Source organism: Ruegeria sp. AH12 (assembly GCF_056541465.1).
Map to the genome: position 1 here is coordinate 167,590 of NZ_JBQFYL010000002.1, position 111,449 is coordinate 279,038.

The following is a 111,449-nucleotide window of genomic DNA, read 5'->3' on the forward strand; positions in this document are numbered from 1 at the left end:
AGCCAGCGAAACGATCTGAGACGCGTCCGAAACCGGGTTTTCGTCTTCCCAGAATACAACCGGCGCGCTATCAGATCGGGCCCAACCCATCTGCGCGCGGTCCTGTTGATCCAGATAAACGGGCATCCAAGGTATGTTCTTGACGTGGAGTAATCCTTTGGCCGCCTCGCTCCAGGGGCTGGGCACGCCGCCGACCACGATCATACGCAGCCCTGACGCTGCTTTTGCCTGCTCGGTCGTCGCGTATTTCAGTACCATTCGGAGTCCTCCAGCAAAGACATGTGTGCCCTTTTACCAAGTGCTGCAACCGCTGCCCGCGACAATTAATCTTGATCCATATCAAACTCGACCATTGAAGGTGCCCTCTTCGCATTCTAAAACCAGCAGGAATCCCGCGCGTTGGAGAGGTCCGACTGCGCGGTGCAGTTGCAACAGGAGGCACCTATAATGGCAGACGCAGCCATTCATGGTCACGATCATGAAGACCAGCGCAGTTTCTTTGTGCGTTGGTTCATGTCGACCAACCACAAAGACATCGGGATTCTGTACCTGATCTTCTCGGCTCTGGCCGGTCTGATCTCGGTGGCGATGACCGTTTACATGCGGCTTGAACTGATGCACCCCGGTGTGCAGTACATGTGCCTCGAAGGGTTCATGGCCGATCCGTGTACCCCCAACGGGCACCTGTGGAACGTCATGATCACCTATCACGGTGTTCTGATGATGTTCTTCGTTGTCATCCCGGCCCTCTTTGGTGGATTTGGCAACTATTTCATGCCCTTGCAGATCGGCGCGCCGGATATGGCGTTCCCGCGGATGAACAACCTGTCCTTCTGGCTGTACGTCGCTGGTACCTCGCTGGGTATCGCTTCGCTGCTGAGCCCGGGCGGGAATGACCAGCTTGGCTCGGGCGTGGGTTGGGTTCTGTATCCGCCGCTGTCGACGACCGAAGGCGGCATGTCCATGGACCTTGCGATTTTCGCCGTGCACGTATCGGGCGCCTCCTCGATCCTCGGCGCGATCAACATGATCACCACCTTCCTGAACATGCGTGCCCCTGGCATGACCCTGTTCAAGGTGCCGCTGTTCAGCTGGTCGATCTTCATCACCTCGTGGCTGATTCTTCTGTCGCTGCCGGTTCTGGCGGGCGCGATCACCATGCTGCTGATGGACCGCAACTTCGGCTTTACCTTCTTTGATCCTGCCGGTGGCGGTGACCCAATCCTGTATCAGCACATCCTGTGGTTCTTCGGCCACCCGGAAGTGTATATCGTGATCCTGCCCGGTTTTGGCATCATCAGCCACGTGATCGCCACCTTCTCGCGCAAGCCAATCTTCGGTTACCTGCCGATGGTCTGGGCGATCATTGCGATCGGTGTTCTGGGCTTCGTCGTTTGGGCGCACCATATGTACACCGTTGGCATGTCGCTGCGTCAGCAGGCTTACTTCATGCTGGCCACGATGGTCATCGCGGTTCCGACCGGTGTTAAGGTCTTCTCGTGGATTGCAACGATGTGGGGCGGTTCGATCGAGTTCAAGACGCCGATGCTGTTTGCCTTCGGCTTCCTGTTCCTGTTCACCGTTGGCGGTGTGACCGGTGTGGTTCTGTCGCAGGCCGGTATCGACCGTGCCTATCACGACACCTACTACGTTGTGGCGCACTTCCACTATGTGATGAGTTTGGGTGCCGTCTTCGCGATCTTCGCGGGCGTGTACTTCTACTTCTCGAAGATGACGGGTCGTCAGTACTCGGAGTTTTGGGGCAAGGTTCATTTCTGGCTGTTCTTCATCGGCGCCAACCTGACCTTCTTCCCGCAGCACTTCCTGGGCCGTCAGGGGATGCCGCGCCGCTATATCGACTATCCCGAAGCGTTCGCGCAGTGGAACTATGTCTCGTCGATTGGCGCGTTCATCTCGTTTGCCTCGTTCATCCTGTTCTTCGGCATCGTGTTCTACGCCCTGTTCCGTGGCGCGAAAGAGACACGTCCGAACCCATGGAACGAATACGCAGACACGCTGGAATGGACCCTGCCCACCCCGCCGCCTGAACATACGTTCGAGCAGCTGCCGAAGCAGGAAGACTGGGATAAGGGCCACGCGCACTGATCCGGTCAGAGACCACAGAAAACCCCGCCCGAACCGGCGGGGTTTTTTATTTGTGCAGCAAGCGCCTAAATGCGGTAGTTGCCTGAGAAATCATATCCGCTGAGACAGCGCATATGGGGTCAGATGTTCATTCCTCTGAGGATGTCGCGATAGACGCCATCTGCTGGGTCCGCATTCAGCGCCCCTGCGACCCAAGACCTGTCCAGCTTTAGTGTTCCAACCGGTACGATTTGCTTGGCGATTTCGGCGGGTGTCGTTTCGTCGATCCGACCAGTGGCCCAATCGTGATATGCGGTCGAGTATCGTACAGCAGCCCTACTCGCGGGCAGATCGATCAAACCTCCTTCTGCAAAGAACGTGAGCCCATCGCCCATTTCCTCACCTATGATTTGGCATCTGGCTCCTAAACGGAATTTGGTGATCGCCACAAACACGATCGCTGCAGAAAACGTAAACTTATCGACGAGCAATCCGACGTTTCGATCTGTTGCACCCTCCGATATCGCATCGATAAGAGGCATCGTTTTAAGAAAATCGCCGCCGGTATTTCCCCTGACATCAATAAGAAGAGGTGTGCGCGCACATGACCTTACTCGTTCGGCGGCCGAACATATCGCATCTGGCAGCTTCTTTTCACTCAGGTCAAAGAAACTTGGAAACGCAAGCACGAGCCCGTCTTCGAGAAAATCTCGAACTTTCAGAAACTCCTTTGGGCCCCATGCCGCATCGGATTTTCCGTGTTCGTTTCTTGGGTACCAGATTGATCCAGAAACCGTGTCTTCGGCGTGCATTCTCAGATAGGTTGTTTGTCCCGTATCCGTGCTGAGTTTGTATTCGACCAAACCGACCTCTTTACAAACACCCAAGCGTTTCAAGGCGTGTGGCCATGCGAATAATATCGGCCCAACTACACGTTTACGCTGACCTGTTCCCGCCAAATAGCCGGCAGCGCGCGCCTCAATGTCTTTCACGCAGACACCGTTCACAGCGATCAATCGCGCACCCGGTACAGCACCTAGGCCTGGCGCACTGCCAACTAGGTTCACGTGGCTACCGATGGCAACGAACCGCAAGGGCAGCACTGAAATAGAATTGTTCGGAATCAGCCGGGTATGCCCATTCCCCGGAAGGGCGAGCAAGCGCATCAAGGACATCAAAAAGTCGTCCTTTGCATCGGCAAGCGCGACCTGTCGAGCGTCAGCAATGTGCTGATCCAAAACCTCGCGTGTGACCTTGTTGAAACTGGGATCGGTCGACAAAACTGTTGTTACTACTTGATCTAAATCGCTCAACAAAGACATGCGCAGAGACTATAGGGACACACCGGGATGTCCACTTCTCATACGACAAAGCACGGCGCTAGGTCGCTTTGAGACAAAAAGCTCGCCCGCTCCGAACCGCTTGCCAAAAACCCCGCAGCCCGTTCAATTCGCCAAATACTCGAAAATAAGCTATTCTCGTCCGGGCAACTGTTCCGGCAACCCGGAGGGTTCATATGCCTGAAATCGACTTTTGGTATTCGATCGGCAGCACCTACAGCTTTCTGACCGTCATGAGGTTGGATGACTGGTGCGCCGAAACCGATGCAACCGTGCATTGGCGCCCCTTTAATGTGCGTACGGTCATGATGGCGCAGCAGAACACGCCGTTTGCAGGTAAACCCGAAAAGACCGCCTATATGTGGCGGGATATTGAGCGCCGGGCTGCCAAGTATCACATCCACGCAAAACTGCCCGCACCCTACCCCATCTCGGACCTTGGACTTGCCAATCAGGTGGCGTTTCTGGGGATGCAGGACGGTTGGGGGCAGGATTTCACTCAGAACCTCTATCGGATCTGGTTTGAAGAGGGCGTTGAAGCTGGTAGCGAATCCGCCTTATCCGAAGCCTTGTTGCGCTGTCAGCAGGACCCACGCCTGACACTTGCACGTGCCCGCAACGCAGATTGTATTGCCGGGCTTGAGGCCGAAACCGAGCGCGCGACCAAACTCGGCGTTTTCGGTGCACCCAGCTTTGTTGTGCGCGATGAAGTGTTCTGGGGCGATGATAGGTTGGACGACGCTTTGTCCTGGGCGCGCGTTGGACATGTCGTCTAAACTTTGCCATCGACACAGCAGGCTCATACGCTAGGTTTCAGCCATGCCCTACCAATGGACCCAAACCTCGGACACGGAACAAGAGCTACGCCTGTGGCCACACAATTCGTTGCCACCACGTGGGGCAATGATTGTCATATTTTCAGTGTTTCTGTTTGGGCTGATTCCGATCCTGGCGATGCTGGGATCGGTCGTACTTTGGGGTCTGTTGCCCTTCTTGTTGCTGACAGTTCTGGGCCTGTGGCTGGCAATCCAAACGAACTATAGGGCGCGCAGCGTGTTTGAGGTACTTACACTAAATGGGACCCGCGCACAGCTGATCCATCGCACACCGGGTAGGCAACAGCAGGAATGGTCCTGCAACCGCTATTGGGCGCGTCCAGAGATGCACAGGAAAGGCGGACCGGTTCCCTACTACGTCACCCTTGTCGGTGACGGGCGCGAGGTAGAGATTGGCGCGTTCCTGTCTGAAGAGGAACGTATCAGCCTCTATGATGAGCTGATGGAACGACTGCGTGGTCCTGCCACGCAGTAGCTAAGTTCACTTCTGGTTGGATGCTCAGCAGCCGTCGCTTGATGCGGCACAGAGGTGGTCTTTGACCATGGGGCCGACCCTGCCAAAATCCATCTGGCCGGTATAACGCGTCTTCAGCTCACCCATCACCTTGCCCATATCCCGGATCGAACCGGCACCCGTGGAAGTGATCGCCGATTGGATCGCCTGTGTGACCTCATCATCATCCAGTTGCTTGGGCAGGAATTCCTCGATGATCGCAACCTCGCGCATTTCACGCTCGGCCAGGTCCAGGCGTCCGCCCTCTTCGTAAGCGCGTGCGCTTTCCTTGCGCTGCTTGGTCATTTTACCAAGAATTTCAAGAACCTCGGCATCGCCGCACCCTTTCGCCTCTTCATTGTCAGAAGCGCGTGAGGCGATATCCCGATCCTTGATTGCGGCGTTGATCAGACGCAGCGTCGACAGACGTTCGACCGCTTTGTCTTTCATTGCTTGCTTCAGGGCGGTGTTCACCCTTGATCGCATGTCCATTTGGTTTGTCCATCCCCATGACAAAGGAACCCCGAACATATCCAAACAAAAAGCATGATACAACAGGGTGCGAAACCACTTAACCTATTGATAAATAACGATAGCCAAAAATTTGAACACACTTGACCCGAAGGCATAACACCCTTAGTTATGCGCCGATTTACCCTTTAGGAGAGTTGCGCCATGGTCCAGAATGCCCCGTCCAAGCCCACCGCATGTCTGGCTCTGGCCGACGGAACCCTGTTTTATGGCGTAGGCTTCGGCGCAACAGGCCAAACTGTGGCCGAACTGTGCTTTAACACCGCGATGACAGGGTATCAGGAAATCATGACTGATCCCTCCTACGCTGGGCAGATCGTCACCTTCACCTTCCCGCATATCGGCAACGTCGGTGTGAACCCCGAAGATGACGAAACCATCGATCCGGTGGCCGCGGGTATGGTGGTCAAGTGGGATCCGACTGAACCCTCGAACTGGCGTTCCGCCGAAGAGTTGAAGGATTGGCTGGCTCGCCGTGGCCGGATCGCCATTGGTGGCGTTGATACCCGCCGCCTGACTCGCGCGATCCGTCAGCAAGGCGCGCCGCATGTGGCACTAGCCCATGACCCCGAGGGTAACTTCGATATCGAAGCGCTGATCGCGGCGGCCCGTGGGTTTGCCGGTCTGGAAGGCATGGACCTGGCCAAAGAAGTTACCTGCGCCCAAAGCTATCGCTGGGATGAAATGCGGTGGGCCTGGCCCGAGGGCTATGCCCGTCAGGAAGCGCCTGTTCATAAGGTCGTTGCAATCGACTATGGCGCCAAGCGCAACATTTTGCGCTGCCTTGCCTCGGCGGGCTGCGATGTGACCGTGCTGCCTGCAACCGCCACTGCCGCCGAGGTTCTGGCTCACAATCCCGACGGAGTGTTCCTGTCAAACGGTCCGGGCGATCCCGCCGCGACAGGTGAGTACGCCGTGCCGATGATCAAAGAAATTCTTGAAACAACAGAACTGCCGGTTTTCGGCATCTGCCTGGGTCACCAGATGTTGGCTCTGGCACTTGGCGGGCAGACCATCAAGATGAACCACGGCCACCACGGTGCGAACCACCCGGTCAAGGACCTGGAGACGGGCAAGGTCGAGATCACCTCGATGAACCATGGCTTTGCGGTAGACGCCGAGACCCTACCCGAGGGCATTGTGGAAACCCATCGATCCTTGTTTGACGGATCGAACTGCGGCATCCGCATGACAGATCGCCCGGTCTATTCGGTTCAATACCACCCAGAAGCCTCGCCGGGACCGCAGGATAGTTTCTACCTGTTTGAACGTTTCGCAGACGCCATGGCAGGCCGTAAAGCGCAGGTATAATCGCCTACTGCCCAAGGTTAACCCGCTATTAACCTAAATGGATCAACCCTGACGACAGGTCGCTGCGTCAGGGTTTTTTTAATGGTTGAATTGAATCTTCAGAATTTCACCTCTGCAGCGCCGATCCCGCCGCAAGGTTTGCGCAAACCCCTTGGGGCCTGTTTGATTGAACAAGGCGCAATCACGGCGGATCAATTGAGGCAGGCGCTGGACCTGCAAACGCGACAGAAAGCCTCTTTGGGCGAAATTCTGGTTGGCGAGGGCTGGGTCAGTCGCGCTGAAGTTCTGACCGCTCTGTCCACACAAAGCGGCTGGCAAATTGTCGATCTTGAGGAAATCCCACCCGCCCCGGGCCTGTCTGAGTTCAAGCCGGTGGAATTCTGGCTGGCGCATAATGTCATCCCATGGATGCGCATCGGTCCTCTTCTTCTGGTCGCGACTGCCCGGCCCGACCGGTTTCCAACTGTCACCGCTGAAATGCAGGACTGCCCCTACGCCATCATCCCGGTTCTGGCCGCGCCAGACCAGATTGACGGGGTGATATCGCAGCAGTTTGCGATGCCTTTGGCCCAAGCCGCCGAAACACGCGTGGATGAGGCGCAAAGCTGCCGCACATGGACACCGGTCTCGCGCGCTGTTCCGGTTCTGGGCGCAATTGGGCTGATCACACCCTTCGCGCTGATGCCGAAGTTCGGGCTTACCGTTTTTCTGATAGCGGCTGTTACCACGTTGATCCTGTTCATGATCTTGCGAGTGGCAGGCGCGTTGGCCTTTCTGGTATCGCGGATCAGACCACGCGAGGCTGATCCCAAATCCGCCCCGATTTCCCTGCGACAACCCTGTGTCTCTATCATGGTCCCGCTGTACAAAGAACGCGAGATTGCAGGCGCTTTGATCCAGCGCTTGCAACGGTTGACCTACCCCAAGGCGCTGCTGGATGTGATCCTGGTGCTGGAAGAAAGTGACGATGTCACGCGCGAGACTGTTGCCAAGGTCGACCTGCCCAGTTGGATCAGAACCGTCGAAGTTCCCGAGTTGAACGGCCTGACCACCAAACCACGCGCGATGAACTATGCGCTGGATTTCTGCCGGGGCGACATTCTGGGCGTCTGGGATGCCGAAGATGCGCCTCAACCGGATCAGATCGAACGTGTTGTCGAACACTTCACCCAAGCCGCACCGGATGTGGTCTGCCTGCAAGGGGTACTGGATTATTACAACCCTCGCACCAATTGGCGCTCGCGCTGTTTTGCAATTGAATATAATAGCTGGTTTCGTGTTATTTTACAAGGGATTGCTCGGTTGGGCCTTGTGGTGCCATTGGGTGGAACAACGTTTTTCTTTCGTCGCGACAAGCTGGTCGAACTGGGTGGTTGGGATGCCCATAATGTGACCGAAGATGCAGACTTAGGCGTGCGCCTCAGCCGCGCCGGATACAGGACCGAGATGGTTGATACCACAACCTATGAAGAGGCCAACTTCCGCGCCTGGCCCTGGGTCAAACAGCGTTCGCGCTGGCTCAAGGGATTTATGGTCACCTATCTGGTGCATATGCGCAGCCCCCTGAAACTGTATCGCGATCTTGGACCGATGAAGTTTGTCGCGGTTCAGGCTTTCTTTCTGGGTACGCTAGGCCAGTTTCTGCTTGCCCCGGTTCTATGGGTTTTCTGGCTGTCGACACTAGGTGTGTCGAACCCGATGCAAACCATCTTGCCACCTTCTCTCATCGCGCCTTTGCTGGTGTTGTTCATTGTAACCGAAGCGATCAACATTGCGGTTGGGATGCTGGCCGTCGCCGCACGCGAGCGGCGGTTCCTTCTGCCCTGGGTACCAACCATGGGGCTGTATTTTCCCTTGGGCGTCGTTGCCGCCTACAAGGCGTTGTGGGAGTTGGTGTTCAACCCGTTCTTCTGGGACAAAACACAACATGGGCAAGCCGCCGAAGACCAGCAGTAGGCCTGAGGCTTAGTTTTCACGCCGCACAGCATCCTGTTTAAGGCGTGTCATAAACGCGACCGAGATATGCTCTTTCAGGGCGCGGCCTGCGGCTTCTTCATCCCGTGCGGCAATGGCATCGACAATGGCTTTGTGTTCGCTCTGCGCAATCTCACCCCGCCCCTGGACCGCCAATGATGTCGTGGCCATCAGGGCCATCGTGCGATGCACCAGATCCAGTTGTTGCACTAAATACCGGTTGTGCGAGGCCAAATGTATCTGCTCATGAAACCGACGGTTTGCCCGCGCCAAGGCGGTTGGGTCATCGACCAAAGCATCATCCTCTGCCACCATTTCCTGCAGCACTCTGATCTCTTCTTCGGTCGCATGCTTGGCGGCCAGACGGGCGGCCAGACCTTCTAACTCACGCCGTACCACATACAACTCGGCCATCTGGTTGTGATCCAAAGACGCCACGATCAGCGACCGTCCGTCCCGTTCCAACAAAGACTGCGTCTCAAGCCGCTGCAGCGCCTCGCGGATCGGAGTACGCGAGACACCAAACCGCTCGGCCAACTCACTTTCAACCAGACGATTGCCGGGCTTGTAGACACCCACATCAATCGCTTCGAGAATAAGGCTGTAGGCGTCCTTGTTGGATTGTCGCGATTGGGGCATGTGTCTTACGTCTCCTCGTTCGGACATGTCTATCCGTGTCCGGGCCGTGCAATCAAGCCCGGCATTGAAAAGCACCACATTGCAGCCTAAACCCGCATCATGGTCAAACCTGCTTTTAGCCACGTCACCCAATGGGTGTTCGATCTGGACAACACTCTTTATCCGCCGCACATGCGCCTGTTCGACCAGATCGAGGTGTTGATGACGGATTACGTCGTGCAGGCCATAGGTGTGAACCGGGCTGAGGCTGACCGGCTGCGCAGCCATTACTGGCGCGAATATGGCACCACACTGGCAGGGTTGATGGCTGAACATGATCTGGACCCTGATCCCTATCTGCATGCGGTCCATCAGGTCGATATGAGCCATATGGACACCGATGCCGAACTGGCTGCCCATATCCGTGCCCTGCCCGGCCGTCGCATCGTTTATACCAATGGCAGTGCGCCCTATGCCGAACGCGTGCTTGAGGCGCGTGGACTGACAGGACTGTTTGATGCGATCTACGGCGTCGAACATGCAGGCTATCGCCCGAAACCGGAGAAGGCGGCTTTCGAGACGATCTTTGCGCAGGATGGCATTCAGGCCGATAAGGCTGCTATGTTCGAGGATGACCCCCGCAATCTGGCCGCCCCGCACGAGATGGGAATGCGCACCGTTCACGTCGCGCCGGACCCGCACGAGGCCGACCATATCCACCATCACACGGATGATCTGACCGCCTTTCTGGCACGCCTGCGATAGGCTGTCACACTGCGACGATCTGCACATTCTGCACCTGCAGCATCAATCCTATATCCCGTTTTGCGACGAACAGAACGGAGACCCCGATGACCGCGATCGAGATGCCTCGGCGCCTGCCGATTTGGCAGCGCTTGTTTTATAGAATTCCCCTGCTTGGCTGGCTGGCACGAGACGCCGCAGAGGGCGAACCTGAGGACCTTGTGTACACCGCGGCGGCAATCTTCAGCATGTGGGGGTGCTCGGCTTTGCTATTCGGTCTGCCGGGTCTCTACATCCCAGCGGTACTGATGGTCCCAATCATGTTCCTGATCCTCATCCTGATTTCACGCGGATAGGGCACGAGACAGGATGTCACTTGGCGCAGGCGGTGGAACCGAACTAGGGTCTGCCGAGAGCGGAGTGAGTGCCATGACCAACAGCTGTGACATCCTGATTTCCGGCGGCGGCATCGCCGGCCTAACCGCAGCGGCGGCCTTTGGCGCAGCTGGTTTCAGTGTAGTCTGCGTTGATCCAACGCCACCGATCACTGAACGCGATGTTGATGGGTCAGACCTGCGGACCACGGCCTTTCTTCAACCCGCGCAGGCACTACTGGAAAGCTGCGGATTGTGGGATCGGCTGAAGGCGCAGGCAGCTCCCTTGCAGATCATGCGTATCGTTGATGCCGGCGGTGACAACCCTGAACCGCGCGTAGTGCGGGATTTCAACGCCTCGGACATCTCGGATCTGCCCTTTGGCTGGAATCTACCCAACTGGCTGCTGCGGCGCGAGATGGTGGCACGGCTGGCCGAATTGCCCAATGTCGATTTCCGCCCCGGAACAGGTACCGCCAGCCTGTTCACCCGCACCGCCGAGGCACGCATTGGCCTGAGTGATGGCAGCCGTATCCGGTGCAAGCTGGTCATCGCTGCAGACGGTCGGAACTCTCCCATGCGCGAAGCCGCAGGGATTCCGGTTCACACCACGCGCTATGGTCAGAAAGCGCTTGCCTTCGCCGTCACACATCCGATCGCGCATGAAAACGTCTCGACCGAGATTCACCGGTCCGGTGGCCCCTTCACACTGGTGCCTTTGCCCGATTGGCAGGGTCAACCTTCTTCCGCCATCGTCTGGATGGAACGCGGGCCACGTGCGGTTGAGTTGCTGAACCTCGATACCGATGCATTCGAAACCGCGATGACCGAGCGGTCCTGCGGTTTGTTCGGGCCGTTGAAACTAGCCTCGCGCCGGACGATCTGGCCCATCATCAGCCAATCTGCTGCGCGCCTGTCGTGCGAGCGCATCGCGCTGATGGCCGAGGCTGCCCATGTGGTGCCCCCTATCGGTGCGCAAGGCCTGAACATGTCGCTGGGTGATCTGCGGTCGCTGCTGGATCTGGCGCAAGCCCGACCCGATGGTTTGGGCGACGCGCAAATGCTGGACGCCTATCACAAGGCGCGACACGCCGAGATTGACTTGCGGGTTAAGGGCATTGACCTGCTGAACCGCGCCTCGATGATCGAGGCGCGCCCGCTGCGCGATGCCCGCGCCTTGGGACTGAACGCCTTGTATTCGATGGCACCGGTACGCAAGACCCTGATGCAAATGGGCCTAGGCGTTCGCTAAGGCCCAACAGGTTTATAGAACCTGATCCAGAACGCGTTTCAAACGGGCGATGGTGCCATCGACATCATAAAGCTTGTCAAGGCCGAACAGACCAAGCCGAAAGGTACTGAACCCAGCCGGTTCATCACATTGCAGCGGCACACCAGCCGCGATCTGCATGCCCAAGGCAGCGAATTTCTTGCCATTCTGAACATCCGGGTCAGCTGTATAGCTTACAACAACGCCTGGCGCGCCAAAGCCATCCGCGGCCACCGAAACAGCACCTTTTTCCTTCAACAGCGCCCGCACGCCATTGCCCAATGCCCATTGCGCTTTCCGCAGCTTCTCGAACCCGTAATCTTGCGTCTCAAGCATCGTATTGCTAAAGGCAGTCAACGCATCAGTGGGCATGGTGGCGTGATAGGCATGTCCCCCATTTTCATAGGCCTGCATGATCTGACGCCACTTTTTCAGATCCACTGCAAAACTGTCGGACTCGGTCTCTTGCAACCGCGCTTCGGCCCGTTCGGACAGCATGACAAGACCAGCACAGGGCGATGCGCTCCAACCCTTCTGCGGGGCAGAGATCAGAACATCCACTCCGGTTGCTTTCATATCGATCCAGGCACAACCGGAGGCGATACAATCCAGAACCATCAAAGCCCCGACCTCATGCGCCGCCGAGGCCATGGCGGTTACATAGTCATCTGGCAGGATCACCCCGGCTGAGGTTTCCACATGCGGCGCGAAGACCACATCCGGGCGGGTCTTGCGAATGGTGGCGACCACATCCTCTACAGGTGCAGGTGCAAAAGGCGATGGGCTGGAATTCCCCGTTTCCCGGGCTTTCAGGACAGTCACTGCTTTGGTCAAAGCACCGCTTTCGATGATCTGGCTCCACCGGTAAGAGAACCAGCCATTTCGCACGACCAGAACGTCCGCGTCACGGGCGAATTGACGGGCAACAGCCTCCATCCCATAGGTGCCACCACCGGGAATGAGGGCAACGCCATCGGCGTTGTAAGCCTCGCTCAGCATGACAGAGATATCTCGCATGACCTGCTGAAACTTTAATGACATGTGGTTCAATGATCGATCGGTAAAGACAACCGAGAACTCTTCAAGACCGTCTGGATCCACGGTTTCCAGCAATGCAGGCATTTCGAATCCTTCCCTTCAGCATTTGGTTGAAAGACTGGCGGGATTACATGGGCGGGTAAAGTCAAAACGGCACGACAAAACTGACCCAAGGTCAAGTGAAACAATCCCTGAGATTCCGCACTAAAGGCTTCAATTACAGCAAAAATGACGCCAATTAGTGTCAGATCCCCTTTACACTTTTACTTGCTTCTGACCAGATACATACACTTTTTGCTTGAAGGGATAGTTTCACAGGTGAATGTTCAAAAGCGGATCAGCTTCCAGGTCGTTCGTGACGAAGTCAAACGCCGTATCGAAAGCCGCATCTGGCCTCAGGGCTCGCTTTTACCGACAGAAACGCAACTGGCTGAAGAGTTCAACTGCGCCCGTGCAACTGTAAATCGGGCGCTGCGCGAACTCGCCGATCAGGGCTTTGTCGAACGCAAGCGCAAAAGCGGGACGCGGGTTAAAAAGGAACCAACCCGTAATGCAAAGCTAGAGCTTTTGCTGGCCCGGCAGATGGTGCAAAATCAAAACGCTGACTATCGGTATGCGCTGGTCGAGCGGAATGTAGAATTCAGCCCGAGATGGCTGGCTTCACAGCTCGGCGTTGCGTGCGACGCACGTGTTCTGAACCTGACCTGCATGCACTATGCCGACAACCGCCCCTTTCAGTTGGAAGAGCGCTGGATCAATATCGAAGCTGTTCCCGAGATCGAAGACGCCAATTTGTCCGATAGTGGTCCGCATGAATGGCTTTTGAACGCCGCGCCGTTTAACGAAGCTGAAGTTTCGTTCAGCGCAGTCTCTGCCGACAGTCGCCTTACAGAGTTCATGGGTACGACAGCCGGGACCTCGATGATCCAGATGGAAAAGACGACGTGGAAAGATGACACCCCGTTGAGTTTTGCGCGGATCACGCATCACCCGAGCTACCGCATCCGGACAAAGTATTAGACGCCGTCACCCAATCGGCCCGGGCAGCCGTTCCTCGCTGAGTAGGACATTCGCCTCAACATCTCCTGCACCCGGCAAAGTCATGATTCGGCGGCGCAGCACCCGCTCGAAATCGGACAAGTCCCGCGCCACAACGCGCAACCGGTAGTCATACAGCCCCAACACATGTTCGACAGTTTGCACTTCGGGGATAGCGCTGACGGCGCGTTCGAAATCTTCCAGACTGACCTGACCTTTGCGGGCCAGCTTCACACCCAGGAAAACCGTAACGCCGAACCCTAAAGCCTCGGCATTCAGGCGCAACCGGCGGCCCTTGATGACGCCGGCCTCTTCGAGCCTGCGAATACGCCGCCACGTGGCGGGCTGCGACAATCCCAGTTTGCGACCCAACGCACCCGCGCTTTGCGTTGCGTCCTGACATAAGGCGCGCAGGATCTGTCGATCAGTTTCGTCAAGTTCGATCATACCGGCAGCACCTCGTCCCGCTTGACCCGCGCGATATGCATCAAAGCTTCGATATCAGCGATATGCGGCAGGGTCAGGATGCGATCCCGATACAGCCGCTGATAGTGCGCCATATCCTTTGCCAAAATGGACAGGCGCATATCCACCCTACCCAGAAAGGTCTGTATCTCGATCACCTCTGGCACCTGTCGGGCTGCAGCGGTGAACTCATCAAATGCGCGCGGCTGTGTTTTGTCCAGTGTCACACGCAATGACACCTCGACCGCGTAACCCAAAGCGGTCCAGTCAATCACTGCCTCTTGGCCCTCGACAATTCCTGCGGCCTGCATCTTTTCGATACGTCGCCAACAAACACCTTGCGTGATCCGACACCGTTCGGCCAATTCAGCGGTCGAAAGGCTGGGCTCGGCCTGAAAATGGCGCAAGATACGTCGATCAATCTCATCAAGCATGAATTTTCCAGAATCTTTCGCCAACACGAATACTTCTTCTTGTTTTCCGTGAATATCTGATGCCGGCGCGCTCGCCAATCGAAAAAGCTCCGGGTAAAAGCACATCAATTGAAACAGAAAGGACCAGCGAAATGCGCGTCTATTACGATCGCGATTGCGACATCAACCTGATCAAAGACAAGAAAGTGGCTATCCTGGGCTATGGCAGCCAAGGCCACGCTCACGCGCTGAACCTGCGTGACTCGGGCGCCAAGAACCTGGTCATCGCTTTGCGCGAAGGCTCACCCTCGGCCAAGAAAGCCGAAGGTGAAGGCCTACAGGTGATGGGCATTGCAGAGGCAGCCGCATGGTGTGACGTCATCATGTTCACCATGCCCGACGAATTGCAGGCCGAGACCTACAAGAAATACGTCCACGACAACATCAAGCCGGGTGCGGCCATCGCGTTTGCCCACGGCCTGAACGTGCATTTCGGCCTGATCGAGCCGAAAGAAGGCGTCGACGTCATCATGATGGCCCCCAAAGGCCCCGGCCACACTGTGCGCGGCGAATACACCAAAGGCGGCGGCGTGCCCTGCCTTGTTGCTGTAGACAACGACGCAACCGGAAAAGCGCTGGAAATCGGCCTGTCCTACTGCTCGGCCATCGGTGGCGGCCGCTCGGGCATCATCGAAACCAACTTCCGCGAAGAATGTGAAACCGACCTGTTCGGCGAACAAGCCGTTCTGTGCGGTGGCCTGGTTGAGCTGATCCGCTGCGGCTTTGAAACTCTGGTCGAAGCGGGCTACGCGCCCGAAATGGCCTATTTCGAGTGTCTGCACGAAGTGAAACTGATCGTTGACCTGATCTATGAAGGCGGTATCGCCAACATGGACTACTCGATCTCGAACACGGCTGAGTATGGCCAGTACGTCACCGGCCCGCGCATCCTGAAATACGACGAGACCAAAGCACGCATGAAAGCGGTTCTGGACGACATCCAGCAGGGTAAATTCGTTCGCGACTTCATGCTGGAAAACGCCGTTGGTCAGCCGACCATCAAAGCGTCGCGCCGTGCCAATGACGAGCACATGATCGAGGAAACAGGTGCAAAACTGCGTGCCATGATGCCCTGGATCTCGGCCGGTAAGATGGTCGACAAAGAAAAGAACTAAGCCTGACAGATGTCAGAGTTAGGGCGACCCAAGTGGTCGCCCTTTTTTATTTCGTGAATGCGTTGGCGTAACACTCGCCTAGAACAAAATCCCAGCCAGTATTATATCCGCCCCGTTTCTCCGGCGCCTCTGCAGCCCAGACTTCCCACCCCGAATGGGTCAGTGTTACAAGGGTTTTGCCCGGATCGCTCTCTTCAAAAAGCACTTCAACCTGCGTGGGAAAGTCTTTGTTCGTACCAGGATGCCAAGTGAAGGCCACGCGCCGCCCGTCTTCATAGATCAGCACCTCGCCCCAGTCAGCCCTTTCGCCATCGCACATGGTTTCATACACCGCACCACCAACCCAAGGCTCGATCATGACCGCTAGCGCTGGTTTTCCCTTGGAGGCCGACACTGCATGGCCATCCAGCGGCCACCAGTTTGCAACGCGATGAACGAATACATCGAATGCCCTATTCGGCGCTGCGTTCACAGTAATAGATTTGACAATTGGATTGGTCATACATCGTGCCTTTCCCGATTGATTTCTTCTGCAAAACTGCCCAGCACGTCTGACCAGTATCGTTCCAACCATGCCCGAATGCTGTCCAACCCGTCTGGACGTGCAAAGTAAATACGACGCGTCCCTTCTGACCGGCATTCGACCAATCCGGCGTCAGACAAAACCTTCAGATGCTGCGATACCGCTGGGCGGCTGACGGGTAGCGTCTCCGCCAAGGCCCCGACCGCAGAAGGCCGGGCTGCTACCGCTTCGAAAACCTTAAGGCGCGTTGGATCACCTAGGGCTGAAAACGCATCATGGTAAGTCATAACTTACCGTAAGTTATTACTTACGTATTGTCAAATTCAGGCACGTGACATCTATAAAATCAAAGGATAAGGGGGGAGTTATGGTTCAAGACCCCAACTACCGCGATTGGAGTGGTGTGATTTCACTCGGCCTCATCTGGGGCGGTACGTTCATGGTGGTCGCCATGGCGCTAGAGGGATATGGACCCGTGACCGTCGCAACGGCACGGACGACGCTGGGTGCGATCACCTTGCTGTGTTTGATGGCTGTCACTGGTCGTCGGATGCCCGGACCGGATCGCCGCCTTTGGGGAGCGATTGTTATCATCGGGCTGCTGTCGACCGCGCTGCCCTTCATGCTGCTCAGCTGGGGTCAACAATATGTTCCATCGGCTTTCGCAGGCCTTTCCATGGCAGCGATCCCGCTGATGGTTCTGCCATTGGCCCATTTCTTTTCCGACGAACCGCTGAATGCGCGCAGAATGCTGGGTGTCTCTCTGGGGTTTGCCGGCGCTTTGGTACTCATAGGTCCGGGGCTTGCCCAGATCGGACAAGGTGCCGAGCCTTTGGCCCAGCTTGCCTGCATCACAGCTGCGCTGTGCTATTCTGTGGCCTCGATCTTCACCCGGCGCTGCCCGCCCATCGACCCGGTGACTCTGGCCGCGCTAACGCTTGTGGTCGGCGCAGTTTGCTTGTTGCCGCTTATGCTGGTCATAGAAGGGCTACCGGAATGGGAAGGCGCGCGCTCGGGTCTTGCCATCATCATCCTGGGGCTGGTTCCGACCGCCTTTGCAACGCTTCTGCGGGTCTCGATCATTCGCAGTGCGGGGTCAGTCTTTCTGACTCTGGTGAACTATCAGGTTCCGATCTGGTCGATTGTGTTCGGGGCATGGGTTCTGTCCGAGGCGCTGCCACTGCGATTCTTCGTCGCTCTGGCGATGATCCTGACCGGGCTGGCGATCAGCCAGTGGTTCAGCCTGCGCAAATTGCTAATCGGCCGCTAGCCGGCCGCCGCTTCGACCTCGGCCACGATGCCATCGACCACCTGAGACAGAAGCGCATCATCCTCGCATTCTGCCATCACGCGGATCAATGGTTCGGTGCCTGATTTGCGGATCAACAGACGCCCCTGCCCGTTCAGGCGGGCCTCGGCGTCGGCAATAGCCGCCTTGACGTTTTGCGCGTCAAGCGGGGCCTGATCGGCAGCATAGCGGACATTCTTAAGTAGCTGCGGCACAGTCTCGAATTGCTGTGCCAGATCCGAGGCCGTACGGCCCGACAGAACCATTTCGGCCAGAAAATGCAGACCTGCCATAAGCCCGTCACCGGTGGTGGCATAGTCGCTCATCACGATATGGCCGGATTGTTCTCCGCCCAGATTGAAGCCGCCCTCGCGCATGCGTTCGACGACGTAGCGGTCTCCGACCGCTGTGCGTTCCAATTTCAAACCCTGTGATTGCAGGTGCCGTTCGAGCCCGAGGTTCGACATGACGGTGGCAACCAGAGCTCCGCCTTTCAACTGACCAGACTTGGCCCAGGCCGAAGCCAGCAAGGCCATCAGCTGATCGCCGTCTGCAACCTGCCCCGTCTCATCAATAACGACGACACGATCCGCATCGCCATCCAGGCAAATCCCCACATGCGCGCCATGTGCCACCACCGTCTCTGCGGCCAATTGCGGCTGTGTCGATCCGCAGTTGAGGTTGATGTTCTTGCCGTTCGGCGCAACGCCAACCGGGATCACCTCGGCTCCCAACTCCCATAGCACCTCAGGTGCGGTTCGGTGCGCGGCCCCGTTGGCGCAGTCGATCACTACCTTCAGGCCATCCAGCCGCACGTCACGCGGCAGCGAGGATTTGATCCGCTCACCATAGCGAAAACGCGCATCGTCGACGCGGCGGGCGCGGCCGATATTCTGTGCTTGGGCCGGGCTGACGCCCTCTTCAATCAGGCGCTCAATCTCGATCTCGGCCTGGTCAGACAGTTTGAATCCATCAGGCCCAAAAAACTTGATCCCATTGTCGATGGCCGGGTTGTGGCTGGCCGAAATCATGACCCCCAGATCGGCCCGCATGGACCGGGTCATCAGACCCACTGCGGGTGTCGGCACAGGGCCCAGCAGCAGCACGTTCATCCCAGTTGAGGTCAAACCTGCTGTCAGCGCGTTTTCCAGCATATAGCCGGACAGACGCGTATCTTTACCGATAACCACACGGTGTACGCCTGAGGCGTCACGGCGGAAATACCGTCCAACCGCGGCCCCGATACGCAAGGCCATTTCGGCTGTCATCGGATGGGTATTGGCCGTGCCCCGCACACCATCTGTTCCGAACAACTTGCGCATCAATGACCCCTCACTAAAATCGTTGAGACCGGATTACCGGACCGCAGCCCATAGACGCAAGGCCTGAGCGGTTTCAGCCACGTCATGCACCCGAATGATCTGCACGCCTTGGGACAATCCGTCCAGAGCAAGGGCAATTGATCCCGGCGCGCGGGCGGTTTTTTGCGGCTCTTTCCCGATTGATCCGATAAAGCCCTTGCGCGACACGCCCAACAGAATCGGACAACCCAACCCGTGAAACACGCTGAGATTGCGCAGAAGCTCCAGATTGTGCTGTTCGGTTTTGCCAAAACCGATGCCGGGATCAACGATGATCAGGTCGCGGCTCAGGCCCAAAGCCTCAAGACGAGCGATCTGGCTTTCCAGAAAATCATAAACATCCAGCACGACGTCATCGTATTGCGGATCGTCCTGCATCGTGGCCGGATCGCCCTGCATATGCATCACGCAAACCGGCGCGCCGAGTCCGGCGCAGAACGGAGCAAGCTTTGGGTCGAAGGTAAAGCCCGAAACATCGTTGACCAAACCCGCCCCGGCGGCGCAGGCTGCTTTGGCCACCGCCGCCTTGCGAGTGTCGATTGAAATCAGAGCATCTGTTTCGGCCCGGATCGCTTCAATCAGCGGGCGCGTGCGAGCTATTTCTTTGTCTTCAGGGACAAAATCTGCGCCGGGTCGCGTAGATTCGCCGCCGATGTCCAGAACGGTTGCGCCATGAGCGAACATTTCAGCCGCGCCTGCCCGCGCCGCGTCGACGGTGCTATGTACACCCCCATCCGAGAAACTGTCTGGCGTGGCGTTCAGAATGCCCATGATCTGAGGTTGTGCCATGTCGAGGCCCGCAATAGCTGCGCGCGGACGGCTGAGGCGGTCCAACTGATCAGCCGGGAGCTCCGCCGCCACGACGACACTTGGCTCGCGACCCCGCGACAGAACCTCGACATGGGTAAACCAGAGCGCCTGACCCGCCAACGGCACAGCGTCCTCGGGCCGGGCCGCGCCATGTTGAACGAGCGGGCGGTAGTAATCCCTCACAATTGTGCCTGATCGACGGCAACCGAGCGCAGCGGCGTCTTGGGTTCTTTCGGCAGCTCTCCTCCGATGACCATCATCTCGCTGGCCTCGAATGTCGCGGCAAACCACGCGGCTAGGGCAACCGCGTCCGAAGGCGCAGCTGATGGACCGTCAACCGCATCCAAAACGATCTTGGACGGGGCCCAAACGCAGATTTGACCGTTTTTCATGGCCCAATCCAACTCGGTTCGAGTTGAAACAACGACACAGCGGTGATCCCGTGCAGCCAAAACCCATGCGTTTTGTTCGATGGACAGCAGGTCGATCCGGCGCTGAGTCATGGCGTGGCCGGTCTGCGGCACCACCAGATCAGAGGCGCCAACACACAGGATCAGCGGGCGCTGGCGGTTCTCCAATTGGTCGATCCAGCCTTTCAGGTTGCCAGATGCAATGGCGTCATTAGAGAGGAAAACAAGACGCGGATGCGGGCGTTCTTCTTCGACCACATCGTGGTGAACCGCATCCTTGCCGCGCACGATCTCGACCCCCAGCGCTCCGGGTCCGCGATCCAGTTTCTCGATCCGAACAAACACGCGCACCGCCTGCGGCTCCAGCAGGATACGTTCCGCCACACGTTCGGCCAGCGTTTCTAAAAGGTTCAGACGCTCCGCCGCCAGCTCATAGGCAATCGCTTCGGTCACGCGGTCATACGACAGGATACGATCCACATCATCGTCAAGATCCGCCGTCAACGGGCGGACTTCGACAACGATGTTAAAGCAGATGCGCTGGGTCGTGCCGCGCTCGGCCTGAAAAGCTCCGATCTCAACTTCGACGGTGTGATCGCGAAGCGAAATGCGATCCAGCGGCCCTCGGGGCGAGGTCGCCTCGGACCGTTCAGACGGGTGCGCAAAGGCAAGGCGGATTTCAGAACTCATGGATCAGGCCTTTTCCGGCTCGTAAGACAGTTCGCCCATACTAGACGCTGAGAGGGCCTATAGCATTCATACAAGCGCCATTCCAACTGCTGATTGCGGCGTCAGGTGACGCGGAACCAGCTCATCATTCCGGCTGCGGCATGCCCCAGCATGTGACAATGCAACAACCAATCCCCGGGGTTGTCCGCGACCAAGACCACCTGGCGAGTCTGCCCACGTTCAATCAAAACCGTATCACGCAAGGGACCCAGCGACCCATCCTCCAATACCAGACGGAAATGATGTCCATGCAGATGCATGGCATGTGGGAAAGCGGTTTCGTTTACGAATGCAATCCGGTGAATGCTGCCCCGCGCAGCATCCAGAAACGGATCAGATGGGCGCTCGGCGATACCGTTCAACGCCCAGAACCGCCCAAGCTGCGCCAGTTCACGCCCTGACAAGTCCGCACCGCCAAGTTGCGCGCTTTGTAACCAACGCATCGCCCCGCCCTGCAAAACCATCTGGTGCAACGGGGCGGTGCTGATCTGCGTCACCTCGGACACGGGATTGGGTGGAAGGGAAGCTATGCCATCGCGCGGGACACGGGCCGCACTTTCATTCACATCGAACCGCACCAGACCAAAGGTGCCGTCTCGCTCGACGCTGACCAGACTTGCCGTGGTCTCGGCAAGAACATCGACAATCAAATCAACTCTTTGCGCGGGGGCCAACGGGAAGGTATCGGTGACCCTCAGCGGGGTTTCCAGAGGCATCCCATCCAGCGCCACAATCCATCCGGCCAGGCCGTCGAGGTCTAGATCGTATATCCGGGCGTTTGATGCATTGATCAAGCGGAGCCTGAGGCGCTGGTTTCGGCCTACCGAGAAGGCCGGATCAAATACGCCATTGACGGTGACGATATTCCCAAGTCGGCCCGCATGGCTCAGATCATGGCCATTATTGAAATCGTCGGTAATCTGCGCTGTTTCCGGGTCCAGACGCCAGTCATCCAGCATCAAGGTCAAGTCCTGATCTACGTCGGGGGCGGCGGCTTCCTCAACGATCAGAGGCCCATAGAGTCCGCGCGCAACCTGTTCGGCCGAGCGATTATGCGCATGATACCAATAGGTGCCCGCGTCAGGGACGACAAAGTCATAGTCAAAGGTTCCATCGGGCGCGACAGCCTCTTGCGTCAAGCCAGGAACCCCGTCCATCGCATTGTTTATACGAATACCATGCCAATGGATCGACGTCGGTTGAGGAAGTTTGTTTACAAAGCGGCGTTGAACTTGATCCCCTTGCTGGAACCTCAGCGTTTGGCCCGGAACCGTACCCTCAAAGCCCCAGATTTCCGTTTCAGGAAACCCTTCTGGCGCAATGCGCTGGCGGGCAACCCGCGCCTCAAGCCGCGGGAACTCGGCCCTCGCCGCACCCGGCAGCAGAGACGCTGCTGCGGCGGTTTGCAGGAATTGTCTTCGATTGAATGGCATTGCGGGCCTCCTGACCCGCAATATAGACCGCAACACGCCCCGCGCCATCAAGCTTCCAGCGCGGGTGCGTCAATCAGTTGCTCGCCGTCCGGTAGTTGTGGCGATAGAAGATATGCACACCAATCTTAGCGGTCTGCTTGTAGACCCGCGCCCAGGACGGACGCACAGCGGTTGTGTGATAATGGGTCGCCCCTTCGGTTAATTCCTTAGAAGTGCCGTCAATCGCCGCGCGCGCCACTTTTGATACGCGTTCGAACGCTTTCTGTTCGTGGATCACCTCTTTGCGGCCATCGCAGGTATAGGTGAACTGACACTGGTATTTTTTGCCCGTGCCCTGACGGATTACTCCGCACAGGCTGTCAGGAAAACGGCTGCTTTCGACCCGGTTCAGGATCACTTCGGCCACGGCAAATTGGCCCTTGACACTTTCACCGCGGGCTTCGAAATACAGCGCCTCAGCAAGGCATTTCCAGTTTTCGTCTCCGATCGCTTTCGGCTGTTGGTCCAGCCAGTCTTTGGAGTAGGAGACTTGAATAGGTTCGGCCGACTTGCGCGGCTTGAACAATTTGAAATAGTCACGGAAACTTTGCGCCGGCAATTCATTGCGGGCGACAAGTTCTTGCTTAGCAGAATCGGTTGCTTCCCTCTCGGCGAAGGAAGCACTTGGCAGCATGGTTGCTGCCAATGTGGCAACAGCCATTATGTAACGTAGCATCAGATAACCTCGCACAGGCACTTAACGCGCCAAACCCTCCCCCGGCGGGCGCGACGAGGCATTTAGCGCAGTCTGGCGCAAACGTCCAGATCAGAAGAAAAAGCAAGTGGAAAATCGCTCGTGGAGAAGAAAAAATTCTCCACAAGAGTGCCTGTAACCCACCATTTCTTGGGTTTCAGCCCGCTGTCAACCCCCAAGTCTGGACGAAATCGCCAGTTGAGCGGCAGCCAGCCGAGCGACGGGCACCCGGAACGGAGAGCACGAGACATAGTCAAACCCTAGATCACGGCAAATGGCGATTGATTCGGGGTTACCCCCATGTTCACCGCAGACCGATAGGGTGACATCAGGCTTGGCCAGACGCCCGCGTTCAGCTCCAAGTTTCAGCAACTCTCCCACCCCATCCGGGTCCAGTACGTGGAACGGATCTTCGGTGAACACCCCCTGCCGGACATAGGCCGACATGAACCGGCCCGCATCATCGCGCGATAGGCCATAGGTCATCTGGGTCAGGTCATTGGTTCCGAAGCTCAGGAAAGACGTATGTGGTGCAATCTCCTCCGCCCGCAGACAGGCGCGCGGCGTTTCGACCATTACCCCTAGGCGATATTCAAATTCCTGCCCCTTTTCGGAGGCGACAGCCGCAGCCACTGAGTCGATGCGGGATTTGACCAGCTCAACCTCTCGCTTGGCCGATACTAGCGGGATCATCACCTCGGGCACGACCGGCGCGCCGTTTTTGCTGGCCTCCAACGTGGCTTCAAAGATCGCGCGGGCCTGCATGTCGTATATCTCGGGCACGGTGACCCCAAGCCGCACGCCACGCATACCCAGCATCGGGTTGTATTCCGACATCGCCTCGACCCGGCGCTCGACGTCGGATACCGGCAAATCCAGCGCTTCGGCCAGTTCGCGTTGGCCGCTGCGTGTGGTCGGCAAAAACTCATGCAACGGAGGGTCAAACAGTCGAATGCAAACCGGCTGGCCTTCCATGATCCGGAACAGCTGGATGAAATCCTCGCGCTGCATCGGCAGCAGTCGTTCCAGCACCGCAGACCGCCCCGATGGGGTCTGAGCAAAGATCATCTCGCGCATGACGATCAGGCGGCCGGGATCAAAGAACATATGCTCGGTCCGGCACAGCCCTATGCCTTGCGCCTCGAAATTGCGCGCGGTCTGGGCGTCTGCCGGTGTGTCCGCATTGGCCCGGATCGCAATATCCCGCTCGGCGTCTGCCCAACCCATAAGCGTTTGAAAACAATCGTCCAAAGCCGCTTCCAGCATCGCGGGCTGCCCCGCCAGAACCTGCCCTGACGTCCCGTCGATGGTTAAAACATCCCCGGTTTTGAACACCCGCCCATCCGGCGCAGTCAGAAGCTTTTTCTTGGTTTGGAACCGCATGCCCGACGCCCCGACGATACAAGGCAGGCCCAACCCTCGCCCGATCACCGCCGCGTGGCTAGTCATACCACCCTTTTCCGTCAGAACCGCGACTGCCGCGTGCATCCCCCGCACATCCTCGGGCGAGGTTTCACGGCGGACGAGAATACAAGCCTCGCCCCGCGCAGCGCTGGCCTGTGCCTCAGCCGCCGTGAACACAATCTTGCCCGTTGACGCTCCGGGGCTGGCCGCGATTCCGGTGGTCAGGATATCGCGCTTTGCATCTGGGTGGACCTGACGGTGCAACAGCTCGTTCAACGCGTGCGGATCGACGCGCATCACCGCCTCTTGCGGTGGGATGATCCCGTCTTCGGCTAACCGCACCGCAATCCGCATCGCCGCGCGGGCGGACCGCTGCACCCGCACGCCATCCAGAATATGCACATGGCCGTTTTCGATCACAAACTCGACCTGCATTTCCTCGCGCAGCTTCTCGCGCATCAGTGCGGCCTGCCCTTTGAGATCGGCAAAGGCTTTGGGTGCCAATTCTTCAAGCGACTGCCCGCGCGGGTCTTTTTCCAGGTACAGCGCCGCAACACCTTCGCCCAACGCATCGCGCCCCTGGCTCTGGCTTAGATACCGCCCGGTGATTTGTGGCATTCCGGTTGTGATATCAACCAGTTGCAATACACCCGAGCCGCATTCGCCCTGCCCGACACCGGGGATCATTTCCTGAATGACCAGCCCAAGCCCCGCATCCGCCGGGGCCCCTTTGGCCTGACGCAGCAAGCGGGCCGACGTGCCGTCCCACGCCCGCGCCATTGACCGCAAGACACCGACCAACTGCTCTCCGCGATCCTGGGGAAAGGCCTCGTCGGTCTCATCCTCATAGGCGCGTAGTGACAGCTTTAACCCTTCGCTGCCATCAGCTTCGATGTCATCAAACACATCCGCATCCAGCCGCGCGACATGAATGGCGTAGCTTTGCACAAATCTCAGATACAGCGCGGCAGCGGCTTCGGCACCCATCTGATCAGACAGGTCCACATAGCGCGCATCGTTCATCCCGATGTTCAGAACCGCACCTGGCCCGCCCCAATCGGGGTCTTCGGAACTGGGTCGCACGCACAGCAACGCCGTGTCGTCAAACTGTTCCAAAATCGCGGTAACGTCCGGCACCTGACCATCGGCAATCTGTTGCACAAGATCAAAGGACAGCGCCACAGTACGCGGCACCGGCATGTCCAGTCGAACCAGACGTTGCAGACACTTAGCCCGCCCGCCATGGGTATTGGCGGCAACGGGCGCTTTGGGCGTGATGAGCGTGGTATGCGGGTTATTCTGCACTGCGGCACCTTTTAGCTTCGGCGCAGCATAAGCCCTTGCACCAATGGCGCAAGGGCGATCTGGCTTATCCTTCGATCTTGGTCAGATCGGCAACGCTGGAACAGATCGTGCGGATTTGGCTCAGCAGGTTCAGACGGTTGCGGCGCAGGATGTCGTTGTCGGTGTTGACCTGAACATCTTCAAAGAACGCATCCACCGGCCCACGCAAGGCGGCCATAGCGGCCATGGCGGTCGGAAAATCCTCGGCTTTCAACGCCGGATCGATCTGCTTTTGCGCCTGATCCAGGGCCGCAAACAGCGCTTTTTCGCTGTCCGTTTCAGCAAATTTGACATCTGCGCCGTAGGAATATTCGACGCCGTCCTTCTCCTCGGCCTGCGTCAGGATGTTGTTGGCGCGCTTGAACCCCTGCACAAGGTTTTCGCCATCCTCAGTCGCAATTACCGCGTTCAGAGCACGGGCGCGTTTGACGAGCAGGTTAAGGTCATCATTGCCGTCCATCGCGATACAGGCGTCGATAATGTCGTGGCGGATGCCTTCATCGCGGAGGAAGACCTTGAGGCGGTCGTGGAAGAAGGAGAGGAGATCGTCGGATGCGTCAGGAACCTTCTTCTCGAGCTCCAGAAAAGCAGCCGCAGGCAATCCTCCGACTTTGTCCTTAACTGTCTGGAATGCAGCGCCAAAGACGCCATGATCGGCGATCTCCTCCAAAAGGTCGCGGACACTCGCATCCGGCAGCGCCTCATTAATAGCGCTCTCCGCGCGAACCAACTGACTGTCAAAGAAACGGTCCAAATTGATACGCAAATCGTTGTCCAAAATCAGTCGAATAGCCCCCAACGCCGCGCGGCGCAGCGCAAATGGGTCTTTCGATCCGGTTGGCTTCTCATCAATCGCCCAGAACCCGGACAGCGTGTCCAGCTTATCCGCCAGCGCCACGTTTACAGACAGCGGCGCGTTAGGAACGTCATCCGAGGGACCCAGCGGCGAGTAATGCTCTTGAGCCACGGCCGCCACGGCGGCGTCTTCACCTGCTGCCTCGATGTAGTACCGCCCCATAAGCCCCTGAAGTTCGGGGAATTCATAGACCATCTCGGAACTCAGATCAGCCTTGGCCAAGCGCGCGGCTTTTTCGGCCTGATCGGCATCCGCGCCCGTCACCGGGGCCAGTTCGCGGGCCAGTGCGGCGATGCGGTCGATCCGTTCCGCCTGTGTGCCCAGCTTGTTGTGGAAGGTCACATTCTCCAGCGCGCGGGTCCATTGGGCGATGTCCGATTTGGCAACGCGCAGATCGTTCTCCCAGAAGAACTTCGCATCGGCCAAGCGCGCCGACAGCACCTTTTGGTTCCCGGCCAGTATGGTCGCGCCATTGTCGGCAGTTTCGCGGTTGGCGACGGTGATGAACCGTTCGATCCGACCCGTCTTGGGGTTTTTCACGGAAAAGAACTTCTGATGTTCTTTCATCGAGGTCTGCAGCACCTCGGGCGGCAGGTCGAGGAACTCCTCGTCGATCTGGCCCATCAGCACCACGGGCCATTCGACCAGACCGGCAACCTCAGCCAGCAGACCCTTATCCTCGACCACCTCAAGACCGGCGGCAAAACCCATGTTCTGGGCGTCGTTCCAGATATGCTCGGCGCGTTCTTCGGGCGACAGCACCACAAAGGCGCGTTTCAGCTTAGCAGCGTAATCCTCGAACGAGGTGACCGAGAATCTGGCCGGAGCCATGAAGCGGTGGCCTTCGGTGGTGTCACCGGCTTTGATTCCTTCAACCTCCAAAGGCACAACCTGCGCGCCCGTCTCATCGCTGAGGATGCACAGGATCGAGTGCAAGGGCCGCACCCAGCGCATCGGGCCACTGCCCCAGCGCATTGATTTGGGCCATGGGAAGTTGCGGATGGTTGCGTCCAGCACTTCACCCACGATCTCGGCCGCAGGACGCCCGGCCTTTTCGATGGTGGCGAAATAGACAGCGCCTTTGGGCGTGTCGCGTTCTTCCAACTGATCCCGCGTCAGGCCCGCGCCACGCAGGAAGCCTTCGATGGCTTTGTCAGGGGCGCCGACCTTGGGGCCTTTGCGTTCCTCACGGATCGTCGGGCTTTCGGCCAAAACCCCTTCGACCGCCAGCGTCAGACGGCGCGGCGTCGTCAGGGCAGCGGCCCCAGCATAGGTCAGACCGGCCTCGACCAAACCATCGGTGATCCGCTTTTTCAGCTCATCTCCGGCGCGGGTCTGCATGCGCGCGGGGATCTCTTCAGAGAACAGTTCGATCAACAGGTCGGGCATTGTCGGTCCTTAGAAATTCACAATCGTCTGAATGACGATGGCATTGGCGATATCCACAAAGAAGGCGGATACAAGGGGCAGCACGATAAAGGCAATAGGCGACGGACCATATCGCTTGGTTACGGCTGTCATATTTGCAATTGCGGTGGGGGTTGCGCCCAGAGCGAAGCCACCGAACCCAGCGGCCAGAACGGCGGCGCGGTAGTTCGAGCCCATGACGGGGAACAGAACCCAAAGCACGAAGATAACCGCAAACAGGGTCTGGGCGGTCATGATCACCGCAATGACAAGCCCCAGCTCGGCGATGGTCCAGAGTTGCAGGCTCATGAGCGACATGGCCAAAAAGGCCCCTAGCGCAAATTCCGAGATGAGTGCCAAGGACGGGGTCCGTGACACTTTGGGCGCGCCCGGAAAGATGACCGTGCGCAGATTGGCTATGACAATGCCCATGATCAGGCAGGGCACGAACAGAGGTAGTTTCAGGCCCGCAGCGCTGATCACCTGATCCAGACCATATCCCGAAATGATCGCCAGGTTCAGATACAGCAACACCCGCATGATCGTCAGGTGGTTGATCTGGTTTATTGTCTCCGTGGCGTCATCGGGCAGGCCGACGCTGTGTTCTTCCTCTGGCCTGCTGGGGCTAAGGTTTCGCCCTTCGATCAGAAGGCGCGCAATAGGGCCACCCACCAGTGCGGCCAGAACCAGACCCAAAGTCGCAACAGCAACGCCCAGTTCGGTCGCGCCGTCCAGCCCTGTCGCCTCGGCCACTTCGGGGGCCCAGGCAATCGCGGTTCCGTGCCCACCGATCAGCGCGGCAGACCCAAACAGAACCCCCGCCTGTGCAGGATAACCAAACAGCGCCGCACCCGCGGCACCGATAACGTTCTGGAACACGATGGTCGCCAAGGTCAGGATCAGCAGCAAAAGCAGCGGCTTACCACCTGCAATCAAATCCGACAGGCGCGCGTTCAGGCCAATTCCGGCAAAGAACAGGACCAGCAGAAAATCACGGGCTGTCAGGCCAAAGGACAGCTCAATGCCAAACAGCAGGTAGAGCAGCAGAACGACAATTGATGCCAGCAGCCCCCCAGTCACCGGCTCGGGGATGTTGAAGCTGCGCAACGCAGAAACCCGGGCGTTGATCTCAGCCCCGATCAGATAGACGGCAAAGCCCAGCGTGGCCGTCAGAAAATCGGGGATTTCGACGACATGGCTCACAGCGTTTCCCTATTCCTGCGGCCTGAGCGGGCATTCTTCACCCACTACGGTACCGTCATAGGCCTTTTCACCGCAATTGTTGAGCGCGTGCCAGACATAGCCCTTGCCGTCTTGCGTCACGGCCACGATGCGATCAACGCCATAGTGGATATTCTTGGTGCCCATGAACGCCTGCGCCTGCCCATCCTTAAGCGCATCTGCCAAGGCGGGCGCGTCATAGCAATCGAACCAACCCGGCGCGGTCAGGGGTTCAGGGTTTTGTACAGGAGTGAAAGCGGTCATCTGATCTGGCGTCAGGTCCGTCTCGAAACACGCCCGGTAGCGAATCGGAGAGCTATCGGCATCGATTGCCTGAAACGCGGTATAGGCAATCGCTTGGGGCTGATCCGCCCCCGTCGCCAGCAAAAGCACATCCTGACCGGGCTGCGGTTCGACCTCGTAATAGAAACCATAGACCTGCAGATAATACATTCCTCCGCCCGCCAAAGCGGCCGACAACAACAGGATCAGAGCGAGCAATTTTCCGGTCATCTATGACGCCTCTTTCATATTGGCAGAAAATAGGACAGGGTCCGCAGCTGTACAGGATGAAACGAGGCAATACGCATGGATACCACCCTTGCCGTCGGATTTTTCGGCGCGCTGTTTGCGATCATGAACCCGGTCACAAACCTGCCGGTGTTTCTGAGTGTCACGCAGGACCTTCCTGTTGCGGACCAGCGCAAAGTTGCCGCGAAAACAGCGACCTACTGCCTGATCCTGGGATCGGCCTTTGCTCTGATCGGCAATCAGGCGCTGGGGCTGTTTGGCATAAGTGTTGATGATCTGCGCGTGGCCGGTGGTCTGGTCGTTCTGATGATCGGGCTGAACATGCTGAATGGGAACGAAAGCAGCTCGCATCATGGAACCGAAGGAGAGAAGAAATCCTACCCGGCGCCCGAGACGGTGGCGTTTTACCCGCTGGCGTTTCCAATTCTGGTTGGCCCAGGCACGATCACCACGCTGATCCTGTACGCAAGTCACATCAAGAAGCCCGTTGAAGCCATTGCTTATGCTGGTGTTTTCCTGGTCGTCGTGGCGATGTTGTTCATCACCTTCTGGAACGCATCGGCGCTGGCCAAACGGCTGTCGGACAATGCCCGCGTGATCATGAGCCGCTTCATGGGCATGATCCTGTCGGCCATCGCCATTAGCATGATCGCCGACGGCCTGAAGGTGTTGCTGCCCGGATTGGCCTGAGCCGCGCATCAGGCCCCGAACCCGGCGGCCTCGGTCTGGACAAATGCATCAGCACATTGCTTTGCCAACGCACGAACCCGCCCGATATAGGCTTGGCGTTCCGTGACCGAGATCACGCCCCGCGCATCCAGCAGGTTGAAGATGTGGCTGGCCTTGATGCACTGATCATAGGCCGGATGTGCCATGATGATGCGCTTGCCGGTTTTTGGATCGTCATGTTCCTGTGCCAGAATGGCGGCGCATTCTGCCTCGGCCTCTTCGAAATGACGCAGAAGGACCTCGGTATTGGCCACATCAAAGTTCCAGCGGGCGTATTCTTCTTCGGTCTGCTTAAAGATATCGCCATAGGTCAGCGGGCTGGGCGATTGCGGATCATTGAAGGGCATATCCATCACGTGATCGATGCCCAGCACATACATGGCCAGACGTTCCAGACCATAGGTCAGCTCGCCCGAAACCGGTGCGCAATCATGGCCGCCAACCTGTTGGAAATAGGTGAACTGGCTGACCTCCATCCCGTCACACCAGACCTCCCAACCCAGACCCCACGCGCCAAGCGTCGGGCTTTCCCAGTCATCCTCGACAAAACGGATGTCATGCAGCTCCATGTCGATGCCGATGGCCTCGAGGCTGCCGAGATAGAGCTCTTGCAAGTCCGGCGGGCTGGGTTTGATCAGAACCTGATACTGATAGTAATGCTGTAGCCGGTTGGGGTTTTCACCGTAACGTCCATCCGTTGGACGGCGCGATGGTTGAACATAGGCTGCAGCCCAGGGTTTGGACCCCAGCGCACGCAATGTGGTCGCAGGGTGGAACGTCCCTGCCCCGACCTCCATGTCATAAGGCTGCAGAATCGCGCAGCCCTTCGAGGCCCAATAGGTCTGAAGCCGCAGGATTATTTCCTGAAAAGAACGCGGTGCGCTGGACGGTTCGGTCATGACATTCCCTTTGGGCGCTACATACACCCGGTTCCGGTCGGTTTTGCCCTTCCTATGCAAGGGGCCAAGGGGCGTCAACGGGCCAATCGGCGTATCCTGTATCTGCACAGCCACACAGTTAAATCTGCGTATTCGCGCCATGGTATTCAGACCGCGAAATCGCGTATTGTGCGCGAAATGTTCAACACTGCATAAAACGGGCAGAATATGACACGAGTTTTGACGGCAATTCTTTTGTTTCTTCTATTGGGAGTGCACACCGCATCTGCACAGCAAGACCAAGGCGTCTGGGTACAGGTTGAAGCCCAGCCTTCCTTGCGTGAAGCGCAGGATCGTGCGCAGGCCTATGCCAGCGCCCTACCCGATGTGAACGGGTTCCGCCTGAATAGCGGCTGGTACGCAATTGTGATCGGCCCCTATGCCCGCAGCGACGCGGAACAGGTTCTGCGGGTCTATCGCGCCGAGGGGCAAATCCCGCGTGACAGTTTCATCGCATTTTCCAGCGATCTGGGGCAGCAATTTTGGCCCGTAGGCGTTAATCTTCTGGATCGAGGGATAGTTGCACCCCCGGTTGAACCGGAACCAAAGCCGGAACAGAACCTGTCAGAGGTTACCCCGCAGGACGCTGACGAAACCCGTGCAGAAGCGCTGCAATCGGAACGGCTGCTGACCGCGCAAGAGCGGAAAGATCTGCAAACCGCATTGCAGGCCGCTGGTTTCTACAACTCGTCCATCGATGGTGCATTTGGTCAGGGCACCCGCCGCTCGATGGGCGATTGGCAGCGTTTCAACGGCTATGAGCCGACAGGCGTTCTGACAACATTGCAGCGCAAGGCGCTGATTGATGACTATAATGCTCCGCTGATCAGCGTCGGGATGGCATCATATGCCGACGATCAGGCGGGCGCATCGCTGGACATGCCACTGGGCGCGCTGGAATTTGACCGCTACGAGGCTCCGTTTGTCCATTTCAAATCAAGCTCTGATATCGGGGCTCAGGCGCTGTTGATCTCGCAGGAAGGCGACAAATCCACCCTCCGCGCGCTGTATGAAGTGATGCAGTCACTGAAAATCGTACCACTTGACGGCCCGCGCGAGCTGCGCGGTGATCGGTTCTCGTTGGAAGGTCGCGGAAACGGCATTGTTTCGTTCACACAGGCCTCGCTGAAAGACGGGCAGATCAAAGGGTTCACTCTGGTCTGGCCCGAAGGGGACGAGGCGCGTCGCCTGCGCGTTCTGGCCGCGATGGTGCAAAGCTTTGCGACCACCGATGCGGTTCTGGACTCCGCGGCAGGCGCAGCGGCGGATCAGCGGATCGACCTGATCTCGGGCCTGCAAGTGCGCAAACCGCGCCTATCGCGCTCGGGCTTCTTTGCAGATATCAACGGGGCGGTTCTGACCGTATCTGAGGCGGCTGACAACTGCACCCGGATCACACTGGACGGCGATCAGGAGGTTCAGGTGGCCTGGACCGATGCCGATCTGGGCGTGTCCGTCTTGCGCCCCAGCCAGAGCCTTGCGCCGATGAATGTCGCCGCCTTCAGCGCGGACACGCCGCGCATTCAATCCGAGGTCGCGGTATCCGGCTTTTCCTATCAGGGTGCGCTTGGCGCCCCGACACTAACGTATGGGCAGATCGCAGATATCCGTGGTCTAAACGGTGAAGAAGGTGTGAAACGTCTGGCCCTGAACGCCCAGCCCGGCGATGCGGGCGGCCCTGTCTTCAACGACAGTGGCAATGTGGTGGGCATGTTGCTTCCAACTCCGACCGAAGGGCGCACCCTGCCCGCCTCGGTCAGCCTGGCCGCAACCGCCGCGCGTTTGACAGATGTGTTGACCCAGGCCGGTGTGTCCGGACAGCCCAGTCAGGAAAGCACACGAATCTCACCCAATGAGTTGAACCGCCGGGCGACAGGCATGACTGTGCTAGTCCATTGCTGGGACTAAGCTTGCCACACTGGTAAATCAGAAAGCGCCGCAGTTCTCTGCGGTGCTTTTCGTTTCACAGGATATCAGGCGTGATGTAGATCAGCGTTGGGCCGTCGGCCTGAAACGCAGCGCGCGCAGCATCCTGCAGCGCATCCAGCGTAGAGGGTGCGGCAGATCGTGCACCAAAGGCTGCGGCCAATTTGCAGAAATCGGGATTACGCGCCACAACCGCATTCGGGGCGATCTGACTACGGACCATACTTTCCTCGATCTCCTTCAACTTGCCATTGTCCCACAGGATAATGGGCAGAGGCAGACCCAGCTCCACCGCAACGCCCAGTTCCTGCATCGTATAGTGGAACCCGTAGTCTCCGGCGATCACGGCTGTTGGTTTGCCTCGTCGCCCGATCGCCCCGCCGATTCCGGCAGGTAGAGCATAACCCAACGTGCCAAAGCCTGAGGGGTGGTGCCAATGGTGGGGATAGGCCATATCCCAGACTTCTTTCGCGACATAGGCGAACTGCGTCATGTCGGAATAGATCATCGTATCGGCAGGCATCGCGGCGCGCAGGGCGTCGATAACCGGCACGATGCCCGGCCGTTCGGCATCCACCTCTGCCCGCCAGCGGGCACGCGCTTCGGCAACCTCCTCCGCGGTCCAGCCCGTGGCAGGTTTGGCATCTTCGGTGACCGCCCATAGCGCCCGTGCGAAACTTGCACTATCCGCCTGAATTTTGACGGCAGCCCGGTGATGATCCGAAAGCACCTCGGGGTCCAGATCAACGCGGATCAGGGTGGCTTTGTGCCCCAGTTCGCGCCGCCACAGATCGACCTCTCCCAGCTCTGCGCCAACCGCGACTACCAGATCAGCTGAAGCGATGACATCGGCGCTGCCGGGTCGGGGCAGCATCGCCCCGAAATCCAGCGGATAGTTCACCCCGGCCATCCCGCGTCCGGCATAGGTGGTGAAACAGGCCGCGCCCAACTGTGTCAGGATTTGCCGCCATTCGTTCGACCGGCAACCGCCCCCCAGAATGAACAACGGTCGTTTGGCAAGGTTCAGCAGCGAGACAACCGGCGCCACATCGGGCGGCTGTGCCTTGGTGCGTAGCGCTGGCTGGTTGGGAAACGGGGCCGGATCGGCATCTGCGCCCAACTCGGCAATCGGCACCTGAATATGCTTGGGCCGTGGGCGATTGAGTTCAAACTCCTCAAAGGCGCGCTCCACCAGCCCATAGGCAGACTGAGCCGTATTCGCCTGTGCGGACCAGTCTGCGACAGTTCCCGCCGCCGCTTGCTGATCCTTCATCTGATGCAGTTGGCCGCGATACTCCTGCGTCTCATCCAGACAGGATGAAAGAACCAGCATCGGCACCGAGTCGCTGTAGGCCTGACCCATAGGCGTCATGATGTTGCATAGCCCCGGCCCGGTGATCACATAGGCCACACCCGGTTTACCGGTCGCACGGGCAAATCCATCCGCCATGAACCCCGCGCCTTGTTCGTGCCGCGCCAGAACATGGGTTATCCCCGCCTCTTCGATACCCCGGTACAGTTCCTGATTGTGCACACCCGGAATGCCAAAGATCACATCGACGCCTCGAACCCTGAGCATATGCGAAAGTTGCGCGCCAAGGGGTCTTTTCATCAGCTTCTCCAGAATTGAACGGTAAAGATTGCATAGACGGCCAACAGCTCCAGCCGTCCCACGAGCATGCCGATGATCAACAACCACTTCGCCGTATCGTTCAGCCCGGAAAAGTTGCCTGCCGGCCCGATCTGATCACCTAGCCCCGGGCCAACATTGGCCAGTGCGGTGGCGGCCCCTGAAACCGAGGTGATGAAATCCAACCCAGTCAACGCAAGCGCCCAAGACAATACGCCCATAGACAGCACAAAGAACATGAAAAAGCTCATGACCGAGGTCAGAACATCCCGGCTGACAGGGCGGCCGTCATACAAGGGTACAAACACGCCATGGGGTGATCGAATGCGCCGGATTTGCGTTTTGATCGACGCAAACAACAGTTGATAGCGGAACACTTTGATCGAACAGGCGGTCGAGCCCGCGCAACCGCCAATCAGGCCGATCAGAAAAAACAACATGATCGCAAAGCTACCCCAGCCCATATAGTCAACGCTTGCATAACCGGTGCCTGAAATGATCGAGGTGATGTTAAACAGGGATTCCCGGAAGGCCTGTTCCCAATGGTGTGGAAACACAGATGTCAGGAACACTGACATGACGACGACCAGAACCAATATCGTGGCTATGAATGCTCTGATCTGACTGTCACGCCACAGTGAAAGCGTGTGCCCGTTGGCAAGCTGCACGTAGCGCACAAAAGGCAATGCCGCCAAAATCATGAAAACCGATGCGGCATATTCCGACGGCCCTGTAAACGTCCCGAATGAGGCATCATAGTTTGAAAACCCGCCTGTCGAGATAGTCGTAAAAGCGTGCACCAGTGCATCAAAAAAACCCATGCCCAGTGCTGCGTAGACCAACATGCAGACAACCGTCAGGAACACATAGATCAGGGATATCTGGCCCGCAATCTCTTGCGCGCGTGGCAGGATTTTCCCCATGGTTTCAAACCCTTCCGAACGGAAAATCTGCATCCCGCCTACGCGTAGCTCGGGCAGGAACACCATGGCGACAACAATGATACCAATGCCGCCCAGCCACTGCAAAATGCCACGCCAAAGCAACAAACCTTGAGGCATATCATCCAGACCCGAAATGACGGTTGAACCAGTGGTGGTCAGCCCTGACATCGCCTCGAAATACGCATCGACAAAGCGCAGTTCGGTTTCACCAAACAGAAACGGGATCGCCCCAAAGACCGGCAAGGCAACCCAGACGCCCGTGGTCAACAAAAAGGTCTGACGGATGGTCAGACCTTCGCCCACCCCGTTCGAGCAGCTGATGGCTAGAACCGAACCAGCCAGCATGGTAATAATGGCGCTTTCCAGAAAGACATGCCATTCGCCGCGCCCTTCGATCAGGTCGGCAACCATAGGCGGCAGCATGGTCGCCCCAAGAATGGCGACCAGCAAGCCTATCACATATCCGACCGGGCGAAGATCCATCATGAGGCGCAGCGTTGGCGCGCTGAACCGACCGTGTCAAGCAGATGATCCGCGATTATTCGTCGGAACTCTGGGTTGCCTTGGGCATCGTGGGCGGTTTTGACGGCGCGCGTGTACGGCGGGCCTGAGGTTTCGGTGCTTCGGCCGCCTGCGCTGTTTTCACCGCAGTCGCCTGCCGCGGCTTGGACGCAGCTTTAGGGGCAGCTGCTGTTTTTGCTGGTGTTGCAGTGGCGTTTGCGACCGCGGGCTTAGGAGTAACCGGTTTTGAAGCCTGCGCTTTCGGCGCTGGTTTCGCCGCGACGGGTTTGGCATCGGCGGGCTTTGGCGTTGCAGTCTTTGTTACGGGTGCTGCAGGTTTGTTGATGGCAACTTCAGCTTTGACAGGCGATTTGGCCACAGCAGTAGGCTTTGCCACCGGCTCGGATTTGGCCACTGGTGTGGGCTTTGTTGCAGGTGCAGGTTTAGCTGCTGTGCGCGGCTTGGCCTTGAACTTCGCGGTTGCTGCCGCTTTGAGCTTTGCTGTAGCAGTCGCCTTAGGCTTTGATGCAGCGGTTCTTTTTGCCGGGGTGGCTTTGGCGCGTTTTGCGACAGGTTTCTTAGCTGCAGGCGTTTTGGTTACGGGGGTCGAACCCAGTGCCGTCGTCTGCACTGCCTGTACTTGAGCCAATGGAAATTCCATTGCCGAGCGAGCAACGATTTGCATGATCTTGATTTGGCTCACCATGGCGTAGCCAGCCACGCGAAATGCCGCTGCCTGAAACTCCAGCGGTTGGGTAATTGGATTCATTACATGTCTCTCCTGTAACAGCGAAGCAGCCCGAAATCTGAGGGTGAGTGTCCCTGTCCGCCCAGATCATCTGGGCAGAGCTTTGGGTTTTGCAGTCCAAGGCGTGGCACGTCTCGGTGTCCTTCAGGGTCAGCACGCAGGTCAAAGCCCATCATGCGGCAGCTGCATTCCTAGATACCCTTACATCAAAACACCACGCAATTGCAGCATTTTTGCTGCAATGCGGCGATAGAGCGCTGATAGGCGTTCTTTGTGATGAAAATCCAGGCTCTTAGGCGCTGTCGTTACCCGACGTGGAACAGGGTTGTGAACAATCTTGGGTCCAGACTGACCGACTCGAAGGTGGGCCCCTCGGTCAAAACCGATACCGCGTCATGGCTGTGTAGGCTTTCCTGATGGCTTGCGATCACACGGAAATCTCCGACGTGATGGTCGGCCAACAGTTCGGCACAAAACAGCCGTGCCGCATCTTCAACAAAAATCGGATTGGCCGCGTTCAATTCGGCAAAGGCCTGTTCATCTTCACGTTTCACCATGACCTGCGTTTCTGTCGGCACGGCGCGGCGGCACAGCTCGATCAGGTCTTCGAACCACAGGCAATCTGCATCGCAATCCACCACAACGGAAATCCGCGCGACCGAACGCTGAGAGTGCGGCGTTGCAAGTTGCCCCCGCTGCGACCGCGCATGCTCGCTCAGCTCCAGCGAACAGGGGCATGTCGAAGAGTAGACATAGTCCAGATGCATGATCTTTTGGCGCACACCGTTCTGTTCGACCAGTTCCAGCGCGATGTCATAATACTGATAGCCTATCAGCCCCGAACGCAGGCTTTCGACTTTCGCCGGATAGGAAAACCGCATCTGGATGCGGGCGTCGAAACTGTCAAGATCGGTCAGATAATCGCTCAGCGCGGCCTCGATCACCTCGAAGCTGAACGTCCTTTCCGCATGCTTGTAGAACGAGCGCATGATACGGGACATGTTGATGCCCTTCTTCTCGGCCTCAAGGCTTACAGTGCCGGTGATCGAGGTCTCAAGCGTCAGGTCATCGCCGCCCTTGCGATGAAAGCGGATTGGCAGGCGGAAGTTGGAAATTCCGACGTGCTGTATCTGCTGCTTTGCACCACGGATCAAGCTAGAGGGACCGTTTTGCAGATCGGGTAGCGAGGCGCGATAGGCGGCATCCACCGCAAATTCTTCGGGATACTCCCGCGCAAGCGCCGGATAATTCTGTGCATCGAACCCTGGGATCAGCCGCGCCACCGCAGGATCAAGCTGCGAAATCTCAAGCGAAGACGCAGTTTCGGCCCATTTGCGCAGCAGCTTCAGGGCGGCGGCGGCCTCGTCACGGTCCGGAGTATCAATATCACGCGGATGAACGTTCATTGGCTAAGGGTCCTCGATTGGTCATCCTTGATATAGATGACTGCAGTTCATTTGCCAGTGTAGCGTTTTACGGACGCGATACCATTCCGGATTGAAATGAAATGAAAAATACCGGCGTTTTTAGGCCGATACCGACGGCGAGCACGGGGATACGCCGCGTTTTTCCATGAAATTGGGGGCATATTCGCCCCCAATCTCCTCAGGTCTGCGACGCCTCCAAGGCATTTCGGATGTCCGTCAACAGGTCGCCTGCGTCCTCAAGCCCCACCGAAAACCGGATCAAACCGGGGGTAATGCCGAGCTCATCCTTCTGCTCGTCACTCAGGCGTTGATGTGTGGTGGTCGCCGGATGGGTGGCAATGGATTTCGCATCGCCCAGATTGTTCGAGATCACGGGGATCGTCATAGCATTAAGAAACTTGAACGCTGCCTCTTTGCCACCTTTGATTTCAAGCGACAGAACGGTGCCGCCTTTTCCGCCTAGTTGCGACTGCACCAGTGTGTTCTGCGTGTGGGTTTTCAGCCCTGGATAAAGCGTCCGATCCAAAGCAGGATGCCCTTCCAACGCTTCGGCGATGTGCTGGGCTGTGGCCGCTTGCGCGTTCACGCGCAACGCCATGGTTTCCAGACCTTTCAGCATGACCCAAGCATTGAATGGGCTCAACGCACCACCGGTGTGTTTCAGATAGGGTTCGACCGTGCCTCGAATAAAGTCCCGGGTGCCGATGATGACACCGCCCAAGGCACGCCCCTGCCCGTCTATATGTTTGGTGGCCGAGTAGACGACCACATCCGCGCCCTGTTCAATCGCACGCGAAAATACGGGGGTGGAGAACACATTATCCACCACGACCAAGGCACCTGCCGCATGTGCCAGCTTGGCGACCGCCTCGATATCGATTACCTCAAGTGTCGGATTCGACATGGATTCGAAGAACACCGCCTTGGTGTCTGGCCGAATTGCTGCCTCCCACTGCTCTAGATCTGTGCCATCCACAAAAGTCACCTCAACCCCGAACCGGGTCAGGATGTTTTCAACGATATACAGACAGGACCCAAACAGCGCTTTGGCCGAAACGATATGGTCCCCGGCCTTCAGCATCGAGGTCAGCGCACCATTGACAGCAGCCATACCTGACGCGGTGGCAAAGGCATCCTCGGCCCCTTCCAGCGCGGCGATGCGCTGTTCGAACATGGACACAGTCGGGTTGCCGTAACGGGCATAGATAAACTCATCGGGGCCGCATTCCAGAAACCGGGCCTCGGCCTGCTCGGCACTGTCGTAGACAAAACCCTGGGTCAGGAAGATCGCCTCGCTTACCTCATTATACTGACTGCGACGAATGCCGCCATGGACGGCCTGCGTGCGTTTGTTCCAGCTCTCGCTCATGTCATTCCTTTCGGCCTCGACCCCCGAGGCGCATCAAAAAAACCCCAGACGCGGTCAAGCGAAAGGGGCCTTTCATCCTGACCTTTTAGCGGTGTTGTTTAGCGTGGCCCGCAATCCGGTAACAAATCGCCACGTGGTGTTGTTGCCCATACGCCGCAGTTGCGAATTCGTCAAGCCCGACACCTGCAACGTCACGGTTCTGTAATCGTTCATTCATGGAAGCGTCATAGCGTTATGACAAAGCGGCACCACAACATCTTGTATGAGGCAGAGCTATGCCAGTGATCAGGATCAATGCTGTCAATGGACGTGCTGAGTTACACGGAAGTTCCCGCCCCCTGATCGGGGCTTTGCAGCAGAGCCAGCAGTCCGACGGACCTGTCATTATCATGACCCACGGGTACAAGTACCGGCCAGATGATGCCGATGCCTGCCCTCACCGTCATATCTTGTCGCTACATCCCAAGGCAAAGCCCTGGTACAGCCCCAGCTGGCCACAACATCTTGGCTTTGGCAGCGGATTTGAAGACGAAGGTCTGGCCATCGCTTTTGGCTGGGACGCGCGCGGCCCGCTCTGGTCGGCGCAGCGCCGCGCTGTTGAAGCAGGCAAGGTCCTGGCAGAGGTCATTCGTCACGTCCATCACTTGAATCCTCAGCGTCCGATCCATTTTATCGGCCACTCGATGGGTACCGAACTGGCGCTTGAGGCGCTTCATCACATTCCAACGGGCGCGCTCAGCCGGATCGTTTCCCTCACCGGGGCCGCCTATCAATCCCGCACAGTCGCGGCCCTGACAACGCCCGCCGGGCGCGCGGCTGAGTTCATCAACATCATCAGCCGCGAGAACGATCTATTTGACTTTCTTTATGAAACCTTCATCCAGCCACCCCGTCGTGGCGATGTCAGCATTGGCGCGGGCCTGACGGCGCCAAACGCTGTTACATTGCAGATCGATTGCCCGGCTACGGTGGATCACCTTTCGGCGCTGATCTTCCCGCTCGCCGCGCCCGAGCGGCGCATCTGTCATTGGTCCAGTTACACACGCCCCGGCGTGCTACGCGTCTATAATGCCCTGCTGCGTGACACCGAGCGCTTGTGCCTACATACGCTTAAGCGCGGTATCCCCGAAACACCGCACAAGCGTTGGTCACGGCTTTTTGCACTACCCCGTCCGCAGGCCCTCTTGCCGTTTGCTCAGAAAGCATCATGATCCCCTCAGCTTGAGGAGATATTATGATCGATCTGTATTTCTGGCCCACGCCAAATGGCTGGAAGGTATCCATCGCTCTGGAAGAGATGGAGCTACCCTACACCACCCATCTGATCAATATTGGCAAGGGCGACCAGTTCGATCCTGACTTTCTGAAGATTTCGCCCAACAACCGGATGCCTGCCATCGTTGACCCTGACGGCCCGAATGACGCACCCGTTTCCGTGTTCGAAAGCGGCGCGATCTTGATGTATCTGGCGCGCAAGACCGGGCGTTTCTATGGCGAATCCGAACGTGAACGTATCGCCATCGAAGAGTGGCTGATGTGGCAGATGGGCGGTGTAGGCCCGATGGCCGGACAAGCGCATCACTTCCTGAAATATGCCCCTCAGATGGATCCACCCCATGACCTGCCCTATGCCAAGGATCGCTATCGCGCTGAGGTTGGGCGCCTTTACGGCGTGCTCGATCGAAGACTGGCCGAAAACGAATACGTCGCGGGCGATTTCTACTCAATCGCCGATATGGCGATCTGGGGTTGGGCCAGCCTTTGGGAGGGTCAGCAACAAGTCCTGGAAGACAAAACGCATTTCGCTAGATGGCTCGACACAGTCAGCACCCGCCCTGCTGTACAAGCCGGTCGCGCCCTTCACGCAGAACTCAGAGGGGATCACCGGGACAAGACAGCACAAAGTGTTTTATTCAAGCGGTAGCAGCAACTAGGCTGTAGTTCTGATCAAACGGCCTCTTAGTTACCAAAATGGATTGCGCATGCGCCTTTTCGCACGAAACAAAACAGTTTGGGCGCTCTGCGTCCTTGGTGCCGCTTTGGCTGGCGCGGGCTATTTTTGGGTAAAGCCCATGCAAACCCGCGCTAACAACGAACTGTCTCTGGAATACATGACCTGGCCCGAAGTCCACGCCGCCCTAAACGCAGGCTACACGACCGTCATTATTCCAACCGGCGGGACCGAACAGAATGGCCCCCATGCGGCGCTTGGAAAACACAACTTCGTTGTCGCACATACCAGCCGACAAATAGCCCAAGACCTTGGCAAAACCCTTGTCGCTCCGGTCATCAAATACGTCCCAGAAGGTGAGGTTGCGCCAAACCCGACGGGTCACATGCAATGGCCGGGAACGATATCTGTACCAGAACCTGTTTTCGAAGAGTTACTTGTCGCGACGATCCGCAGCTTGGCCACACACGGGTTCAATGAAATCCTGCTGATTGGAGACAGCGGAGGGAACCAGGCAGCGCAAGACCAGGCCGCTGCTTCGATGACCCTTGAGCTTGCGCCTGCCGGGGTCACGGTGCGGCATGTTTCTGACTACTACGCAGACAATGGCCAGGTCACTTACCTGCAAAACCAAGGCTTCAGTGCCGAACAAATCGGAAATCATGCCGCCCTGCGAGATACGTCAGAGCTTTTGTACGTCGAACCAGGTACGGCAGGTCGCTCAGAAACACCGGTGCCTGCGGGCTGGAACACGGGCTTTGACGGGCGACCTGATCTTGCGACCCCGGAAATCGGCAAAGCGATGATCCAGCTCAAGATCGACGCCGCACTAGCCCAGATACGCCGTTTCAGGGAAGAAGAAACAGATTAAACCCGGTTATACCCTTTTGCAGATCAACGGCTACTGGCCGGAATATGTTCAGTTTTCTGTGCACAACCATGCAAATCGCTTCACAAGACACTCAACCCGATGTTGCCCATACGGACATCTCTAAAACCGCTATTAAATAGTGAATATCGATAGAGAAAGCCCAGACGCGGCGCGATGCGTCGCAATTGCCACTGGAAACGCTTAGCTCCCTTCACTAATGAAGAATTCGACACTTGCAGAAGGAAGACGCACGCAATGGCAAAGATCACCTATGTCGAGCATGGCGGTACCGAACACACAGTCGAGGTCGCCAACGGACTGACGGTCATGGAAGGGGCCCGTGACAACAATATCCCAGGCATTGAGGCCGATTGCGGCGGTGCCTGCGCCTGCTCAACCTGCCATGTCTACATCCACCCTGACTGGGTCGAGAAAATCCCCGCCAAGGATGATATGGAAGAAGACATGCTGGACTTCGCTTACGAGCCCGACCCGGCCCGCTCGCGCTTGACCTGCCAGATCAAGGTGACGGATGCACTGGATGGTCTGGTTGTACAAATGCCCGAAAAGCAGATCTGATGCCAACCAAAGCGCCGCGCCCGCCCGCTCGCCTCTGGCACATTCGGGCCCGCGGCGCTCTGTCAGCGTGTTGCATGTGGCTTGCCGGAGCAAGCTTTGTAACCGCAGACACAATAACCTCAGCCCGGTTTACGGAACCAACCACGCGCTACGCGCATGGTGTCCTGGGTGACAACATCGAATACGGCGCGCTAGAATTAAGCATCAAAGGTGAAGATGGCACCAAGGTCACGACCATCACCCTGCCAGAAAATCGCGTTTTCGAAGACTTGGCGCCCAGGCTTTGGGACATCGATTCCGATGGCGATGTCGAAGCTGTCGTCGTTGAGTCTCAAGACCAGCGCGGTGCTCAACTCGCTATCTACGATGCAACCGGAACAAAAATCGCCGCCACCCCGCATATCGGCACCCGCTTCCGTTGGCTGGCCCCAATCGGAGCTGCTGATCTGGATGGCGACGACCATGTCGAGATTGCCTATATCGACCGCCCTCACCTCGCAAAAACCCTGCGCATCTGGCGCTACAAAGACGATGCTCTGATCGAAATCGCCTCGCTCCCTGGTCTGACCAACCACAAGATCGGTGAGGATTTCATCTCGGGCGGCCTGCGTACCTGCGCTAACGGTCCGGAACTCATCGTTGCCAGCGCCGATTGGACCCGGATCATCAGTATCTCTTACCAAAACGATTGGACCCAAACCGATATCGGCCCATTCAGCGGCCCTGAAATCCTCGCCCAAGCCCTGGAATGCTGATCCGTTCTTCATCTGGCCAAAAATATCTCGAGGAGCGCGAGGGGCTGGCCCCTCGCCCAGAAAGTTGAGACGGGCGCAGCCCGGCAATCAGATCACAGCGCGCGCCAACCAATATCGCGGCGGTAGAACCCCTCCGGCCAGTCCACCCCATCCACCATCGCATAGGCCCGATCCCGCGCTTTTTGCAGCGTGTCCCCGCGTGCAGTGACGTTCAGCACCCGACCGCCAGAGGCCTGCACCTGACCTTCAACCGCTTTGGTGCCTGCATGAAACACCATGTTGCTGCTGTCTTCGGGCAGGTCATCCAAACCTTTGATGATAGAGCCTTTCTCATATGCCCCGGGATAGCCTTGCGCGGCCATGACTACGGTCATCGCATGATCCTCAGCCCAATTCACCCGGGTCTGCTCCAGCCGCCCCTCGGCCGCTGCATGCATCAAATCCATAGCTTGCGCGCCCAGACGCATCATCAGCACCTGACATTCGGGGTCGCCGAACCGCACATTGTATTCCACCAAACGCGGGTGCCCATCCTTGATCATCAAACCGGCATAGAGCACCCCCTGAAACGGCATCCCGCGCCGCTTCATCTCGGCCATGGTCGGGCGGATGATTTCATCCATCGCACGGGCTTCAACCTCAGGGCTCAGAACCGGAGCGGGAGAATAGGCGCCCATGCCACCGGTGTTCAGCCCGGTATCGCCTTCGCCCACACGCTTGTGGTCTTGTGCTGTGCCGATGGACAAGATGTTTTGTCCGTCGCACAGCACGAAGAGAGAAGCTTCCTCACCCTCCATGAATTCCTCGATCACAACTTCGGCCCCTGCACCCCCAAAGGCGCCGCCGAACATGTCATCGATAGACTCTAACGCGGTTTGCACGTCCATCGCAACGATCACACCCTTGCCTGCGGCGAGACCATCGGCCTTGACCACGATGGGTGCACCCTGCTCGCGGATATAGGCTTTTGCCGGTTCCGCCTCGGTAAACCTTGCATAGGCCGCTGTCGGTGCTGCGGCTGCATCACAGATCTCTTTGGTAAAGCTTTTTGAGGCCTCAAGTTGCGCCGCTGCAGCCGAGGGGCCAAAGACCAGCACGCCAGCCTCTCGCAAACGATCAGCAACGCCTGCGGCCAATGGCGCTTCGGGTCCGACGATGACAAAATCAATCGCGTTTTCCTCGGCGAAGCTGACCACTGCGCCACCATCCTCGATATCTAGCGCAGCACAATCGGCGATCTGAGCGATTCCGGCATTTCCCGGCGCAACAATCAAGCGGTCGCATTTGGGGTTCTGCATCACCGCCCAGGCCAGGCTGTGCTCGCGCCCGCCGCTGCCGAGAATAAGGATGTTCATGAAAGCTCTCCGATCTGCTTGGCCTTGCCTGCGCGGCGTTCTAAGCTGGGTGGGCATTTGACACAAGGCGCTGAAATGTCCGATCTGCTCGACGAGCCCATTCCTGGCCAAAACACTCCCGAATATTCGGTTTCCGAGCTCTCGGGAGAGGTAAAACGCACGCTCGAAGGGTCGTTTGGACGAATCCGTGTCCGCGGTGAGGTCGGGCGGGTGTTCAAAGCGCGCTCGGGGCATCTGTACTACGACATCAAGGATGATCGGAACGTGCTGGCGTGTACCACGTGGAAAGGTCAAATCTCGGGCCTGTCGGTCGTACCTGAAGAAGGGCTGGAGGTTGTCGTGACCGGACGCCTGACCGCTTTTGGCGCGCAGTCCAAATACAATATGAACGTGGATGAGGTCGCCGTCGCGGGCCAAGGGGCTTTGATGGCGCTGCTGGAGAAGCGCAAGAAACAACTCGAATCCGAGGGACTGTTCGCGCCCGAGCGTAAAAAGCCCTTGCCCTATCTACCGCAGATCATCGGCGTTGTGACCTCACCCTCAGGCGCGGTGATCCGTGATATCCTGCATCGGCTGCGGGATCGTTTTCCCCGCAAAGTTCTGATCTGGCCAGTTGCTGTTCAGGGGGCCAACTGCGCGCCCGAAGTGGCCCGCGCCATCGAAGGGCTCAACGCGCTCACACCCGGTGGCGCGTTGCCTCGCCCCGATCTGATCATCGTTGCGCGCGGCGGCGGGTCGATCGAAGATCTGTGGGGGTTCAACGAGGAAAGCGTCGCTCGTGCCGCTGCGGCCTCGGACATCCCGTTGATCTCGGCTGTGGGTCACGAAACGGATACAACGCTGATCGATTTTGTCTCGGACCGGCGGGCACCCACGCCGACTGCTGCCGCTGAGCTGGCTGTCCCCGTTCGGATGGAGCTGCTGGCTTGGACCGACGAGCAAGGCGCACGCCTGTCCCGTGCGGCCAGCGATGCGGTCCAGCGCCGCAGCCAGCGCTTACGCGACGTGGCCCGCGCCCTACCGCGCCCGGATAGTTTGTTGAACACCCCCCGGCAACGTCTTGATCTGATTGCCGAACGCCTGACACCAGCCTTGACCAGAGGCGTTCAAAACCGCCGCCTGCAATTGGTCGAGATGTCAGCCCATCTGCGCCCCTCAACCTTACGCGGCGTTGTCACATCTCAGCAGGAAAACCTGCGCAACCTGTCGTCGCGCCTATCCGTGCGTCCGATCCAACGCGAGATTGACCAGCAGCGCCAAGCCACCAACAGATTGGCCGAGCGGCTAGACACAGCTCAAAGCGCCCGATTGGACCGCCTGCGCCAAACGCTGGATGCCACAGACCGCCTGCGCGAAACGCTTAGCTACAAAGCCACACTGGAACGCGGCTATGCCGTTGTGCGGGCCGAAGGCGACGTGATCACCACCAAGTCACAAGCCGCCAAGCACCCGGTGCTGGAAATCGAGTTTGCCGATGGCCGCCTGACGACCGGAGGCTCCGGCAAGTCGCCCACAAAAAAGGGCAAACCGGATGCACCCGATCAGGGTTCACTTTTCTAAGTCATGCTAACGATCTGGGGCCGCAAAACATCATCGAATGTGCAAGCCCTCATGTGGTGTGTCGGAGAGTTGGGACTAGAGTATCACCGCCATAACGTCGGCCATCACTTTGGCGGGCTCGACACTCAAGCCTTTGCAAATCTGAACCCAAATCGCACAATCCCGGTCCTTCAGGATGGCACAAAGCCGCCCGTATGGGAGACCGGAGCCATTCTGCGCTATCTCGCCGACCGCTACGCATCTGACACGTTTTGGCCCAAAGACCCGGTTCAGCGCGTCGACGTGGACAAATGGGCCGAATGGGCGAAGATCAATGTTGCAATGGCCTTTACGGTCCCAGTGTTCTGGCAGGTGGTTCGAACCGCACCTGCCGATAGAGACAAGGTTAAGATCAGGAACGCTATTGAACAGCTTGAAACAAAATTGGAAATTGCAGATCGACGTTTGGATAGCCGCGAATTCCTCACCGGCCCTGACCTGACCCTGGCCGACATCCAGTTCGGCCACATCCTGTACCGATACTACGATATCGAGATTTCGCGCGCGCAGTTTCCAAATCTCAAACGCTACTATACTCAACTCACAGAAAGGCCTGCATTCCGGCAACATGTTATGATCAGCTACCAAGACCTACGGGTGAGCTGAGATCAAACCCCAACCTCTGGCCCAAGGCAGATCATCTCTTCACCCAAATCTTCGGCCTCATACAACTGCGTCGCCTGTGGGTCGCCTTCGAACTGGGCAACCAAGCCGCCGCCTAGCCGCGTGAAAACCCAGCATTGCGGATCTGACCTGTCTTCATAGACAAAACATATCTGATCTTCGCGCTGATACCACACACCTTCCTTGCAGTTGCCATCAAGGAATGACCAGATCACGCGACGATTGGGCAAATAGCGTTCTACCCCGTAAACCTCGCCGCTATAGCCGTAAAACAGGGTTTTTCCGCGCGTATAGTCATCAAATTCCGCCCCCGACAGCGCTGTTTGCGCCCCCACAGGATGGGACGAAAACACAAGAAGAATCGCAAAGAACCTCAACATAGCGCCATAGTGTCAGATACACGCGATCAAAGCTATTCGCACTGCGCGTTCACATGCCTCCACGTCACCTGTTGTGCCAATTGCAGATTTCGAACGACAGTAAAGCCACGAGAGTGGGAGGAAACCAGAGTGAACAGTCTGATTTGGATCGCTGCCGCATGCGCCCTGGCCTATCTGCCCCTGTCGCCACGCCCGGCCAGCACAATACGCACTGCGCTTAAAACTGCCTCTGTCGCCCTACTGGCCCTGTTCGCGGCTCTCAGTGGCTCCGCGAGTCTGTTGATCCTGGCCTTGGCCCTATGTGCTATGGGGGACGCGCTACTTTCCCGCGAGTCCGAGACCAGCTTTATGGCCGGTATCGGCGCATTCGCGGCAGGACATCTCGCCTATATCGCCCTGTTTCTGTCTTATCCAACCAGCAACGTGGCGCTCATCTTCGATCACCCCGGATATGTCTGGTCTCTCATCTTGCTGGGAATTGTCGCCGCCACCCTCCTGGCACCTCGTGCCGGAGACCTCAAGGTGGCGGTTCTGGCCTATATCCCGATCATCCTCGGCATGGGCATCACGGTTCTCGCTCTGCCCGATACAGGCGCCCTTCGTTGGGCCATGCCCGCTGCGATGGCCTTCATCGCCTCTGATCTGATCCTTGCAACTGAAAAGTTCCTACTACCTGCAAATCACCCGGCTCTGAGGATCACCCCCTATCTGATCTGGCCGCTCTATTGGGGCGCACAAGCCGGGTTCCTGATCGCCTTCACCTGACCCTTTGCAACTGCCGTAAATCCGCATTAGGTGAAAGGATCACCTGCGGAGACCAAAATGGCGTTTTTTTCAAAGCTCAAGGACAAGCTGTTCAAATCCTCCTCGCGCCTCGAAGAGGGGTTGGATGCGATTGTCGAGGATGGCGGCGAGGAATCCGCGCCCGATCCGGTGATCCCGCAGCCCGAGCCCGAACCGCAACCCGTTCCAGAGGTACTCAGCCCGGCTCCCACCCCGGCGCCATCCGAGCCTCCTGCTCCTACACCTGCAGACCCCACGCCTGCACCAATGCCGCCGGAGGCCCCGGAATCCAAAGGCTTACTAGGCCGATTGTTCAGCCGCGGCGATGCCCAAACCGTTGTCCGCCGTACGTTGGACGATGACATGCTGGAACAGCTCGAAGAGCTGCTGATCGCCTCGGATATGGGCGTCGACACCGCCCTGCGCGTAACCGCAAACATGGCCGAGGGTCGCTTTGGCCGCAAACTCTCGACGAGCGAAATCAAACAATTGCTGGCACAGGAAGTCGCCCGCGTCATGGAGCCTGTGGCGCGCCCATTACCGATTTATCCCAAACGCCCGCAGGTGGTTCTGGTCGTCGGCGTCAACGGCTCGGGCAAAACCACGACCATCGGTAAGCTCGCCAGCCAATTCAAATCGGCAGGCAAGCGGGTTGTCATCGCCGCCGGCGACACCTTCCGCGCCGCCGCCGTTGAACAACTCCAGGTCTGGGGCGAACGCGCCGGTGTCCCGGTCCTGACCGCACCGGAGGGCTCTGACCCCGCGAGCCTCGCCTTCGATGCCCTGACCAAAGCCCAGGAAGATGGCGCCGACCTGTTGATGATCGACACGGCAGGTCGTCTGCAAAACCGCGCCGACCTGATGGAGGAACTGGCCAAGATCGTCCGCGTCATTCGCAAAGTTGACGACACCGCCCCGCACAACACCCTACTTGTGCTCGATGCCACGACCGGTCAAAACGCGCTCAGTCAGGTGGAAACCTTCCGCAACCTGGCCGATGTCTCAGGCCTTGTGATGACCAAACTCGACGGCACGGCCAAGGGCGGCGTTCTAGTGGCACTTGCGGACAAGTTCGGCCTGCCGATCCATGCCATCGGCGTCGGTGAACAAATCGACGATCTGGCCCCCTTCGACCCCGAAGAATTCGCCGCCGCCCTGACCGGCCTGGATCAAAGCTGATCCAAGTCTTCATCTGGCCATAAATATCCTCGGGGGTCTGGGGGCAGACAGCCCCCAGCCTCTCCCTCCAGCAAAAAGATCTGATACTTGAGCGACTGGCTGATCTCACTTGAAGGCACCGAAGCGGGCCACCAGCTTGCCCTTGGGCTGGCGCTCATGGCCGCTTTTTTGCACGCGGTCTTCGGGGCCCTTCAGAAGGGCCGCCATGACCCGTGGCTGTCTCGCGGGGCCATCGATGCCTGCTATTGCCTGATGGCCGCCCCTTTTGCATTCTTCATCGTACCCTGGCCCGAACCCTATATGTGGCCGATCTTTGCGGTCGTCTGGCTGATTCACATCGCCTACAAGACGCTGCAGGCGATGGCCTATACCAAAGGATCTTATACGGTCGTTTACCCCGTTGTGCGGGGCACCGGCCCGCTGTTCACCGTGATCGGCGCCTATCTGTTGTTCGGAGAAACCTTCACAGACACCCAGTGGTTTGGTGTTGCGGTATTACTGGCCGGGATATTCGGCCTCGCGCTCTACAACCTGCGCTTCCTTGAAACCAATCGTGAAACGCTCGGCATTGCGCTGGTGCTGGCCGTTACAACCGGGCTGTTTGTGGCACTCTATACGACCTATGACGCCTACGGCATACGCGCTACCGCCGACCCGTTCACCTTTCTGGCGTGGTTCTTCATGATCGATGGAGCTGCGATGCCGATCTACGCCTTCCTCAGATGGCGCGCCATGATCAATCGCCCGGCCATTGGTCCCCTCATGCTGCGTGGACTTGCAGGCGGCATCATCGCGCCCATGTCCTTCGGTGCCATTATGTTGGCCACACGGCTCGACAAGGTGGGCGAAGCCGCCGTTCTGCGCGAGACCTCAACAGTCTTTGCGGCCTTGATCGGTTGGCTTGTTCTGAAAGAAACCGTCGGCCCCAGACGCATTGCTTTGATGGCATTGATTGCATTGGGCGCCGTAATCGTTGAAATGGGCGGGTAAGCAGCAGGAAGATACGATGACAGGCAAAAAAGACATCAACCCGTTTCTGAAACAGGTGCTGGAGCTTGGCCCTCCGCTGGCCTTTTTCTTCATCTACCTGCGCCTGCGCGATGACAGCTTCCTGATCGGCGGCACAGAATATTCCGGCTTTATCGTCGCGACGATCATCTTTGTGCCCCTGATGCTGACCGCGATGGGCATCCTTTGGTTTCTGACCGGTAAACTCAGCAGATTGCAGATTTTTACCGCCATCATGGTCATCTTCTTTGGCGGTCTGACCGCTTGGTTCAATGATGAGCGGTTCTTCAAGATGAAAACAACGCTGGTTTACGGCGTCTTCTCGACCATCCTGGGGATCGGCCTGCTGCAGGGGAAATCCTATCTGGCATACGTGCTGGATGAAATGCTGCCCATGAAACACGAAGGCTGGATGATCCTGACCCGCAGGCTTTGTGCCTGTTTTGCCGTTCTGGCCATCGCCAATGAACTCGTCTGGCGCACCATGTCCACGGATTTGTGGGTAAAGATCGAAACCTTTGCCTTTCCGATTGCCTTGATGGCGTTTTTGATGCTGCAATTCAGCCTGCTACAAAACTATATGGAAGACCCGGATCAGCAATGAGCGCCAGCGCTGCGTTGATGCACCACCATCACACCGCGCGAGTGATCCGCTCGCTGCAAAAAAACTTGGCTTAAGCCCGAAGCTATGAAAGGTTAAAGCACCACTCATCACCTAAATCCGGAGTTCACCGCCCGTATGACGGCCTTTCCTTCTAGTGGCTTTCTATCCGAAGCCTCTGACGAGCTTCGAGAGATGCTCTCTGATCTTGCCTCTGAACTGACCCTTGAGCAGGGCGAAACCCTGTTTGAGCAGGGTGACGAGGGTGACGCGCTCTACGCGATACTCTCAGGCACGCTTGAAGTGTCGTTTTTGGCCATGAGCGGGCGAAAGCTGACCCTAACCCTGATGCGCCCTGGCGAAGTGTTTGGCGAGATTGCCTTGTTTGACAGTGGCCCCCGCACAGCCACGGTCACCGCAGCCGAACCGTCGCGTGTTCTGCGCGTGCGCCGCCGTGATGCGATGGGCCAAATCCGCCAACATCCCGATCTTGCCGTTGATATGGTCCGTTTGGCAGGTTTACGCATGCGCTGGATGGACTCGCAGTTGAACGAGCAGGTCTTTTTGCCCATGCCAATCCGCCTGGCCCGTAAACTGCTTCATCTGTCCAATCTGCAAGACGACCCAACGGCACGAATCACGCTATCGCAAAGCGAATTGGCCGAATTTGTCGGCGCCACGCGCGAGGCGGTGTCTAAAACCATCTCAACCTGGAAGCGCGACAACGTGGTCGAAGCCTCTCGCGGAGGTTTGCTGATTCAGGATTTCGAAGCCCTGCGTGAACTGGCCGAATCCGATCTGATCTGACGATTTCGCAGTTTGATGTGATCTGGTTCACAGAAGAATAGGCCGAACCTGACCTAAGGTGAGCTTGTTACCGTAGGAGGTCAGAGAATCATCCCCGATATCTGTCCACTGATCTCTCCCTGTATCTGAGCCATATGTCGTCCCGACATATGGCTCATTTTCTTTGTGATCTCAGACCTTGCCCGCGCGTATCAGTACCTGCGATGCACGTGTTTGCCACGGACGACCATTCGGTTCTTTTGCTTTTCCCGCAGGAAGACAAACAGACCCGACCCTAGGATCAGGAGTATTCCAAAAACAACCGGCAAACCCGGTAGCTCGCCCCAGATCACCCAGCCCCAAAAGATCGCCAGCGGCAGGCCCACATATTCGAAAGGGGCCACGGTGGCCGCGTCCGCGATGCGATAAGCCTGCCCAAGGCAATACCCGATAAGAGCTGCGTTCAACCCCAAACCTGCGAACAACCAGAGGTCATGACCTCCGGGCCAGACCCAAGCGCGGAATAGGAACTGTAGGCTTTCATTCTCGACACCCTCGGCAAATCGTCCATCTCCGGCGACGAGCCAGAAGACAATGCTGACAACAATAAAGGCAGATTGAATATAGGCCGCCATGGCAGACGCCTTGGATTTGGCGCCCAGATATCGCGTCATGACGTTGTTCAGCGCATAGGTGAATGCGGCGGCAATGGGCAGGACATAAACCCACAGGCTGATCGTGCGCTCTGCCCCGCTTTCCCAGGGACGTGTCATGATGATCACACCGGCGAACCCGACCAGAACCGCGCCAATGCGCATCGGTCCGACCTTTTCGCCCAAGATCGGGATGCTGAGCAAAGTGATCATCAAAGGGGCCACGAAAAACACAGCCGTCGCCTCGGCCAGAGGCATAACCGCAAGGGCGGTGAAAAAGGTCAGGTTTGCAATCACCAGGAACGTCGCTCGAAGAACATGCAGGCCCGGTTGATCGGTTTTCAGGATATTCCATCCCCCCTCCAACTGAACCAGAGCGAGGCTAAAGCCGATCCCAATCAGAGAACGGGTAAATACCATTTGGTGCAAAGGATACCCGCCCGACAGAAACTTGATCAGCATGTCGTTGAGGGAAATCCCCAGCATGCCGATCAGGATAAAGACGATAGCCAATGTAGGGTTTTGTAAAATCTTGTTTTCCGACACAATATGCCCTTTCGTCCGGCCCCTAACACGGGTTTCGGATCAGGTCCGCTCTGTTTGCGACATGATGTTTGACATTGAATCCAATCCCGGTTCAAAGAGCCTGACCACCGCTTAGCCGACAAAAAAGAGGCCCCGGATCGGAGCCTCTTAGATCATTGCTTACAAGATCAAAACCGGTGTTATTCTTCCAGGCTGAGCGCCACAAACCGTGGGTCACCGCCACGACGCACCAGCAACAGCAGAGACTTGCGTCCAGCCACCTGGGCTTCTTCCATCCGGTCTTCCAGGTCTTCGATTGTGGCAACCTTCTGCTGGCCCGCTTCGGTGATCAAATCACCAGCCCGCAGCCCTTTGGCATAGGCTTCCGATGCCTGATCCACATCCGAAACCACCAGCCCTTCGGCATCTGCGTCCAAGCCCAGTTCTTCGCGCAGTGTGTCGTTGAGCGGTGAAATAGTCAGACCCAGAATATCCGTGTTTTCATCATCAGGCGTGTCTTCAGCTTCTTCTTCGCCATTCTCGGCGCGCTCCGCATCTTCGCGGCGGCCCAGCGTGACCAAGACGGTCTGGGTGCTGCCATCGCGGCTGACCACGACGCGGACGGCTTTGCCAACCGTTGTTTCACCTACCTGACGGACAAGGCCGCGCGTATCCGCGACATCGACGCCGTCAAAGCTTAGGATGACGTCACCCGCCAGCAGGCCAGCCTCTTTCGCAGGGCCTTCGGGCACATCGCTAATCAGCGCGCCACCGGGTTTTTCAAGGCCCATGGCTTCGGCCATGTCTTCGGTCACGTCCTGAATACGGACACCCAGCCAGCCTCGGCGGGTTTCCCCGAACTCGCGCAGCTGATCCACAACTTTGACCACCACATTGGAAGCCATCGAGAAGCCAATCCCGATGGACCCACCATTGGGCGAAAGAATCGCGGTATTCACACCAATCACCTGGCCATCCATGTTGAACAGCGGACCGCCCGAGTTGCCCCGATTGATCGCCGCATCGGTCTGGATGTAGTCATCATAAGATCCGCTCAGCGCGCGGTTGCGCGCAGATACGATCCCGGCCGAGACCGAGAATCCCTGCCCCAGCGGATTGCCCATGGCAATCACCCAATCCCCAACCCGCGCAATATCGCTGTCACCGAATTGGACGTATTTCAACGGGCCAGAAGCTTCGACCTTGAGCAGAGCAATGTCGGTCTTTTCATCAGTGCCGATCACCTTTGCAGGCAGCTCTTTCTTGGGCTGACCATCGCCCGGGAAGAATTCGACAAGGATTTCATCCGCTTCGGCAATGACGTGATTGTTGGTAACGATGTACCCATCTTCCGAGATCACAAATCCCGAGCCCAGAGCATTGCTGCGGCGCGGGACGTTTTCGCCATTGTCACCGCGATCCTGGAACTCGCGAAAGAAATCTTCGAACGGGGACCCTTCGGGAACAATGCCCTGCGGGCCGGTTTGACCTTCGATCAGGGTCGATGTGGTGATGTTCACCACAGCCGGGCTGATCTGTTCCGCCAGCGGCGCCAGGCTTTCGCCACGTGCATGCGCCGCTACCGTTTGCGCAGCGATCAGAACCATTCCCGCAAATGCCAGCCACATCAGCCGCATGAAACCAAACCCTTCGTCCTGTTGGACGGACATACTGCGTGCTTGTGCCTGCACTTGGGAACTCCTTGTCGTCACTATCTGCGGACCGCCCTTGGGCCGCCCTCTTGGCAACCAATGTAGTCGGTTTGCTGCAACCCGCAACTCAGGATCGCGGGGAAATCACCAGCGCGTGAAGCCCTGACGTCAAAAACCCAACTGGTAGGCACCCCAAATCAGGACAAGCCCACTGACCACACAGAGCAATCCGGATAACCGTCGCGCCTGCTCCGGAAGGGACCGGAGTGCCTCTAGCATCCGTTCAATAAGCGAAGGGGCCAGCGCATAGGCCAGCCCCTCGACAATCAGAACCAGCCCAAAGGCCAGAAGGATCATACCCATCATTCGGCCGCAGGCGCACGTTGCCCGGTGGGCGATTTCAGGTAGTTGAAGAACTCGGAATCCGGGCTCAGCACCATCGAGCTATTGCCGCCACCCAGCGCCTTTTCATAGGCGGTCAGCGAGCGGTAGAATTCAAAGAATTCCGGGTCCGCCCCATAGGCTTCAGCAAAGATAGCGTTGCGCTCTGCGTCAGCCTCACCACGAATGATCTCGGCCTCGCGGTTGGCATCTGAGACCAGTTCGACGACGGTTCGGTCGGCTTGCGCGCGAACACGTTGCGCAGCTTCGTTACCACGGGCACGTTCGTCGGTTGCTTCGCGCTCCCGTTCGGCCTTCATCCGGTCAAACGTGGCTTCAAGGTTGGCCTGCGGCAGATCGGTCGCTTTCAATCGCACGTCGATCACGTTGACGCCCAGCGCGCGCGCCTCGGCAATGGCACTGTTTCTGATACGCAGCATCAGAGCCGCCCGATCCGAGCTCAGGATATCACGTGAGGACACCGAACCCAGAACTTCGCGCGTTTCGGCGCGCAGGATGCGATCCAGGCGATCCTCGGCCACCGGAACACCACCAACACCTACGGCCTGGCGGAACTGTTCCAGATCGGAAATCCGGTAACGGGCGAACGCATCAACAACCAGACGACGGTCGTCCAGAGGAGTGACCTCAAGCGGCTGTACGTCAATTGACAGGATACGGTCATCATAACGGACAACCTCCTGTATCAGCGGGATTTTAAACGCCAGACCGGGCTCTTCTTTTACAGCGACAACGCGGCCAAACTGCAGAACCAGCGCGCGTTCGCGTTCATCCACAATGAAGATCGAGGACAGGCCGACAACAGCCAGAATAGCAATGACGATCAGAATGATAGGTGATTTACGCATCAGTTGCTCTCCGCTGTGTTGCTACGGCGCAGTTCGTTCAGCGGCAGATAAGGGACAACACCCTGCCCTTGACCGGATGAGTTTTCGTCAAGGATGATCTTGTCGACATCCCCCAGAACCTGCTCCATCCGTTCCAGATAGAGGCGCTTTCGGGTCACGTCTGGCGCTTTGGTATATTCCTCCAGAACCGCGCTGAAACGGCTGGCCTCACCCTGCGCGCTGTTGATCTGCTGGGCGCGATAGGCTTCGGCTTCTTCCAGAACCTGCGCGGCTTCACCACGCGCTTCCGCCAGAACGCGGTTAGCATAAGCGTCGGCGACGTTTTGCAGACGGTCACGCTCCTGCGCAGCGGCCTGAACGTCGCGGAACGATGCGATCACGTCCTGCGGCGGGTCGGCCTTGTCAAAGTTCACACGGATGATGTTCACACCCGAATCGTAGCTGTCCATTGTGGACTGGATCAGTTCCTGCAAACGCTCGGCAATCACACCACGGTCCCGGTTCAGGATCGGTGCCAGCTCGCTTTGTGCAATGATTTCGCGCATGGCCGATTCCGAGACCGCGCGGATCGTCTGACGCGGGTCACGGAGGTTGAACAGGAATTTGGCCGGGTCATTGATATTCCAAACGACCTGATAGTCGATATCGACCACGTTTTCATCGCCGGTCAGCATCAGACCATCATCACTGCCACGAGCACCGCCCATATCCTCGGTCTGTTCGCGAGTGACGGGGATGACCTCGGCGGTCACAACGGGCCATGGCGCGAAGTTCAGACCCGGGTTCCCAACAGCGGAAAACTCACCCAGAAACAGCTCAACAGACTGTTCTTCGGGTTTCACGGTGTAAAAACTGGCAGCCGCCCAAAGGCCAATGGCAACCAAAGCGCCAATCGCCACAGTTCCTTTGGTGAACAACGGACCACCGCCGCCACCGCCTGAACCGTTTGTGCCACGACCACCACCGCCACGACCGCCCATCAGAACGCGCAGCTGTTCCTGGCCTTTCTTCATCAGCTCATCGATTTCGGGGATCTGCGGGCCATCGCCTTCGGGGGGCTTACGCCCATCCCCGTTATTTCCCCGATTTCCTCCACCACCTGAGGAGCCTCCGCCCCCCCAGGGGCCACCGCTGTTGCCCGCCATATGTCTCAATTCCTTTATCTTGGCCCGTGTGATCACGGGGTCCCTTGTAACTTGTGTGCGCCCGGTTGCAAATCAAGCCGTGCGTACAGGTTGCCGCATTGTCACCAATTCCTCGGCCATCACCGGATGAACCGCAACCGTGCGGTCAAAATCTTCCTTTGTGGCACCCATTTTCACAGCGATCCCGGCCAGCTGAATCATCTCGCCTGCGCCGGGGGCCACGATATGACAGCCCAGCACCTTGCGCGTTGCCTGGCTGACGATCAGCTTCATCAGAACCCGCTGGGTGCCACCAGCGAATGCCTTCTGCATCGGTTTGAACGAGGTCGCATAAACCTCAATTGGTTCCTGAGCCGAAGCTTCTTCCTCGCTTAGACCGACCGTTCCGAATTCAGGCTGCGTAAAGATCGCAGTGGGAATAAGGTCGTGATCCACCGGTGTCGGGTTACCCCTAAACACGGTTTCGACAAAGGCCATGCCCTCGCGGATGGCAACCGGGGTCAGGTTCACCCGATCCGTCACATCGCCAATCGCGTAGATCGAGGGCACACCGGTTTGGCTGTATTCATCCACAATGATCTCACCTTTGCGGCCGCGCTCGACACCTACGGCTTCCAGCCCCAGATTGTCGGCATTCGGCGTACGACCGGTGGCGTACATCACGACGTCAAACTGATCCTCGGTGCCATCCGTAGCCTTGACGCGGATTTTGGCGCCCTCCTTCGTCATCTCCAGCACATTCGTGCCCAGACGCACATCAATCCCGTTCTGGCGCATTTCTTCGCAGATCAGCCCGCGCGCTTCCTCGTCGAACCCACGCAGGATTTGCGCACCGCGATAGAATTGCGTGGTCTTGACCCCCAAACCGTTCATGATCCCGGCGAATTCGCTGGCGATGTAGCCGCCACCAACGATCAGGATGCTTTCGGGCAGTTTCGGCAGATGGAAAATCTCGTTCGAAGTGATCGCCAGATCCGAGCCCGGAAAATCAAGCACCACCGGACGACCGCCCGTTGCAATCAGAATGTGCTTGGCGGTTTTGCGCGTTCCATCGGCCAGCTCAACCGTATGCGCGTCAACCACATGCGCGCGCTGATCAAAGCTTTCGACGCCGTTGTTCTTGAGGATGTTGCGGTAGATGCCTTCCAGGCGATCCAGTTCGGTAACCAGTTTGCCGTGGAAGGTGTTCCATTCGAAGGCACCCGGCTGGATGTCCCAGCCATAAGCCTGCGCATCCCCGACCATGTCCGAATACTCGCTGGCAAAGACCATCAGCTTTTTCGGTACACAGCCCCGGATCACGCAGGTTCCGCCATAGCGATCCTCTTCGGCCAGCGCCACCTTAGCCCCGGTTTCTCCTGCTGCCACGCGCGCCGCGCGCACCCCGCCAGAGCCGCCTCCGATGACAAACAGATCATAGTCAAAGCTCATGCCGGGTTCCTTCGTTCAGTCTTCAAAAAGTCTTTGGATATCTGGGCGCAAAAAGTCAGCTGCCAACCCCTTGCCGCACAAATCTCGGATTTTTCATTCATAGGGCCAAGTTTCGTAAGGATTCGGATCAATCCGCGAGATCCGAAAACAGGTTCTCGCGCGCGCCACTCAACAGCTGATCCATCTCGATCGTTCCTGCGTTGATGTCCCGCAGCTCGACCCGACCATCTCCATGGCCAACGATAACCTTGTCGCAGATATCGATAAACAGACCATTCTCGACAACACCGGGAACCTGATTAAGCACCAGCGCCATCTGGCGGGCATTGCCGATCCGTTGCAGGTGCAGATCCAAGACATGGTTGCCCTCATCGGTCACATAGGGGGCCTCTCCATTCATGCGCAGCGCACAGTTGGTGCCCAGCACATCCATCGTATCCAGAACCTCTTCGATCAGGGTGCGCGTGGTCTGCCAGCCAAATGGGATCACTTCGACCGGCAGGGGAAACGCACCGAGGGTTTCGACCTCTTTGCCTGCATCGGCAATCACCACCATTTGATCGCTGGCCGTTGCCACGATCTTTTCCTGAAGATGCGCCCCACCACCGCCTTTGATCAGGTTCAGATCACCGTCGAACTCATCTGCCCCATCAATCGTCAGATCCAGCCACCCGGCCTGATCCAACGAGACAACTTCGATCCCAACCTCGCGGGCCAGCTGCGCTGTGCGGGTCGAGGTCGGAACACCCTTTATCCGCAAACCCTCCTGCGCGACCCGCTCGCCCAATCGACGCACCAGCCAGGCGGCGGTTGAACCGGTTCCCAATCCAACGCGCATTCCATCTTCGACCATTTCAGCGGCGCGCCTTGCCGCGACATATTTTGCGGTATCGATTGGCGACATCTCTGAGGTCATCGGTAGCTTTCCCGGAATGGTTTTTCTGAGTTATACGGAATGCAAAACGCAACTGCGAGACCCAATTCATGCAAGACCGCTATGAAAGTCGCTTAGACTGCGCGTTTCCCATCGGATACGTCGCAATCATGCCTTCCCAATTTGACCTCGCATCATAAGTACGCGCCATGACACAGCCCTATCGCCTGCACTACGCCCCCGACAACGCCTCACTGGTGATCCGGTTGGTGTTGGAAGAGATGGGCTTGCCCCATGAAACCGTGCTGGTCGATCGCAGCCAGAACGAACAGGACAGCGCCGCCTATCGTGCGCTGAACCCAAACGGTTTGATACCGGTTCTGGAAACGCCGCAGGGGGCTATTTTCGAAACCGCCGCCATTCTGCTGTGGCTTGCCGATACCCACGCCCACCTTGCCCCAGCCGCCGATCATCCGGATCGCGCGCCATTTCTGAAATGGTTGTTTTTTGCGTCGAACACATTGCACGCTGATCTGCGCATTCTGTTCTATGCTGAGAAATACATCGACCCATCGCAGGTCGAGGCCCTGCGTGCCGGGATGCGGCCTCGCTTGCGGATGCATCTGCAAAAGCTGGATGCCGTCGCAAAAGAAGCCCCCGATTGGCTGAACGCCGATAGACCCTCGGTCCTGACATATTACGTGGGATGCATGATGCGCTGGATGGCACTTTATCCTGCACAAGCGGATCGCAGCTGGTATCAACTGGCAGATACGCCCTATTTGCAGAGGATACTGATGCAGTTGGAATCGCGCCCTGCAACCCGCACCGCCATCGCCGCCGAAGGGCTTGGGGCTAATCCGTTTACCTCGCCCACCTATGCCACTCCTCCAGAAGGCTCAGCTGTCTGACATGTTCCTCTCGGTTTTTGATATGTTCAAGGTGGGCATTGGTCCGTCTTCTTCGCACACGATGGGCCCGATGGTGGCCGCGGCGCGTTTTCTGGACATGATGCGCGCATCGCCATTCGAATTCTCCGGCCTGCGCGGGTCACTGCACGGGTCGCTGGCGTTTACCGGGGTTGGCCACGCCACGGACCGCGCCACCATTTTGGGTCTCGCAGGGTTCGTGCCCGAGACCTATGACAATGAAAAAGCAGAAGCTGCACTCGCCTCAATTGCCGAAACCCATACGGTTTCGCCTGACGGCCTGCCGCCTCTGGCGTTCGACCCCAAGGCTGATCTGGTCTTTGACTATGACCACACCCTGCCCGGCCACGCCAATGGAATGATCCTGATGGCCACCGATGCGCAAGGCGACGTGATCTTGCGGCAGGTGTTTTATTCCATCGGCGGTGGCTTTGTTCTAACCGAGGAGGAACTGGCCGAAGGTAAGGCCAAGGATGAGGGTGCCCCGCCCGTTCCCTTCCCCTTCAAATCCGCCGCTGAAATGCTGGAGATGTCGAAGACCAGTGGGAAAACCATCGCGCAGATGAAGCGCGACAACGAAGTCGCGCGCGGATGTCCAGACAGCTTTGCCAAGGGATCCGCCCGGTTGTGGCAGGTCATGAACGACTGCATCGAGCGCGGCCTGACGACCGATGGCATTCTTCCCGGCGGCCTGAAGGTACGAAGACGTGCCAAAGGCATCTATGATGCGCTGATGGCCGAGCGTGGCATGAACCTGACCGCGCCGCATACGATCAATGACTGGATGAGCGTCTACGCCATGGCGGTGAACGAGGAAAACGCCGCCGGTGGCCAGGTTGTCACCGCACCCACCAACGGTGCGGCAGGCGTTCTGCCTGCGGTCATACGCTACTATCTTGACCATGTGCCGGGTGCATCGGAAAGCCATATCCAGGATTTCCTACTGACCGCCGCCGCGATCGGTGGATTGGTCAAGTTCAACGCCTCGATCTCGGGCGCGGAAGCGGGCTGTCAGGCCGAGGTCGGCAGCGCATCCGCCATGGCCGCCGCTGGGCTATGCGCAGCGATGGGTGGCACACCCGAACAGGTGGAAAACGCGGCCGAGATCGCGTTGGAACATCATCTGGGCATGACCTGTGATCCCGTAGCAGGCCTCGTGCAGGTGCCGTGTATCGAACGGAACGGGTTGGGGGCGATCAAAGCGGTTTCGGCCGCCTCTCTGGCGCTACGCGGTGATGGGCAGCATTTTGTGCCGCTGGACTCGGTGATCGAAACGATGCGCCAGACCGGCCAGGACATGCACGAGAAGTATAAGGAAACATCGCTTGGCGGTCTGGCGGTCAACGTGCCAAACTGCTGAAGGACCATCGGAGATAGACCCATGCGCGGACATTGCCTGTGCGGCAAAATTAGCTACCACGTCGATCCTCCGGTTCTCTCCTGCGTCACTTGCCATTGCGACAGCTGCCGCCGTCAATGCGCCGCTCCGATGACCACCTATTTCGGGGTCCCTGACGGGCAATGGCGCTGGACCGGTGAAGAGCCCAAACGCTTCAACTCTTCTCCCGGGGTCGAGCGCAGCTTTTGCGCCCATTGCGGAACCCCGATCTCGTTTCGGTCAAACAAGATGTCAGACGTGCTGCATCTATATGTTGCAACCCTGGACAACCCCGAGGCATTGCAGCCGACCCTGCATGTCGCGCATGAGGAAAAGCTGAGCTGGCTCAAGCTTGGTGATGATCTGCCCACCTGCATCGGACCGGATTACACAAAAGTTCAGCCGCTGCCCGACGGATGAGAACAGCACTTTCCACCGTGATCCGAAACGGTTAGCGTCGCGCCCATGACACAGGATCGTCCCGTTTTCGGCATCGTTCTGATGCTTGGTTTCTGCGTACTCGCACCGCTTGGCGATTCAATCGCCAAGCTGCTGGGCGAATCCACCCCGCTAGGGCTGCTGGTACTGGTCCGCTTTGCGATTCAAGCAGTGATCCTGATCCCGCTAGTGGCCGCAACGGGCCGACCCTGGCGCATGCGAGGGCGCGTTCTGCGTCTGACCGTGCTCCGCACCGGTCTTCATATCATCGGCATTACAGCGATGTTCAGCGCGCTGCAATTCCTGCCACTGGCAGATGCAGTCGCCATAGCGTTCGTCATGCCCTTTATCATGTTGCTGCTTGGAAAGTATGTATTGAATGAAGAGGTCGGCCACCGGCGCCTGATCGCATGTGTTGTCGGATTTGCCGGCACTTTGCTGGTGATCCAGCCCAGTTTTGCCGAAGTAGGATTGCCTGCCCTGCTACCACTGATCGTTGCCGTGGTTTTTGCGCTGTTCATGCTGGTCACTAGACAGATCGCCAAGGAAACCGATCCGGTATCCTTGCAGGCGGTATCCGGAGTGATGGCCACGATCTTTCTGCTCCCCCTCATTCTGTGGGGAACCCAATCCGGAACCTGGGAGCTGTCTTTGATCATGCCTACCGGCAACGCGCACTGGCTTTTGCTGGCCATCGGTATTTTAGGAACCGTTGCCCATCTGTTGATGACATGGTCGCTGCGTTATGCGCCATCAGCGACGCTGGCCCCAATGCAATATTTGGAGATCCCGGTGGCAACACTGTTTGGATGGCTGATCTTTCACGATCTGCCCAACGGGATCGCAGCGCTTGGCATCCTGATCACCATGGCCGCCGGGCTATATGTCATTCTACGAGAGAGGGCCACCGCCCGGTCTGTCCCGACAGAAACGCCTGCATGACCTGATCCAATGCGTCGCGCGGCACCATGACCAGCAGCCCCGGCCCATCCAGATGTAGCTGAACCTGTGACACTGCCCTGTTCGAGGTTCCGACTTGTCCATCCGGTTCGAAAACCAATTTGTCGATGGACCATTCGAGCCCCTGACTTCGCCCCGTCACACGCCGCAGCGGAAACAAAGAGACGATATCGCCCGGTGCCAAGTCCAGAACAATCGATGGTGGTGCGTGAAACACCACCTCGTGCGCGCCCAACAAGATGCAGACAGAGTTGAGGCGCGTGACCAGAGTATTGAGCACCGCCAGTTGATGATCTAGTCGACCGCCCAGAAAACCAGCTCCAACGACAAGCGGGGCATCAATACTGCGCAGGGCCTTGTCAAAATCCGTGCTGTCTTGTTCATCGATCTGAAACAAACGGTCCTCAGCTATGCGACTGCGCGTCGCCGCATCCAATGAATCGAAGTCACCGATCACCGCCTCGGGAACAACACCCGAATCAACAAGAATCGATGCACCGCCATCCGCCGCAACCACTGAATTGACACGATTCAGCACCAAATTCAGGTCAGAAACCCCAATTGTCCCCCCTCCGACTAGGCCAATTGGGCCGTTTGAACGCACAATTGGCTTATTTTTTCTCAGATTGGTCATTTTTTCTGGGTTTGGACACATTGAGACCACAAATTGATAGGTTCATGTAGAGTTGTAGGCCGATGTGTGCGCTCGATTCTGAGTAAGTTGGCTTTGTTAGTTTGTAGAGGACGTGTGTCTGATGGTACAGAATAAGAAGGTGTTAACTGTTTCTTATGGGGCCTTTTCCTGCACATTAGAAGGGTTCGACAACTCGTTTGAAACACTCAAAGCCATTGCAGACTACTTCCGAGAAATCGCAGCAGATGATCGGTACTTCGGTTCTGAACCCCCTCGACTGGATGCTGAAATGCTGTCGCGCATTGCCCAGGGCGACAACGCCCAACACGTAGAGGCCCGGCAAGACGAATCCGGTCTGCTGCTGCGTGCGACAAGAACCGCGCCGGACACCGCGCCCGAGACTGCCACAAAGGATGCAGCCATGTCCTCGCACCGCCCCCCATCCCCTTCGACCGTTGCCACCCCCTCTTCGGTTGAACCTCCCGCAGCTAACGCCGAGCCGCTTGCGGCTGACAGCATCTCAGCCAAGCTTCAGCGCATTCGCGCCGTGGTCACGCACTCGAACACGGCTCCGATTACCGACGCGGAAGATGAAGACACCTCTCTGCTTGGCGCAAACCCGGCCCCTGTCGATGCGGTCGCCGCAGCGTTCGAAGCAGGCGCACTGAGCCAGGACGATATTGAGCCAGCTCGCGAAACAGAGCAGCCTATGGCGAATGAAGACACCGTATCCGAGGCTGCCGAGCTTCCGGAAGATGAGGCGGCTGTGGATGTGCAGCCTGCCGGCAACTTAGCTTCGGAAACCGAAGAATCTGCCGAAGATGACACAATCACTGATGATATCATGAACATCATCGGCGATCAGAATGCGCCCGCACCAGCAGAAAATGCCATTGCCCAAGGTGTTCTGACCGCCGAGGATGAGAAAAACCTCCTGGATAATATCTCTAGCTTCGAAGCCGGGATGGCTGGCGGCACTGATGAAAAGCCTAACGATGAAAGCACCTTGGATCAGGACGTACTTCGCCTGATGGAAAAAGCCGACCAGCAGATGGGTGATCCTTCGGCCAGCGACACGCGCGAAACCTATTCGCATCTGCGCAATGCTGTTGCGGCTGCCGAGGTTGATGGCAAGACCGACACTGCCTCGGCGGATCAGCCCTATCGCGGTGATCTGGCATCGGCTGTCAGCCCACGCCGCCCTGAAATTCAGGTCACCAGCATGCGCCCCGAATCCGATGCGGCGGCGCCTTTGAAGCTTGTTGCTGAACAGCGCGTCGATCAGAGCGACGCGATTTCAGGCCCGATTGCCCCCCGCCGAGTCAAAACTGATCAAGAGGATAGCGCGGCAGAGGAAAGCGGGTTCGCCCAGTTCGCACAGGAACAAGGCGCACAGTCCTTGCTGGACCTGCTCGAAGCCGCGGCATCTTATCTGTCCTTCATCGAGGGTCAGGAACAGTTCTCGCGCCCACAACTGATGAACAAGGTCCGTTCGTTGAAACAGGATGAGTTCAATCGCGAAGAAAGCCTGCGTTCCTTCGGTCAGTTGCTGCGCGATGGTAAAATCCAGAAAGCCGGTGGCGGTCGGTTTGCCGCCTCGAACCTGATCGGGTTCCGCCCCGACAATGAACGCGCGGCAGGCTGATCAACCAACCATAAAAGCAAAGAGCCGAGACATGTCTCGGCTCTTTTTTGTTTAGTCGTCTTGCGTGTCTTCTTTGCCGACCCCTCGGAAGACAAATTTGAAGGGCAAGGCCCAGACGATGCCAAGGACGATGTAGACCAGCAGCTCGACCAGAATAGAGGGACGATCCAGCCAGTTCACAACGGTCACCACCGCCACGATGTAAAGAGGCAACCCCACCAGCAAGATCACCAGAGACCAGCGGCGTCGGGCCGTGTAGCTGAGCCCGGTTTTTTTGTCGTCGCCCATCAATCTGCAAACGGGTCAGTCACCAGAATGGTGTCATCCCGCTCCGGGCTGGTGGACAAAAGGGCCACAGGGCATTCGATCAGTTCTTCAATGCGACGCACATATTTGATCGCATTGGCGGGCAAATCCGCCCAGCTGCGCGCACCTTCGGTGGATTCGCTCCATCCCGGCACTTCTTCGTAGATCGGTTTGCAGCGGGCCTGCTGATCGGCCGCAGTTGGCAGATAGTCCAGATGCTCACCGTCCAACTCATAGCCGGTGCAGATCTTCAGCGTCTCGAACCCGTCCAGAACGTCAAGTTTGGTTAGTGAGATACCGTTGACACCACTGGTAGCGCAAGTCTGACGCACCAAACAGGCATCGAACCAACCACAACGGCGCTTGCGGCCTGTGGTCGTTCCGAATTCATGGCCACGTTCACCCAAGCGCTGCCCATCCGCGTCTTCGAGCTCGGTCGGGAATGGGCCTTCGCCAACACGGGTGGTGTAGGCTTTAACAATCCCAAGCACAAAATCAACCGAGCCCGGCCCGATGCCCACACCCGTGGCCGCCTGCCCTGCGATCACATTCGACGACGTCACAAACGGATAGGTCCCGAAGTCAATATCCAGCAACGCGCCTTGGGCGCCTTCGAACAGGATGCGCTTGCCCGCTTTGCGCTTTTCGTTCAGCACCTTCCAGATTGGTGCCGCAAACGGCAGAATCTCCTGCGCGATCTCCTTCAGTTGCGAAATCAGCGCATCACGGTCGACGGGTTCGATGCCCAAGCCTTTGCGCAGCGGATCATGATGCTGCAACGCACGATCTACCCGAGCTTCTAGCGTCGCTTCATCCGCCAGATCTGCAACGCGTACAGAACGCCGCCCGACCTTGTCTTCATACGCCGGGCCGATGCCTCGACCGGTGGTCCCGATCTTGGTGCCCTTGCTCGCAGCCTCTTCGCGCGCGCGGTCCAATTCACCGTGGATCGGCAGGATGAGGGGCGTGTTTTCGGCAATCATCAGCGTCTCGGGCGTGATCTCAACACCCTGTGCCCGGATCGTCGCGATTTCTTTGATCAAGTGCCAGGGGTCCAGCACGACGCCATTGCCAATGACGCTCAGCTTGCCCCCACGCACGACACCCGAGGGCAGAGCATGCAGTTTGTAGACCTCACCATCAATGACCAGAGTATGCCCGGCATTGTGCCCGCCCTGAAAACGCGCGATGACGTCCGCCCGTTCGCTGAGCCAATCGACAATCTTGCCTTTTCCTTCGTCACCCCACTGGGCGCCGACAACAACCACGTTGGCCATATCCGGTCCTTTTCGTGCTGAGTAATCAAACTCGGCTCATATAGCGGGGCTCTGGCGGCAGGGAAACCGGTATTTCGCCGCACTTGATAATCGCGCTGCTGCGCGATGCCTCCGGCGGGGATATTTGTAGCCAGATGAAGATCGGATCCCTTGCTTCATCTGGCCAAAAATATCTCGGGGAGGCGCCCGGAACGGGCGGCGGGGGCAGCGCCCCCTACCCGCCTTGTCGCAAATGCACCGGCTTCCCATGGGGTGTGGTCAGATAGGCCTGTTCCCACTCCTGCTGAAGGGTCTGCACAACATCAGGTGAGGCCGCACCGCGCTCGGCCAGTAAAGCTTCAAGTGTTTCAAGCCAGGCGTGAAAATAGTCATCTCCACCATCCAATTCGCGGCTCAGACCGTTGCGTTTCAGAGTTTTTGAAAAGCGCCTCGCCCAGTCGGGCCAGTCGAACCACCCCGTTTCGTTCAACGCCACGGTCACGGCAAAGACCTGCGCGTGCCAGGGTTCGGCAAAGACTGGTTCGGGAGCAGTGAAGTCCAGACATGTGCTCATGCGGGCTCCAGATAGCTTTGCCAGAGGTCCAGCACCACCTCATCTTCGGGATGCTCCGGATTGGCCCACAGTTCTGATGCGGGAAACAGAACGGCATAGAGCGGTTCTGGTGCCTCACCCAACCCATGCGCATTTGAATCGGGCAGGACATGAGCCCCGTGCAGGAGCAGGATTCGCCCCCTTGCTCCTGATGCATAGGCAGGCAGACGGGTATGGCCGCCTTCAACCAGACGATTGGCAGATGGATGCGCTGTGACAACATCCTGCCCCAGCGCAAAGCGGGGGGCGATGGTCGAAGGGCGGTCCGCGGGCCCGCCCTTGGCGAGCGCCTGTTCGACGGCGTCCGCCTTAAGGCATTTTGCGGCAAGAGGATGCGGTTGGTTCCCGCTGGCGCTTTGCAGATCGTCCAAGGATAGCACGCCTTGTTCAACCAAAAGATCGGCCAGGCCGGATATCCATTTCTCATAGTAAGAAAACCGCGCGTAGTCCTTGGGCGAAAGCCGCTCACGCGCGTGGCGCGAGATATCTATGTTCCACTGCCCCAGAAACCCTGCCGCCAAAGTGACCGCCAGCGCCTGCGCGTGCCAGTCTTCGGCAAATACCGGAGCGTCTTCACCATCAGGCTGTACAGGGCCGTCGCCGAAGCGCCCGCCCATATCGTGAACGCGGGTCATGATGGCACCTTGGGCAACCCAGTGCCGATCAGGCTGTCACGCGTGACCAGCGCCGCCAGTTCCTGTTCGTTCAAGTCTTCCGAGCCCGCAGGCCGCGTGGGTAGAACAAGATAGCGAATCTCGGCTGTCGAATCCCAGACCCGTACCGCGGTGTCCTTGGGTAGTTTGACGCCAAACTCAGCCAGTACTTTGCGCGGTTCGCGAACAGCGCGGGCGCGATAGGCGTCGGATTTGTACCAACCCGGCGGAATGCCAAGCAGTGGCCAAGGATAGCAACTGCATAAAGTGCACACGACCATGTTGTGCCGCTCGGGCGTATTTTCGACCACGACAATATGTTCGCCCTGCCGCCCGTAGTAACCGAGATCCGCAACGACCGACGTCGCATCCGCCAGAAGTGCCGCCTTGAATGCCGGGTCGCTCCAGGCTTTCGCCACAACAAGCGCACCGTTCTGGGGCCCGATTTTATTCTGATATGTATCAATGATCTCATCCAGCGCTGCCGGATCTATCAGCCCCTTACGGGTCAGAATCGTTTCCAGCGCTTTGACGCGCAATGCGGGTTCAGGCGGAAGCAAGGCATGCGGGTGGTCAAGATCGTCATGAGGCATAGGGCGCAGCCTGCGTCACGTATTGGCGTTCTGTCCAGTCCCTTTGCTGTGATATGAGACATCACGCAGGGTGATACGAACTCCTGACTTGCCCCCGCTGACAAACTTGCATAAGTACCACGCGATACACGCTACGCTGTTCGGGACCACCATGGAAAACGTCGTTCTTATTATCCATCTTCTTCTGGCTCTGGGCCTGATTGCCGTTGTGCTGATGCAGCGGTCCGAAGGCGGTGGCCTGGGGATGGGCGGCGGCGGTGGTGGCGCCATGACCGGGCGTGCAGCGGCGACAGCTCTGGGTAAACTAACTTGGATTTTGGCGGCCTGCTTTATCGTAACTTCGATCACGCTGACGATTCTGGCGGCGCAGAAGTCTTCGGGCAGCTCGGTGATTGACCGTTTGGGTGTTCCGGCACCGGCCGCGACCGAGGAAAGCAGCCCGGCGGTTCCGTCGGCGGATGACCTGCTGCCGCCGACGCAGGGCGACAACGCACCGCTGATCCCGCAGGCCGACTGATACACAAAACCTAGAAATCTGAAAGAGAACTGCAACAGCATCTTGCGGTTCTCTTGCGCTATGGGCGCGAATCCTTTATATGTGAAGTCCCGTGGTGCTGCGGTTTTTCGAGCCGCCGGGCAGCTGATAATGACGTCTCACGGGAGCAGCCGAAAAACATGGCGCGATTTATTTTCATCACTGGTGGTGTGGTTTCATCCTTGGGCAAAGGGCTGGCTTCGGCGGCTTTGGGTGCTTTGTTGCAGGCTCGGGGATATTCGGTGCGTCTGCGTAAGCTTGACCCCTATCTGAACGTCGATCCGGGCACGATGTCGCCCTTTGAACATGGCGAAGTTTTTGTCACGGATGATGGCGCCGAAACCGATCTGGACCTTGGACACTATGAGCGCTTCACCGGCGTGGCTGCACGCAAGACCGACTCGGTCAGCTCGGGCCGGATTTATTCCAACGTGCTGGAGAAAGAGCGCCGTGGAGACTACCTTGGCAAAACCATTCAGGTGATCCCCCACGTCACCAACGAGATCAAAGATTTCATCGCCATTGGCGAGGATGAGGTTGATTTCATGCTGTGTGAAATCGGTGGAACCGTAGGTGACATCGAAGGCCTGCCGTTCTTTGAAGCCATCCGTCAGTTCAGCCAGGACAAGCCGCGCGGCCAGTGTATTTTCATGCACCTGACATTGCTGCCCTACATCAAGGCCTCGGGTGAGTTGAAAACCAAACCAACCCAGCACTCGGTGAAAGAGCTGCGCTCAATCGGTCTGGCCCCCGACATTCTGGTTTGCCGATCCGAGGGGCCGATCCCGACCAAGGAACGCGAGAAACTGGCGCTGTTCTGTAACGTGCGCCCCGATAGCGTGATAGCGGCTCAGGACCTGTCCACAATCTACGACGCCCCGCTGGCGTATCACCGCGAAGGTCTGGATCAGGCAGTTCTGGACGCTTTCCAGATCAGCCCCGCCCCAAAACCGGACTTGGCAAAGTGGGAAGACGTCAGCGACCGCATCCACAACGCCGAAGGCGAAGTGAAGGTCGCCATCGTGGGCAAATACACCCAGTTGGAAGATGCCTATAAGTCGATTGCCGAGGCGCTGACCCATGGCGGCATGGCCAACCGGGTCAAGGTCAAGGTCGAGTGGGTGGATGCCGAGATTTTCGACACCGAAGATGCTGCGCCCCATCTAGAAGGATTTCACGCCATTCTCGTGCCGGGCGGGTTTGGTGAGCGTGGCACCGAAGGCAAGATCAAGGCGGCGCAATATGCGCGCGAGCACAAAGTACCTTATCTGGGTATCTGCCTCGGCATGCAGATGGCGGTGATCGAAGCCGCGCGGAATGCAGCAGGCATCAAAGAGGCCGGTTCCGAAGAATTTGACCATGAGGCTGGCAAAAAGCGTTTTGAGCCCGTGGTTTATCACCTGAAAGAATGGGTTCAGGGCAACCACAAGGTGGAGCGTAAAGTCGGCGACGACAAAGGCGGCACCATGCGTTTGGGTGCCTACAATGCGGTTCTGGCCGAAGGCTCGAAAGTGGCCGAGGTTTACGGCGGCACTCAGATCGAGGAGCGCCATCGCCACCGCTATGAGGTGGACATCAAATATCGCAAACAGCTTGAAGGGGCGGGGCTGAACTTCTCGGGCATGTCGCCGGATGGGCGCCTGCCGGAGATCGTTGAGTGGTCGGATCACCCGTGGTTCATCGGGGTTCAGTATCACCCTGAACTAAAGTCCAAACCCTTCGATCCACATCCGCTGTTCCGCGACTTTGTGCGCGCAGCCAAGGACACCTCGCGCTTGGTCTGAGGCGGTCGCTGCAAAGTGATGTACCGACACAATTAAGCGCTTAGCGAATGCCTGCCATGGGGTTAACTGTTGAACAAGCTTCGACAGGAGAACCCCATGACCACCCAATCCCAACGCGCCGAAACCTTTACCAGCCTGCACAAAAAGGGCGATCCCGTCATCCTGTTCAACATCTGGGACGCTGGCAGTGCCGGTGCGGTGCGCGACGCCGGAGCGCAGGCGATAGCTACCGGCAGTGCTCCGGTCGCTATGGCGCGGGGCTATTCCGATGGGCAGGATTTCCCCATGGAAGCCGCCTTGGACAATGTCAGACGCATCGTCAAAGCGGTTGATCTGCCCGTGACGCTGGATTTCGAATCTGGCTATGCCGTTGATCCGGAAGCGATTTCCGACAACGTTGTCCGCGCGCTGGACTGCGGCGTGGTCGGATTCAACTTCGAGGATCAGATCATTGGCGGAGATGGTCTTTACCCTATTGCGGATCAAACCTCTCGGGTCGAAGCGGTGCGCAAAGCCTGCGACAGGGCTGGTATTCCGGCCTATATCAACGCCCGCACCGATATATTCCTGAAAGCCCCGGCTGACACTCATGACGCAGCCATGCTTGACGATGCGATTGCACGTGCCGCCGCGTATCAATCCGCAGGGGCAAGCGGCTTCTTTGCCCCCGGCCTGAAGGATGAGGCGATGATCGGTCAACTTTGCGAAGCAACCGACCTGCCCGTCAACATCATCGCCCTGCCCGGCACGCCGGACACCCCGCGCCTTGCAGAGCTTGGGGTCGCGCGGGTCAGCTATGGGCCCGTGCCCTACCGGCAGATGATTGCGTGGCTCACAGAACAGGCGCGCGCAGCAATCAACTACGACTGATACCCTGGCGGATCGGGATTGCTATTTTCGTCAATTCTAAGCACCTTGCCCAGGAAACTGGGTAGGAGGCTTTGATGTCCAAAGGCTATTGGGTGGCCCATGTCGACGTGGACGACATGGAGAGGTACAAAGACTATATCGCAGCAAATGGTGAGGCATTCTCCGCCTTTGGCGCTCGCTTTCTGGTGCGTGGCGGCACGCGAGAGCTTAAGGAAGGCGCCGCACGCGCCCGCACGGTGGTAATCGAATTTCCCAGCTACGAAGACGCGCTGGCCTGCTATGAAAGTGAGGGCTATCAATACGCCAAAAGCCTGCGTGATCCGGTATCGAACGGCGATCTTGTTATCATTCAGGGCTATGACGGGTAGTCGTAGCTTGGCGCGCCACAAAATATGGGATAATCTGCCCTTATGTTGAAGAAGTTCTTTCAGGCGTTTCGACCGCCACAGACCGAGCATTTGCCCGATCCTGATGCTGAATTGGCATTGGGCGCTTTGATGGTGCGCGTGGCGCAGGCGGATCGGGACTATAAGCTGGAAGAAATCAGCCTAATCGATCGGATTTTGGCACGTTTGTACGAACATAACGCAATCGAAGCCGCCAAAGTGCGCGCTACTTGCGAAAAACTGCATGCCGCCGCCCCCGAAACCGACACGTTTGGTAAGCTGATCCGAGAAACCACCGATCTTCAGGAACGCCTCGCTGCGCTGGACGCGTTGTGGGAGGTCGTGCTGGCCGATGGCGACTCGGACGAAGGTGAGATCAAGATCGTTGAAGAGGCCCGCGCCGCTATGGGCCTCAGCTTCAATGACAGCAAGGCCGCGCGCGAACGAGTGCAAAGCCGCTTGGAAGCCAGCTAACCCGCGTCTATATCTGTGTCATGTTTAGTGATTTTCTGTCCCGGCTGACACAGCCCGCTCCCGACCCGCTTCCCGATGATGACGCGCGCCTGGCGCTGACCGCCTTGCTGGTGCGAATTGCACGGTCCGACAATGACTATGCCGATTCCGAGATGGCGGGTATCGATAAGATCTCGACCCAACGCTATGGTCTGTCGCCGTTCGAAGCGGCCGGACTGCGCGCACGTGCCGAAGATCTTGAGGCCGAGGCCCCCGATACCGTCCGCTTTACGCGCGCCATTAAGGAGGCCGTTGCCTACGATGATCGGCTGGCCGTCGTGCAAGCCATGTGGTCGGTCGCCTTGGCTGATGGGCAGCGGACAGGCGAAGAAGATTCCCTGCTGCGGCTTGTGGTTAGCTTGCTGGGCGTTAGCGATGTGGATTCGGCTCTCGCCCGGCAAAAGGCTGCACAATCGTGACAGCGATGCTGGGCATGTATGATATGCCTGCCCTGGAGGCCGCCAATAATCGATTCTGGTCACTGATCCGCAGCCATCTTGGATTTGGCCCGGCGCAACTGGATCGGCATCGAGATGTTTGGGAGATCTGGCAAGACCCTGATCTGGTATTCGCCCAGACCTGCGGCATGCCCTACCGGACCCGCCTTCATGGCCACGTTCAACTGGTCGGAACGCCAGACTATCGACTACCGGGGTGTCCGGCTGGTCACTATTGCTCGGTCTTTGTGGCGCGATGCGACGATCCACGCGCGCTTGCCGACCTAGCGATGGGACGATTCGCCTATAACGAGGCGCTGTCGCAATCTGGTTGGGCTGCTCCGATCACACACCTGGAAAATTTGGGTTTGAAGCCTGCCGATCTTACCCAAACCGGCGGGCACGCCCTGTCCGCCGAGGCCGTTGCCGACCACGACGCAGATATTGCCGCTTTGGATGCGCTGACATGGGCGCTGTTGAAGGAGCATACGGATCTGGGCCAGTATCTGCGCGACGTTACCCGCACATCGCCAACACCCGCTCTGCCCTACATCACTTCGCAAACCCAAGACCCGGACCAGATTGCAGATGCCGTTCATACGGCCATCACCGCTCTTTCTGAAGAAGACAAGTGCCTCCTTCACATCCGTGGGTTGATCAATATTCCCGCCGAAGAATATCTGGCCGTTCCCACGCCCCTTCCACCTGCAGCCTGATTGCACAGTCTCTACTCATTTTGACAATAACCTCTGGTCAATTCGGCAGATTCGATCCCTGATTCTGTGATTTGCGCATTGCATTGTGCCGGATTTTCCGTCCTATTAGCGCATCAATACCAGCAACAACGGGATCCTTCGTGTCAGACCCAACAGCCGTCATCGAGATCAAGAACCTACACAAAAGCTTCGGCAATCTCGAGGTGCTCAAGGGTGTCGACATCACCGCAAGGCGCGGGGATGTAGTTTCGCTCATCGGGTCATCCGGATCGGGCAAATCAACCCTGCTCCGTTGCTGCAACCTGCTGGAAGACAGTCAGCAGGGCGAGATTCTGTTCAAAGGCGAACCCGTGCAATGGGCTGGTAAAGGCCATGCCCGCCACCCCGCAGATCCCAAGCAGGTTCTGCGCATTCGGACCAACCTGTCTATGGTGTTCCAGCAATTCAACCTTTGGGCACATATGACCATCCTGCAAAATGTCATGGAAGCTCCGGTCACTGTTTTGGGCCGCGACAAGGCCGAAGTGGAAGACAGCGCCCGCAGGTATCTTGATAAGGTTGGCATTGGCGACAAATGCGACGTCTACCCGGCACAACTGTCCGGTGGCCAGCAACAGCGTGCGGCCATCGCACGCGGTTTGTGCATGGAACCCGAAGCACTATTGTTTGACGAGCCGACCTCGGCCCTGGATCCCGAACTGGAACAGGAAGTGATCAAAGTGATCAAGGACCTGGCCGCAGAAGGCCGGACCATGATCATTGTAACCCATGACATGCAGATGGCCGCCGATATCTCAAGCCATGTCGTATTCCTGCATCAAGGCCTGATCGAAGAAGAAGGCACGCCCGAAGACATCTTTACCGCCCCTGAGTCTAAGCGACTTCAGGGTTTTCTGTCCGCTACCAAAGCGGCATAATTTCAAAGAACGGAACCAAACTGGGGAGTAACCAATGAAAAACTTGATTCTGACCACTGCTGCGCTGGCTTTGACCGCCGGGATGGCCATGGCCGATACCGTGCGCATGGGCACCGAGGGCGCCTACCCTCCGTATAACTTCATCAACGATGCCGGTGAGATCGACGGGTTCGAACGGGACGTAGGCGACGAGCTGTGCAAACGTGCCGGGCTGGAATGCGAATGGGTTAAGAACGACTGGGATTCGATCATCCCGAACCTGGTCTCGGGTAACTACGACACCATCATCGCAGGCATGTCGATCACCGACGAACGTGATGAAGTCATCGACTTTACACAGGACTATTATCCACCAACCGCGTCGGCTTATGTCGCGACCTCTGACGCAGCCGATGTGACCGGCGGTGTTGTTGCTGCGCAAACCGCCACCATTCAGGCAGGCCACGTCGCCGAAACCGGCGCGACTCTGGTTGAATTCGCGACCCCGGAAGAAACCATCGCAGCCGTCCGCAACGGCGAAGCCGATGCTGTTCTGGCCGACCGCGACTATCTGGTGCCGCTGGTCGAAGAATCGGGCGGTGAGCTGGTCTTTGTCGGCGATCCGGTTCCGCTGGGCGGAGGTGTCGGCATGGGCCTGCGTGAAAGCGACGGTGAATTGCGCGGCAAGTTCGACGAAGCCATCACGTCGATGAAAGCTGACGGCACGCTTAACGAGATGCTGATCAAGTGGTTCGGTGAAGGCACCGCCACATACGGCGCTGACGGTTCGGTCGTCACCAACTGATACTGACCTGTCCCGGCCCGGCGTCCTTGCGCCGGGCCCGTTCCGGCCTTGCCGGACCAGACGTTCGAAAGACGCCTTATGTTCTCCTACTGCGCTGATCCTGACACGCTGGGCACGTTCCGCTGGTTCTCGTGCTATTTGACCAACGGCGTCCACTGGTCGTTCTACCTGTCTTTCATCAAGGTTCTGGCCTTGTTGGCCGTGACTGCGCCCGTTGCGCTCGGCTTTGGCTTTGCAGGCGCGATGGCCGCGCGGTCGCACTTTCCGCCCCTTAGTTGGCTGGGCAAGGCTTATATCGCGATTGTACGCGGCGTGCCCGACATTGCCTTTTTCCTGTTCTTCGTCATCGCTCTGGATCAGGGGTTTGAATGGATCCGCCACAAGATCCTCTGCCCCGACTGGACCGATCCGATCCGTCAGGGCAACGACTTTCTGGTGTGTCAGGCCGCCAAGCTGCCGCTTGGGACCTCCCCAGAATGGGTGCACGAGACCTACGGCTTTTTCCTTGCAGTGATCACATTCTCTATCGTGTTCGGCGCTTTCGCTGCCAATGTCCTGTTCGGCGGAATGCGCGCCGTGCCACATGCCCAGCTGGAAACGGCCGAGGCCTATGGCATGACCCGTAGCCAGACCTTTTGGCGCATCCTTGTGCCGCAAATGTGGGTTTACGCCCTGCCTGGCCTGTCAAACCTCTGGATGGTTCTGATCAAGGCCACGCCACTGCTGTTCCTGCTGGGAGTCGAAGACATCGTCTATTGGGCCCGCGAACTGGGCGGCACCAAGACATCGCGCTTCACCGACTACCCCCATGGCGACTGGCGCATGTGGTACTTCCTGGCCCTGCTGGTCTTTTACCTCGGCATGACCCGTGTGTCCGAGATCGGGCTGGAGAAACTGATGCGCCGCTTGTCGCACGGTCAGGCCACTTCGGGCGGAGAGCTTCTGCGCAAGGAGACCACGGCATGAGCTGCTTGCAAACCATTCAGGATTACGGCCTGCGGTCTCTGGGCTATGGCGAACGGCTTCTGCCTAAAACTGACTTTACCCTGTGCGAGCATTTCACCCTGATCGGTTCAGGTATGATCTGGAATATCTATTTCGGCATCATGGCAATGGTCACGGGTTTCTTTCTGGCCACCGCACTGGCGGTTGGAAAAGCATCGCCCAACAAATGGCTGCGCAAACCGTCCGAGTGGTTCATCTTCCTGTTCCGCGGCTCGCCGCTGTTCATCCAATTCTTCTTTGCCTATTTTTTCTTCCTGTCGCTGAAGAAACCCTATCCCATGTTCGACGCGTTCACCTCGGCTTGGCTGGGGGCGCTGATCGTATTGTTCCTGAACACCTCCGCCTATTCGGGTGAGATATTCTATGGCGCGCTGCGCTCGATCCCCAAGGGCGATCTTGAGGCTGCCGATGCCTATGGCATGTCCGGCTGGGCGCGGTTCCGCCGCATCGTCTGGCCGACCATGTTGCGGTTGGCCTGGCCCGCCTACACAAACGAAGCGATCTTTGTTTTCCAGTCCACAACACTGGTCTTTTTCTCGGCCTTCCCGGCCTGGCAGCAACGCGGAGACGCCTTGTACTATGCCAGCTATTTTGCCGATAAAACCTTCAACCCGTTTGTGCCCTACCCGATTTTGGCCTTTTATTTCATCCTGTTGACCCTTGTTATCGTGTGGGTCTTTGGACAGATGAACAAGCGCCTGAATCGCCATTTGCCCGCCGCAAGACAAAGCAAGATGAAATTCAGACTGAACCTTGCCCGCTGATCCCGCGCGCGACGTTCAGCAGATCAAACAGGTTTCATCACGCCACAATTGCGCACCTATTCGCTTGCTATGTTGGGGATTTGGTACCGCCTCCCTGGCTTGAACAGGGGACCTCTGGATCCACAATCCAGCGCTCTAACCAACTGAGCTAAGGCGGCACTCGTGAAGGGCGATGTACCGAACGCGTCCGGGGATTGCAAGAGGATTAAAGCTGAATTCTCCAGCTTTGTTCGACAAGATCGACCCCAAAAGAATGCACCGGTTTGCTGCCCGTAAGCTGCCATCCATTGGCCCGATACAACGCACAAGCCGCGCGGTGGCTTTCATGGGTCCATAGCTGCATTTGCTGGTATCCGGCCTGCTTGGCAAAGCCCATACAGGTCTCCAGAAGCCGCTTGCCCAACCCCAACCCGCGCGCATCGGGCACCAACAGGAACAGCCGCAGTTTCGCAGTCTGTGCGTCCAGCCTGACACAGAAGATACTGCCCAGCCTTTCACCTGCGCGCTCAGCGATCCAGCCGCATTCGCAGGATGGATCATGATCTGCAATGAACTCTCGAAGGATGCCTGCCACCAACGGAGCAAAACTGTCGTCGAACCCTTCATCACGTGCATAAAGCGTGCCGTGCCGTTCGACCAGCCAGGGCGCATCATCGGCCTGAAACGATCTGAGAACTACTTCTTTCATACCCTATCTGACCGCAAACGCGGCTTGATTCTCAACCCTTTGCGCGCTAGCACAAACGCTCAGTCCCGGAGGCGAGTATGGGTATCAATACCGAACGCGACATTCAGGCCAACTTGCAGATCGGTCCAACCGATCACGGTATGGTACGTCTGTTCATCGAGGCTGATGGCCTCGAAGTCCCTATGGATTTCGACCCGGAAGAAGCCGAAGAAATCGCCGAAGAAATTCGCGCCGCAGCGCAAGCCGCTCGCGCCGTCGGAACCTGAGCCTTTCTAAAGTCGCGGATCACGCAGCATGTGCAGACGCCGTGCCGCATCAGTTGCAAATTTCTGGATCATCTTCTTACGCCGCGCCGGGGCCAGTTTGTCCTCGGGCGCCATTCGAATGATCTCGGCATCGTAGGCGTCGGCAATGATCAGACCGGTTTCCTGCGGCAGTAACTCGGTCGGGAAATCGGTATCGACAGCCCAAAAGAATCGATCACACCACTCCAGATACCCCTGCCACTTCGCGTCTGACTGATAATCGGCGCGGCTGGACTTGCACTCGATCACCCAGAGCTCACCTTTGGGGCCAAGTCCCATAACATCAACCCGCAAGCCACGGGCTGGCACAAATTCCTCAACAGAAACAAACCCATGCGCCGTAAGGTGCCGCGCGACGCCGCGTGCGAGTTTCTGTCCGGGTTGCAAATCCAAGGTCATGAGAAAAATGTGAACAATCAGTGAACAAATGTAAAGCACAGATCCGGGCTTGACATGATACCTTTTGGTATTCAATTAATACGATACCGAAAGGTACTATTTATGAGGCTACCATGGAGAACTTAACTCAAAACGCGTTTCGTGCGCTGGCCGATCCAACCCGTCGAGACATTGTCAAATTGCTGGCGTCTGAAGACATGACAATCGGTCAGCTGACCGACCGGTTCGACATGACCCGGGCCGCCGTCAAAAAGCACCTGACGGTCCTGTCCGATGGCGGCTTGATCACAGTGGAGACCCGCGGCCGGGAACGCATCAACCGAATAGAACCACAGGGCATGGCGCCTGTTTTGGACTGGTTCAGCTATTTTGACCAGTTCTGGGATGATCGCCTTAGCTCTCTTAAAGAAGCAATTGAAAGGAAAGACAAATGAGTAATGCTGTGTTGCAAAAATCCATTTTCCTGCGGGCCGAGCCGGACACGGTCTGGGCCTATCTGACCGAGCCCGAGCGGCTAGCCGAATGGTTTCACAAACCCGAACGCAAACTGGCCAAAGGCCAAAAGCTGGAGATGTTTGGAACCACCAGTGGCGATCTGCTGATCTGGGGTGAAGTCCGGGAAGCGCGCGCGCCAGAATATCTGGAATACACGTTCACCGTCAAACCGATGGGTGATGCTGTCAGCGTAGTCAAATGGACGTTGACACCCGTTGCGGGCGGCACACGGCTGAGCTTGCTACATGAAGGCCTGCCCCAAACCGCCGAGGCCTTTGGCCTGATCCTGGCGCTGGACAATGGCTGGGACGAGCATTTCGGCAAGATGCGCACCGCCCTGCACGAGCCGGTCGACGCCTGATCTGTCCACAAACCCCTTGTACGAACCCGCCCGACGCCCTAACTAAGCGCTTGGCGGGTTCTGCCCTTCTTGTGACTGGTAGCATTCTGGTGGCCTTAAGCAATTCCGAGGGGGCTGGCTCTGTTCAGGTCCTGGCCTGATTACCTGGCGCCCACCTGTACATACAGGTCCTCGGGAATCAAACCGCACGGTTGACTGGTGGTCCCGCCGCATCCTCAAGTTGGTTCAAAGTATCACCAACCTCGGTCTCTGTGCGCCTGGAGGTCATGCAGATCAAATAAGTCCGCCTGATAATCCAACTCTTCCAAATGCAATGCTGGCGTAGTGGACAAGTCTTCCAGCTGAACCTAAGCGCCCATTCCCTGGCTCCTAGGAACATTCATGCAAACTGGTTCAAAGCTATCCTTCGATGAGAGAAAACAATTCGATTGGATCAACAAGTCCGCGAACTTCGTGAAACCCACAAGGCAAAAACAGATTAGGCGACGCGCTAGCAATCGCTGATGTTACCAGCACTCTGTGGCCGATGGATTTGGTTAGACCTTCTATGCGACTGGCGACATTCACTGCGCCCCCGAGAACCGTGAAATCAAGTCTTCCAGGACTGCCGATATTGCCATAGCTGACTTGCCCAACGTTGATCCCGATCCCAACATCCAAAGACGGCTTTTGCGCCTCATCACGCCGACGGTTAAGGGTCGTCAAACCGGCCAATACACTTTGTGCGGCATGCGCAGCCTTTCGGCACCGGTCGTTGTAATCAGTTGGAGATGCGATGGTGAAGATGGAGAGAATCCCGTCACCCATAAACTTGAGAACATCGCCGCCGTTCTCTTCTACAGATTGCACAACCAGATCAAAGTAACCGCTCAGCGCGTCAAAGACATCTGCCTCGGGTGCGGCTTCTGAAAGGGCCGTGAAACCTCGCAAATCAGAAAACATGACGACTGCATCAACTGTCGTACGTTCGCCCCGCTTGATCCGCCCATTCCAAACCGCATCAGAGGGCCCATCACCAAGATAAGTTCGTAGCAGCCCCTTGGCTGACTTGCGCATTGTGACAGGTTCCAAAGCAGACGACAGAGCAGGCAGTGCTGCCTCAATCAATTCCAGATGTCGCGATGAAAAACCGTCGGGGTATTGCGTAACAAATGTACAGCCGTGCAAAGATCCATCGCCATAATACATCAAGGTGGCATAGTAGTCTGTGCCACCCAACCCAGCGAATTCAAGATACGATGAATGCTCGGTCTTTGAATCAAGTTGTCGCAGGCTTTTGTGAAGCGGTTTTCTGTGCTCCAGAATGTATTCAAATGAGCTGCCGACATACCCTTCTGTCAACATCGTTTCATGAGTTACGTCGTAGCTGTCGGTCCCGTCAGGCGTCCAAACGACCCCCCATGCTATGAGTAACGGATTGGCGAAACGCTGACCGATATTGACCCGCCAGAGCGGAACGCCTTCCTCAATCAAAGCCGAACAGAAATGAGAGACCACTTTCACGGGGTCGCCAGAGCGGCGTCCTTCGGTAATCATCCAGTCGGTTAGTTGTGCTACTGAGGCCATGTCCTCAAATTAGTCGCTTGGGCAAGATGATCAAAGCTCCTTCCTTTTAGCAGGTTATTCAAAGCGCGATATTGAAGGAGTATGTTCAAACCAAAGCCCCAGCTACGCCATTCTGAATATCCGCGATAGGCTAAGATCAACCGCATACAAACGTGACAGCGGCTGCATCTGCATTAAAGCAGCAATAGTCAACGTCGGTAAAACCATCTCGCGATATGCCAGAAAGCCAATGAGACGCTCGGGGTGATACAGCCTGGCATCAAAATTAGCGTGAAACACGCGCCTCTTGCTTGATCGCAACTGGATTCAAGTCTTGTAAAACCGGTTTGCCGCCGCGCGGACCTTTGGGTTTTTCGGCCATGCTCATGATCTTGTAGCCAAACTGAACCCCGGCAAAGACGATCCCGTTCATGAACCAGATCATCAGCAACGCGATCAGGCCGACATCCGAGCCGATCATCAGGCTGCGCAGATTGGCCACGTTGAAGACCAGCAGCACCCCGACAAACACCGCCGAGATGACAAATCCCCAGACAACCTGCGTGATATAGAGACGGATCAATTTAGGCATGGCAGATCTCCTTGCGCTATTGACCTGAGTCTAGCGCCTGTGAGGCTGCGGTAAAGGCGTCAGAACGCCTCGGGCTGGGCCTCGCGTGCCATGTGATCCAGCACGGCGTTGACGAATTTGGGCTCTTTGCCTTCCGGGAAGAAAGCGCGCGCCACGTCCACGAATTCAGTGATGACCACTTTGGGCGGCGTATCGCTTTGGGCCAGCTCGGCACCTGCCGCGCGGAACAGCGCCCGCAAGGTCGGGTCAATCCGAGCAATAGGCCATTTCGCAACCAAGGCACGGTCCGTCATCTGATCAATTGGCGCTTGATAGTTCACCGCATTGTCGACCAGCGACCGGAACAGGCTGATGTCGCCGTCCAGCATTTCCTCGCCCTGATAGACGGCACCAAACCGGTGATCCAGAAACTCATTCACGACAGCTTCGGTTGTCTGCCCCGATTGCTCCATCTGGAACAGCGCCTGCACGGCATAAAGCCGGGCGGCAGATCTCATCAGGCGTTTCTGGTTGGCCGGTTTCGGCGCGTCTGTCTGGGTCATGCTGTCGTGGGTCCGTTGCTGTCGCCCGCCACAAGGATGGACTCGGACGGCGGCTTGAAGCCCACGCCCTTTTTGGAAGAGCCCCACTTACGGCTGAGTGCGATCAGATGCAAGGCCGCAGCAGCCGCGCCGCCGCCTTTATTCATCTTTTCGGGGTTGGCACGGACCTCGGCCTGTTCGTCATTCTCGACCGTCAGGATACCGTTGCCGATCAGCAGGCCTTGAAGACCAATCAACTGAATGGCGCGGCTGGAGTCGTTGCAGACCGTTTCATAATGCGTGGTCTCGCCCCGAATGACGCAACCCAGCGCGACATAGCCGTCATAATTGCACTGGCGATCGGCCATGGCGATGGCCGTGGGTATTTCCAGCGCACCGGGAACCTCGACAACTTCGCAGGTCCCGCCAGCCGCTTCGATTTCGGCCTTAGCACCTGCGATCAGGTTGTCGGCGATGGCGCGGTAGAACGGGGCCGCCACGATCAGCAGTTTCACCGGCTTGTCAAATTTGGGTGTCGGCAAGATGCCATGTTCGTCTTGAGCAGCCATGATCAGTCTTCCTTCAGGATCGAGCGGGTGCCGACGATGGACAGGCCAAACGCGTCGAGCCCCAGATATACGGTTTCAGGTGAATCTGTCAGTAGAACCAATTCCTGAACGCCCAGCTTGGATAGGATCTGAGAACCGAGACCCGTTTGCTTGATGGTGCGTGGACCTTCATCCTCGACCGCATAGAGCGAGTTGCGCGGCTGGCGGAACAGGCAGACGACCCCCCGACCCTCTTCCGCAATCTTCTCCATCGCACGCGGCAATTCGCGCGAAGATTTGGGGCCGAGGCCCAGAATATCCGGTGCTTCATGCAGGGCGTGAGTGCGGGTCAGAACCGGCTCTGGCGTGGTGATGTCACCCTTGATCATGACGACATGCTCGATGCCGTGCAGCTGATCGGTGAACAGGCGCATTTCCCATTCGCCACCATATTCCGAAGTGACGGTCTCGCGTGAGGTTTCGACCACGAGGTTATCGTTGCGCGAGCGGTACGCAATCAGGTCACTGATCGTACCGATCTTCATGTCATGCTCTTTGGTGAATTCGACCAGATCCGGCAGACGCGCCATGGTTCCATCGGCCTTCATGATCTCACAGATCACACCCGACGGGTTCAACCCTGCCAGGCGCGAGATATCAACGGCAGCCTCGGTATGGCCTGCGCGCACCAGAACCCCACCCCGCTTGGCCCGCAGCGGGAAGATGTGGCCGGGGGTGGCGATATGGGCCATCGTATTCTGTTCGTTGATCGCGGTGGCCACGGTCAGCGCCCTGTCTGCGGCAGAGATACCCGTCGAAACGCCCTCGCGCGCTTCAATCGATACGGTGAAGGCGGTCTCGTGACGCGATGAATTGTTCACCGCCATCATCGGCAGGCCCAGATTGTCGATCCGTTCCGCCGTCATCGGCAGACAGATCAGCCCGCGCCCATGGGTGGCCATGAAGTTGATCGCGTCGGCATCGGCGAACTCAGCGGCAATCACCAAATCGCCTTCGTTTTCGCGATCCTCGTGATCGACCAGAATATACATCCGGCCTTTGCGCGCCTCTTCGATGATCTCTTCAATCGGGCTGATCGCGTCGCGCAGCTGGGCCTCGACCGGGCCCGGGGTTTCAAAGCTCATGGGGCAGCCTTTCACAAGAGCATTTCTGCAACGCGGGATAGACCACACCGCGCCCAAAGGCCAGAGCGCAAACGGCGTGCGTAGGTCAGGACGCGACGTATATTTGCCTCAGGACATCTCGGCCAGGCGCGCGACATAGCGGGCCAGCGTGTCGATCTCAAGGTTGACCTGATCCCCAACGGTGACGTCACCCCAGGTGGTTACTTCTTTGGTATGGGGGATAAAGTTGATGCCGAAATCGCACCCTTTGACATCGTTCACGGTCAAGGATGTACCGTTCAGCGCAACCGAGCCCTTGGGGGCAATGAAACGGGCCAATTCCTTGGGCGCACGCAGTGTCACCCGCGTGCTGTCGCCCTCATCCTGAACCGCAACGACTTCGGCGACACCGTCCACATGGCCTGAAACGATATGGCCACCCAGTTCGTCACCAACCTTCAGAGCGCGTTCTAGATTAACGCGTTTTCCAACCTTCCAACTGCCTAGATTTGTTTTTGACACCGTCTCGGCACTGACTTGCACGTCATACCAGTCATCGCCCAGAGCAATCACTGTCAGGCAGACACCGTCGCTGGCAATCGACGCACCGATATCAATGCCATCTGTCTCATAGGCTGTCTGAATGCGTGCCCGCAGATCGCCTTGCTGCTCTAACTCGGTAACGGTGCCGATATCCGTGACGATCCCCGTAAACATTCTGTTAACCCTCGATCCCTAACCTGATCCTAACTTCTCTGGCTGAGGTACGACCTTCACCGCGCGCGGGCAAGGACCGGCAGCTAAATTAAGGCACAAATGAGTAAAAAACTGAGGCAATCAGGCATAGTTTCGCCCAAAAGATTGGATAAGATGACGAGGATGACCCACTCCGCCACCCCATCAAGCGATCGCGTCTTTCTGTTCCTACAGGGGCCACATGGCCCATTCTTCAGCGCGCTTGGGCGTATGATGCAAGAGGCCGGCGCTCAGGTCTGGCGGGTCGGGTTCAATGCCGGGGATCGGGCGTTCTGGTCTGACACATCCACCTATATTCCGTTCCGCGACAAGCCAGAGCTTTGGCCCGAAACGCTGATCGATCTGATCATCCGCAAGCACGTAACCGATATCGTTCTATACGGTGACACACGCCCGGTTCATGCCCGTGCTGTTGAAATCGCGCGATCCCGCGGCATAACGATCCATGTCTTCGAGGAAGGGTATCTGCGACCCTGGTGGGTGACTTATGAGCGTTGGGGGTCCAACGGAAACTCTCAACTGATGTCACTGGATGTCACCGATATGCATCAGGCGCTCGAGCAGTCTGATACGGCATCTCCGCCTCCGCCCTCGCATTGGGGGGATATGCGCCAGCACATCTTTTATGGCGCGCTGTACCATTGGTTCGTTCTGTTTATGAACCGCGGCTACCGCAACTTCCGCCCGCATCGCGATCTTTCGGTCGCGAAGGAATTCAAACTGTATTTCAAGCGCTTGGCCCTGATGCCGTTTCACCGACTCCAGCGCGGCTGGTCCACTTTGCGGGTACGCCGCGGCGCGTTCCCATACCATTTGGTACTGCTTCAACTGGGTCACGACAGCTCGGTCCAATCGCATTCCGACTACAACAGTATGAGCGCGTTTCTGGAACAGATGGTCGAAGGTTTCGCCAAGGGCGCACCGGGCCATCACCGGTTGGTGATCAAAGAACACCCGCTGGAAAACCACCGCGAACCGCTGCGCCGCCAGGTTCGCGACCTGTGCCGCAAGTACGGGATCGAAGGGCGTGTTCATTATGTCCCCGGTGGCAAACTGGCCAAATTGCTGGATGAGGCGAACTCGGCTGTCACCATCAATTCAACCGCAGGTCAGCAGGTACTGTGGCGGGGCATTCCGCTGCGGATTTTCGGCAAATCAGTGTACGGTAAGCCCGAATTTGTCTCTCAGCAGCCGATTGAAGAGTTTTTTGCCGACCCCGAAATGCCGGATGCAAAAGCCTATCGCATCTACCGTCAGTTCCTTCTTGAAACCAGCCAAGTTCCCGGCGGATTCTATTCGCGACGGGGACGCCGGCAATTGCTGCGACGCGCGGCAGATATGGTCCTGCGTGCTCATGACCCCTATCAGGCGGTGTTGAAAAACAACGAGGCACGCACGCCACAGTTGCGACTTGTCGAATGAAATAAGGCATCCTCTGCTGGATGTTGCTGCCCAATCGGGGTAGTTTGCCCCCAACAAAAAAGAAGTTTGAGGATCAGAGGCAGTGCAGCGCTTTCCTACCCGAGCACGACGGGGAGTTACCCTTTTGGCTCTTTGCGGCCTGATTGCCGCGTGCCAGCTTCCCAAATCCGGACCGAATAAATCAGAGATTTTGGCCGGATCGGTCGAAAACGGTGGTAACGCCTTCGTGGTCGAAGTGGATGACCGCGTCACCAAAGCCACGTCCAGCATCCCGCAATTTGGGTTTTCCTCATCCTTCCGCAGCGCATCGAGTGTCGCGGCAGATACCGTGCGCCCCGGTGACGTTCTGGGCCTGACGGTTTGGGAAAACGTGGATGATGGCTTGCTGTCGGGCGAAACCGGTGCCGCCACCGCCTTGGAAGAGGTTCAGGTCGACAGTGACGGGTTCATTTTCGTCCCTTATGCCGGGCGCTTACGCGCGGCGGGCAATACGCCCGAACAATTGCGTGTGCTGATCACAAACGAGCTGAAAGAACAGACCCCTGATCCACAAGTCGAAGTGCGCCGCGTTGCCGGTGACGGTTCGACGGTTTCGCTGACTGGCACAATCGGCGCGCCCGGTATTTACCCGATCGAACGTCCGACTCGCACCTTGCTGGGTATGTTGTCCCAGGCGGGGGGAGTAGCCGTTGGATCGGACATCGCACTGGTGACCCTGATCCGAGGAGACCAGAAAGGCACTGTTTGGTACGAAGACCTGTTCAAAAATCCCAATCTGGATGTCGCCCTGCGCGGTGGTGACCGCATCCTGGTTGAGGCTGACAGCCGCTCTTACATCGCGCTGGGTGCGACGGGTGGGCAATCGCGGATTGCGTTTGACAGTCAGGATCTATCGGCGCTGGAAGCGCTGGCGCAGGTGGGTGGTTTGCAAGGTCTCTCTTCCGACCCGACAGGGATTTTCATCCTTCGGAAAGAAGGTCAGGACATCGCCCGCAGCGTAACAGGTCGTGCGGAATTGCAAGGGGATCAGCGCATGATCTACCTGCTGAATCTAACCGCACCCAACGGTTTGTTCATCGCCCGTGACTTTGTCATCCGCGATGATGACACGATCTATGTGACCGAAGCCCCCTATGCACAGTGGAGCAAGTCGATCTCGCTCATCGCGGGTGGCCTGACCCCGGTCGCAAACGTCGCTACACTGACCGGAAACTAACCCGTGTATCCAGAAACGGACACCGCAGCCGGGGCAAATCGCACCCGGCTGTTTGTGTATAATGGGGGATTTCTGACCAACCGTCGCATACGGCGCATCCTGTCGCTTGCCGACTATGACATTCGCCTGGGCCTGCCCAAACAGGGCGATACCGTTGGGGTCTGGGGCAACAGCCCAACCGCCCATCGCGGCCTGAGCATGGCCGAAAAATACGGCACCCCGATCCTGAGGGTCGAAGACGCGTTTCTACGCTCTCTCCATCCCGGGCGCGCGGGCGAGGCACCTTTGGGGTTACTACTGGATCAAACCGGCCTGCATTTCGACCCGTCCGCCCCATCGGACCTTGAAACGCTGCTGACGACACATCCGCTGGACGATACGGCGCTGCTAAACCGCGCACGCGGTGCTATTGCGCGGATAAAGGACCTGCATCTCAGCAAGTACTCGGCTTTTGACACTGAGATCGCGGCGCCTGATCCCGGATATGTTCTGGTCGTTGATCAAACGCAGGGTGATGCCGCCGTTACGGCGAGCGGAGGCGACTATGCCCGGTTCCGCGAAATGCTGGTGATCGCGCAGGAGGAGAACCCGGGCGCGCGCATCCTGATCAAGGCCCATCCTGAGACCCAAGCGGGCCATCGTCCGGGATACTTCAGCGATCAGGACCTCTCCGATCGTGTCTCGTTCTTGCACGATGCGCACAGCCCGTGGACTCTGTTGGATGGTGCGGTTGGGGTTTACACGCTGTCCTCGCAACTCGGGTTCGAGGCAATCCTGGCCGGTCACAAACCCCGCGTTTTCGGGCAGCCCTTTTATGCCGGCTGGGGTTTGACCCAGGATGAGGTGCCGATCCCGCGCCGATCCCGGAACCTAACGCGCGCGCAACTATTTGCAGCGGCCATGCTGCTGTATCCCAAGTGGTACGACCTTTATCGGGATAGGTTGTGCGAGTTGGAAACTGTTCTGGACACGCTGGAGGCCACGACCCGCGCCTGGCGTCAGGATCGGTTTGGCTGGACAGCTTCGGGCATGCGGCTTTGGAAGCGCAAGCATTTGCAGCAGATGTTCGGCAGACATCGCAAGCTTCAATTCAAAACCACTATGCCCACCGCCCCTGATCGACCGCATATGGTCTGGGCCAGTCAATCGCGAGATGCCGAAGGGGTCATTCGTGTCGAAGACGGTTTTCTGCGTTCACGCGGGTTGGGCGCAGAGCTGATCCCCCCCCTGTCGCTGGTGACCGATGATCTGGGAATTTACTATGACCCCACGCGTCCGAGCCGTTTGGAAGAACTGATTGCCCAACGCGAGACATTACGCCCGGATCAGGAGCTGCGAGCAGAGCATTTGGTGGCGCAGTTGCTCTCGGGTGGTCTCAGCAAATACAACATCGGACAACCTGTTCCGACTTTGCCCGAGGGGTATCGCATTCTGGTGCCTGGACAGGTGGAGGATGACGCCTCAATCCTATTGGGCACCAGCAACATTCGCACCAATCTTGAACTGCTGCGCGCCGCGAGGGAGGCGCACCCGGACGCTGTGTTAATCTACAAACCCCACCCAGATGTTCAGGCGGGGCTGCGAGAGGGAAGGATCGAAGCTGAAGGTCTGGCCGATCTGGTTCTGGACGATTGCGATCCGGCCTCGCTGCTGCCACATGTGCAAGAGGTCTGGACCATGACCTCGTTGATTGGGTTCGAGGCCCTGCTGCGTGGGGTCAAGGTCACGACCTTGGGTGCACCGTTTTATGCTGGATGGGGTCTGACCCATGATTTGGGCACAGTTCCTGCGCGTCGCGGTGCGCGGCCACCGTTGATGGGGCTGGTCCACGCCACACTCATCGATTATCCGCGCTATATGGACCCGCTGACAGGTGAACCCTGCCCCGTCGAAGTCGCGGTTGAACGTCTGGCAAACGGAGTACCGGCAAAAACAGGTCCACTTAACCGGCTGCTGTCAAAGCTGCAGGGTGTTTTTGCCACGCATGCGCGCTTGTGGCGCTGAGTCACTGTGTGGATCGTTGCCAGCGGTGCAGGATATCCGGACCAATCCTGCGCGTTTCGATCAGTTCAAACCGTGGCGCGGCCTCAAGTGTCTCAAGACCCAATCGGCCGACCGCAGCAAGCCCTTCGGCGCCGATGGTCAGACCAGCTGTGAAACCGACCAGTTCATCCACCATATCCGCCTCAAGCAGTGATGCGGCAAGGGCCGCACCGCCCTCGCAGAACACCCGCGTTAGACCGGCCTGACCCAACTGCTGTAACAAATCTGTGGCATCGATATGGTGATCCCGCAGCGCGCAAGGGATCAGCCGAGCGCCAAGCCCTTCCCACGTGCGAGCGCGATCCGGATCGGGGCTTGGGCCATGGCATATCCAGACGGGAATATCCTTAGCCGTGCGTGCCAATTGGCCCATCAGAGGTAAATCCAGATGTCGCGATACGACAATCCGTGCAGGCTGATGTAAGACGCCCAAATCCCGCACGGTCAGCGAGGGGTCATCCGCACGCGCCGTCCCTGCGCCAACCATCACCGCATCATGGCGCGCGCGCATTGCGTGCACAGCGCGGCGGGCGGTTGGGCCCGTGATCCACTGGCTATGACCGGTTTGCGTTGCAATCCGCCCATCAAAACTGCTGGCCAGTTTCAGGGTGACAAAGGGACGGCTCTGTTCCGTTTTCAGAAAAAAACCGGCCAAATCCTGCGCGGCCTGATCGGCCAGAACACCTATATCGACCTCGATCCCGGCCTCACGCAGCATCGCGAAACCCTGCCCAGACACACGCGGATCGCTGTCCTCAAGCGCGGCCACGACACGCGACACCCCGGCCTCGATCAAAGCGGTCGCGCAGGGGGGGGTTTTGCCATGATGGGAACAAGGTTCCAGCGTCACATAGGCCGTGGCGCCTTTGGCGGCCGATCCGGCCTGCGCCAATGCAACAGGTTCGGCGTGTGGACGCCCGCCCGGTTGGGTCCAGCCCCGCCCAACAATGCGCCCTTCGCGCACGATAACGCACCCGACAGCCGGGTTGGGCCAGCATGACCCCTGGCCGCGCTGCCCCAGTGACAAGGCCAGCGCCATAAATCGCTTATCCGTTTCGCTCACTCGTCCGTCGGAGGTTGCGGCGGGCGCAACTCGTGGACAAACTCCTCGAAATCATCGGCCGCCTGGAAATTCTTGTACACGCTTGCAAAGCGAACATAGGCAACGGTGTCGATCCGCGCCAGAGCTTCCATGACGATCTCGCCGATTTTGTTGGATGGAATATCAGTGTCGCCCATACTTTCCAGCCGGCGTACGATGCCCGAGATCATCTGATCGATCCGTTCAGGATCAACGGGTCGTTTCTGCATCGAGATACGGATCGAACGCTCCAGCTTGTCGCGGTCGAAATCTTCGCGCTTTCCGTTGGTCTTGATCACCACAAGATCGCGCAGTTGCACGCGTTCGTAGGTGGTAAACCGGCCCCCGCAGGCCGGGCAAAACCGGCGTCGGCGGATCGCGACGTGATCCTCTGCCGGGCGTGAATCTTTCACCTGAGTGTCGATATTTCCGCAAAACGGGCAGCGCATCCGCCGTCTCCTCGTCCCTTGTTCGGCCTCTTTTGTAAGCACTTCGGCTTACTTATCCACAACTATAGGGCAGCCGCTAGGATTTGGGTAGTCGGAATTTTCAACCCCTAGATAAAGGGTTACCCAAGATGCGCTGCGACCAAGCGACGATGCGGTGCAGAGCGGTGTTCGAACAAGTAAATCCCCTGCCATGTCCCAAGACACATGCGACCCGCTGAGACCGGGATCGACAATGAGACGAGCATAAGTGCGGATTTGATATGCGCGGGCATGTCATCTGGCCCTTCATAAGTATGGCGCAGATAGGACATCGCCGGATGATCCGATGGTGGCACCAGCCTTTCGAAAAAAGCTTTCAGATCGGTCTGAACCTCGGGGTCAGCGTTTTCCTGTATCAGCAGCGAACATGAAGTATGGCGCACGAACAGTGTCAGAACGCCATCCTTCAAAGATGGGCCAAGCCAGCGATGCACATCATTGGTGAATTCATAAAGCCCTGATCCTTGGGTTTGGATCTTGAATTCAGTCTGCATCTCTTCTGGTTCCCGCCTTACTATCTAAAGAACGGGCGGATATCGCATTTCGCATTTGCCCCTTGGACGGACATGCTGGAACCTGCTGCAAAGCTTGATAAGACAAAACTGGGTTGTACTGGGGTCTCTGACGGCTCTTTGATCGTAAACTGAACGGCTGTCTTGCGCCCTGTCGTTACGCTGGGGCCATACCCGCGCAGAACATAGATGCGGTCTTGCCAGCCCAAGCCCAGTTTTCGGCGCGCGAAATCCGCCGCCGCGCACCAATAACCGTCTGTGAATTGCTGAGCGCGCGGAATGACTTCGAAATCGGTGCTATTGATCGGCTCAGTCCGATACCCGTTCGGCGCCGCACTTGTCTGTGCCGCCAAGCCAAGGGTCGCAGCCACCGATAGTGCAAATAAGATCGTCTGTTTCATCGTTTTATCTTTTCGTTGTTGCCTATGGGCTTAAGATAGGCCCCGGTGGGCCAATAGCTGCTGGGTTCACGATCAATTTAGTTGATTTCATCTGCGTCGTGAACAGGCGTCAGCCAGCCGTGATAGCGGATCAGCAGCCCAAGAAACGGGGCCTCAGCGGACACATCAAAGACGTACCTTCCCCGATCATCCTGCATCTCGAACGTCGACGAGCGCGGCAAAAGAATGGTCGGTATAGGCAGCCTTAACAAAGTCAAACGTTGGATGTCGATCTGCAACTTGTCCTCTACAATCAAAGGTTTCAGCCAGATGGACACAAGGCCGAACCTCTCTCGCAGGCACCCCGTCTTAGGGTCGTAGCACAGGCGAGAGCGCGTGACATGGCCCGCAAAATCGCGAATCCAAAGCCAATATTGGCCATCACGTACCACCGTCACCCGAACCGGTACGTCATGCCCGGCCCGAGGAAACCCGGCAAGGTTCAGCAAAATGCCCACTAAACGCCCCTGCCCCGGCAGGATATCACAGCGCCCTTCGTAAACGCCCGGGTCACTGTGCAAGGTCCGCATCGCCTGCGGCAGGTCTGATTGCGGCGGCAACGCCTGCAGAAACGGGTCCATTCGCGTCAGAACCCCTGCGCCGCAAAACGCGACCGAACCTCTGCATCCGGGATCATGCAGATGTCTGCCCGTCCAAAGATGGCATAGCGATTGCGCGCGATGGCGTGATAGAGCGGGTCTTTGACGAAGCGCGGCCAGTAACGGCAGAGCGACAGGGCGCGCCAAGGGACCGATAGCTGCGCCATCGCCGCGGCAAACGCATCCAGGTGCTGATGCACCCTCTGGTTCACGATCACCAGATTGGTCTCGAAATCCTGTGTCGGCAGATCAAGCTGTCGGTACAGCCTTTGCCCCAAGGGTGATTGCGCTGTCGCAAACTGAAATACCTGCGCCCGGTCGTGCCGCAGCATGAACCGAAAGAAACTGGAACACAAAACGCATTCCCCATCGAAGACGATCAGGTTTCCAACATCCCATTCATTTGAAATTCCAGAGCCTTGCATAGGATGGTTTCTTTCAGTCGGACCCAGCAAAGCAAAGGTGTCATGCATCCTGGCGGTGGGCAATGCGACACGAAAGAACGACGGAAGTTTCCGCCCGGACGCAACTGCCGGATAGAGAAAAAAGGCGCCGTGTGCTCGGCGCCTTTGACTTTATTGATCCAGGAAAGATCGCAGTTTTCGCGACCGGCTGGGATGTTTCAGTTTCCGCAGCGCCTTCGCCTCGATCTGACGGATACGTTCGCGCGTAACGCTGAACTGCTGGCCCACCTCTTCCAGTGTGTGGTCCGTGTTCATCCCGATACCAAAGCGCATCCGCAGAACGCGTTCTTCACGCGGGGTGAGCGAGGCCAGAACCCGAGTAGTCGTTTCCTTGAGGTTTTCCTGAATGGCGCTGTCCAGTGGCAGCACGGCATTCTTGTCCTCGATGAAATCGCCCAACTGGCTGTCTTCCTCGTCGCCAATCGGCGTTTCGAGTGAGATCGGCTCTTTGGCGATTTTCATCACCTTGCGCACTTTCTCAAGCGGCATCTGCAGCTTCTCGGCCAGTTCTTCCGGCGTCGGCTCACGGCCGATCTCGTGCAGCATCTGGCGACCGGTCCGAACCAGCTTGTTGATCGTCTCGATCATGTGAACCGGAATACGGATGGTCCGCGCCTGATCGGCGATGGAGCGTGTGATCGCCTGACGAATCCACCATGTCGCATAGGTCGAGAACTTATAGCCCCGGCGGTATTCGAACTTGTCCACCGCTTTCATCAGGCCAATGTTACCTTCCTGAATAAGATCAAGGAATTGCAGGCCGCGGTTCGTGTACTTTTTGGCAATCGAGATGACCAAACGCAGGTTGGCTTCGACCATTTCCTTCTTGGCCTGCCGCGCCTCTTTCTCGCCCTTCTGAACCTGCTGCACGATGCGGCGGAATTCAGAGATGTCCAGACCGACATACTGACCAACCTGGGCCATATCGTTGCGCAGTTCTTCAACCTTGTCAGTCGAGCGTTCGATGAACATCTGCCAACCCCGACCCGGCTTTTCGGCCATATCGGTCAGCCAATTCGGATCCAGTTCACGCCCACGATAGGCGTCGATGAACTCACGACGGTTGATCCGGGCCTGGTCGGCCAGTTTCACCATCGAGCTGTCTAGCGACATGACGCGGCGGTTGATGCCATAAAGCTGGTCAATCAGCGCTTCGATCCGGTTGTTGTGCAGGTGAAGACCGTTCACCAGCTCAACAATCTCGGCGCGCAGCTTTTGATAGGTCTCTTCGTCCTTGGCACTAAACGTGCCGTCTTCGTTCAGAGTGGCCGAAATCCGGCTATCCTGCATCTCACTCAGCTGAGCGAAATCGGTCGAAATCCGCTCTAATGTGGTCAGAACCTGATCCTTGAGCGCGGCTTCCATCGCGGCCAGCGACATGTTGGCCTGATCGTCATCGTCATCGTCATCGTCACTGGCGATGGGGTTGCCATCCGCATCCAGTTCCGGGCCAGTATCTTCTTTTGGCTTGGAAGCCTGTACCGCAGAGGTATCAACGACGGGTTCCTCAACGTCGCCGTCCTCGTCCATCTGGTTGCCAAAGGTGGTTTCCAGATCGATGACATCACGCAGCAAAATGTCTTCAGACAAAAGTTCGTCATGCCAGATTGTGATCGCCTGGAAGGTCAGAGGGCTTTCGCACAGACCCGCGATCATGGTGTTCCGACCGGCCTCGATCCGCTTGGCGATGGCAATCTCGCCCTCGCGGCTCAGCAACTCGACGCTGCCCATCTCGCGCAAGTACATGCGCACGGGGTCGTCGGTACGGTCCAGCTTTTCGGTGGCAGCACCGGCCAGCGCGACCTCACGGTTGCTTTCCGTGGTGGTCAGTTCGGTCGAGCCTTTGTTTTCTTCTTCCTCGGCCTCTTCATCTTCGATGATGTTGATGCCCATCTCGGACAGCATCGACATCACGTCTTCGATCTGTTCCGAGCTGACCTGATCAGGCGGCAGAACCTGATTGAGCTGGTCGTAGGTGATGTAACCTTTCTCGCGGGCCTCGGCGATCATCTTCTTGACCTGGGCCTGGCTCATGTCCAGCGAGATTTCCTGTTCCTGCTCGTCGGATTTGCGGTCTTCGTTCGTATCCTTGGCGGCCATTCAATGCTCCTGCAGGGATGGGTGATTCGTTTGCACCGAATCATTAGCGCGTGAAAGTGATTCGGCCACCCGTTTACCTGTTTTTCTTTTCCAGTGCTTTATGAAAACATCACTTTATCGACGTTTCCGCTCGAATTTGATCCCGGACATGATTGCCTCAAACGCGTCTTTCTCGTCGCGGTTGATTCGCGCGCCGTTGTCGGCAATGTCGAAAAGGGCTTTGTCCTCGTTTTGGCTGCGGCTTGCGCGGTTACGCTCTTCGGCGGCCTGACCCACCCGATACGTCAATGACTCGTCAGCCAAGTCGGACATCTCCTCGGTCGCTTCAGCAATCTCAGCATCCAGCCCCCGGAGCGCTTTGATCTTTGCGAGTTCTTCGGCCAGCGTCATCTGGGCCTTTTCAACGTCGCCTGGTTTGAACACACAGGGGATCACAGCGACATGGCGAAGGCCCAGAAGGTTTTCAAGGGGCTCAGACCCCAAAGTTTCGACGATGTGGTCTTTCAGGTTGTCGGGGTCGTTGATTGCATGGCGCAGAATGGCCTGACGCAGCGCCGCGTGATCGGGATCATGACAGTCCATGTCTTCCAGCTGCGCTTCGAACTGCACCACCACCCGGGGGTTCAGAATGGCGATAGCCAGAATGGCCGATTCGCGCAGGTGGATATCGGCATTGTCTGAGGACGCAAGGAACGACGATCTTGCACCCGCTGACGCAGGCTGTTTCGGCGGTTGCCATTTGCCGCGCGGTTGCCAGTTGCGGTTCTGCTGCTGACGCTGCGGACGGAACAGTTGCCAACGCAGGTCCTTGATTTCCTGCCCGTAGTGAGAGCGGATCGATGGGTCGCGGATCAGTTTGATCTTGTCGCGCAGCACCTTGTCCAATGCGGCCTTGCGCTCCGGGCTGTCAAAGACCTTGCCTTCGGTTTCACGCTGCCACAGCAACTTGACCATAGGAATGGCCCCATCCAGCACCTTTTGCACCGCCCCTGCCCCTTCGGCGTGTAATAGATCGTCTGGGTCTTTGCCCTCGGGCATCAGCGCAAATCGCAACGACTTACCCGCCTCAAGCAACGGCAGGGCCAGATCGACCGCACGCATCGCGGCACGCAGGCCCGCCGTATCCCCATCAAGCGCGATGATCGGTTCGTCCGAGATACGCCACAGCAAGTGCAGCTGATGTTCGGTGATCGCAGTACCCAGAGGGGCCACCGACGCGCCGAACCCGGCCTCGGCCAGCGCGATCACATCCATGTAGCCTTCGGCCACAATCAAAGACTGCCCCTTGCCCGCCGCTTGCCGCGCAGGGCCGTGGTTGTAGAGGCTGCGACCTTTGTCGAACAACGCAGTCTCGGGCGAATTCAGATACTTGGCGTTGTCATTCGGGTCCATCGCCCGACCGCCAAAAGCGATACACCGCCCACGCGGATCGCGGATCGGGTACATGATGCGGTTGCGGAACGTATCATAGGGCTTCTTGCCCTTGTTTGATGGTTTGGCCAGCCCGGAGTCCAGGATCAAATCCTCGGCTACGTTCTTTCCCCGCAGGTGATCCCACAGCGCTTGCCAGCCGTCAGGAGCGAACCCAATCTCCCACCGGTCCAACGCCTGTGCATCCAGCCCGCGACCGGACAAGTAATCGCGTGCCGAGCCACCTGCTCCGGTCTTCAGCTGTAAACGGAAGAACTGCACCGCCTGCTCCATCACCTCGGCCAGTTCTGCGCGGCGATCCTGCTTTTCCTGCGCTTTTGGATCGCGCTCGGGCATGGGCATCCCGGCCTCTTGCGCCAGTATTTCAACGGCTTCGATAAAGGATACGTTTTCAGTTTCCCTTACAAAGGTGATGGCGTCACCTTTGGCATGGCAACCAAAGCAGTAGTAGTACCCTTTCTGATCATCCACATGGAATGAGGCGGTTTTTTCATGATGGAACGGGCATGGCGCCCACATATCCCCTTTGCCCTGATTGGACTTGCGCTGATCCCACATGACCTTGCGCCCGACGACCTGAGACAGGCTGAGCCGGGTGCGCAATTCATCCAGAAATCCGGGGGGCAAAGACATCTATCAAACCTGCCAGAAATGAAAACGCGCGCCAAGGGGATGGCACGCTTTTCCACAGCGAAATGATCCGGCTGTGGATTATTGCTGCAGACAGAGCTCCAGCCAGGCCGCACCAAGGTCTTTTTTGCGAACATCGCGCATCTTCTGTTCATACACCCACGGCGTAATCAATGGGACGGCTGCATTGTAGTTTTCGGGCCAAGTGGGGCTGCTATCGGCGACCGCTTGTGGTACGTCTCGCTCTTTCACCCGATCAATCCGCGCTTGCTGGATCGCGGCCACTACGTCCGCCTGATACTGGCAGCTTTGTTCCTTGGTTTCTGCCGCAGCCAGAGGTGTGGCAAGAACGGCGGCAGCGATAGCGATACGCAACATTGGGGTCTCCGGGGAATCGTTGAATTGGACGCAGCTTAACCGCCCTTCATCGGACCTGCCATTGCCCATTTCGGGCAGACAGGAATGGGTGGGGCGAAACACCCGCCCCATCCAAATCGTATCAGAGACCTTTGGCCCTATAGCTGCTAGCCACGCGGTCAATCGCAACGATATAGGCGGCAGTTCGCAGATCCTCCACATCATCGCGGCTATGCCAGACTTCACGCATCGACTGGTAAGCAATCCGCATCGTGTCATCTAGGCCAGACCGGACGAGCTCCAGTTCATCCGCCCCTTTGAGATATTTGGTTTTGAAGTTCGGAGACATGGTCCAGGCGTCACCAAGATAGCGGTCCAGCCGCTCCAGCTCGCTGACGATCAGCTCATGCCGCGCTTCTTCCTGACGCCGCTGCATCCGACCAAAGCGAATATGGCTGAGGTTCTTGACCCACTCAAAATACGACACCGTCACACCACCGGCGTTGGCATACATGTCCGGAATGATCACCGTACCCTTCTTGCGCAGGATCTCATCCGCACCTGCGGTCACGGGGCCATTCGCGGCCTCAATGATCAGCGGGGCCTTGATGCGTTCAGCATTCTCAAGGTTGATCACGCCTTCCAAAGCCGCCGGGATCAGAATATCGCACTCCGCCTCAAGCACAGCGCCACCCTCGGCCGAATGCGTCGCATCTGGATAGTCTTTGACACCGCCGTGCTTGATGATCCACTGGCGCACCGCTTCGACATCAATGCCGTCGGGATTGTAGAGCGCGCCATCCCATTCGATGATACCCACAATGGTCGAGCCGTCTTCTTCGCTCAGGAATTTAGCGGCGTGATAACCCACATTGCCCAGCCCCTGTACCACAACGCGCTTGCCGTCCAGCTTACCGGACAGGCCCGCCTTGGCCACGTCTTCGGGATGACGGAAGAATTCACGCAACGCATATTGGATACCGCGCCCAGTGGCTTCGACACGCCCGGCGATCCCGCCAGCGTTCAAGGGCTTGCCTGTCACACAGGCCCGCGCATTGATATCGGTCGTGTTCATCCGTGCATATTGGTCGGCCATCCATGCCATCTCACGCTCGCCCGTGCCCATGTCAGGTGCGGGTACGTTCTGGGATGGGTTGATCAGGTCACGCTTAGCCAGTTCATAGGCGAAACGACGGGTGATCTGTTCCAACTCATGCTCTTCGTATTTTCTCGGATCGATGCAAAGCCCGCCTTTCGAACCACCAAACGGCGTTTCGACCAGCGCGCATTTATACGTCATCAGCGCCGCCAGCGCTTCAACCTCGTCCTGGTTCACCGCCAAAGCATAGCGAATACCGCCTTTCACTGGCTCCATATGCTCGGAATGAACCGAGCGATAGCCTGTGAAGGTATGGATGTCGCCCCGTAGGCGCACACCAAAGCGAACTGTGTAGGTGGCGTTACAGACCCGTATCTTCTCTTCCAGCCCCGGGGGCAAATCCATCAGGGACGCCGCCCTGTTGAACATCAGATCAACACTTTCACGAAAGCTGGGTTCTTTGATACCGGTCATAAAATCCTCCATACCGGGAACTGACAAACGTCATGACGTTTTGTCGCACCACTTGCAGCGGGCTGCAATCTTCAAGTGCACCTTTTTTCATCACTTTATGAACGCAGGATTACCGAGCCCGCCCCTGAGTCGGCCGGTTAAGACTTTTGGCCAAATTGTCCACATGGACGAAACAAAGCCTCACGACACCCCAAAACTGAGGCCGATTTTCATTCAATAATAGCATCATAGTGACGAAGGTGCCCAAATCTCGCCACGTTCCACGTCTAAAAATTTAAAGTTGGGAACGACTGGAATCAGTGTGCCTGACCGGTAGAGGAACGCGGTATGAAGATATTTAAAGCGAAGTCGATTCTGGGAAAATCAAAGCGAGCGGACGCGTGTCGTTTGCCGTCGCACAGTTTCGTCCGATCCGAAGATGGCACGATGACCATCTTTACCTTGGGCCTAATTATGGTCGTTTTTGCGGTCGGTGGTTTCGCGGTGGATATCCAGCGCTTTGATCATGAACGTGCACGACTGCAATATTCCCTAGACCGTGCGGTGCTTGCGGCCACCGATCTTCGGCAGGATCTTTGTCCGACCGTCGTTATCAAAGACTATCTCGAGAAAGAGAACCTGGGCCAATATCTGATCGAGGACGAAATTATTATTGAACCTGCCAATCTGTGTGGTTCGAGTGCCGTGACCATCGAAGGTTTCCGCCGTGTACAGGCGCGTGCGGAAATGGACGTGGCGATGCACTTCATGCAGTGGTGGGATGTAGACTACATCACGACCTCTGTATTCAGCGCGGCTGAAGAAGCCCTGGGCAATGTCGAAATCTCGATGGTTCTTGACGTTTCGGGCTCGATGAACAGCAACAGCCGACTGACGACCCTAAAGCTTGCCGCGCAGGAATTCGTGCAGGAAATGGTCGACAAATCCGAAGACGGCAAAATGTCGATCTCGATCGTCCCTTATGCGACCCAGGTTGCCCTGCCCGACTCGATGATGGACTATATCAGCACGTCTGGTGTGAACCCGCACGCGAACTGCATCAACTTTACCAGCAGCCAGTTCCAGGACGGCGAATTTGATCTGAACCTTGTCTATGATCGCACGCTGCACTTCACACCATGGTACACCTATGATCAGCGTTCAAAAGAGGGCGAAGTGCTGGTGTATAACGAAATCTGTGAGACCGATGAGAACCGTCAAGCAATGGTTTTCCAGAAAGACGCTGATCTTCTGAAAGACAAAATCGCGTCGTTCGAGGCGGCGGGCAACACATCGATTGACCTGGGCGTCAAGTGGGGCATGGCCTTGCTTGATGACAGTATGCAGCCCGTGATCGCCCAGATGGCAGCCGCCGGTGACGTACCAGCCGAGTTCGCCACGCGTCCAGACAACCCGCGCAGCGGCGACACGCTAAAAGTCATGATCCTGATGACAGATGGTGCGAACACAACTCAATATCTGACTAACTATCCTTATCGCGATGGGAAATCAGGCGTCTGGTGGAACGAAGGCCTTAAGGACTATGTATCCTACGCTGAGCTCGACGAAAACGATGAGATTACGATCGAGTTTGGCACCAACTATATCTGGCGCAATGTAGACATGATTGAATGGGATGAAGTGAAACGCTTCTACTGGGCCAGAGATCGGCTGCAACCCAGCGGTTATGGCAATACCATTGTTAACAATGCTACCCTTGAATATGAAAATGTAGATAGCGTGGAGGCGGCCGAGGCAGTTAATCCGGAAGGTAGCTACGTGCGTGGATTCATCCAATATCGCTGCCTTTCGATCTCCTCTTCCGGCGATTGCGTTAACTTTGACCGGGATACAAAGCAGGTCAAAACCTATCACGATCTGGATGTAGAGCCTTCGAAGCACCTAACTTGGCCTGATCTCTGGGAGCAGACCTCACGCCGTAAACTACGTGAGTATTTCCGCAACTATTATGGCTATAGCTGGGGAACCAATTTTTACAATGATGCTGTCTCTTCCAATGGCCGCAGTACTAAAGACCCGCGCGTAAGATCGATGTGCGATTATGCAAAAGATCAAATGGGTGTCGTGATCTTTACGATCTCTTTGGAGGCGCCATCCGCAGGCCGCGCTATCATGCAACACTGCAAAACAGCTGATGCGACTTACTACGAAGCTAACCCAGATGATCTGCCTGATGTCTTTGCTTCGATCACAGCCAGCATCCGGAATCTAAGGCTAACCCAATGATTAGGCGTCTGACCCAAAAACTGCGCCAGTTTCGCCGCAATGAAGATGGCATGGCCACGATCGAGTTTGTATTCTGGTTCCCAATCTTCATGATCACAACCTATTCAGGCGTCGAAATCGGCATCGTGGCCTACAACCACGCAAACCTCGAACGCGCCTTGGATGAAACCATCCAGGATGTACGCATGAACCGCATCGAGGTTTATGACCAAACCCCTGGCGCGCAGTGGACACATACTCTGTTGAAGCAAATCGTTTGTGATAAGGCCGGTGCCATCCCGAAATGCTTTGACAATCTGGCAATCGAAATGACCTCGATCGATCCCTTCGCAGCGAACACGGTTCTGAATGGCAGTTTTCAACAGCCTTATTGCGTTGACACCCCCGAAGACATTCGTGGCGGCGAAGATGATGAGCCGTTTTTTGATCTAGGTACGTCAGACAAGTTGATGATCATTCGAGCTTGCGCGGAAATCGATCCGCTATTTTTCGGGACCACTTTGGGCCGTTTGACCCGCTTTGATCCTATTGATGACCAGTATGAACTGCACGTAGCAACGGTGTTTGTCCATGAACCGTTTTAACATATCCCTGCCCCGTAACGCCACCAACTGGCTTGGTCGCTTTTGGCGTAAGGAAGACGGTGTGGTCAGCATCGAAGCTGTCATGGTCTTCCCACTTCTGTTCTGGTCGATGTGGACCTCCTACACATACTTCGACAGCTACAGGCAAAGCGCCATAAATCTTAAGGCCGCTTACGCGGTTGCGGATATTATTTCTCGTGAACACACGTCGATGTCGAAGCAATACATCACAAATATGTACGAGCTTCAAAAATTCCTAATCTCGGACCGTTCAGCGGTGTCCATGCGGATCTCCCTGGTCAAGTATGAGGCGGATAATGATCGTCATGTCGTAGAATGGACCTGCCCGCGCGGAGAGAGCTTTGAGAAACTGGACAATGCAACACTGTTTACCGAGTACAAAGACAGAATTCCCGTGATGGCTGACGGAGCGGTGATGATCCTTGTTGAAACAAAAGACTGGTACACGCGCCCGTTCAAGATCGGCTATGGGGATCATTCCTTTGCGATCAACAAGTTCATGTTCACACAGCCGCGCGGGCTCACCAATCTTAAGGTGGTCAATCCCGACGACTGCTAAGCCTCATCCCTTTCAAGTAACAGGGCCGAAAGTATCTCTGACATGAACTTGGCCTCAGAGGCGGCGGTCATGCCACCTACGCCAACGCGGCGTCCGAGGCGCCACCAAAGTCCCGGCGCCCAGCTGTTCGAGGTTTTTGCCCGCGTACGCACCAGAAACCCGTTCGAAGGTTTGAAGGCAAACACGCCCCGGTCGACAGCCTCAATCTCATCGACAAGCGCTATTAGGCGCCCTGCCCCGGTGCGCAGTTCCGTGCGCGTCAGCTCAATACGATCTTGGGTCGCCTGCCAGACACTATAGGCCAGCCACAGCGCCGCCCCACCGACAACAATCAAAAACACCTGCCAGACCAGCTCGGGCGGCGTCGACAGCGCGACATACAGAACCAAAACGCCAACCGTACCAAGCATAAGAACCCCGATCCAACGTCTTGGCGCTGAGGCCTCAATTGTGGCCAGTACTTCGTCCTGCATTCTTGTCTCCTGTCAGCCTGGGCCTTCGTTTATCCGCTTTCTTCGCTGAACAACAGGGGCTGAAACCTCTAAACAAAATCGCACAAAGCCGGTGAATCCGTGCGAATTGACCGCAACCAAGCGGAGGTTACATGCTGGGCAAAGGAATAGGAGGCACCCATGTCCCTGAGACCCACATTGGAAACTCGCAAAGCCATGCCCACAATGGAGGGCGCTGGCGTCAAACTACACCGCGCGTTCGGCTTTCAGGATCCGTCCGAGCTGGATCCGTTTCTGTTGTTTGATGACTTCCGCAACGAACGCCCACAGGACTATCAGGCCGGTTTTCCGTGGCATCCCCATCGCGGGATCGAAACTATCACCTATGTGCTGGCCGGAACGGTTGAGCATTCCGACTCGTTGGGCAATAGCGGCTCGCTAGGCGCAGGCGATGTGCAGTGGATGACCGCCGGGTCCGGTATTCTGCATCAGGAGATGCCACACGGAAACAGCACAGGCCAGATGCACGGTTTCCAGCTTTGGGGGAACCTGCCCTCGGCCCAGAAAATGACCGCGCCCCGCTATCAGGATTTGCAAAGCAAGGATATCCCCGAGGTCATCGATGATGACGGCACAATCGTGCGGGTGATTGTCGGAGAGTTCTGGGGCAAAACCGGCCCGGTGGATGGCATCGCGGCAGACCCTCAGTACTTGGACATACAGGTACCGGCCGGCGTGAAAAAAACCTTTCGCATAGACACCTATCGCCGTGCTTTTGCCTATGTCTTTCAAGGACAAGCTGCCTTTGCCTATGCGTCTCAGCCAACCGGCGTGTTACTCGAGAAAGAGGTTGCCGGGGAAGAGGTGAACATCCGCGATATGTCCGGGGATCGTACGCTGGTGCGCTTTGGCACAGGGGATGAGGTCACCGTTCAGGCCGGGCCTGAAGGTGTACGTTTTCTGCTGATATCCGGCGCGCCAATTGATGAGCCTGTCGCTTGGCACGGGCCCATTGTGATGAACACGCGGGCCGAGCTGGAACAGGCATTCAAAGAACTGCGCAACGGAACCTTCATTCGTCCGGCGCATTGATCAATGGGGCGGCCTGATCCCCGTCAGGCCGTCACCGCACGGCGCACCATGTCCCAATAGACCTGCTCGACCTCATCAAGCGACAAGCGCCCACCTGCGCGATACCACGTCATCACACCGTTCAGCATCGCAATAACAGCGAGTGTGGCGATCTTGGTGTCCGCAATGGCAAAAAGCCCGGCCTGCTGCCCATCACGCAGGATCTTTTCCACAGCGTTCTCGTAGCTTCGGCGCAAATCCTCAATCTCTGCAAAATTCTCAGGGGTCAGGTTGCGCAACTCCATATAAGCGATGAAAACCTCATCCGGGCGCTCCAGGTGGAAACGGATGTGGAAGCCGACAAAGCCACGCAATGCCTCTTGCGGATCAGAGGATGAATTCAACGCGGCATAGGCCTGTAACAGGTCCTGCATATGCTCACGCATCAGACGGAACAGCAGGCTCTGCTTATCCGGCGTATAGTTATACAGCGCCCCGGCCTGCACGCCGACCTCTTTGGCGATCTGGCGCATCGACACCGCCGCATAGCCGTGGCGGGCAAAAAGCCTGAGCGCCGCGCTGCGAATACGCGGGCCTGTGATGTCGGAATGAGAACCCTGGGTACGTGCCATGAGATATACCGTATCTGAACAAATGTTCAGATAGAAGCCCGCTTGAACCAATGCGTTAAAACGTGCATCACAGGATCACACTGTGACCGCGAGACCCTATGCCAACCAAAGCCCTATCGCTGCTGATCCTGACGCTGACCCTGACGGGCTGCGCAGATATTCCTGAGTTGGACGGCTCTGAGTCGCGTTCGGTGCAAAAGGCCGCTTATCCGCCCCTGATCCCGCTGCAGGACTCGCTTGGTACGCCAATTGATCCGGCCAGCCAAGCCACTGAGGTCGAGGAAGACCTAAACGCGCGCGCCGAAGCGCTCAGGAAAAAGGCCGAAGCGCTTCAAAACGCGCCAACCAACTGATACCCGAGGCCGTGGTGCCGCCGTGACGGATTGCACCCTCGGCCCGAACCCGCTAAGGCAGCGCTGACCGGATGAACGTCCGGTTTCAGAATAGATCGAGCGGAAAGGAACCCACGGAATGACACAGGCGCTGCGGCTTGGAATTGCGGGTTTGGGAACAGTTGGTGTGGGTGTCGTCAAGATCATCCGCCGCCATGCCGATCTGCTTGAGGCACGCACGGGACGTCGGATCGAAATCGTGGCTGTGGCCGCACGCGACCCGAACAAAGACCGTGGTGTGAACCTGTCCGACTATGCATGGGAGACCGATCCGGTCGCCTTGGCCCAGCGCGATGATATTGATGTCTATGTCGAGCTGATGGGCGGCGAAAACGGTCCGGCAAAAGCGTCGGTCGAGGCCGCTTTGGCCAGCGGCAAAGACGTCGTCACCGCAAACAAAGCCCTGCTGGCCATTCATGGTCAGGCGCTTGCCGAGCAAGCCGAAACTGCGGGCCGAGTGATCCGTTTTGAAGCGGCTGTTGCAGGTGGAATTCCCGTCATCAAATCCCTGACCGAGGGGCTGGCGGGCAATGAGATCACCCGCGTTATGGGCGTCATGAACGGCACCTGCAACTATATCCTAACCCGGATGCAGTCTCAGCGTCAGGGCTACAACACGCTGTTCGATGAATGTGCCGAACTGGGATATCTTGAGGCCGATCCGAACCTGGATGTGGGCGGCATCGATGCGGCGCATAAACTGGCGCTGCTGTCGTCAATTGCGTTTGGCACCAAACCGAATTTCGACGGGATCGAGATTGAAGGTATTCAACAGATCAGCCTGGATGACATAGATCAGGCGCATGACATGGGCTTTCGCATCAAACTGCTGGGGGTGGCGCAACGCACCGCGCGCGGTCTTGAACAGCGGATGCAGCCTTGCCTGGTCCCCAGCGACTCGCCGCTAGGGCAGCTGGAAGGCGGTACCAATATGGTTGTAATCGAAGGCGACGCAGTGGATCAGGTTGTCCTGCGCGGCCCCGGTGCCGGCGAAGGCCCAACCGCCAGCGCGGTGATGGGCGATGTCTGCGATCTGGCACGCGGCCTTCAGATTTCGACCTTTGGCCGACCCGCAAGCTCGCTTGAGGCCGCAACCCCGGCCGTCACCGGCCTGCCCGCGCCCTATTATCTGCGTCTGGCCCTGCTGGACAAACCCGGTGCGCTGGCCAAGATTGCCGCCATTCTGGGCGATGCGGGCGTCTCGATCGACCGGATGCGCCAATATGGGCACAGTGAAAGCACCGCACCGGTTCTGATCGTAACGCATAAGACAACGCGGGCGACATTGGACGTGGCCCTGGATGGGTTCCGGGCAACCGATGTTGTTGCGGGTGAGCCCGTCGCGCTGCGGATCGAACAGGTCTGACCCCTTGCAGCCTGCGCCTCGTGCAGGCTATGCCAGACGTAACGTCATTGCCGACCAAAGGAATACATCGCATGAACGCTGCCAAAACCGATTTTAACGACCGCCTGCTGTCATTGGGGCTTGCGCGTGTCGCAGAACAGGCAGCGCTTGCCTCGGCCTCGCTGGTGGGGCGCGGAGACGAGAAAGCCGCAGATCAGGCCGCCGTCAATGCGATGCGTGAACAGCTTAACCTGCTGGATATCGCAGGTGTCGTCGTTATTGGCGAAGGTGAGCGTGATGAGGCTCCGATGCTCTATATCGGTGAAGAGGTTGGCACCGGGAATGGCCCCGGCGTTGACATCGCGCTGGACCCGTTGGAAGGCACCACGCTGACCGCCAAGGACATGCCCAACGCGCTGACGGTCATCGCCATGGGCCCGCGCGGGTCGATGCTGCACGCACCCGACGTCTATATGGACAAGCTGGCCGTGGGTCCTGGCTATGACGAAGGCGTAGTCTCGCTGGACATGTCCCCGCGAGAGCGTGTGGAAGCCCTGGCCAAAGCCAAAAACTGTGAGCCCGCAGACATCACTGTCTGTATTCTGGAACGTCCGCGCCACGAGGCGATGATTGCCGAAGTCCGTGAAACCGGGGCTTCGATCCGTCTGATCACTGATGGCGATGTGGCTGGCGTGATGCATTGCGCCGAAAGCGAGACCACAGGGATCGACATGTATATGGGTCAAGGTGGCGCGCCCGAAGGTGTATTGGCCGCGGCCGCACTGAAATGTATGGGCGGTCAGATCTTCGGTCGTTTGTTGTTCCGCAACGACGACGAACGCGGTCGCGCCGCCAAGGCAGGCATCACTGACCTGGACCGCATCTACACCCGCGATGAGATGGTGACAGCGGATGTGATCTTTGCCGCAACAGGCGTAACCGGCGGATCGCTTCTGCCGCGTATCAAGCGCGAGCCAGGCTGGCTTGAGACAACAACCTTGCTGATGCGATCCAAAACCGGATCAGTGCGCCGCATGTCATACCGCACACCGATGTGGTCGCACGCCGACGCCTAAGCCGCTTGCGCCGCCACCTTCGGCAAGAGTATTTGTAAAGAGATTAAGAGGCCGGATCCATGTGGGTCCGGCCTTGGCATATGAGGGGCAGGATGAGCTTTCTAGCAGTTGAGAAGTCATTGACGGGTCGGCGATGGGTGGGCCCCTCACCCGAGGTTGAGCGCGCGACTGAAATGCTGGTGCAGCAGGCCGACTTGCCGCGCGCAGTCTGCCAGGTACTGGCACGACGCGGCGTGCCTCCGATGGAAGCAGCAGGGTTTCTGGAACCAAAGCTGAAGGAGCTGTTGCCTGACCCGCTCAGCCTGAAAGACATGGAAGTCGCGGCGACGCGCTTTCTCACTGCGGTGCGCGAAAGGCAGCGTATCGCGGTTTTCGCGGATTATGACGTAGACGGTGGCAGTTCAGCGGCGTTGCTTTTGGTCTGGCTGCGTCAGATGGGATTGCAAGCGACGCTTTATGTGCCGGACCGGATCGACGAAGGATACGGACCGAATGTGCCTGCCATGCAGGAGCTGGCGGCAGCACATGACCTGATCATCTGTGTCGACTGCGGCACCCTCAGCCACGAACCCATTGCAGCAGCCAAGGGTGCGGATGTGATCGTGCTGGATCACCATCTGGGCGCGGAAACGCTGCCGGATTGCGTCGCCGTCGTGAACCCGAACCGGCAGGATGAAAGCGGTGATCTGGGCTATCTCTGTGCGGCTGGGGTAGTCTTTTTGATGCTGGTCGAGGCCGGGCGGCAAATGCGCAAAGCAGGCGCCACCGGGCCGGATTTGGTCTCTCTGCTCGATCTGGTCGCGCTGGCCACGGTGGCCGATGTCGCCCCCCTGATCGAAGCCAATCGCGCGCTGGTACGGCAGGGGCTGAAGGTCATGGCCGGGCGGCAGCGGCCCGGCTTAGTGGCCTTGTCCGATGTCGCCCGAATGGATGCCGCCCCAAACAGTTATCATCTTGGGTTTCTGCTGGGACCGCGTGTCAATGCCGGGGGGCGCATCGGTCAGGCCGATCTGGGTGCGCGGCTGCTCAGCACCGACTCGACGTCCGAGGCCGAAGCACTGGCGCAACGGCTGGACGCGCTAAACACAGAGCGGCGCGACATCGAAAACGCCGTGCGCGCCGCCGCCTTGGAACAGGCCGAGGATCGCGGTCTGGACGCGCCTTTGGTCTGGGCGGCTGGCGAAGGCTGGCATCCAGGCGTGGTCGGTATCGTCGCCTCGCGCCTGAAAGAGGCGGCAAACCGGCCAGCGATTGTGATCGGATTTGACGGTGATGAGGGTAAAGGTTCGGGCCGATCAGTCTCGGGCGTTGATCTGGGGGCTTCCATTCAACGCCTGGCAGCCGAGGGGCTATTGATCAAAGGCGGCGGGCACAAGATGGCGGCAGGGCTGACCGTGATCCGGGATCAGTTAGAGCCTGCAATGGCGCGCCTGTCGGAGTTGCTGGAAAAGCAGGGTGCAGGGCAAGGTGGACCAGCTGATGTCAGGCTAGATGGTGCCCTGATGCCCGGCGCAGCAACGGTGGAGTTGATTGAACAGATTGAAAAGGCAGGGCCTTTCGGGGCTAGCGCCCCTGCCCCACGTTATGCATTGCCCGATCTGCAAGTGCGGTTTGCCAAGCGCGTGGGTGAGACGCATCTGAAACTGTCTCTGTCTGATGGAATGGGCGGCGGGCTGGATGCCATTGCCTTTGGCGCCTTCGACGGACCGCTTGGGGAACGGCTGTCAAATCATGGCGGTGCACGGTTTCACTTTGCTGGTCGGCTTGAGGTGAACACTTGGGGCGGACGGCAAAATGTGCAGCTTCGGCTTGAGGACGCAGCCGAAGCCAACTGATAAGGATTTTGTCTGCCCTTTCAGCCGTTCAAAAACTTTCACATCCCTGCATTTTTCGGCTTGCGGGGGTCGGGGTGAAACCGTAAAAGGCCCTCCACAAGCCAGCGTGGCCCGTTCGTCTATCGGTTAGGACGCCAGGTTTTCAACCTGGAAAGAGGGGTTCGATTCCCCTACGGGCTACCACTTGTGCTTGCGCCAGATACCAAATGGCCCGTTCGTCTATCGGTTAGGACGCCAGGTTTTCAACCTGGAAAGAGGGGTTCGATTCCCCTACGGGCTACCACTTGGTGAAACTTCTTTGACCTAGGTTCAGCATCTTGCCACGCAGGCTAACCCGCCGAAGCAACCTGTAGCTTGATCCCCCATTTCGCGATCTGGTCTGCAAATGCCTGCTTCGGAGCGCTGTCCGTGACCAACATATGAACCATCCGTGGGTCTGGCCCAACATAAGGCGCGGACGCATCGAATTTGTGCTGATCCGCTGCCATCACAACGTGATCGGTATGATTGGCAACTGTGGACGCTAAATCAGCCTCAGCCGCGCTTTGGTATAAAAACCCTTTACTGTCCGAGATCGCATCGGTGCTGAGGACCGCCAAATCGAATGCGTAGCGCTGCACCTGCTTGTGTGCGATATGCCCGAACGTGCCGCGTTCATCGCTTTGCATCTCACCGCCCAACAGATGCACCCGGTTGCCGTTGACCCCAACCAATGTCAGCGCCACGACGATTGAATTGGTGACGATGGTCAGGTTCTGGGCCTGGCGCAATTCTTCCGCGACAAAGGCGGTCGTTGATCCGACATCCAGGAAGACAGTCATTTGATTCTCGACCATGGTCGCAACATGCCGAGCAATCGCGCGTTTTTCATCGGCGTGCTGCGAAATACGACGAAAGAAACCCGGATCGCCCTGCGCTCCGGCCAAAAACACGCCGCCATGAACCCGCTCGACAGTACCAGCCTTTGACAGGGCTTTGATCGTACGGCGCACGGTCTCTTCCGAGACGTCCAGCATTGTGGCCAGTTCAGTGTTTCGGGCGGTACCACCGAGGCGCTTCAACGCCTCAAGTAATTCAAGTTCCCGATGGGTGTTGAGTGCGTGTTTTTTCACATTCCGCTCCGAAGAATCGAACTGGCGCACAAACTACAAATCAGGGTTGGTAAATCCAGCAATTTTGCCTTCTTTGGATCATTCTAGGCTCAAGCCTTGGTTGTTTTGGCAACAGAAGGATCAACGAGAGTCGTAGTTCATAGCGTGCACAGATCCTACTGGGTGGTATCGTATAATTGCGTCACCACTCCCAGCTCATCGGAAGCCAGATACGAAGTATTTTAGTTTATAATCAATGCATTATTTACGTCGCTCAACCATTTCAATCTCATCATTCTTCACATCTCGGAATGCCCAAAGGTCAATTACTAAAAATTTAGTTTGACACATACGCAAGAAATCGCTGATGCTTCCCCTCATCCGGTTTGCG

The 111,449-nt window shown here is 57.6% G+C and carries 115 protein-coding genes, 3 tRNA genes and 1 riboswitch (1 of these 119 running past the window's edge); of the genes, 58 read left to right on the forward strand and 60 right to left on the reverse strand.

Annotation, left to right across the window (positions count from 1 at the left end):
- Positions 1–258: the 5' end (the start) of a glutathione S-transferase family protein gene (locus ACR0EL_RS04880; RefSeq protein ID WP_480498694.1), read on the reverse strand. Its footprint begins 498 nt before the window's first position; 258 of the gene's 756 nt are visible here — the first part of the coding sequence; it begins with the start codon at positions 256–258; its stop codon lies beyond the left edge, outside the window.
- 189 nt (positions 259–447) lie between these two features.
- Between ACR0EL_RS04880 and ctaD the strand changes: the two genes are divergently transcribed.
- Positions 448–2,106, forward strand: coding sequence for a cytochrome c oxidase subunit I (gene ctaD, locus ACR0EL_RS04885; protein ID WP_170532655.1), 1,659 nt, complete (start codon positions 448–450; stop codon positions 2,104–2,106).
- Positions 2,107–2,225: 119 nt separating this feature from the next.
- Here the strand turns inward: ctaD and ACR0EL_RS04890 are convergent, their stop codons facing one another.
- Positions 2,226–3,407, reverse strand: a complete 1,182-nt coding sequence (locus ACR0EL_RS04890) for a S41 family peptidase (protein WP_480498695.1) — start codon at positions 3,405–3,407, stop codon at positions 2,226–2,228.
- Between the two features lie 194 nt (positions 3,408–3,601).
- On the opposite strand from ACR0EL_RS04890, the gene ACR0EL_RS04895 reads away from it, so the two are divergent.
- Both ACR0EL_RS04895 and ACR0EL_RS04900 read left to right on the forward strand, forming a co-directional pair.
- The gene (locus tag ACR0EL_RS04895) at positions 3,602–4,201 is read left to right on the forward strand and encodes a 2-hydroxychromene-2-carboxylate isomerase (protein ID WP_170532651.1); all 600 of its coding nucleotides are present in this window, start codon (positions 3,602–3,604) and stop codon (positions 4,199–4,201) included.
- A gap of 43 nt (positions 4,202–4,244) precedes the next feature.
- Positions 4,245–4,736, forward strand: coding sequence for a DUF2244 domain-containing protein (locus tag ACR0EL_RS04900; RefSeq protein ID WP_480498696.1), 492 nt, complete (start codon positions 4,245–4,247; stop codon positions 4,734–4,736).
- 24 nt (positions 4,737–4,760) lie between these two features.
- Here ACR0EL_RS04900 and ACR0EL_RS04905 read toward each other — a convergent pair whose 3' ends face one another.
- Positions 4,761–5,246, reverse strand: a complete 486-nt coding sequence (locus ACR0EL_RS04905) for a GatB/YqeY domain-containing protein (protein WP_170532647.1) — start codon at positions 5,244–5,246, stop codon at positions 4,761–4,763.
- 183 nt (positions 5,247–5,429) lie between these two features.
- Here ACR0EL_RS04905 and carA point away from each other — a divergent pair, with 183 nt between their 5' ends.
- Together carA and ACR0EL_RS04915 are read left to right on the forward strand one after the other, a co-directional pair.
- On the forward strand, positions 5,430–6,596 hold the full coding sequence (gene carA, locus ACR0EL_RS04910) for a glutamine-hydrolyzing carbamoyl-phosphate synthase small subunit (RefSeq protein ID WP_480498697.1): 1,167 nt from the start codon (positions 5,430–5,432) through the stop codon (positions 6,594–6,596).
- Between the two features lie 81 nt (positions 6,597–6,677).
- On the forward strand, positions 6,678–8,552 hold the full coding sequence (locus ACR0EL_RS04915) for a glycosyltransferase (protein WP_480498698.1): 1,875 nt from the start codon (positions 6,678–6,680) through the stop codon (positions 8,550–8,552).
- A 9-nt stretch (positions 8,553–8,561) separates the two neighbouring features.
- On the opposite strand, the gene ACR0EL_RS04920 is transcribed toward ACR0EL_RS04915, so the two are convergent.
- Positions 8,562–9,209 (reverse strand): GntR family transcriptional regulator, encoded by a 648-nt coding sequence (locus ACR0EL_RS04920; RefSeq protein ID WP_170532641.1) that lies wholly within the window; start codon positions 9,207–9,209, stop codon positions 8,562–8,564.
- A 99-nt stretch (positions 9,210–9,308) separates the two neighbouring features.
- On the opposite strand from ACR0EL_RS04920, the gene ACR0EL_RS04925 reads away from it, so the two are divergent.
- The 3 genes from ACR0EL_RS04925 (at position 9,309) to ACR0EL_RS04935 (ending at position 11,558) form a co-directional block, all read left to right on the forward strand.
- Positions 9,309–9,953, forward strand: a complete 645-nt coding sequence (locus ACR0EL_RS04925; protein ID WP_480498699.1) for a pyrimidine 5'-nucleotidase — start codon at positions 9,309–9,311, stop codon at positions 9,951–9,953.
- 86 nt (positions 9,954–10,039) lie between these two features.
- Positions 10,040–10,288 carry a hypothetical protein gene (locus ACR0EL_RS04930; protein WP_480498700.1) on the forward strand — a complete coding sequence of 83 codons (249 nt, stop codon included), beginning with the start codon at positions 10,040–10,042 and terminating at the stop codon, positions 10,286–10,288.
- Positions 10,289–10,361: 73 nt separating this feature from the next.
- Positions 10,362–11,558, forward strand: a complete 1,197-nt coding sequence (locus tag ACR0EL_RS04935; RefSeq protein ID WP_480499001.1) for a UbiH/UbiF family hydroxylase — start codon at positions 10,362–10,364, stop codon at positions 11,556–11,558.
- A gap of 12 nt (positions 11,559–11,570) precedes the next feature.
- On the opposite strand, the gene ACR0EL_RS04940 is transcribed toward ACR0EL_RS04935, so the two are convergent.
- Positions 11,571–12,698 (reverse strand): aminotransferase class V-fold PLP-dependent enzyme, encoded by a 1,128-nt coding sequence (locus ACR0EL_RS04940; protein ID WP_480498701.1) that lies wholly within the window; start codon positions 12,696–12,698, stop codon positions 11,571–11,573.
- A 234-nt stretch (positions 12,699–12,932) separates the two neighbouring features.
- Here ACR0EL_RS04940 and ACR0EL_RS04945 point away from each other — a divergent pair, with 234 nt between their 5' ends.
- A complete protein-coding gene (locus ACR0EL_RS04945) occupies positions 12,933–13,634 on the forward strand; it encodes a GntR family transcriptional regulator (RefSeq protein WP_353007894.1) in 702 nt (233 codons plus the stop codon).
- A 6-nt stretch (positions 13,635–13,640) separates the two neighbouring features.
- Here ACR0EL_RS04945 and ACR0EL_RS04950 read toward each other — a convergent pair whose 3' ends face one another.
- Both ACR0EL_RS04950 and ACR0EL_RS04955 read right to left on the reverse strand, forming a co-directional pair.
- Positions 13,641–14,099 (reverse strand): Lrp/AsnC family transcriptional regulator, encoded by a 459-nt coding sequence (locus tag ACR0EL_RS04950; protein ID WP_170532632.1) that lies wholly within the window; start codon positions 14,097–14,099, stop codon positions 13,641–13,643.
- A complete protein-coding gene (locus ACR0EL_RS04955) occupies positions 14,096–14,551 on the reverse strand; it encodes an Lrp/AsnC family transcriptional regulator (RefSeq protein WP_480498702.1) in 456 nt (151 codons plus the stop codon). The genes ACR0EL_RS04950 and ACR0EL_RS04955 overlap by 4 nt, the downstream gene beginning before the upstream one ends.
- 131 nt (positions 14,552–14,682) lie before the next feature.
- On the opposite strand from ACR0EL_RS04955, the gene ilvC reads away from it, so the two are divergent.
- Positions 14,683–15,705: a ketol-acid reductoisomerase gene (ilvC, locus tag ACR0EL_RS04960; RefSeq protein ID WP_170689671.1), complete on the forward strand. Its 1,023-nt coding sequence runs from the start codon at positions 14,683–14,685 to the stop codon at positions 15,703–15,705.
- Between the two features lie 46 nt (positions 15,706–15,751).
- Here the strand turns inward: ilvC and ACR0EL_RS04965 are convergent, their stop codons facing one another.
- Positions 15,752–16,207, reverse strand: a complete 456-nt coding sequence (locus tag ACR0EL_RS04965) for an SRPBCC domain-containing protein (protein WP_480498703.1) — start codon at positions 16,205–16,207, stop codon at positions 15,752–15,754.
- Entirely contained in the window at positions 16,204–16,515 is a 312-nt protein-coding gene (locus tag ACR0EL_RS04970) for an ArsR/SmtB family transcription factor (protein WP_480498704.1), read from the reverse strand. The genes ACR0EL_RS04965 and ACR0EL_RS04970 overlap by 4 nt, the downstream gene beginning before the upstream one ends.
- An 80-nt stretch (positions 16,516–16,595) precedes the next feature.
- Here ACR0EL_RS04970 and ACR0EL_RS04975 point away from each other — a divergent pair, with 80 nt between their 5' ends.
- Positions 16,596–17,498: a DMT family transporter gene (locus ACR0EL_RS04975; protein ID WP_480498705.1), complete on the forward strand. Its 903-nt coding sequence runs from the start codon at positions 16,596–16,598 to the stop codon at positions 17,496–17,498.
- Here the strand turns inward: ACR0EL_RS04975 and glmM are convergent.
- The 9 genes from glmM to ACR0EL_RS05020 all read right to left on the reverse strand — a co-directional run bounded on the left by glmM (position 17,495) and on the right by ACR0EL_RS05020 (position 29,737).
- Positions 17,495–18,838, reverse strand: a complete 1,344-nt coding sequence (gene glmM / locus ACR0EL_RS04980) for a phosphoglucosamine mutase (RefSeq protein WP_480498706.1) — start codon at positions 18,836–18,838, stop codon at positions 17,495–17,497. The two genes, ACR0EL_RS04975 and glmM, sit on opposite strands and share 4 nt — an antisense overlap.
- 33 nt (positions 18,839–18,871) lie before the next feature.
- Positions 18,872–19,870 (reverse strand): dihydropteroate synthase, encoded by a 999-nt coding sequence (folP, locus tag ACR0EL_RS04985; RefSeq protein WP_480498707.1) that lies wholly within the window; start codon positions 19,868–19,870, stop codon positions 18,872–18,874.
- Positions 19,867–20,787 (reverse strand): dihydroneopterin aldolase, encoded by a 921-nt coding sequence (locus ACR0EL_RS04990; RefSeq protein ID WP_480498708.1) that lies wholly within the window; start codon positions 20,785–20,787, stop codon positions 19,867–19,869. The genes folP and ACR0EL_RS04990 overlap by 4 nt, the downstream gene beginning before the upstream one ends.
- Before the next feature lie 101 nt (positions 20,788–20,888).
- A complete protein-coding gene (locus ACR0EL_RS04995; protein ID WP_480498709.1) occupies positions 20,889–22,259 on the reverse strand; it encodes a multicopper oxidase family protein in 1,371 nt (456 codons plus the stop codon).
- A 73-nt stretch (positions 22,260–22,332) separates the two neighbouring features.
- Positions 22,333–22,974, reverse strand: coding sequence for a cell wall hydrolase (locus ACR0EL_RS05000; RefSeq protein ID WP_480498710.1), 642 nt, complete (start codon positions 22,972–22,974; stop codon positions 22,333–22,335).
- A gap of 186 nt (positions 22,975–23,160) precedes the next feature.
- The gene (locus tag ACR0EL_RS05005) at positions 23,161–25,701 is read right to left on the reverse strand and encodes a putative PEP-binding protein (RefSeq protein ID WP_480498711.1); all 2,541 of its coding nucleotides are present in this window, start codon (positions 25,699–25,701) and stop codon (positions 23,161–23,163) included.
- 64 nt (positions 25,702–25,765) lie between these two features.
- On the reverse strand, positions 25,766–27,985 hold the full coding sequence (glyS, locus tag ACR0EL_RS05010) for a glycine--tRNA ligase subunit beta (protein ID WP_480498712.1): 2,220 nt from the start codon (positions 27,983–27,985) through the stop codon (positions 25,766–25,768).
- Positions 27,986–27,994: 9 nt separating this feature from the next.
- Entirely contained in the window at positions 27,995–29,206 is a 1,212-nt protein-coding gene (gene gltS / locus ACR0EL_RS05015) for a sodium/glutamate symporter (protein WP_480498713.1), read from the reverse strand.
- A gap of 9 nt (positions 29,207–29,215) precedes the next feature.
- A complete protein-coding gene (locus ACR0EL_RS05020) occupies positions 29,216–29,737 on the reverse strand; it encodes a DUF6446 family protein (protein ID WP_480498714.1) in 522 nt (173 codons plus the stop codon).
- A 75-nt stretch (positions 29,738–29,812) separates the two neighbouring features.
- On the opposite strand from ACR0EL_RS05020, the gene ACR0EL_RS05025 reads away from it, so the two are divergent.
- Positions 29,813–30,445: a MarC family protein gene (locus ACR0EL_RS05025; protein ID WP_480498715.1), complete on the forward strand. Its 633-nt coding sequence runs from the start codon at positions 29,813–29,815 to the stop codon at positions 30,443–30,445.
- Between the two features lie 8 nt (positions 30,446–30,453).
- Here the strand turns inward: ACR0EL_RS05025 and ACR0EL_RS05030 are convergent, their stop codons facing one another.
- Positions 30,454–31,383 (reverse strand): glycine--tRNA ligase subunit alpha, encoded by a 930-nt coding sequence (locus ACR0EL_RS05030; RefSeq protein WP_480498716.1) that lies wholly within the window; start codon positions 31,381–31,383, stop codon positions 30,454–30,456.
- Between the two features lie 207 nt (positions 31,384–31,590).
- On the opposite strand from ACR0EL_RS05030, the gene ACR0EL_RS05035 reads away from it, so the two are divergent.
- Positions 31,591–33,330, forward strand: coding sequence for a serine protease (locus tag ACR0EL_RS05035; protein WP_480498717.1), 1,740 nt, complete (start codon positions 31,591–31,593; stop codon positions 33,328–33,330).
- Positions 33,331–33,385: 55 nt separating this feature from the next.
- Here the strand turns inward: ACR0EL_RS05035 and ACR0EL_RS05040 are convergent, their stop codons facing one another.
- Positions 33,386–34,960: a 5-guanidino-2-oxopentanoate decarboxylase gene (locus ACR0EL_RS05040; protein ID WP_480498718.1), complete on the reverse strand. Its 1,575-nt coding sequence runs from the start codon at positions 34,958–34,960 to the stop codon at positions 33,386–33,388.
- Positions 34,960–36,408, reverse strand: a complete 1,449-nt coding sequence (locus ACR0EL_RS05045) for a TrkH family potassium uptake protein (protein WP_480498719.1) — start codon at positions 36,406–36,408, stop codon at positions 34,960–34,962. The genes ACR0EL_RS05040 and ACR0EL_RS05045 overlap by 1 nt, the downstream gene beginning before the upstream one ends.
- Before the next feature lie 224 nt (positions 36,409–36,632).
- On the opposite strand from ACR0EL_RS05045, the gene ACR0EL_RS05050 reads away from it, so the two are divergent.
- Positions 36,633–37,067 (forward strand): hypothetical protein, encoded by a 435-nt coding sequence (locus tag ACR0EL_RS05050; RefSeq protein ID WP_480498720.1) that lies wholly within the window; start codon positions 36,633–36,635, stop codon positions 37,065–37,067.
- Between the two features lie 409 nt (positions 37,068–37,476).
- Here ACR0EL_RS05050 and folE2 read toward each other — a convergent pair whose 3' ends face one another.
- Positions 37,477–38,577 carry a GTP cyclohydrolase FolE2 gene (gene folE2 / locus ACR0EL_RS05055; protein ID WP_480498721.1) on the reverse strand — a complete coding sequence of 367 codons (1,101 nt, stop codon included), beginning with the start codon at positions 38,575–38,577 and terminating at the stop codon, positions 37,477–37,479.
- A 199-nt stretch (positions 38,578–38,776) separates the two neighbouring features.
- Positions 38,777–39,967, reverse strand: coding sequence for an O-succinylhomoserine sulfhydrylase (gene metZ / locus ACR0EL_RS05060; RefSeq protein WP_480498722.1), 1,191 nt, complete (start codon positions 39,965–39,967; stop codon positions 38,777–38,779).
- Between the two features lie 65 nt (positions 39,968–40,032).
- A riboswitch (SAM riboswitch) is annotated at positions 40,033–40,110 on the reverse strand.
- Between the two features lie 132 nt (positions 40,111–40,242).
- Here metZ and ACR0EL_RS05065 point away from each other — a divergent pair.
- The 5 genes from ACR0EL_RS05065 to ACR0EL_RS05085 all read left to right on the forward strand — a co-directional run bounded on the left by ACR0EL_RS05065 (position 40,243) and on the right by ACR0EL_RS05085 (position 44,123).
- Entirely contained in the window at positions 40,243–41,178 is a 936-nt protein-coding gene (locus ACR0EL_RS05065; protein WP_480498723.1) for an alpha/beta hydrolase, read from the forward strand.
- Positions 41,179–41,201: 23 nt separating this feature from the next.
- Positions 41,202–41,891 carry a glutathione S-transferase N-terminal domain-containing protein gene (locus ACR0EL_RS05070; protein ID WP_480498724.1) on the forward strand — a complete coding sequence of 230 codons (690 nt, stop codon included), beginning with the start codon at positions 41,202–41,204 and terminating at the stop codon, positions 41,889–41,891.
- A 148-nt stretch (positions 41,892–42,039) separates the two neighbouring features.
- A complete protein-coding gene (locus tag ACR0EL_RS05075) occupies positions 42,040–42,789 on the forward strand; it encodes a creatininase family protein (protein WP_480498725.1) in 750 nt (249 codons plus the stop codon).
- Between the two features lie 255 nt (positions 42,790–43,044).
- Positions 43,045–43,368 (forward strand): 2Fe-2S iron-sulfur cluster-binding protein, encoded by a 324-nt coding sequence (locus ACR0EL_RS05080; protein WP_039534845.1) that lies wholly within the window; start codon positions 43,045–43,047, stop codon positions 43,366–43,368.
- Positions 43,368–44,123, forward strand: a complete 756-nt coding sequence (locus ACR0EL_RS05085; protein WP_480498726.1) for an FG-GAP repeat domain-containing protein — start codon at positions 43,368–43,370, stop codon at positions 44,121–44,123. The genes ACR0EL_RS05080 and ACR0EL_RS05085 overlap by 1 nt, the downstream gene beginning before the upstream one ends.
- Before the next feature lie 92 nt (positions 44,124–44,215).
- On the opposite strand, the gene purD is transcribed toward ACR0EL_RS05085, so the two are convergent.
- Positions 44,216–45,478 carry a phosphoribosylamine--glycine ligase gene (gene purD / locus ACR0EL_RS05090; protein WP_480498727.1) on the reverse strand — a complete coding sequence of 421 codons (1,263 nt, stop codon included), beginning with the start codon at positions 45,476–45,478 and terminating at the stop codon, positions 44,216–44,218.
- A gap of 75 nt (positions 45,479–45,553) precedes the next feature.
- On the opposite strand from purD, the gene xseA reads away from it, so the two are divergent.
- The gene (gene xseA / locus ACR0EL_RS05095) at positions 45,554–47,038 is read left to right on the forward strand and encodes an exodeoxyribonuclease VII large subunit (RefSeq protein ID WP_480498728.1); all 1,485 of its coding nucleotides are present in this window, start codon (positions 45,554–45,556) and stop codon (positions 47,036–47,038) included.
- Between the two features lie 3 nt (positions 47,039–47,041).
- Entirely contained in the window at positions 47,042–47,683 is a 642-nt protein-coding gene (locus ACR0EL_RS05100; RefSeq protein WP_480498729.1) for a glutathione S-transferase family protein, read from the forward strand.
- 2 nt (positions 47,684–47,685) lie between these two features.
- Here the strand turns inward: ACR0EL_RS05100 and ACR0EL_RS05105 are convergent, their stop codons facing one another.
- Positions 47,686–48,081, reverse strand: coding sequence for a hypothetical protein (locus tag ACR0EL_RS05105; protein WP_480498730.1), 396 nt, complete (start codon positions 48,079–48,081; stop codon positions 47,686–47,688).
- Positions 48,082–48,210: 129 nt separating this feature from the next.
- Here ACR0EL_RS05105 and ACR0EL_RS05110 point away from each other — a divergent pair, with 129 nt between their 5' ends.
- From ACR0EL_RS05110 to ACR0EL_RS05130, 5 genes are all read left to right on the forward strand, one after another.
- A complete protein-coding gene (locus ACR0EL_RS05110; RefSeq protein ID WP_480498731.1) occupies positions 48,211–48,846 on the forward strand; it encodes a lysoplasmalogenase in 636 nt (211 codons plus the stop codon).
- A 57-nt stretch (positions 48,847–48,903) separates the two neighbouring features.
- Positions 48,904–50,043, forward strand: a complete 1,140-nt coding sequence (ftsY, locus tag ACR0EL_RS05115; protein WP_480498732.1) for a signal recognition particle-docking protein FtsY — start codon at positions 48,904–48,906, stop codon at positions 50,041–50,043.
- A gap of 87 nt (positions 50,044–50,130) precedes the next feature.
- A complete protein-coding gene (locus ACR0EL_RS05120; RefSeq protein WP_480498733.1) occupies positions 50,131–51,033 on the forward strand; it encodes an EamA family transporter in 903 nt (300 codons plus the stop codon).
- Positions 51,034–51,049: 16 nt separating this feature from the next.
- Entirely contained in the window at positions 51,050–51,655 is a 606-nt protein-coding gene (locus ACR0EL_RS05125) for an inner membrane-spanning protein YciB (protein WP_480498734.1), read from the forward strand.
- A 135-nt stretch (positions 51,656–51,790) separates the two neighbouring features.
- Positions 51,791–52,459: a Crp/Fnr family transcriptional regulator gene (locus tag ACR0EL_RS05130; protein WP_170532565.1), complete on the forward strand. Its 669-nt coding sequence runs from the start codon at positions 51,791–51,793 to the stop codon at positions 52,457–52,459.
- 191 nt (positions 52,460–52,650) lie between these two features.
- Here ACR0EL_RS05130 and ACR0EL_RS05135 read toward each other — a convergent pair whose 3' ends face one another.
- The 7 genes from ACR0EL_RS05135 to rpiA all read right to left on the reverse strand — a co-directional run bounded on the left by ACR0EL_RS05135 (position 52,651) and on the right by rpiA (position 60,010).
- Complete coding sequence (locus ACR0EL_RS05135; RefSeq protein ID WP_480498735.1) at positions 52,651–53,604, reverse strand: DMT family transporter; 954 nt, start codon at positions 53,602–53,604, stop codon at positions 52,651–52,653.
- A 212-nt stretch (positions 53,605–53,816) separates the two neighbouring features.
- Positions 53,817–55,286, reverse strand: a complete 1,470-nt coding sequence (locus ACR0EL_RS05140; RefSeq protein WP_480499002.1) for a Do family serine endopeptidase — start codon at positions 55,284–55,286, stop codon at positions 53,817–53,819.
- Positions 55,287–55,436: 150 nt separating this feature from the next.
- A complete protein-coding gene (locus ACR0EL_RS05145; RefSeq protein ID WP_480499003.1) occupies positions 55,437–55,631 on the reverse strand; it encodes a DUF2065 domain-containing protein in 195 nt (64 codons plus the stop codon).
- A complete protein-coding gene (gene hflC / locus ACR0EL_RS05150) occupies positions 55,631–56,518 on the reverse strand; it encodes a protease modulator HflC (RefSeq protein WP_480498736.1) in 888 nt (295 codons plus the stop codon). The genes ACR0EL_RS05145 and hflC overlap by 1 nt, the downstream gene beginning before the upstream one ends.
- Complete coding sequence (gene hflK / locus ACR0EL_RS05155) at positions 56,518–57,663, reverse strand: FtsH protease activity modulator HflK (protein WP_480498737.1); 1,146 nt, start codon at positions 57,661–57,663, stop codon at positions 56,518–56,520. Before hflK ends, hflC begins: the two co-directional genes overlap by 1 nt.
- Before the next feature lie 72 nt (positions 57,664–57,735).
- The gene (gor, locus tag ACR0EL_RS05160) at positions 57,736–59,094 is read right to left on the reverse strand and encodes a glutathione-disulfide reductase (RefSeq protein WP_480498738.1); all 1,359 of its coding nucleotides are present in this window, start codon (positions 59,092–59,094) and stop codon (positions 57,736–57,738) included.
- A 127-nt stretch (positions 59,095–59,221) separates the two neighbouring features.
- Entirely contained in the window at positions 59,222–60,010 is a 789-nt protein-coding gene (rpiA, locus tag ACR0EL_RS05165) for a ribose-5-phosphate isomerase RpiA (RefSeq protein ID WP_480498739.1), read from the reverse strand.
- A gap of 167 nt (positions 60,011–60,177) precedes the next feature.
- On the opposite strand from rpiA, the gene ACR0EL_RS05170 reads away from it, so the two are divergent.
- The 4 genes from ACR0EL_RS05170 to ACR0EL_RS05185 are packed head-to-tail and all read left to right on the forward strand — an operon-like array spanning position 60,178 to position 63,655.
- A complete protein-coding gene (locus ACR0EL_RS05170; RefSeq protein WP_480498740.1) occupies positions 60,178–60,879 on the forward strand; it encodes a glutathione S-transferase family protein in 702 nt (233 codons plus the stop codon).
- 1 nt (position 60,880) lies between these two features.
- On the forward strand, positions 60,881–62,257 hold the full coding sequence (locus ACR0EL_RS05175; protein ID WP_480498741.1) for an L-serine ammonia-lyase: 1,377 nt from the start codon (positions 60,881–60,883) through the stop codon (positions 62,255–62,257).
- 21 nt (positions 62,258–62,278) lie between these two features.
- Positions 62,279–62,695 (forward strand): GFA family protein, encoded by a 417-nt coding sequence (locus tag ACR0EL_RS05180; RefSeq protein WP_480498742.1) that lies wholly within the window; start codon positions 62,279–62,281, stop codon positions 62,693–62,695.
- Positions 62,696–62,740: 45 nt separating this feature from the next.
- Positions 62,741–63,655, forward strand: coding sequence for a DMT family transporter (locus ACR0EL_RS05185; protein WP_480498743.1), 915 nt, complete (start codon positions 62,741–62,743; stop codon positions 63,653–63,655).
- Here ACR0EL_RS05185 and ACR0EL_RS05190 read toward each other — a convergent pair.
- Entirely contained in the window at positions 63,600–64,211 is a 612-nt protein-coding gene (locus ACR0EL_RS05190; protein WP_480498744.1) for a thiamine diphosphokinase, read from the reverse strand. The two genes, ACR0EL_RS05185 and ACR0EL_RS05190, sit on opposite strands and share 56 nt — an antisense overlap.
- A gap of 217 nt (positions 64,212–64,428) precedes the next feature.
- On the opposite strand from ACR0EL_RS05190, the gene ACR0EL_RS05195 reads away from it, so the two are divergent.
- The gene (locus ACR0EL_RS05195; protein WP_480498745.1) at positions 64,429–65,952 is read left to right on the forward strand and encodes a hypothetical protein; all 1,524 of its coding nucleotides are present in this window, start codon (positions 64,429–64,431) and stop codon (positions 65,950–65,952) included.
- 51 nt (positions 65,953–66,003) lie between these two features.
- Here ACR0EL_RS05195 and ACR0EL_RS05200 read toward each other — a convergent pair whose 3' ends face one another.
- The 5 genes from ACR0EL_RS05200 to nthA all read right to left on the reverse strand — a co-directional run bounded on the left by ACR0EL_RS05200 (position 66,004) and on the right by nthA (position 69,373).
- Positions 66,004–66,240: a DUF2842 domain-containing protein gene (locus ACR0EL_RS05200; protein WP_353007957.1), complete on the reverse strand. Its 237-nt coding sequence runs from the start codon at positions 66,238–66,240 to the stop codon at positions 66,004–66,006.
- A complete protein-coding gene (locus ACR0EL_RS05205) occupies positions 66,240–67,535 on the reverse strand; it encodes an adenylosuccinate synthase (protein ID WP_480498746.1) in 1,296 nt (431 codons plus the stop codon). The genes ACR0EL_RS05200 and ACR0EL_RS05205 overlap by 1 nt, the downstream gene beginning before the upstream one ends.
- Positions 67,536–67,749: 214 nt before the next feature.
- Entirely contained in the window at positions 67,750–68,088 is a 339-nt protein-coding gene (locus ACR0EL_RS05210) for a nitrile hydratase accessory protein (RefSeq protein ID WP_480498747.1), read from the reverse strand.
- On the reverse strand, positions 68,085–68,762 hold the full coding sequence (gene nthB / locus ACR0EL_RS05215; protein ID WP_480498748.1) for a nitrile hydratase subunit beta: 678 nt from the start codon (positions 68,760–68,762) through the stop codon (positions 68,085–68,087). Before nthB ends, ACR0EL_RS05210 begins: the two co-directional genes overlap by 4 nt.
- A complete protein-coding gene (nthA, locus tag ACR0EL_RS05220; protein WP_480498749.1) occupies positions 68,759–69,373 on the reverse strand; it encodes a nitrile hydratase subunit alpha in 615 nt (204 codons plus the stop codon). The genes nthB and nthA overlap by 4 nt, the downstream gene beginning before the upstream one ends.
- A gap of 151 nt (positions 69,374–69,524) precedes the next feature.
- Between nthA and secG the strand changes: the two genes are divergently transcribed.
- The 11 genes from secG to ACR0EL_RS05275 all read left to right on the forward strand — a co-directional run bounded on the left by secG (position 69,525) and on the right by ACR0EL_RS05275 (position 78,084).
- Positions 69,525–69,890 (forward strand): preprotein translocase subunit SecG, encoded by a 366-nt coding sequence (gene secG / locus ACR0EL_RS05225; RefSeq protein WP_480498750.1) that lies wholly within the window; start codon positions 69,525–69,527, stop codon positions 69,888–69,890.
- 158 nt (positions 69,891–70,048) lie between these two features.
- A complete protein-coding gene (locus ACR0EL_RS05230) occupies positions 70,049–71,692 on the forward strand; it encodes a CTP synthase (protein ID WP_170532529.1) in 1,644 nt (547 codons plus the stop codon).
- Positions 71,693–71,788: 96 nt separating this feature from the next.
- Positions 71,789–72,562, forward strand: a complete 774-nt coding sequence (locus tag ACR0EL_RS05235) for an isocitrate lyase/PEP mutase family protein (RefSeq protein ID WP_480498751.1) — start codon at positions 71,789–71,791, stop codon at positions 72,560–72,562.
- A gap of 74 nt (positions 72,563–72,636) precedes the next feature.
- A complete protein-coding gene (locus ACR0EL_RS05240; protein WP_480498752.1) occupies positions 72,637–72,930 on the forward strand; it encodes a DUF1330 domain-containing protein in 294 nt (97 codons plus the stop codon).
- A gap of 42 nt (positions 72,931–72,972) precedes the next feature.
- Positions 72,973–73,422 (forward strand): tellurite resistance TerB family protein, encoded by a 450-nt coding sequence (locus ACR0EL_RS05245; protein WP_170532523.1) that lies wholly within the window; start codon positions 72,973–72,975, stop codon positions 73,420–73,422.
- Positions 73,423–73,442: 20 nt separating this feature from the next.
- Positions 73,443–73,880, forward strand: a complete 438-nt coding sequence (locus ACR0EL_RS05250; protein WP_480498753.1) for a tellurite resistance TerB family protein — start codon at positions 73,443–73,445, stop codon at positions 73,878–73,880.
- A gap of 5 nt (positions 73,881–73,885) precedes the next feature.
- On the forward strand, positions 73,886–74,614 hold the full coding sequence (locus ACR0EL_RS05255) for a phosphate/phosphite/phosphonate ABC transporter substrate-binding protein (RefSeq protein ID WP_480499004.1): 729 nt from the start codon (positions 73,886–73,888) through the stop codon (positions 74,612–74,614).
- A 140-nt stretch (positions 74,615–74,754) separates the two neighbouring features.
- Positions 74,755–75,531 (forward strand): ABC transporter ATP-binding protein, encoded by a 777-nt coding sequence (locus tag ACR0EL_RS05260; RefSeq protein ID WP_480498754.1) that lies wholly within the window; start codon positions 74,755–74,757, stop codon positions 75,529–75,531.
- Between the two features lie 34 nt (positions 75,532–75,565).
- Positions 75,566–76,315, forward strand: a complete 750-nt coding sequence (locus ACR0EL_RS05265; RefSeq protein ID WP_170532516.1) for a transporter substrate-binding domain-containing protein — start codon at positions 75,566–75,568, stop codon at positions 76,313–76,315.
- 78 nt (positions 76,316–76,393) lie between these two features.
- A complete protein-coding gene (locus tag ACR0EL_RS05270; RefSeq protein WP_353007969.1) occupies positions 76,394–77,281 on the forward strand; it encodes an ABC transporter permease in 888 nt (295 codons plus the stop codon).
- Positions 77,278–78,084, forward strand: a complete 807-nt coding sequence (locus ACR0EL_RS05275) for an ABC transporter permease (RefSeq protein ID WP_353007970.1) — start codon at positions 77,278–77,280, stop codon at positions 78,082–78,084. Before ACR0EL_RS05270 ends, ACR0EL_RS05275 begins: the two co-directional genes overlap by 4 nt.
- An 81-nt stretch (positions 78,085–78,165) precedes the next feature.
- On the opposite strand, the gene ACR0EL_RS05280 is transcribed toward ACR0EL_RS05275, so the two are convergent.
- Positions 78,166–78,242, reverse strand: a tRNA-His gene (locus ACR0EL_RS05280).
- A gap of 47 nt (positions 78,243–78,289) precedes the next feature.
- Positions 78,290–78,772, reverse strand: coding sequence for an N-acetyltransferase family protein (locus ACR0EL_RS05285; protein WP_480498755.1), 483 nt, complete (start codon positions 78,770–78,772; stop codon positions 78,290–78,292).
- A gap of 77 nt (positions 78,773–78,849) precedes the next feature.
- Between ACR0EL_RS05285 and ACR0EL_RS05290 the strand changes: the two genes are divergently transcribed.
- A complete protein-coding gene (locus ACR0EL_RS05290; protein WP_480498756.1) occupies positions 78,850–79,038 on the forward strand; it encodes a DUF6324 family protein in 189 nt (62 codons plus the stop codon).
- A gap of 6 nt (positions 79,039–79,044) precedes the next feature.
- Here the strand turns inward: ACR0EL_RS05290 and ACR0EL_RS05295 are convergent, their stop codons facing one another.
- The gene (locus tag ACR0EL_RS05295; protein WP_170532506.1) at positions 79,045–79,476 is read right to left on the reverse strand and encodes an MmcB family DNA repair protein; all 432 of its coding nucleotides are present in this window, start codon (positions 79,474–79,476) and stop codon (positions 79,045–79,047) included.
- Between the two features lie 113 nt (positions 79,477–79,589).
- Between ACR0EL_RS05295 and ACR0EL_RS05300 the strand changes: the two genes are divergently transcribed.
- On the forward strand, positions 79,590–79,910 hold the full coding sequence (locus ACR0EL_RS05300) for an ArsR/SmtB family transcription factor (RefSeq protein ID WP_480498757.1): 321 nt from the start codon (positions 79,590–79,592) through the stop codon (positions 79,908–79,910).
- Positions 79,907–80,332, forward strand: a complete 426-nt coding sequence (locus ACR0EL_RS05305; RefSeq protein WP_480498758.1) for an SRPBCC family protein — start codon at positions 79,907–79,909, stop codon at positions 80,330–80,332. Before ACR0EL_RS05300 ends, ACR0EL_RS05305 begins: the two co-directional genes overlap by 4 nt.
- 399 nt (positions 80,333–80,731) lie before the next feature.
- Here ACR0EL_RS05305 and ACR0EL_RS05310 read toward each other — a convergent pair whose 3' ends face one another.
- The 6 genes from ACR0EL_RS05310 to ACR0EL_RS05335 all read right to left on the reverse strand — a co-directional run bounded on the left by ACR0EL_RS05310 (position 80,732) and on the right by ACR0EL_RS05335 (position 85,379).
- Positions 80,732–81,898: an adenylate/guanylate cyclase domain-containing protein gene (locus ACR0EL_RS05310; protein ID WP_480498759.1), complete on the reverse strand. Its 1,167-nt coding sequence runs from the start codon at positions 81,896–81,898 to the stop codon at positions 80,732–80,734.
- Between the two features lie 265 nt (positions 81,899–82,163).
- On the reverse strand, positions 82,164–82,469 hold the full coding sequence (locus ACR0EL_RS05315; RefSeq protein WP_480498760.1) for a hypothetical protein: 306 nt from the start codon (positions 82,467–82,469) through the stop codon (positions 82,164–82,166).
- 59 nt (positions 82,470–82,528) lie between these two features.
- Positions 82,529–83,011: a transcription antitermination factor NusB gene (gene nusB, locus ACR0EL_RS05320; RefSeq protein WP_480498761.1), complete on the reverse strand. Its 483-nt coding sequence runs from the start codon at positions 83,009–83,011 to the stop codon at positions 82,529–82,531.
- Positions 83,008–83,559 (reverse strand): 6,7-dimethyl-8-ribityllumazine synthase, encoded by a 552-nt coding sequence (locus ACR0EL_RS05325; RefSeq protein ID WP_480498762.1) that lies wholly within the window; start codon positions 83,557–83,559, stop codon positions 83,008–83,010. The genes nusB and ACR0EL_RS05325 overlap by 4 nt, the downstream gene beginning before the upstream one ends.
- A gap of 2 nt (positions 83,560–83,561) precedes the next feature.
- Positions 83,562–84,683, reverse strand: a complete 1,122-nt coding sequence (gene ribB, locus ACR0EL_RS05330) for a 3,4-dihydroxy-2-butanone-4-phosphate synthase (RefSeq protein WP_480498763.1) — start codon at positions 84,681–84,683, stop codon at positions 83,562–83,564.
- Between the two features lie 108 nt (positions 84,684–84,791).
- Complete coding sequence (locus ACR0EL_RS05335) at positions 84,792–85,379, reverse strand: riboflavin synthase (RefSeq protein WP_480498764.1); 588 nt, start codon at positions 85,377–85,379, stop codon at positions 84,792–84,794.
- Between the two features lie 162 nt (positions 85,380–85,541).
- On the opposite strand from ACR0EL_RS05335, the gene ACR0EL_RS05340 reads away from it, so the two are divergent.
- The 3 genes from ACR0EL_RS05340 to ACR0EL_RS05350 all read left to right on the forward strand — a co-directional run bounded on the left by ACR0EL_RS05340 (position 85,542) and on the right by ACR0EL_RS05350 (position 90,060).
- A complete protein-coding gene (locus tag ACR0EL_RS05340; RefSeq protein WP_480498765.1) occupies positions 85,542–86,840 on the forward strand; it encodes a capsule biosynthesis protein in 1,299 nt (432 codons plus the stop codon).
- A gap of 82 nt (positions 86,841–86,922) precedes the next feature.
- Positions 86,923–88,056 (forward strand): polysaccharide biosynthesis/export family protein, encoded by a 1,134-nt coding sequence (locus ACR0EL_RS05345; RefSeq protein ID WP_480498766.1) that lies wholly within the window; start codon positions 86,923–86,925, stop codon positions 88,054–88,056.
- A gap of 3 nt (positions 88,057–88,059) precedes the next feature.
- On the forward strand, positions 88,060–90,060 hold the full coding sequence (locus ACR0EL_RS05350) for a capsular polysaccharide biosynthesis protein (RefSeq protein ID WP_480498767.1): 2,001 nt from the start codon (positions 88,060–88,062) through the stop codon (positions 90,058–90,060).
- A 1-nt stretch (position 90,061) separates the two neighbouring features.
- Here the strand turns inward: ACR0EL_RS05350 and ribD are convergent, their stop codons facing one another.
- From ribD to ACR0EL_RS05400, 10 genes are all read right to left on the reverse strand, one after another.
- On the reverse strand, positions 90,062–91,162 hold the full coding sequence (ribD, locus tag ACR0EL_RS05355; RefSeq protein WP_480498768.1) for a bifunctional diaminohydroxyphosphoribosylaminopyrimidine deaminase/5-amino-6-(5-phosphoribosylamino)uracil reductase RibD: 1,101 nt from the start codon (positions 91,160–91,162) through the stop codon (positions 90,062–90,064).
- Positions 91,159–91,629, reverse strand: a complete 471-nt coding sequence (gene nrdR, locus ACR0EL_RS05360) for a transcriptional regulator NrdR (RefSeq protein WP_050602693.1) — start codon at positions 91,627–91,629, stop codon at positions 91,159–91,161. The genes ribD and nrdR overlap by 4 nt, the downstream gene beginning before the upstream one ends.
- Before the next feature lie 119 nt (positions 91,630–91,748).
- A complete protein-coding gene (locus ACR0EL_RS05365) occupies positions 91,749–92,162 on the reverse strand; it encodes a secondary thiamine-phosphate synthase enzyme YjbQ (protein ID WP_480498769.1) in 414 nt (137 codons plus the stop codon).
- Between the two features lie 20 nt (positions 92,163–92,182).
- The gene (locus ACR0EL_RS05370) at positions 92,183–92,581 is read right to left on the reverse strand and encodes a hypothetical protein (RefSeq protein ID WP_480498770.1); all 399 of its coding nucleotides are present in this window, start codon (positions 92,579–92,581) and stop codon (positions 92,183–92,185) included.
- Between the two features lie 77 nt (positions 92,582–92,658).
- Complete coding sequence (locus ACR0EL_RS05375; RefSeq protein ID WP_480498771.1) at positions 92,659–93,201, reverse strand: DUF4166 domain-containing protein; 543 nt, start codon at positions 93,199–93,201, stop codon at positions 92,659–92,661.
- A 5-nt stretch (positions 93,202–93,206) separates the two neighbouring features.
- Positions 93,207–93,644 carry a thiol-disulfide oxidoreductase DCC family protein gene (locus ACR0EL_RS05380; protein WP_480498772.1) on the reverse strand — a complete coding sequence of 146 codons (438 nt, stop codon included), beginning with the start codon at positions 93,642–93,644 and terminating at the stop codon, positions 93,207–93,209.
- Between the two features lie 150 nt (positions 93,645–93,794).
- A complete protein-coding gene (gene rpoD / locus ACR0EL_RS05385; RefSeq protein ID WP_480498773.1) occupies positions 93,795–95,783 on the reverse strand; it encodes an RNA polymerase sigma factor RpoD in 1,989 nt (662 codons plus the stop codon).
- A 114-nt stretch (positions 95,784–95,897) separates the two neighbouring features.
- Positions 95,898–97,847, reverse strand: coding sequence for a DNA primase (gene dnaG, locus ACR0EL_RS05390; protein ID WP_480498774.1), 1,950 nt, complete (start codon positions 97,845–97,847; stop codon positions 95,898–95,900).
- 78 nt (positions 97,848–97,925) lie between these two features.
- Positions 97,926–98,222, reverse strand: a complete 297-nt coding sequence (locus ACR0EL_RS05395) for a hypothetical protein (RefSeq protein WP_353007999.1) — start codon at positions 98,220–98,222, stop codon at positions 97,926–97,928.
- Between the two features lie 121 nt (positions 98,223–98,343).
- Positions 98,344–99,774 carry a Glu/Leu/Phe/Val family dehydrogenase gene (locus ACR0EL_RS05400; protein ID WP_480498775.1) on the reverse strand — a complete coding sequence of 477 codons (1,431 nt, stop codon included), beginning with the start codon at positions 99,772–99,774 and terminating at the stop codon, positions 98,344–98,346.
- Between the two features lie 426 nt (positions 99,775–100,200).
- Here ACR0EL_RS05400 and ACR0EL_RS05405 point away from each other — a divergent pair, with 426 nt between their 5' ends.
- From ACR0EL_RS05405 to ACR0EL_RS05415, 3 genes are read left to right on the forward strand one after another with little or no spacing between them, the layout of a single operon-like run.
- On the forward strand, positions 100,201–102,000 hold the full coding sequence (locus ACR0EL_RS05405) for a Tad domain-containing protein (RefSeq protein WP_480498776.1): 1,800 nt from the start codon (positions 100,201–100,203) through the stop codon (positions 101,998–102,000).
- On the forward strand, positions 101,997–102,584 hold the full coding sequence (locus tag ACR0EL_RS05410) for a TadE/TadG family type IV pilus assembly protein (RefSeq protein WP_480498777.1): 588 nt from the start codon (positions 101,997–101,999) through the stop codon (positions 102,582–102,584). Before ACR0EL_RS05405 ends, ACR0EL_RS05410 begins: the two co-directional genes overlap by 4 nt.
- Positions 102,571–103,164: a TadE/TadG family type IV pilus assembly protein gene (locus tag ACR0EL_RS05415; protein ID WP_480498778.1), complete on the forward strand. Its 594-nt coding sequence runs from the start codon at positions 102,571–102,573 to the stop codon at positions 103,162–103,164. Before ACR0EL_RS05410 ends, ACR0EL_RS05415 begins: the two co-directional genes overlap by 14 nt.
- On the opposite strand, the gene ACR0EL_RS05420 is transcribed toward ACR0EL_RS05415, so the two are convergent.
- Positions 103,161–103,637: a hypothetical protein gene (locus tag ACR0EL_RS05420; RefSeq protein ID WP_480498779.1), complete on the reverse strand. Its 477-nt coding sequence runs from the start codon at positions 103,635–103,637 to the stop codon at positions 103,161–103,163. The genes ACR0EL_RS05415 and ACR0EL_RS05420 overlap by 4 nt on opposite strands.
- 159 nt (positions 103,638–103,796) lie before the next feature.
- Here ACR0EL_RS05420 and ACR0EL_RS05425 point away from each other — a divergent pair, with 159 nt between their 5' ends.
- Positions 103,797–104,708, forward strand: coding sequence for a pirin family protein (locus tag ACR0EL_RS05425; RefSeq protein ID WP_480498780.1), 912 nt, complete (start codon positions 103,797–103,799; stop codon positions 104,706–104,708).
- Positions 104,709–104,731: 23 nt separating this feature from the next.
- On the opposite strand, the gene ACR0EL_RS05430 is transcribed toward ACR0EL_RS05425, so the two are convergent.
- Positions 104,732–105,319 carry a TetR/AcrR family transcriptional regulator gene (locus ACR0EL_RS05430; protein ID WP_480498781.1) on the reverse strand — a complete coding sequence of 196 codons (588 nt, stop codon included), beginning with the start codon at positions 105,317–105,319 and terminating at the stop codon, positions 104,732–104,734.
- A gap of 98 nt (positions 105,320–105,417) precedes the next feature.
- Between ACR0EL_RS05430 and ACR0EL_RS05435 the strand changes: the two genes are divergently transcribed.
- The 6 genes from ACR0EL_RS05435 (at position 105,418) to ACR0EL_RS05460 (ending at position 110,250) form a co-directional block, all read left to right on the forward strand.
- Entirely contained in the window at positions 105,418–105,672 is a 255-nt protein-coding gene (locus ACR0EL_RS05435) for a hypothetical protein (protein ID WP_480498782.1), read from the forward strand.
- Between the two features lie 118 nt (positions 105,673–105,790).
- Positions 105,791–107,077, forward strand: a complete 1,287-nt coding sequence (locus ACR0EL_RS05440) for a homoserine dehydrogenase (protein ID WP_480498783.1) — start codon at positions 105,791–105,793, stop codon at positions 107,075–107,077.
- Between the two features lie 71 nt (positions 107,078–107,148).
- The gene (gene glpX, locus ACR0EL_RS05445; RefSeq protein ID WP_480498784.1) at positions 107,149–108,132 is read left to right on the forward strand and encodes a class II fructose-bisphosphatase; all 984 of its coding nucleotides are present in this window, start codon (positions 107,149–107,151) and stop codon (positions 108,130–108,132) included.
- 92 nt (positions 108,133–108,224) lie between these two features.
- Entirely contained in the window at positions 108,225–109,967 is a 1,743-nt protein-coding gene (recJ, locus tag ACR0EL_RS05450) for a single-stranded-DNA-specific exonuclease RecJ (RefSeq protein ID WP_480498785.1), read from the forward strand.
- A 108-nt stretch (positions 109,968–110,075) separates the two neighbouring features.
- Positions 110,076–110,150, forward strand: a tRNA-Glu gene (locus ACR0EL_RS05455).
- A 25-nt stretch (positions 110,151–110,175) separates the two neighbouring features.
- A tRNA-Glu gene (locus ACR0EL_RS05460) sits at positions 110,176–110,250 on the forward strand.
- Between the two features lie 46 nt (positions 110,251–110,296).
- On the opposite strand, the gene ACR0EL_RS05465 is transcribed toward ACR0EL_RS05460, so the two are convergent.
- Positions 110,297–111,079, reverse strand: coding sequence for a DeoR/GlpR family DNA-binding transcription regulator (locus tag ACR0EL_RS05465; protein WP_480498786.1), 783 nt, complete (start codon positions 111,077–111,079; stop codon positions 110,297–110,299).
- Positions 111,080–111,449 lie beyond the last annotated feature (370 nt).

What these genes read in the sequence shown, in the direction of transcription:
- recJ (WP_480498785.1), top strand. Translation starts at nt 108,225, where the DNA reads ATGAGCTTTCTAGCAGTTGAGAAGTCATTGACGGGTCGGCGATGGGTG.
- ACR0EL_RS05035 (WP_480498717.1), top strand. Translation starts at nt 31,591, where the DNA reads ATGACACGAGTTTTGACGGCAATTCTTTTGTTTCTTCTATTGGGAGTG.
- ACR0EL_RS05205 (WP_480498746.1), bottom strand. Translation starts at nt 67,535, where the DNA reads ATGGCCAACGTGGTTGTTGTCGGCGCCCAGTGGGGTGACGAAGGAAAA.
- ACR0EL_RS04930 (WP_480498700.1), top strand. Translation starts at nt 10,040, where the DNA reads ATGACCGCGATCGAGATGCCTCGGCGCCTGCCGATTTGGCAGCGCTTG.
- ACR0EL_RS05100 (WP_480498729.1), top strand. Translation starts at nt 47,042, where the DNA reads ATGCTAACGATCTGGGGCCGCAAAACATCATCGAATGTGCAAGCCCTC.
- ACR0EL_RS04920 (WP_170532641.1), bottom strand. Translation starts at nt 9,209, where the DNA reads ATGCCCCAATCGCGACAATCCAACAAGGACGCCTACAGCCTTATTCTC.
- metZ (WP_480498722.1), bottom strand. Translation starts at nt 39,967, where the DNA reads ATGAGCGAGAGCTGGAACAAACGCACGCAGGCCGTCCATGGCGGCATT.
- ACR0EL_RS04955 (WP_480498702.1), bottom strand. Translation starts at nt 14,551, where the DNA reads ATGCTTGATGAGATTGATCGACGTATCTTGCGCCATTTTCAGGCCGAG.
- ACR0EL_RS04925 (WP_480498699.1), top strand. Translation starts at nt 9,309, where the DNA reads ATGGTCAAACCTGCTTTTAGCCACGTCACCCAATGGGTGTTCGATCTG.
- ACR0EL_RS05185 (WP_480498743.1), top strand. Translation starts at nt 62,741, where the DNA reads ATGACACAGGATCGTCCCGTTTTCGGCATCGTTCTGATGCTTGGTTTC.
- ACR0EL_RS05405 (WP_480498776.1), top strand. Translation starts at nt 100,201, where the DNA reads ATGACCATCTTTACCTTGGGCCTAATTATGGTCGTTTTTGCGGTCGGT.
- glpX (WP_480498784.1), top strand. Translation starts at nt 107,149, where the DNA reads ATGAACGCTGCCAAAACCGATTTTAACGACCGCCTGCTGTCATTGGGG.
- ACR0EL_RS04950 (WP_170532632.1), bottom strand. Translation starts at nt 14,099, where the DNA reads ATGATCGAACTTGACGAAACTGATCGACAGATCCTGCGCGCCTTATGT.
- xseA (WP_480498728.1), top strand. Translation starts at nt 45,554, where the DNA reads ATGTCCGATCTGCTCGACGAGCCCATTCCTGGCCAAAACACTCCCGAA.
- hflC (WP_480498736.1), bottom strand. Translation starts at nt 56,518, where the DNA reads ATGCGTAAATCACCTATCATTCTGATCGTCATTGCTATTCTGGCTGTT.
- ACR0EL_RS04975 (WP_480498705.1), top strand. Translation starts at nt 16,596, where the DNA reads ATGGTTCAAGACCCCAACTACCGCGATTGGAGTGGTGTGATTTCACTC.
- ACR0EL_RS05125 (WP_480498734.1), top strand. Translation starts at nt 51,050, where the DNA reads ATGACAGGCAAAAAAGACATCAACCCGTTTCTGAAACAGGTGCTGGAG.
- ACR0EL_RS05440 (WP_480498783.1), top strand. Translation starts at nt 105,791, where the DNA reads ATGACACAGGCGCTGCGGCTTGGAATTGCGGGTTTGGGAACAGTTGGT.
- ACR0EL_RS05380 (WP_480498772.1), bottom strand. Translation starts at nt 93,644, where the DNA reads ATGCAAGGCTCTGGAATTTCAAATGAATGGGATGTTGGAAACCTGATC.
- ACR0EL_RS05170 (WP_480498740.1), top strand. Translation starts at nt 60,178, where the DNA reads ATGACACAGCCCTATCGCCTGCACTACGCCCCCGACAACGCCTCACTG.
- nthB (WP_480498748.1), bottom strand. Translation starts at nt 68,762, where the DNA reads ATGACCCGCGTTCACGATATGGGCGGGCGCTTCGGCGACGGCCCTGTA.
- ACR0EL_RS05235 (WP_480498751.1), top strand. Translation starts at nt 71,789, where the DNA reads ATGACCACCCAATCCCAACGCGCCGAAACCTTTACCAGCCTGCACAAA.
- ACR0EL_RS05245 (WP_170532523.1), top strand. Translation starts at nt 72,973, where the DNA reads ATGTTGAAGAAGTTCTTTCAGGCGTTTCGACCGCCACAGACCGAGCAT.
- ACR0EL_RS05070 (WP_480498724.1), top strand. Translation starts at nt 41,202, where the DNA reads ATGATCGATCTGTATTTCTGGCCCACGCCAAATGGCTGGAAGGTATCC.
- ACR0EL_RS05295 (WP_170532506.1), bottom strand. Translation starts at nt 79,476, where the DNA reads ATGACCTTGGATTTGCAACCCGGACAGAAACTCGCACGCGGCGTCGCG.
- ctaD (WP_170532655.1), top strand. Translation starts at nt 448, where the DNA reads ATGGCAGACGCAGCCATTCATGGTCACGATCATGAAGACCAGCGCAGT.
- ACR0EL_RS05410 (WP_480498777.1), top strand. Translation starts at nt 101,997, where the DNA reads ATGATTAGGCGTCTGACCCAAAAACTGCGCCAGTTTCGCCGCAATGAA.
- ACR0EL_RS04970 (WP_480498704.1), bottom strand. Translation starts at nt 16,515, where the DNA reads ATGACTTACCATGATGCGTTTTCAGCCCTAGGTGATCCAACGCGCCTT.
- nusB (WP_480498761.1), bottom strand. Translation starts at nt 83,011, where the DNA reads ATGACCCAGACAGACGCGCCGAAACCGGCCAACCAGAAACGCCTGATG.
- ACR0EL_RS05105 (WP_480498730.1), bottom strand. Translation starts at nt 48,081, where the DNA reads ATGTTGAGGTTCTTTGCGATTCTTCTTGTGTTTTCGTCCCATCCTGTG.
- hflK (WP_480498737.1), bottom strand. Translation starts at nt 57,663, where the DNA reads ATGGCGGGCAACAGCGGTGGCCCCTGGGGGGGCGGAGGCTCCTCAGGT.
- purD (WP_480498727.1), bottom strand. Translation starts at nt 45,478, where the DNA reads ATGAACATCCTTATTCTCGGCAGCGGCGGGCGCGAGCACAGCCTGGCC.
- ACR0EL_RS05425 (WP_480498780.1), top strand. Translation starts at nt 103,797, where the DNA reads ATGTCCCTGAGACCCACATTGGAAACTCGCAAAGCCATGCCCACAATG.
- ACR0EL_RS05315 (WP_480498760.1), bottom strand. Translation starts at nt 82,469, where the DNA reads ATGCCTAAATTGATCCGTCTCTATATCACGCAGGTTGTCTGGGGATTT.
- ACR0EL_RS05435 (WP_480498782.1), top strand. Translation starts at nt 105,418, where the DNA reads ATGCCAACCAAAGCCCTATCGCTGCTGATCCTGACGCTGACCCTGACG.
- ACR0EL_RS05200 (WP_353007957.1), bottom strand. Translation starts at nt 66,240, where the DNA reads ATGGGCGACGACAAAAAAACCGGGCTCAGCTACACGGCCCGACGCCGC.
- ACR0EL_RS04890 (WP_480498695.1), bottom strand. Translation starts at nt 3,407, where the DNA reads ATGTCTTTGTTGAGCGATTTAGATCAAGTAGTAACAACAGTTTTGTCG.
- ACR0EL_RS05240 (WP_480498752.1), top strand. Translation starts at nt 72,637, where the DNA reads ATGTCCAAAGGCTATTGGGTGGCCCATGTCGACGTGGACGACATGGAG.
- ACR0EL_RS05230 (WP_170532529.1), top strand. Translation starts at nt 70,049, where the DNA reads ATGGCGCGATTTATTTTCATCACTGGTGGTGTGGTTTCATCCTTGGGC.
- folE2 (WP_480498721.1), bottom strand. Translation starts at nt 38,577, where the DNA reads ATGAACGTTCATCCGCGTGATATTGATACTCCGGACCGTGACGAGGCC.
- ACR0EL_RS05045 (WP_480498719.1), bottom strand. Translation starts at nt 36,408, where the DNA reads ATGATGGATCTTCGCCCGGTCGGATATGTGATAGGCTTGCTGGTCGCC.
- glyS (WP_480498712.1), bottom strand. Translation starts at nt 27,985, where the DNA reads ATGCCCGACCTGTTGATCGAACTGTTCTCTGAAGAGATCCCCGCGCGC.
- nrdR (WP_050602693.1), bottom strand. Translation starts at nt 91,629, where the DNA reads ATGCGCTGCCCGTTTTGCGGAAATATCGACACTCAGGTGAAAGATTCA.
- glmM (WP_480498706.1), bottom strand. Translation starts at nt 18,838, where the DNA reads ATGCGCAAGTTGTTCGGAACAGATGGTGTGCGGGGCACGGCCAATACC.
- ACR0EL_RS05195 (WP_480498745.1), top strand. Translation starts at nt 64,429, where the DNA reads ATGGTACAGAATAAGAAGGTGTTAACTGTTTCTTATGGGGCCTTTTCC.
- ilvC (WP_170689671.1), top strand. Translation starts at nt 14,683, where the DNA reads ATGCGCGTCTATTACGATCGCGATTGCGACATCAACCTGATCAAAGAC.
- dnaG (WP_480498774.1), bottom strand. Translation starts at nt 97,847, where the DNA reads ATGTCTTTGCCCCCCGGATTTCTGGATGAATTGCGCACCCGGCTCAGC.
- ACR0EL_RS05085 (WP_480498726.1), top strand. Translation starts at nt 43,368, where the DNA reads ATGCCAACCAAAGCGCCGCGCCCGCCCGCTCGCCTCTGGCACATTCGG.
- ACR0EL_RS04895 (WP_170532651.1), top strand. Translation starts at nt 3,602, where the DNA reads ATGCCTGAAATCGACTTTTGGTATTCGATCGGCAGCACCTACAGCTTT.
- ACR0EL_RS05040 (WP_480498718.1), bottom strand. Translation starts at nt 34,960, where the DNA reads ATGAAAAGACCCCTTGGCGCGCAACTTTCGCATATGCTCAGGGTTCGA.
- ACR0EL_RS05340 (WP_480498765.1), top strand. Translation starts at nt 85,542, where the DNA reads ATGACCCACTCCGCCACCCCATCAAGCGATCGCGTCTTTCTGTTCCTA.
- ACR0EL_RS05265 (WP_170532516.1), top strand. Translation starts at nt 75,566, where the DNA reads ATGAAAAACTTGATTCTGACCACTGCTGCGCTGGCTTTGACCGCCGGG.
- ACR0EL_RS05415 (WP_480498778.1), top strand. Translation starts at nt 102,571, where the DNA reads ATGAACCGTTTTAACATATCCCTGCCCCGTAACGCCACCAACTGGCTT.
- ACR0EL_RS04965 (WP_480498703.1), bottom strand. Translation starts at nt 16,207, where the DNA reads ATGACCAATCCAATTGTCAAATCTATTACTGTGAACGCAGCGCCGAAT.
- ACR0EL_RS05255 (WP_480499004.1), top strand. Translation starts at nt 73,886, where the DNA reads ATGCTGGGCATGTATGATATGCCTGCCCTGGAGGCCGCCAATAATCGA.
- ACR0EL_RS05365 (WP_480498769.1), bottom strand. Translation starts at nt 92,162, where the DNA reads ATGCAGACTGAATTCAAGATCCAAACCCAAGGATCAGGGCTTTATGAA.
- ACR0EL_RS05030 (WP_480498716.1), bottom strand. Translation starts at nt 31,383, where the DNA reads ATGACCGAACCGTCCAGCGCACCGCGTTCTTTTCAGGAAATAATCCTG.
- ACR0EL_RS04995 (WP_480498709.1), bottom strand. Translation starts at nt 22,259, where the DNA reads ATGCCATTCAATCGAAGACAATTCCTGCAAACCGCCGCAGCAGCGTCT.
- ACR0EL_RS05310 (WP_480498759.1), bottom strand. Translation starts at nt 81,898, where the DNA reads ATGGCCTCAGTAGCACAACTAACCGACTGGATGATTACCGAAGGACGC.
- ACR0EL_RS05375 (WP_480498771.1), bottom strand. Translation starts at nt 93,201, where the DNA reads ATGGACCCGTTTCTGCAGGCGTTGCCGCCGCAATCAGACCTGCCGCAG.
- ACR0EL_RS05305 (WP_480498758.1), top strand. Translation starts at nt 79,907, where the DNA reads ATGAGTAATGCTGTGTTGCAAAAATCCATTTTCCTGCGGGCCGAGCCG.
- ACR0EL_RS04905 (WP_170532647.1), bottom strand. Translation starts at nt 5,246, where the DNA reads ATGGACATGCGATCAAGGGTGAACACCGCCCTGAAGCAAGCAATGAAA.
- ACR0EL_RS05175 (WP_480498741.1), top strand. Translation starts at nt 60,881, where the DNA reads ATGTTCCTCTCGGTTTTTGATATGTTCAAGGTGGGCATTGGTCCGTCT.
- ACR0EL_RS05400 (WP_480498775.1), bottom strand. Translation starts at nt 99,774, where the DNA reads ATGACCGGTATCAAAGAACCCAGCTTTCGTGAAAGTGTTGATCTGATG.
- ACR0EL_RS04900 (WP_480498696.1), top strand. Translation starts at nt 4,245, where the DNA reads ATGCCCTACCAATGGACCCAAACCTCGGACACGGAACAAGAGCTACGC.
- nthA (WP_480498749.1), bottom strand. Translation starts at nt 69,373, where the DNA reads ATGCCTCATGACGATCTTGACCACCCGCATGCCTTGCTTCCGCCTGAA.
- ACR0EL_RS05000 (WP_480498710.1), bottom strand. Translation starts at nt 22,974, where the DNA reads ATGCTACGTTACATAATGGCTGTTGCCACATTGGCAGCAACCATGCTG.
- ACR0EL_RS05140 (WP_480499002.1), bottom strand. Translation starts at nt 55,286, where the DNA reads ATGTCCGTCCAACAGGACGAAGGGTTTGGTTTCATGCGGCTGATGTGG.
- rpiA (WP_480498739.1), bottom strand. Translation starts at nt 60,010, where the DNA reads ATGACCTCAGAGATGTCGCCAATCGATACCGCAAAATATGTCGCGGCA.
- ACR0EL_RS05275 (WP_353007970.1), top strand. Translation starts at nt 77,278, where the DNA reads ATGAGCTGCTTGCAAACCATTCAGGATTACGGCCTGCGGTCTCTGGGC.
- ACR0EL_RS05145 (WP_480499003.1), bottom strand. Translation starts at nt 55,631, where the DNA reads ATGGGTATGATCCTTCTGGCCTTTGGGCTGGTTCTGATTGTCGAGGGG.
- ACR0EL_RS04940 (WP_480498701.1), bottom strand. Translation starts at nt 12,698, where the DNA reads ATGCCTGCATTGCTGGAAACCGTGGATCCAGACGGTCTTGAAGAGTTC.
- ACR0EL_RS05430 (WP_480498781.1), bottom strand. Translation starts at nt 105,319, where the DNA reads ATGGCACGTACCCAGGGTTCTCATTCCGACATCACAGGCCCGCGTATT.
- ACR0EL_RS05210 (WP_480498747.1), bottom strand. Translation starts at nt 68,088, where the DNA reads ATGAGCACATGTCTGGACTTCACTGCTCCCGAACCAGTCTTTGCCGAA.
- ACR0EL_RS05290 (WP_480498756.1), top strand. Translation starts at nt 78,850, where the DNA reads ATGGGTATCAATACCGAACGCGACATTCAGGCCAACTTGCAGATCGGT.
- ftsY (WP_480498732.1), top strand. Translation starts at nt 48,904, where the DNA reads ATGGCGTTTTTTTCAAAGCTCAAGGACAAGCTGTTCAAATCCTCCTCG.
- ACR0EL_RS05285 (WP_480498755.1), bottom strand. Translation starts at nt 78,772, where the DNA reads ATGAAAGAAGTAGTTCTCAGATCGTTTCAGGCCGATGATGCGCCCTGG.
- ACR0EL_RS05420 (WP_480498779.1), bottom strand. Translation starts at nt 103,637, where the DNA reads ATGCAGGACGAAGTACTGGCCACAATTGAGGCCTCAGCGCCAAGACGT.
- ACR0EL_RS05250 (WP_480498753.1), top strand. Translation starts at nt 73,443, where the DNA reads ATGTTTAGTGATTTTCTGTCCCGGCTGACACAGCCCGCTCCCGACCCG.
- ACR0EL_RS04915 (WP_480498698.1), top strand. Translation starts at nt 6,678, where the DNA reads ATGGTTGAATTGAATCTTCAGAATTTCACCTCTGCAGCGCCGATCCCG.
- ACR0EL_RS05335 (WP_480498764.1), bottom strand. Translation starts at nt 85,379, where the DNA reads ATGTTTACGGGGATCGTCACGGATATCGGCACCGTTACCGAGTTAGAG.
- ACR0EL_RS05065 (WP_480498723.1), top strand. Translation starts at nt 40,243, where the DNA reads ATGCCAGTGATCAGGATCAATGCTGTCAATGGACGTGCTGAGTTACAC.
- gor (WP_480498738.1), bottom strand. Translation starts at nt 59,094, where the DNA reads ATGAGCTTTGACTATGATCTGTTTGTCATCGGAGGCGGCTCTGGCGGG.
- ACR0EL_RS05180 (WP_480498742.1), top strand. Translation starts at nt 62,279, where the DNA reads ATGCGCGGACATTGCCTGTGCGGCAAAATTAGCTACCACGTCGATCCT.
- ACR0EL_RS05325 (WP_480498762.1), bottom strand. Translation starts at nt 83,559, where the DNA reads ATGGCTGCTCAAGACGAACATGGCATCTTGCCGACACCCAAATTTGAC.
- ACR0EL_RS05025 (WP_480498715.1), top strand. Translation starts at nt 29,813, where the DNA reads ATGGATACCACCCTTGCCGTCGGATTTTTCGGCGCGCTGTTTGCGATC.
- ACR0EL_RS05130 (WP_170532565.1), top strand. Translation starts at nt 51,791, where the DNA reads ATGACGGCCTTTCCTTCTAGTGGCTTTCTATCCGAAGCCTCTGACGAG.
- ACR0EL_RS04990 (WP_480498708.1), bottom strand. Translation starts at nt 20,787, where the DNA reads ATGAGTTCTGAAATCCGCCTTGCCTTTGCGCACCCGTCTGAACGGTCC.
- secG (WP_480498750.1), top strand. Translation starts at nt 69,525, where the DNA reads ATGGAAAACGTCGTTCTTATTATCCATCTTCTTCTGGCTCTGGGCCTG.
- rpoD (WP_480498773.1), bottom strand. Translation starts at nt 95,783, where the DNA reads ATGGCCGCCAAGGATACGAACGAAGACCGCAAATCCGACGAGCAGGAA.
- ribB (WP_480498763.1), bottom strand. Translation starts at nt 84,683, where the DNA reads ATGAGCTTTGAAACCCCGGGCCCGGTCGAGGCCCAGCTGCGCGACGCG.
- ACR0EL_RS05270 (WP_353007969.1), top strand. Translation starts at nt 76,394, where the DNA reads ATGTTCTCCTACTGCGCTGATCCTGACACGCTGGGCACGTTCCGCTGG.
- ACR0EL_RS05075 (WP_480498725.1), top strand. Translation starts at nt 42,040, where the DNA reads ATGCAAACCCGCGCTAACAACGAACTGTCTCTGGAATACATGACCTGG.
- ACR0EL_RS04935 (WP_480499001.1), top strand. Translation starts at nt 10,362, where the DNA reads ATGACCAACAGCTGTGACATCCTGATTTCCGGCGGCGGCATCGCCGGC.
- ACR0EL_RS05370 (WP_480498770.1), bottom strand. Translation starts at nt 92,581, where the DNA reads ATGAAACAGACGATCTTATTTGCACTATCGGTGGCTGCGACCCTTGGC.
- carA (WP_480498697.1), top strand. Translation starts at nt 5,430, where the DNA reads ATGGTCCAGAATGCCCCGTCCAAGCCCACCGCATGTCTGGCTCTGGCC.
- ACR0EL_RS05020 (WP_480498714.1), bottom strand. Translation starts at nt 29,737, where the DNA reads ATGACCGGAAAATTGCTCGCTCTGATCCTGTTGTTGTCGGCCGCTTTG.
- ACR0EL_RS05300 (WP_480498757.1), top strand. Translation starts at nt 79,590, where the DNA reads ATGGAGAACTTAACTCAAAACGCGTTTCGTGCGCTGGCCGATCCAACC.
- ACR0EL_RS05080 (WP_039534845.1), top strand. Translation starts at nt 43,045, where the DNA reads ATGGCAAAGATCACCTATGTCGAGCATGGCGGTACCGAACACACAGTC.
- ACR0EL_RS05395 (WP_353007999.1), bottom strand. Translation starts at nt 98,222, where the DNA reads ATGTTGCGTATCGCTATCGCTGCCGCCGTTCTTGCCACACCTCTGGCT.